The 115,343-nt window shown below is 53.5% G+C and carries 104 protein-coding genes, 2 tRNA genes, 2 pseudogenes and 1 riboswitch (2 of these 109 cut by a window edge); of the genes and pseudogenes, 54 read left to right on the top strand and 54 right to left on the bottom strand.

From position 1 onward, the window contains the following. The 4 genes from WJU16_RS15480 to WJU16_RS15465 all read left to right on the top strand — a co-directional run. Nucleotides 1–1,993, top strand: partial view of a bifunctional UDP-N-acetylmuramoyl-tripeptide:D-alanyl-D-alanine ligase/alanine racemase gene (locus tag WJU16_RS15480; protein ID WP_341834393.1) — the 3' portion only. The gene continues 500 nt to the left of window position 1, outside the view; 1,993 of the gene's 2,493 nt are visible here — the last part of the coding sequence; its start codon lies off the left edge, out of view; it ends in the stop codon at nucleotides 1,991–1,993. Between the two features lie 54 nt (nucleotides 1,994–2,047). After that, on the top strand, nucleotides 2,048–2,710 hold the full coding sequence (locus tag WJU16_RS15475) for a lipoprotein signal peptidase (protein WP_341834392.1): 663 nt from the start codon (nucleotides 2,048–2,050) through the stop codon (nucleotides 2,708–2,710). Between the two features lie 302 nt (nucleotides 2,711–3,012). Continuing rightward, nucleotides 3,013–5,877, top strand: a complete 2,865-nt coding sequence (locus WJU16_RS15470; protein ID WP_341834391.1) for a TonB-dependent receptor — start codon at nucleotides 3,013–3,015, stop codon at nucleotides 5,875–5,877. A gap of 195 nt (nucleotides 5,878–6,072) precedes the next feature. Further along, entirely contained in the window at nucleotides 6,073–7,044 is a 972-nt protein-coding gene (locus WJU16_RS15465) for a sulfite exporter TauE/SafE family protein (protein WP_341834390.1), read from the top strand. A gap of 78 nt (nucleotides 7,045–7,122) precedes the next feature. On the opposite strand, the gene fumC is transcribed toward WJU16_RS15465, so the two are convergent. From fumC to WJU16_RS15445, 4 genes are all read right to left on the bottom strand, one after another. Further along, nucleotides 7,123–8,523 (bottom strand): class II fumarate hydratase, encoded by a 1,401-nt coding sequence (fumC, locus tag WJU16_RS15460; protein ID WP_341834389.1) that lies wholly within the window; start codon nucleotides 8,521–8,523, stop codon nucleotides 7,123–7,125. A gap of 41 nt (nucleotides 8,524–8,564) precedes the next feature. Continuing rightward, nucleotides 8,565–9,341, bottom strand: coding sequence for an enoyl-CoA hydratase-related protein (locus WJU16_RS15455; RefSeq protein ID WP_341834388.1), 777 nt, complete (start codon nucleotides 9,339–9,341; stop codon nucleotides 8,565–8,567). Between the two features lie 221 nt (nucleotides 9,342–9,562). Further along, nucleotides 9,563–10,396, bottom strand: a complete 834-nt coding sequence (locus WJU16_RS15450) for a hypothetical protein (protein ID WP_341834387.1) — start codon at nucleotides 10,394–10,396, stop codon at nucleotides 9,563–9,565. 148 nt (nucleotides 10,397–10,544) lie between these two features. Then, on the bottom strand, nucleotides 10,545–10,964 hold the full coding sequence (locus tag WJU16_RS15445; protein WP_341834386.1) for a cobalamin B12-binding domain-containing protein: 420 nt from the start codon (nucleotides 10,962–10,964) through the stop codon (nucleotides 10,545–10,547). Nucleotides 10,965–11,064: 100 nt separating this feature from the next. On the opposite strand from WJU16_RS15445, the gene WJU16_RS15440 reads away from it, so the two are divergent. After that, nucleotides 11,065–12,732, top strand: a complete 1,668-nt coding sequence (locus WJU16_RS15440) for a glutamine--tRNA ligase/YqeY domain fusion protein (protein ID WP_341834385.1) — start codon at nucleotides 11,065–11,067, stop codon at nucleotides 12,730–12,732. 124 nt (nucleotides 12,733–12,856) lie between these two features. Here the strand turns inward: WJU16_RS15440 and gltX are convergent, their stop codons facing one another. Further along, nucleotides 12,857–14,386, bottom strand: a complete 1,530-nt coding sequence (gene gltX / locus WJU16_RS15435) for a glutamate--tRNA ligase (protein WP_341834384.1) — start codon at nucleotides 14,384–14,386, stop codon at nucleotides 12,857–12,859. A gap of 55 nt (nucleotides 14,387–14,441) precedes the next feature. Between gltX and WJU16_RS15425 the strand changes: the two are divergent. Next, nucleotides 14,442–15,055, top strand: a pseudogene (locus WJU16_RS15425) (polysaccharide deacetylase family protein). A 76-nt stretch (nucleotides 15,056–15,131) separates the two neighbouring features. Here the strand turns inward: WJU16_RS15425 and WJU16_RS15420 are convergent. Beyond that, the gene (locus WJU16_RS15420) at nucleotides 15,132–16,001 is read right to left on the bottom strand and encodes a hypothetical protein (RefSeq protein WP_341834382.1); all 870 of its coding nucleotides are present in this window, start codon (nucleotides 15,999–16,001) and stop codon (nucleotides 15,132–15,134) included. Between the two features lie 122 nt (nucleotides 16,002–16,123). Between WJU16_RS15420 and WJU16_RS15415 the strand changes: the two genes are divergently transcribed. The 4 genes from WJU16_RS15415 (at nucleotide 16,124) to WJU16_RS15400 (ending at nucleotide 18,444) form a co-directional block, all read left to right on the top strand. Then, on the top strand, nucleotides 16,124–16,894 hold the full coding sequence (locus WJU16_RS15415; protein WP_341834381.1) for a TatD family hydrolase: 771 nt from the start codon (nucleotides 16,124–16,126) through the stop codon (nucleotides 16,892–16,894). 41 nt (nucleotides 16,895–16,935) lie between these two features. Beyond that, nucleotides 16,936–17,973: a type I asparaginase gene (locus WJU16_RS15410; RefSeq protein WP_341834380.1), complete on the top strand. Its 1,038-nt coding sequence runs from the start codon at nucleotides 16,936–16,938 to the stop codon at nucleotides 17,971–17,973. A 65-nt stretch (nucleotides 17,974–18,038) separates the two neighbouring features. After that, a complete protein-coding gene (locus tag WJU16_RS15405) occupies nucleotides 18,039–18,284 on the top strand; it encodes a YdeI/OmpD-associated family protein (protein ID WP_341834379.1) in 246 nt (81 codons plus the stop codon). 73 nt (nucleotides 18,285–18,357) lie between these two features. Then, nucleotides 18,358–18,444: transfer RNA gene (locus WJU16_RS15400), tRNA-Ser, on the top strand. Nucleotides 18,445–18,738: 294 nt separating this feature from the next. Here WJU16_RS15400 and WJU16_RS15395 read toward each other — a convergent pair. The 5 genes from WJU16_RS15395 to WJU16_RS15375 form a co-directional block, all read right to left on the bottom strand. Further along, the gene (locus tag WJU16_RS15395) at nucleotides 18,739–19,290 is read right to left on the bottom strand and encodes a hypothetical protein (RefSeq protein WP_341834378.1); all 552 of its coding nucleotides are present in this window, start codon (nucleotides 19,288–19,290) and stop codon (nucleotides 18,739–18,741) included. Continuing rightward, entirely contained in the window at nucleotides 19,287–19,538 is a 252-nt protein-coding gene (locus tag WJU16_RS15390) for a hypothetical protein (RefSeq protein WP_341834377.1), read from the bottom strand. Before WJU16_RS15390 ends, WJU16_RS15395 begins: the two co-directional genes overlap by 4 nt. An 11-nt stretch (nucleotides 19,539–19,549) precedes the next feature. Next, complete coding sequence (locus WJU16_RS15385) at nucleotides 19,550–20,302, bottom strand: hypothetical protein (protein WP_341834376.1); 753 nt, start codon at nucleotides 20,300–20,302, stop codon at nucleotides 19,550–19,552. Beyond that, nucleotides 20,299–20,688, bottom strand: a complete 390-nt coding sequence (locus tag WJU16_RS15380) for a hypothetical protein (RefSeq protein ID WP_341834375.1) — start codon at nucleotides 20,686–20,688, stop codon at nucleotides 20,299–20,301. The genes WJU16_RS15385 and WJU16_RS15380 overlap by 4 nt, the downstream gene beginning before the upstream one ends. A 159-nt stretch (nucleotides 20,689–20,847) precedes the next feature. Next, nucleotides 20,848–21,183, bottom strand: a complete 336-nt coding sequence (locus WJU16_RS15375) for a YegP family protein (RefSeq protein ID WP_341834374.1) — start codon at nucleotides 21,181–21,183, stop codon at nucleotides 20,848–20,850. Between the two features lie 106 nt (nucleotides 21,184–21,289). Between WJU16_RS15375 and WJU16_RS15370 the strand changes: the two genes are divergently transcribed. Both WJU16_RS15370 and WJU16_RS15365 read left to right on the top strand, forming a co-directional pair. Further along, nucleotides 21,290–21,745 (top strand): hypothetical protein, encoded by a 456-nt coding sequence (locus WJU16_RS15370; RefSeq protein ID WP_341834373.1) that lies wholly within the window; start codon nucleotides 21,290–21,292, stop codon nucleotides 21,743–21,745. Next, nucleotides 21,735–21,908: a hypothetical protein gene (locus tag WJU16_RS15365; RefSeq protein WP_341834372.1), complete on the top strand. Its 174-nt coding sequence runs from the start codon at nucleotides 21,735–21,737 to the stop codon at nucleotides 21,906–21,908. Before WJU16_RS15370 ends, WJU16_RS15365 begins: the two co-directional genes overlap by 11 nt. Here the strand turns inward: WJU16_RS15365 and WJU16_RS15360 are convergent, their stop codons facing one another. Beyond that, nucleotides 21,909–22,820 (bottom strand): glutamate--tRNA ligase family protein, encoded by a 912-nt coding sequence (locus WJU16_RS15360; RefSeq protein WP_341834371.1) that lies wholly within the window; start codon nucleotides 22,818–22,820, stop codon nucleotides 21,909–21,911. A gap of 65 nt (nucleotides 22,821–22,885) precedes the next feature. Here WJU16_RS15360 and WJU16_RS15355 point away from each other — a divergent pair. Beyond that, a tRNA-Asp gene (locus WJU16_RS15355) sits at nucleotides 22,886–22,959 on the top strand. Nucleotides 22,960–23,308: 349 nt separating this feature from the next. Beyond that, complete coding sequence (locus WJU16_RS15350) at nucleotides 23,309–23,680, top strand: hypothetical protein (protein ID WP_341834370.1); 372 nt, start codon at nucleotides 23,309–23,311, stop codon at nucleotides 23,678–23,680. Between the two features lie 236 nt (nucleotides 23,681–23,916). Here the strand turns inward: WJU16_RS15350 and WJU16_RS15345 are convergent, their stop codons facing one another. Next, on the bottom strand, nucleotides 23,917–25,005 hold the full coding sequence (locus tag WJU16_RS15345; RefSeq protein ID WP_341834369.1) for a hypothetical protein: 1,089 nt from the start codon (nucleotides 25,003–25,005) through the stop codon (nucleotides 23,917–23,919). A gap of 260 nt (nucleotides 25,006–25,265) precedes the next feature. Here WJU16_RS15345 and WJU16_RS15340 point away from each other — a divergent pair, with 260 nt between their 5' ends. From WJU16_RS15340 to WJU16_RS15320, 5 genes are all read left to right on the top strand, one after another. Continuing rightward, nucleotides 25,266–26,351: a histidine kinase gene (locus WJU16_RS15340; RefSeq protein ID WP_341834368.1), complete on the top strand. Its 1,086-nt coding sequence runs from the start codon at nucleotides 25,266–25,268 to the stop codon at nucleotides 26,349–26,351. Continuing rightward, nucleotides 26,332–27,111: a LytTR family DNA-binding domain-containing protein gene (locus WJU16_RS15335; protein ID WP_341834367.1), complete on the top strand. Its 780-nt coding sequence runs from the start codon at nucleotides 26,332–26,334 to the stop codon at nucleotides 27,109–27,111. Before WJU16_RS15340 ends, WJU16_RS15335 begins: the two co-directional genes overlap by 20 nt. Before the next feature lie 125 nt (nucleotides 27,112–27,236). Then, nucleotides 27,237–27,830, top strand: coding sequence for a diheme cytochrome c-553 (locus WJU16_RS15330; RefSeq protein WP_341834366.1), 594 nt, complete (start codon nucleotides 27,237–27,239; stop codon nucleotides 27,828–27,830). Nucleotides 27,831–27,901: 71 nt separating this feature from the next. Continuing rightward, complete coding sequence (locus WJU16_RS15325) at nucleotides 27,902–28,360, top strand: GNAT family N-acetyltransferase (protein ID WP_341834365.1); 459 nt, start codon at nucleotides 27,902–27,904, stop codon at nucleotides 28,358–28,360. Nucleotides 28,361–28,463: 103 nt separating this feature from the next. After that, the gene (locus WJU16_RS15320; RefSeq protein WP_341834364.1) at nucleotides 28,464–29,216 is read left to right on the top strand and encodes a hypothetical protein; all 753 of its coding nucleotides are present in this window, start codon (nucleotides 28,464–28,466) and stop codon (nucleotides 29,214–29,216) included. Between the two features lie 38 nt (nucleotides 29,217–29,254). Here WJU16_RS15320 and WJU16_RS15315 read toward each other — a convergent pair whose 3' ends face one another. Both WJU16_RS15315 and WJU16_RS15310 read right to left on the bottom strand, forming a co-directional pair. Continuing rightward, nucleotides 29,255–30,079, bottom strand: coding sequence for a DUF2306 domain-containing protein (locus tag WJU16_RS15315; RefSeq protein WP_341834363.1), 825 nt, complete (start codon nucleotides 30,077–30,079; stop codon nucleotides 29,255–29,257). Nucleotides 30,080–30,103: 24 nt separating this feature from the next. Beyond that, nucleotides 30,104–30,688 carry a Crp/Fnr family transcriptional regulator gene (locus tag WJU16_RS15310; RefSeq protein ID WP_341834362.1) on the bottom strand — a complete coding sequence of 195 codons (585 nt, stop codon included), beginning with the start codon at nucleotides 30,686–30,688 and terminating at the stop codon, nucleotides 30,104–30,106. Nucleotides 30,689–30,888: 200 nt separating this feature from the next. On the opposite strand from WJU16_RS15310, the gene WJU16_RS15305 reads away from it, so the two are divergent. After that, entirely contained in the window at nucleotides 30,889–31,194 is a 306-nt protein-coding gene (locus WJU16_RS15305) for a hypothetical protein (RefSeq protein ID WP_341834361.1), read from the top strand. Nucleotides 31,195–31,214: 20 nt separating this feature from the next. Here WJU16_RS15305 and WJU16_RS15300 read toward each other — a convergent pair whose 3' ends face one another. From WJU16_RS15300 to WJU16_RS15285, 4 genes are all read right to left on the bottom strand, one after another. Further along, entirely contained in the window at nucleotides 31,215–31,589 is a 375-nt protein-coding gene (locus tag WJU16_RS15300) for a helix-turn-helix domain-containing protein (protein WP_341834360.1), read from the bottom strand. 69 nt (nucleotides 31,590–31,658) lie between these two features. Continuing rightward, nucleotides 31,659–32,438 carry a hypothetical protein gene (locus WJU16_RS15295; RefSeq protein ID WP_341834359.1) on the bottom strand — a complete coding sequence of 260 codons (780 nt, stop codon included), beginning with the start codon at nucleotides 32,436–32,438 and terminating at the stop codon, nucleotides 31,659–31,661. 378 nt (nucleotides 32,439–32,816) lie between these two features. Then, nucleotides 32,817–33,191, bottom strand: a complete 375-nt coding sequence (locus tag WJU16_RS15290; protein ID WP_341834358.1) for a hypothetical protein — start codon at nucleotides 33,189–33,191, stop codon at nucleotides 32,817–32,819. Continuing rightward, complete coding sequence (locus tag WJU16_RS15285) at nucleotides 33,172–34,302, bottom strand: glycosyltransferase family 39 protein (RefSeq protein WP_341834357.1); 1,131 nt, start codon at nucleotides 34,300–34,302, stop codon at nucleotides 33,172–33,174. Before WJU16_RS15285 ends, WJU16_RS15290 begins: the two co-directional genes overlap by 20 nt. A gap of 170 nt (nucleotides 34,303–34,472) precedes the next feature. Here WJU16_RS15285 and WJU16_RS15280 point away from each other — a divergent pair, with 170 nt between their 5' ends. The 4 genes from WJU16_RS15280 to WJU16_RS15265 all read left to right on the top strand — a co-directional run bounded on the left by WJU16_RS15280 (nucleotide 34,473) and on the right by WJU16_RS15265 (nucleotide 38,373). Next, complete coding sequence (locus tag WJU16_RS15280) at nucleotides 34,473–36,296, top strand: 7TM diverse intracellular signaling domain-containing protein (protein WP_341834356.1); 1,824 nt, start codon at nucleotides 34,473–34,475, stop codon at nucleotides 36,294–36,296. Further along, a complete protein-coding gene (locus WJU16_RS15275) occupies nucleotides 36,283–36,939 on the top strand; it encodes a response regulator transcription factor (RefSeq protein WP_341834355.1) in 657 nt (218 codons plus the stop codon). The genes WJU16_RS15280 and WJU16_RS15275 overlap by 14 nt, the downstream gene beginning before the upstream one ends. 54 nt (nucleotides 36,940–36,993) lie before the next feature. Beyond that, on the top strand, nucleotides 36,994–37,701 hold the full coding sequence (gene aqpZ / locus WJU16_RS15270; protein ID WP_341834354.1) for an aquaporin Z: 708 nt from the start codon (nucleotides 36,994–36,996) through the stop codon (nucleotides 37,699–37,701). Between the two features lie 99 nt (nucleotides 37,702–37,800). Next, nucleotides 37,801–38,373: a cupin domain-containing protein gene (locus WJU16_RS15265; RefSeq protein ID WP_341834353.1), complete on the top strand. Its 573-nt coding sequence runs from the start codon at nucleotides 37,801–37,803 to the stop codon at nucleotides 38,371–38,373. 148 nt (nucleotides 38,374–38,521) lie between these two features. Here the strand turns inward: WJU16_RS15265 and metE are convergent, their stop codons facing one another. Further along, nucleotides 38,522–40,822 (bottom strand): 5-methyltetrahydropteroyltriglutamate--homocysteine S-methyltransferase, encoded by a 2,301-nt coding sequence (metE, locus tag WJU16_RS15260; protein WP_341834352.1) that lies wholly within the window; start codon nucleotides 40,820–40,822, stop codon nucleotides 38,522–38,524. Nucleotides 40,823–40,965: 143 nt separating this feature from the next. Then, nucleotides 40,966–41,162: riboswitch (cobalamin riboswitch) on the bottom strand. A gap of 302 nt (nucleotides 41,163–41,464) precedes the next feature. On the opposite strand from metE, the gene WJU16_RS15255 reads away from it, so the two are divergent. The 5 genes from WJU16_RS15255 (at nucleotide 41,465) to WJU16_RS15235 (ending at nucleotide 44,760) form a co-directional block, all read left to right on the top strand. Further along, nucleotides 41,465–41,830: a response regulator gene (locus WJU16_RS15255; protein WP_341834351.1), complete on the top strand. Its 366-nt coding sequence runs from the start codon at nucleotides 41,465–41,467 to the stop codon at nucleotides 41,828–41,830. A 166-nt stretch (nucleotides 41,831–41,996) separates the two neighbouring features. After that, nucleotides 41,997–42,215: a hypothetical protein gene (locus WJU16_RS15250; RefSeq protein ID WP_341834350.1), complete on the top strand. Its 219-nt coding sequence runs from the start codon at nucleotides 41,997–41,999 to the stop codon at nucleotides 42,213–42,215. Nucleotides 42,216–42,258: 43 nt separating this feature from the next. Beyond that, on the top strand, nucleotides 42,259–43,521 hold the full coding sequence (locus tag WJU16_RS15245; protein WP_341834349.1) for a Y-family DNA polymerase: 1,263 nt from the start codon (nucleotides 42,259–42,261) through the stop codon (nucleotides 43,519–43,521). Beyond that, nucleotides 43,521–44,000, top strand: a complete 480-nt coding sequence (locus WJU16_RS15240) for a hypothetical protein (RefSeq protein ID WP_341834348.1) — start codon at nucleotides 43,521–43,523, stop codon at nucleotides 43,998–44,000. The genes WJU16_RS15245 and WJU16_RS15240 overlap by 1 nt, the downstream gene beginning before the upstream one ends. Before the next feature lie 10 nt (nucleotides 44,001–44,010). Next, the gene (locus WJU16_RS15235; protein ID WP_341834347.1) at nucleotides 44,011–44,760 is read left to right on the top strand and encodes an SOS response-associated peptidase; all 750 of its coding nucleotides are present in this window, start codon (nucleotides 44,011–44,013) and stop codon (nucleotides 44,758–44,760) included. Nucleotides 44,761–44,769: 9 nt separating this feature from the next. Here the strand turns inward: WJU16_RS15235 and WJU16_RS15230 are convergent, their stop codons facing one another. Beyond that, a complete protein-coding gene (locus WJU16_RS15230; RefSeq protein WP_341834346.1) occupies nucleotides 44,770–46,755 on the bottom strand; it encodes an ATP-binding protein in 1,986 nt (661 codons plus the stop codon). A gap of 855 nt (nucleotides 46,756–47,610) precedes the next feature. Here WJU16_RS15230 and WJU16_RS26120 point away from each other — a divergent pair. The 3 genes and pseudogenes from WJU16_RS26120 to WJU16_RS15215 form a co-directional block, all read left to right on the top strand. After that, nucleotides 47,611–47,724, top strand: a pseudogene (locus tag WJU16_RS26120) (HTH domain-containing protein); the annotation flags it as partial. Between the two features lie 91 nt (nucleotides 47,725–47,815). Next, nucleotides 47,816–48,568 (top strand): WYL domain-containing protein, encoded by a 753-nt coding sequence (locus WJU16_RS15220; RefSeq protein WP_341834344.1) that lies wholly within the window; start codon nucleotides 47,816–47,818, stop codon nucleotides 48,566–48,568. A 48-nt stretch (nucleotides 48,569–48,616) separates the two neighbouring features. Beyond that, nucleotides 48,617–49,219 (top strand): GyrI-like domain-containing protein, encoded by a 603-nt coding sequence (locus tag WJU16_RS15215; RefSeq protein ID WP_341834343.1) that lies wholly within the window; start codon nucleotides 48,617–48,619, stop codon nucleotides 49,217–49,219. A 200-nt stretch (nucleotides 49,220–49,419) separates the two neighbouring features. Here WJU16_RS15215 and rnc read toward each other — a convergent pair whose 3' ends face one another. The 3 genes from rnc to WJU16_RS15200 are packed head-to-tail and all read right to left on the bottom strand — an operon-like array spanning nucleotide 49,420 to nucleotide 51,669. Continuing rightward, nucleotides 49,420–50,151 carry a ribonuclease III gene (rnc, locus tag WJU16_RS15210; RefSeq protein WP_341834342.1) on the bottom strand — a complete coding sequence of 244 codons (732 nt, stop codon included), beginning with the start codon at nucleotides 50,149–50,151 and terminating at the stop codon, nucleotides 49,420–49,422. A gap of 4 nt (nucleotides 50,152–50,155) precedes the next feature. Continuing rightward, nucleotides 50,156–51,409 (bottom strand): beta-ketoacyl-ACP synthase II, encoded by a 1,254-nt coding sequence (gene fabF / locus WJU16_RS15205; RefSeq protein ID WP_341834341.1) that lies wholly within the window; start codon nucleotides 51,407–51,409, stop codon nucleotides 50,156–50,158. 23 nt (nucleotides 51,410–51,432) lie between these two features. After that, nucleotides 51,433–51,669 (bottom strand): acyl carrier protein, encoded by a 237-nt coding sequence (locus WJU16_RS15200; RefSeq protein ID WP_012788038.1) that lies wholly within the window; start codon nucleotides 51,667–51,669, stop codon nucleotides 51,433–51,435. Nucleotides 51,670–52,201: 532 nt separating this feature from the next. Between WJU16_RS15200 and WJU16_RS15195 the strand changes: the two genes are divergently transcribed. From WJU16_RS15195 to WJU16_RS15185, 3 genes are read left to right on the top strand one after another with little or no spacing between them, the layout of a single operon-like run. Continuing rightward, on the top strand, nucleotides 52,202–53,281 hold the full coding sequence (locus tag WJU16_RS15195) for an efflux RND transporter periplasmic adaptor subunit (RefSeq protein WP_341834340.1): 1,080 nt from the start codon (nucleotides 52,202–52,204) through the stop codon (nucleotides 53,279–53,281). A 49-nt stretch (nucleotides 53,282–53,330) separates the two neighbouring features. Next, on the top strand, nucleotides 53,331–56,462 hold the full coding sequence (locus WJU16_RS15190; RefSeq protein ID WP_341834339.1) for an efflux RND transporter permease subunit: 3,132 nt from the start codon (nucleotides 53,331–53,333) through the stop codon (nucleotides 56,460–56,462). A 12-nt stretch (nucleotides 56,463–56,474) separates the two neighbouring features. Then, complete coding sequence (locus WJU16_RS15185) at nucleotides 56,475–57,794, top strand: TolC family protein (RefSeq protein ID WP_341834338.1); 1,320 nt, start codon at nucleotides 56,475–56,477, stop codon at nucleotides 57,792–57,794. Nucleotides 57,795–57,868: 74 nt separating this feature from the next. On the opposite strand, the gene WJU16_RS15180 is transcribed toward WJU16_RS15185, so the two are convergent. Beyond that, complete coding sequence (locus tag WJU16_RS15180) at nucleotides 57,869–58,615, bottom strand: carboxypeptidase-like regulatory domain-containing protein (RefSeq protein ID WP_341834337.1); 747 nt, start codon at nucleotides 58,613–58,615, stop codon at nucleotides 57,869–57,871. 105 nt (nucleotides 58,616–58,720) lie between these two features. Between WJU16_RS15180 and prs the strand changes: the two genes are divergently transcribed. Continuing rightward, nucleotides 58,721–59,653: a ribose-phosphate diphosphokinase gene (gene prs / locus WJU16_RS15175; protein ID WP_341834336.1), complete on the top strand. Its 933-nt coding sequence runs from the start codon at nucleotides 58,721–58,723 to the stop codon at nucleotides 59,651–59,653. 55 nt (nucleotides 59,654–59,708) lie between these two features. Then, complete coding sequence (locus WJU16_RS15170) at nucleotides 59,709–60,140, top strand: GNAT family N-acetyltransferase (RefSeq protein WP_341834335.1); 432 nt, start codon at nucleotides 59,709–59,711, stop codon at nucleotides 60,138–60,140. Here the strand turns inward: WJU16_RS15170 and WJU16_RS15165 are convergent, their stop codons facing one another. The 3 genes from WJU16_RS15165 to WJU16_RS15155 form a co-directional block, all read right to left on the bottom strand. Continuing rightward, a complete protein-coding gene (locus WJU16_RS15165) occupies nucleotides 60,141–60,641 on the bottom strand; it encodes a YcxB family protein (protein WP_341834334.1) in 501 nt (166 codons plus the stop codon). A gap of 17 nt (nucleotides 60,642–60,658) precedes the next feature. Continuing rightward, on the bottom strand, nucleotides 60,659–61,150 hold the full coding sequence (locus tag WJU16_RS15160) for a hypothetical protein (protein WP_341834333.1): 492 nt from the start codon (nucleotides 61,148–61,150) through the stop codon (nucleotides 60,659–60,661). Between the two features lie 166 nt (nucleotides 61,151–61,316). Further along, nucleotides 61,317–62,696, bottom strand: a complete 1,380-nt coding sequence (locus WJU16_RS15155) for an alkaline phosphatase D family protein (RefSeq protein ID WP_341834332.1) — start codon at nucleotides 62,694–62,696, stop codon at nucleotides 61,317–61,319. A gap of 43 nt (nucleotides 62,697–62,739) precedes the next feature. On the opposite strand from WJU16_RS15155, the gene WJU16_RS15150 reads away from it, so the two are divergent. From WJU16_RS15150 to WJU16_RS15140, 3 genes are all read left to right on the top strand, one after another. Continuing rightward, nucleotides 62,740–63,498 (top strand): ATP-binding protein, encoded by a 759-nt coding sequence (locus WJU16_RS15150; RefSeq protein WP_341834331.1) that lies wholly within the window; start codon nucleotides 62,740–62,742, stop codon nucleotides 63,496–63,498. A gap of 223 nt (nucleotides 63,499–63,721) precedes the next feature. Then, nucleotides 63,722–64,099 (top strand): hypothetical protein, encoded by a 378-nt coding sequence (locus WJU16_RS15145; RefSeq protein WP_341834330.1) that lies wholly within the window; start codon nucleotides 63,722–63,724, stop codon nucleotides 64,097–64,099. After that, on the top strand, nucleotides 64,096–64,323 hold the full coding sequence (locus WJU16_RS15140) for a hypothetical protein (protein WP_341834329.1): 228 nt from the start codon (nucleotides 64,096–64,098) through the stop codon (nucleotides 64,321–64,323). The genes WJU16_RS15145 and WJU16_RS15140 overlap by 4 nt, the downstream gene beginning before the upstream one ends. 119 nt (nucleotides 64,324–64,442) lie before the next feature. On the opposite strand, the gene WJU16_RS15135 is transcribed toward WJU16_RS15140, so the two are convergent. Next, on the bottom strand, nucleotides 64,443–67,781 hold the full coding sequence (locus tag WJU16_RS15135; protein WP_341834328.1) for a vitamin B12-dependent ribonucleotide reductase: 3,339 nt from the start codon (nucleotides 67,779–67,781) through the stop codon (nucleotides 64,443–64,445). A gap of 273 nt (nucleotides 67,782–68,054) precedes the next feature. Here WJU16_RS15135 and WJU16_RS15130 point away from each other — a divergent pair, with 273 nt between their 5' ends. Further along, entirely contained in the window at nucleotides 68,055–68,816 is a 762-nt protein-coding gene (locus WJU16_RS15130; RefSeq protein WP_341834327.1) for a geranylgeranylglyceryl/heptaprenylglyceryl phosphate synthase, read from the top strand. An 817-nt stretch (nucleotides 68,817–69,633) separates the two neighbouring features. On the opposite strand, the gene WJU16_RS15125 is transcribed toward WJU16_RS15130, so the two are convergent. Further along, the gene (locus WJU16_RS15125) at nucleotides 69,634–70,362 is read right to left on the bottom strand and encodes a response regulator (protein WP_341834326.1); all 729 of its coding nucleotides are present in this window, start codon (nucleotides 70,360–70,362) and stop codon (nucleotides 69,634–69,636) included. Nucleotides 70,363–70,385: 23 nt separating this feature from the next. Then, nucleotides 70,386–71,420, bottom strand: coding sequence for a sensor histidine kinase (locus WJU16_RS15120; protein WP_298711309.1), 1,035 nt, complete (start codon nucleotides 71,418–71,420; stop codon nucleotides 70,386–70,388). Nucleotides 71,421–71,736: 316 nt separating this feature from the next. Here WJU16_RS15120 and dxs point away from each other — a divergent pair, with 316 nt between their 5' ends. The 3 genes from dxs to WJU16_RS15105 all read left to right on the top strand — a co-directional run bounded on the left by dxs (nucleotide 71,737) and on the right by WJU16_RS15105 (nucleotide 76,407). Beyond that, nucleotides 71,737–73,665, top strand: a complete 1,929-nt coding sequence (gene dxs, locus WJU16_RS15115; RefSeq protein WP_341834325.1) for a 1-deoxy-D-xylulose-5-phosphate synthase — start codon at nucleotides 71,737–71,739, stop codon at nucleotides 73,663–73,665. 54 nt (nucleotides 73,666–73,719) lie between these two features. Then, on the top strand, nucleotides 73,720–74,775 hold the full coding sequence (locus WJU16_RS15110) for a ferredoxin--NADP reductase (protein ID WP_341834324.1): 1,056 nt from the start codon (nucleotides 73,720–73,722) through the stop codon (nucleotides 74,773–74,775). A gap of 84 nt (nucleotides 74,776–74,859) precedes the next feature. Further along, nucleotides 74,860–76,407: a PAS domain S-box protein gene (locus tag WJU16_RS15105; RefSeq protein WP_341834323.1), complete on the top strand. Its 1,548-nt coding sequence runs from the start codon at nucleotides 74,860–74,862 to the stop codon at nucleotides 76,405–76,407. A gap of 9 nt (nucleotides 76,408–76,416) precedes the next feature. Here WJU16_RS15105 and WJU16_RS15100 read toward each other — a convergent pair whose 3' ends face one another. The 11 genes from WJU16_RS15100 to WJU16_RS15050 form a co-directional block, all read right to left on the bottom strand. Beyond that, entirely contained in the window at nucleotides 76,417–76,794 is a 378-nt protein-coding gene (locus WJU16_RS15100; RefSeq protein WP_341834322.1) for a hypothetical protein, read from the bottom strand. A 178-nt stretch (nucleotides 76,795–76,972) separates the two neighbouring features. Next, nucleotides 76,973–77,686 (bottom strand): pirin family protein, encoded by a 714-nt coding sequence (locus WJU16_RS15095; RefSeq protein WP_341834321.1) that lies wholly within the window; start codon nucleotides 77,684–77,686, stop codon nucleotides 76,973–76,975. A 161-nt stretch (nucleotides 77,687–77,847) separates the two neighbouring features. Further along, nucleotides 77,848–78,258 carry an OsmC family protein gene (locus WJU16_RS15090; RefSeq protein ID WP_341834320.1) on the bottom strand — a complete coding sequence of 137 codons (411 nt, stop codon included), beginning with the start codon at nucleotides 78,256–78,258 and terminating at the stop codon, nucleotides 77,848–77,850. A 115-nt stretch (nucleotides 78,259–78,373) separates the two neighbouring features. Beyond that, a complete protein-coding gene (locus WJU16_RS15085; RefSeq protein WP_341834319.1) occupies nucleotides 78,374–79,003 on the bottom strand; it encodes an NAD(P)H-dependent oxidoreductase in 630 nt (209 codons plus the stop codon). 24 nt (nucleotides 79,004–79,027) lie between these two features. Next, nucleotides 79,028–79,555, bottom strand: coding sequence for a YceI family protein (locus WJU16_RS15080; RefSeq protein WP_341834318.1), 528 nt, complete (start codon nucleotides 79,553–79,555; stop codon nucleotides 79,028–79,030). A gap of 58 nt (nucleotides 79,556–79,613) precedes the next feature. Next, nucleotides 79,614–80,492 (bottom strand): pirin family protein, encoded by an 879-nt coding sequence (locus WJU16_RS15075; RefSeq protein WP_341834317.1) that lies wholly within the window; start codon nucleotides 80,490–80,492, stop codon nucleotides 79,614–79,616. 135 nt (nucleotides 80,493–80,627) lie between these two features. Beyond that, nucleotides 80,628–81,527, bottom strand: a complete 900-nt coding sequence (locus WJU16_RS15070; protein WP_341834316.1) for a helix-turn-helix domain-containing protein — start codon at nucleotides 81,525–81,527, stop codon at nucleotides 80,628–80,630. Between the two features lie 5 nt (nucleotides 81,528–81,532). Continuing rightward, nucleotides 81,533–82,321, bottom strand: coding sequence for a segregation/condensation protein A (locus WJU16_RS15065; protein ID WP_341834315.1), 789 nt, complete (start codon nucleotides 82,319–82,321; stop codon nucleotides 81,533–81,535). Between the two features lie 66 nt (nucleotides 82,322–82,387). Then, the gene (locus WJU16_RS15060; RefSeq protein ID WP_341834314.1) at nucleotides 82,388–83,332 is read right to left on the bottom strand and encodes a DUF3078 domain-containing protein; all 945 of its coding nucleotides are present in this window, start codon (nucleotides 83,330–83,332) and stop codon (nucleotides 82,388–82,390) included. Between the two features lie 83 nt (nucleotides 83,333–83,415). Next, complete coding sequence (gene mscL, locus WJU16_RS15055; RefSeq protein ID WP_341834313.1) at nucleotides 83,416–83,790, bottom strand: large-conductance mechanosensitive channel protein MscL; 375 nt, start codon at nucleotides 83,788–83,790, stop codon at nucleotides 83,416–83,418. 54 nt (nucleotides 83,791–83,844) lie between these two features. Next, on the bottom strand, nucleotides 83,845–84,618 hold the full coding sequence (locus tag WJU16_RS15050) for a PPK2 family polyphosphate kinase (protein ID WP_341834312.1): 774 nt from the start codon (nucleotides 84,616–84,618) through the stop codon (nucleotides 83,845–83,847). 65 nt (nucleotides 84,619–84,683) lie between these two features. Here WJU16_RS15050 and WJU16_RS15045 point away from each other — a divergent pair, with 65 nt between their 5' ends. Further along, the gene (locus WJU16_RS15045; RefSeq protein WP_341834311.1) at nucleotides 84,684–85,550 is read left to right on the top strand and encodes a DMT family transporter; all 867 of its coding nucleotides are present in this window, start codon (nucleotides 84,684–84,686) and stop codon (nucleotides 85,548–85,550) included. 51 nt (nucleotides 85,551–85,601) lie between these two features. Here WJU16_RS15045 and frr read toward each other — a convergent pair whose 3' ends face one another. Next, entirely contained in the window at nucleotides 85,602–86,165 is a 564-nt protein-coding gene (frr, locus tag WJU16_RS15040; RefSeq protein ID WP_341834310.1) for a ribosome recycling factor, read from the bottom strand. Nucleotides 86,166–86,262: 97 nt separating this feature from the next. After that, nucleotides 86,263–87,444, bottom strand: a complete 1,182-nt coding sequence (locus WJU16_RS15035; RefSeq protein WP_341834309.1) for an MraY family glycosyltransferase — start codon at nucleotides 87,442–87,444, stop codon at nucleotides 86,263–86,265. 155 nt (nucleotides 87,445–87,599) lie between these two features. Between WJU16_RS15035 and WJU16_RS15030 the strand changes: the two genes are divergently transcribed. Beyond that, nucleotides 87,600–88,436, top strand: a complete 837-nt coding sequence (locus WJU16_RS15030; RefSeq protein ID WP_341834308.1) for a transketolase — start codon at nucleotides 87,600–87,602, stop codon at nucleotides 88,434–88,436. 102 nt (nucleotides 88,437–88,538) lie between these two features. Here WJU16_RS15030 and WJU16_RS15025 read toward each other — a convergent pair whose 3' ends face one another. Continuing rightward, on the bottom strand, nucleotides 88,539–89,768 hold the full coding sequence (locus tag WJU16_RS15025; protein ID WP_341834307.1) for an FtsX-like permease family protein: 1,230 nt from the start codon (nucleotides 89,766–89,768) through the stop codon (nucleotides 88,539–88,541). A gap of 16 nt (nucleotides 89,769–89,784) precedes the next feature. Then, on the bottom strand, nucleotides 89,785–90,153 hold the full coding sequence (rbfA, locus tag WJU16_RS15020) for a 30S ribosome-binding factor RbfA (protein ID WP_341834306.1): 369 nt from the start codon (nucleotides 90,151–90,153) through the stop codon (nucleotides 89,785–89,787). A gap of 169 nt (nucleotides 90,154–90,322) precedes the next feature. On the opposite strand from rbfA, the gene WJU16_RS15015 reads away from it, so the two are divergent. Beyond that, complete coding sequence (locus WJU16_RS15015; RefSeq protein ID WP_341834305.1) at nucleotides 90,323–91,864, top strand: glycosyltransferase; 1,542 nt, start codon at nucleotides 90,323–90,325, stop codon at nucleotides 91,862–91,864. Between the two features lie 1,595 nt (nucleotides 91,865–93,459). On the opposite strand, the gene ileS is transcribed toward WJU16_RS15015, so the two are convergent. Beyond that, nucleotides 93,460–97,887, bottom strand: a complete 4,428-nt coding sequence (ileS, locus tag WJU16_RS15010) for an isoleucine--tRNA ligase (protein ID WP_341834304.1) — start codon at nucleotides 97,885–97,887, stop codon at nucleotides 93,460–93,462. Between the two features lie 227 nt (nucleotides 97,888–98,114). On the opposite strand from ileS, the gene WJU16_RS15005 reads away from it, so the two are divergent. Beyond that, nucleotides 98,115–98,582: a hypothetical protein gene (locus WJU16_RS15005; RefSeq protein ID WP_341834303.1), complete on the top strand. Its 468-nt coding sequence runs from the start codon at nucleotides 98,115–98,117 to the stop codon at nucleotides 98,580–98,582. A gap of 735 nt (nucleotides 98,583–99,317) precedes the next feature. Here the strand turns inward: WJU16_RS15005 and WJU16_RS15000 are convergent. After that, complete coding sequence (locus WJU16_RS15000) at nucleotides 99,318–100,247, bottom strand: AraC family transcriptional regulator (RefSeq protein WP_341834302.1); 930 nt, start codon at nucleotides 100,245–100,247, stop codon at nucleotides 99,318–99,320. A 116-nt stretch (nucleotides 100,248–100,363) separates the two neighbouring features. Between WJU16_RS15000 and WJU16_RS14995 the strand changes: the two genes are divergently transcribed. The 3 genes from WJU16_RS14995 to WJU16_RS14985 all read left to right on the top strand — a co-directional run bounded on the left by WJU16_RS14995 (nucleotide 100,364) and on the right by WJU16_RS14985 (nucleotide 104,836). Further along, on the top strand, nucleotides 100,364–102,034 hold the full coding sequence (locus tag WJU16_RS14995) for a hypothetical protein (protein WP_341834301.1): 1,671 nt from the start codon (nucleotides 100,364–100,366) through the stop codon (nucleotides 102,032–102,034). 121 nt (nucleotides 102,035–102,155) lie between these two features. Then, nucleotides 102,156–104,135, top strand: a complete 1,980-nt coding sequence (gyrB, locus tag WJU16_RS14990; protein WP_341834300.1) for a DNA topoisomerase (ATP-hydrolyzing) subunit B — start codon at nucleotides 102,156–102,158, stop codon at nucleotides 104,133–104,135. Nucleotides 104,136–104,314: 179 nt separating this feature from the next. After that, nucleotides 104,315–104,836, top strand: a complete 522-nt coding sequence (locus WJU16_RS14985; protein ID WP_341834299.1) for a hypothetical protein — start codon at nucleotides 104,315–104,317, stop codon at nucleotides 104,834–104,836. Nucleotides 104,837–105,062: 226 nt separating this feature from the next. Here the strand turns inward: WJU16_RS14985 and WJU16_RS14980 are convergent, their stop codons facing one another. Next, complete coding sequence (locus WJU16_RS14980; RefSeq protein WP_341834298.1) at nucleotides 105,063–105,752, bottom strand: SIMPL domain-containing protein; 690 nt, start codon at nucleotides 105,750–105,752, stop codon at nucleotides 105,063–105,065. Between the two features lie 185 nt (nucleotides 105,753–105,937). Next, nucleotides 105,938–109,309, bottom strand: coding sequence for a transcription-repair coupling factor (mfd, locus tag WJU16_RS14975; RefSeq protein ID WP_341834297.1), 3,372 nt, complete (start codon nucleotides 109,307–109,309; stop codon nucleotides 105,938–105,940). Between the two features lie 439 nt (nucleotides 109,310–109,748). Here mfd and WJU16_RS14970 point away from each other — a divergent pair, with 439 nt between their 5' ends. After that, nucleotides 109,749–110,474, top strand: coding sequence for an FAD-binding oxidoreductase (locus WJU16_RS14970; protein WP_341834296.1), 726 nt, complete (start codon nucleotides 109,749–109,751; stop codon nucleotides 110,472–110,474). 230 nt (nucleotides 110,475–110,704) lie between these two features. Here the strand turns inward: WJU16_RS14970 and WJU16_RS14965 are convergent, their stop codons facing one another. The 3 genes from WJU16_RS14965 to dtd all read right to left on the bottom strand — a co-directional run bounded on the left by WJU16_RS14965 (nucleotide 110,705) and on the right by dtd (nucleotide 112,989). Beyond that, nucleotides 110,705–112,144 (bottom strand): glycine--tRNA ligase, encoded by a 1,440-nt coding sequence (locus tag WJU16_RS14965; protein WP_341834295.1) that lies wholly within the window; start codon nucleotides 112,142–112,144, stop codon nucleotides 110,705–110,707. A 61-nt stretch (nucleotides 112,145–112,205) separates the two neighbouring features. Next, the gene (locus tag WJU16_RS14960; RefSeq protein ID WP_341834294.1) at nucleotides 112,206–112,535 is read right to left on the bottom strand and encodes a nucleotide pyrophosphohydrolase; all 330 of its coding nucleotides are present in this window, start codon (nucleotides 112,533–112,535) and stop codon (nucleotides 112,206–112,208) included. 1 nt (nucleotide 112,536) lies between these two features. Then, nucleotides 112,537–112,989, bottom strand: coding sequence for a D-aminoacyl-tRNA deacylase (dtd, locus tag WJU16_RS14955; protein ID WP_341834293.1), 453 nt, complete (start codon nucleotides 112,987–112,989; stop codon nucleotides 112,537–112,539). 52 nt (nucleotides 112,990–113,041) lie between these two features. Between dtd and arfB the strand changes: the two genes are divergently transcribed. Next, nucleotides 113,042–113,434, top strand: a complete 393-nt coding sequence (gene arfB, locus WJU16_RS14950; protein WP_341834292.1) for an alternative ribosome rescue aminoacyl-tRNA hydrolase ArfB — start codon at nucleotides 113,042–113,044, stop codon at nucleotides 113,432–113,434. A 33-nt stretch (nucleotides 113,435–113,467) separates the two neighbouring features. Further along, nucleotides 113,468–114,955, top strand: coding sequence for an oligosaccharide flippase family protein (locus tag WJU16_RS14945; RefSeq protein WP_341834291.1), 1,488 nt, complete (start codon nucleotides 113,468–113,470; stop codon nucleotides 114,953–114,955). Here the strand turns inward: WJU16_RS14945 and WJU16_RS14940 are convergent. After that, nucleotides 114,938–115,343, bottom strand: the 3' portion of a protein-coding gene (locus tag WJU16_RS14940) for an MBL fold metallo-hydrolase (RefSeq protein ID WP_341834290.1). Its footprint extends 257 nt past the window's final position; the window shows 406 of its 663 coding nt (coding positions 258–663); the start codon falls outside the window, past its right edge — the gene reads right to left on this strand; its stop codon occupies nucleotides 114,938–114,940. The two genes, WJU16_RS14945 and WJU16_RS14940, sit on opposite strands and share 18 nt — an antisense overlap.

Below are 115,343 nucleotides of genomic sequence, written 5' to 3'. Positions count from 1 at the left end.
TTCCCAGCCCGGCGAAATGGTGAACCTGGAAAAGATCATCCGCCCCACCATCGGCATCTTCACCAATATCGGCGAAGCCCATAACGAAGGCTTCCTCAATATCCGGCAGAAAGTGAATGAAAAACTTGTTTTGTTCACCCGCAGCGACGTGCTTATTTATTGCAAAGACTACCTCGCGCTCAACGAGTGCGTCAATCATTTCCACAACCTGGTGGGCAAGCGCGAGATCGACAACGCCCTGCAGCTCCTCACCTGGAGCCGCAAAACAGACGCCGATCTCCGCATTATTTCCGTCGACAAGAACGATAACCACACCCGCATCGACGCGCTGTACAAACAGGAGCCCGTTTTCATCCGCATCCCTTTTGTGGATGAAGGCTCCATCGAAAACGCTATCCATTGCTGGGCGCTCATGCTCTACCTCGGCAAGCCCGCGGAAACCATCCAGGAACGGATGGACCATCTCGGCAACATCGCCATGCGGCTGGAGATGAAACAGGGCATCAACAATTGCAGCATCATCAACGACAGCTACAATTCCGACCTCGGCTCGCTCGCCATCGCACTGGAATTTCTCCAGCAGCAACGCCAGCATCCTACCAAAACGGTCATCCTCAGCGATATTCTCCAATCGGGGAAAAGCGAGGGATCGCTGTATGAAGAAGTAGCGGGCATGCTGGAAAGCAAAGGCATCCACAAGCTGATCGGTATCGGTAAAAATATTTCCAGGGAGCGGAAAAGCTTCGGCGCGGTGAAGAGCGAGTTCTACACCAGTACCGAAGAATTTCTCCAACAGGTGAACCCGGCGGACTTCCAGAACGAGTCTATCCTCGTGAAAGGCGCGCGGGTATTCCAGTTCGAGCGAATCGGTAAACTTTTGGAAAAGAAAGCCCATCAAACGATCCTCGAAATCAACCTGACGGCCCTGGCGCAGAATGTGAAGGCATACCAGTCGCTGCTGAAGCCAAGCACCAAAGTGATGGCCATGGTGAAAGCGTTCGCTTACGGCAGCGGAAGTTTCGAGATCGCGAACCTGTTGCAGTTTCATGGGATTGATTACCTGGCGGTGGCATATGCCGACGAAGGGGTGGATCTCCGTCGCGCCGGCATTACGTTGCCAATAATGGTGATGAACCCCGAGCCCAGCAGCTTCGACGCGATCCTGCAATGGAACCTGGAGCCGGAGTTATATTCCATGCATTTGCTGGAATTGTTCGAAGAATCAGTGCGGTATGCGAACAAGGCGAATTACCCGGTGCACATCAAGCTCGACACGGGCATGCACCGGCTGGGCTTCGAGCAGCAGGACCTCCCCGCCCTTGCGCTGCGGCTCAATGCCGAAGGGCTCTTTAAAGTACAGTCTATTTTCAGCCACCTGGCCGCCAGTGAAGACCCCGCGAAGGATGATTTCACCCAAATGCAGTTCGACCGTTTCCAGAAAATGAGCGCGGCCTTGCAGCAGCAGCTGGGATATCCCGTCATCAAACACATCGCCAACAGCGCCGCTATCCACCGCCTGCCGCAAATGCAGCTGGACATGGTCCGCCTGGGGATCGGGATGTACGGGGTGGATAGCGCGCATGGGTTCCAGGATAAACTGCGGCACGTCAGCACCCTGAAAACGACGGTGGCCCAGGTTAAACGCATTCCCAAAGGCGACACCGTGGGTTACGGCGCTACATGGACCGCCAAAGTGCCCTCGCTGATCGCGACGGTCCGCATCGGTTACGCCGACGGCTATATGCGCTCGCTCGGCAACGGGAACGGCAAAATGCTCATCCGCGGCAAGCTGGCACCCGTAGCCGGCGTGATTGCGATGGACATGCTCATGCTCGACGTGACGCATATCCCCGATGTTGCGGAGGGCGATGAGGTGATCGTATTCGGGGAAGGCCTGCCGGTGGAAGACCTGGCGAAATGGGCCGGCACCATACCTTACGAAATCCTGACCGGTATTTCCCAGCGGGTGAAGCGTGTTTATTTCCAGGAATAGCAGTGGAGGGAAACAAATTGAAATAATACACTATTTTTGGAAAAATTTGAAATTTTGAAGTATCGTCACATTGTATGGATCGTGATTGGTATCCTGCTTATCGATCAGATCGTGAAATATTGGATCAAGACGAACATGGCGTTGAACGAAAGTTTTCCCGTGTTCGGCAGTTGGTTCCAAATTCATTTTATCGAGAATGAAGGGATGGCCTACGGTTTGAAGTTCGGCGGTGAGTTCGGCAAGATCGCGCTGACGCTATTCCGCCTGGTGGCCGTTATAGTCGGGTTCTTTTACATGAAGAAGCTGGTACGCGAGAAATACCACACCGGATTGCTGATCTGCGGCGCGCAGATTTTGGCGGGCGCGGCGGGCAACCTGATAGACAGTATGTTCTACGGGATGATCTTCTCGGAAAGCACGAACAGCACGGTAGCGCAATTCCTGCCTGCCGCCGGCGGATATGGCACTTTCCTGCATGGCAATGTGGTGGATATGCTGTATTTCCCCCTGATCGAGGGCTTTTTCCCGAAATGGGTGCCTTTCTGGGGCGGCGAGCATTTCATCTTCTTCCGCCCGATTTTCAATATTGCGGATGCGGCTATCTCGGTGGGCGTGATCGCGATCCTGATTTTCCAGAAGCGCTTTTTGCACAAGCCCGGCGAGGAAAAGGAGAAACCGGTGGGCACGCAGCCGGCGCTGGATGATAAAATCGCTTAGTTGATAAAATATTCGGATAGAAAGCCGCTCCCCCGGGAAGCGGCTTTTTTCTTTTCGAAGATGTGCGCCTTGCGCTGATGGCGGACGCCGCTCCATCAAGAAGCGGTTTTCTTCCTTGGGGTATCGCCACCCGCCATGCGTAGCACACCGCTGCGGGAAGACGGCAGCAAACAAATACCCAAAACCGCCGCTGTGGCTTCTTTCAAAAATTCTTACTCCCCTTTCTTGCAAATTTCCCATTTCCCACCTACATTTGTCTACTAATCCTATAGACTAATAGTATTAATCAACCAAGGAACTATATGAAAACAGTATTGCAACACTTCTGGCTCCTCCTCACCTTGCCCCTGCTGCTGGCGGCGGTTACCGCCAACGGCCAGGAAAACAGCATCGTTCAGATATCGGGGAAAGTGAAGGACCAGGGCACCGGGGAACCGATCCCCGGTGTCAGTATACAGGTGAAAGGCACGATCGCCGGCACAACTACCGACAATACCGGCGCGTTCATCCTCAAAACCCGGCTGAAGTTTCCTTTTATCCTCGTGTTCTCCAGCCTGGGCTTCCAGTCGCAGGAGTTTGAAGTTACAGGCACCGGCTCCCGGCTCGACATTGCCCTCGCCACCCAAACGCTCCTCGGCAAGGAAGTAGTGGTAACCGCCTCCCGCGTGGAAGAGGAAGCCCTCAAATCGCCGGTGGCCATTGAAAAACTGGATATCCGCGCCATCAAGGAGTCGCCGGCCCCCAGCTTCTACGATGCCCTCGAAAACGTGAAAGGTGTGCAGATGACTACATCCAGCCTGACTTTTAAAGTCCCCAACACCCGGGGCTTCAATATCCCCAACAACTTCCGGTTCATGCAACTGGTAGACGGCGTGGATATGCAGGCGGCCACCCTCGGTGTACCACTCGGCAACGCCATCGGCCCCACCGAGCTCGATATCCAAAGCGTGGAAATCACGCCCGGCGCGGCTTCCGCCCTTTACGGCATGAACGCCATCAACGGCATGGCCAATCTCCAGACCAAAAGTCCTTTCCTTTATAATGGCCTCAGCATCTACCAGAAAATCGGCGTCAACCATGTAGACGGTATCGACTACGACCCCAGCGTGCTCACCGAAACCGCCATCCGATACGCCCATTCCTGGAAAGACAAATTCGCCTTTAAAATCAACGCCAGCTACCTCCGCGGCACCGACTGGCGCGCCAGCGCCGCCACCGACCAGAACAGCGCCGCCAACAGCCGCTTCCCGGCTCTCAGCGGCGCGGGCAACAATCCCGCCTACGATGCCTGGAACAAATATGGCGATGAGAATAATAACAATGTGTCTGTCGGCGTAACCCTCAACGGGAAAAACGAAACCTTCAATGTCCGCCGCACCGGTTATTGGGAAAAAGACCTCGTGAACCCGGTGGTCGAAAATATCAAGGCGGACCTGGGCCTTTACTGGCGCATCACACCGAAGGCGGAACTGAGCTACACCTATCGCCGCGGTCAGATGGATGGCCTTTTTCAGCGCGGCAACAAAATCCAGCTCGACGGCGTCGTCGTTCAAAACCACAAACTGGAGCTGCGTGGCGCGGATTATTTTGTACGCAGTTACGTGATGCTCGAAAATACCGGCGACTCCTACAATCTCAAACCTCTCACCGACAACCTCGATCTTACCAATAAAAGCAATAACGCCTGGCGCGACGCCTTCAAGACGAAACTCCAATCCGAGATCAACGCCGGTACCGGGCTCGCCGAAGCCATGCGCCGCGCAAGGGTAACAGCCGATGAAGGGCGTGTTCAACCCGGTACGCCGCAGTTCGAAGCGCTGAAAAATACCATCATCGGCATCAACAACTGGGACCATGCCGCTTCCGTTTCCGGCGCACCCGCCACCGGCGGCGCCTGGCTCGACCAGCATAGCCGCGTGTATCACCTCGATGCACAGTGGGACCTCAGCCGCCATGTTAAATTCCTTAACCTCCTGGTAGGCGGCGACGGCCGTATTTATGAAGTGATCCCTGACGGCAACAATTTCGTGGATTTCACCAAACCCCTGAAAGACAGGACCACGCCCGGCGGCAAAAACGTCTATTACAAGAAGTTCGGCGGCTTCGCGCAGGTGAGCAAAACCTTCTTCGAAGACAAACTGAAGCTGGTGGGCTCGCTCCGTGTGGACTACAACCCCGAGTTCGACCCCAAAGTGAATCCCCGCCTGGCGGCAGTGTATACCCTCGCGCAGAAACATAACTTCCGCGCGAGCTGGCAGAACGGCTTCCGCTTCCCCGCGCTTTTTGAGGCCCTTTCGTTTGTGAACAACGGCAACGTTCGCCGCGTCGGGGGCCTCTCCTACATCAACGACGGGCTGGGTTACCTGGAAAATTCATATACCATTGCCTCTGTCAACGCCTTCAACAACGCCGTGAACAAAGACGTGGCCGACGGGCTCACCGCCAACGACGCCGCCCTGAAAAACAGGGCGTTGCTGGATGTGACTGCCCTCAGTCCTACCCGTCCCGAGCGCATCAACTCCTTTGAAGTGGGGTACCGCAGCGTTTTGCTCGGCAACAAATTCGTGATCGATGCGGATGCCTATTACAACCGGTACGACGGCTTCCTCGGCCAGGTTGAGGTATCCGTGCCGGCTACGGATAAAGTCGGGACGGACGCTTCGGTGCTGGACATGCTGGCCGCCAACCGCAGCAAGCAAACGCGCTACCGGGTATACACCAACGCCAAAAATACCTACGACAACTACGGTGCATCCCTCGGGCTGACCTACAACTTCTACAAAAAATGGACAGTAGCCGGCAACCTGAACTACAACGACATTGTGGATAACAAGGAGAAAGACGTATTCGCCACCGGCTTCAACACACCCGACTGGGTCACCAACCTGAGCTTCGGGAACCGCGAACTGTTCAAAAACTTCGGTTTCAACGTGGTTTGGCGCTGGCAGAACACCTTTTATTGGGAAAGCCCCCTGGCCAACGGCGATGTACCGGCATTCAGCACCGTAGACGCACAAGTGAACTACCGCATCCCGAAGTATAAAACCACTATCAAGGCCGGCGGAGCAAACCTGTTCAACCACCGCTACATCCAGTACGCGGCAGGCCCTACCATCGGCGGATTATACTATGCGGCCATCACCGTCGAAGGGCTGCTGACCAAATAACTGACGGCGCGCCGCAGGCTGCTGCGGCCGCTTTACCTTACTATTGGAAACCCTGTTACACAAAAACCAACCTGCCCGGCGGAGGCGCGATGCGACCTCCGCCAATTTTTTAAATTGCGACAGAAATATTTGGATAAACCGTGGATTACATCTATTTTTAGTCCACAATTCCTGTAGACTTTATTAATAATTAGTATGTCCCATAATGAGGTGATCGACAAGGCGGAACAGCGTGTAGCTACCGATGCCACCCAGAAGGTGCTCATAGACCTCGTGAACGAGGATAATAAAAAGAGTTACTGGATCTGGGTGCTGATCGGCGTTTCCATTTTGGTGGTGGCGGCCGGATTGTGGTTCACGTATCATTACGGCATATCGCACGATGCGCAAACGCGGATCGCGCAGATGGCGCAGGATGTGTTCACCAGCAAGCTGCTGTTCTTCATGGGCGTGGGGCTTACCGCGCAGATGATCGACGGCGCTTTGGGCATGGCGTATGGCGCTACTTCGTCGTCGCTGCTGCTGGGCCTGGGCGTTTCGCCGGCCATGACCAGCACCAGTGTACACGTGGCCGAAGTGTTTACCACGGGCGCCAGCGGTATCGCGCACTTCAAGCTGGGCAATGTTAACAAGAAGCTATTCCTCCACCTTCTCATTCCCGGCATGATCGGTGCGGTGGCGGGGGCCTGGATTTTATCGGACGTGATCGACGGCGACGTTATAAAACCTTTCATGAGTGCGTATCTCATGATCCTAGGCATATTGATCCTCCGTAAAGCCCTGCAGAAACGCAAGCCCAAGAGCAAAACGCGGCGCCTCGGTCCGCTGGCGTTTTTCGGCGGTTTCATGGACTCCATCGGCGGAGGGGGCTGGGGCCCTATCGTGACCTCTACCCTTCTGGCCAAAGGCCGCACCGTGAATTACACTATCGGCTCCGTGAATGCAGCCGAATTCTTCATCGCCGCATCCAGCGCGGGCACATTGCTGTTCTTCAACGGCGTGGACAGCTGGCAGGTAATCATCGGCCTTGTACTCGGCGGGGTAATTGCGTCTCCCTTTGCGGCCATCCTTGTGAAGAAGATGAAACGCAAGCCGCTCATGATACTGGTAGCCGTACTCGTCATCGCGATGAGTCTCCGCACCATCATTCTTACGATCATGAAATAACCCGGTTCCGGGCAGAACATAAAAAAAGGTTGTCCGCTTCGGCAGACAACCTTTTTTGCTTTTATCGTACTTATCAGATTAACCGAGTTTGCCGACCATGTTACCGGGGATTACCCAGGCATCGAATTCTTCGGGGGTTACGTAACCCAGTTTCACGGCCATTTCCTTCAGCGTGGTGCCTTCCTTGTGCGCTTTCTGTGCGATTTCGGCGGCTTTGTAGTAACCGATCTTCGTATTGAGGGCGGTTACGAGCATGAGGGAATTGTCTACGTGTTTTTTGATGTTCTCCTCGATGGGCGCCAGGCCTTCCGCGCACTTGTCGTTGAAGCTTACGCAGCCGTCGCCGAGCAGGCGGGCGGAGTGGAGGAAATTATAGATCATCATGGGTTTGAAAACGTTCAGTTCGAAGTGGCCGGTGGCGCCGCCGATGTTGATGGCTACGTCGTTCCCGAGCACCTGTGCGGCGATCATGGTGAGGGCCTCGCACTGGGTGGGGTTTACTTTGCCGGGCATGATGGAAGAACCGGGCTCGTTGTCGGGTATGAAAAGCTCGCCGATGCCGGAGCGGGGGCCGGAGCTGAGCATGCGGATGTCGTTGGCGATTTTCATCAGGCTAACGGCCACCGTTTTCAATGCGCCGTGTGCTTCCACGATGGCGTCGTGTGCCGCGAGAGATTCGAATTTATTTTCTGCGGTCACGAAGGGAAGGCCGGTCAGGTTGGCGATGTGTTTCGCAACATTCACTGCGTAGCCTTCGGGAGTGTTGATCCCGGTACCTACTGCTGTGCCTCCCAGCGCCAGTTCCGACAGGTGCGCCAGGGTGTTGTTGATGGCGCGCAGGCCGTGGTCGAGCTGGGAAACATACCCGCTGATCTCCTGGCCCAGCGTGAGCGGCGTGGCATCCATAAAGTGGGTGCGGCCGATCTTCACGATGTGCATGTATTCCTTCGCTTTGGCGGCGAGGGTGTTGCGAAGCTTCGTGATGCCGGGGATCGTTACTTCCACCAGCATTTTGTACGCCGCGATGTGCATGGCGGTGGGGAAGGTATCGTTGGAAGATTGAGATTTGTTTACATCGTCGTTCGGGTGCAGCACCTTGTCTTTATCGGTGAGCTGGCCGCCGTTGATCACATGGGCGCGGTAGGCTACCACTTCGTTCACGTTCATGTTGGATTGGGTGCCCGAACCGGTCTGCCAAACCACGAGGGGGAATTCGTTGTCGAGCTTGCCTTCGAGGATTTCGTCGCACACTTTACCGATGAGGGCGGCTTTTTCCGCGGGCAGCGCGCCGGCTTCCTGGTTAGTGAGGGCCGCGGCTTTCTTCAGGTAAGCGAAGGCTTTGATGATTTCCTTCGGCATTTTGTTAATGTCCTGCGCGATCCTGAAGTTGTCGATGGAACGTTGGGTTTGTGCGCCGAAATAAGCATTGGCAGGCACTTTCACCTCGCCCATCGTGTCTTTCTCTATCCTGAAATCCATAATCTGTAAATTTTGGTCCGTAAAGGTACAGAACCTGCGGTTTATTCTCCTTTGAAATTGGGTTTACGTTTTTCGATGAATGCTTTTGCGCCTTCGGTGAGGTCTTTGGTGCCGAAGCTATCGGCAAACTCTTTGATCTCCGTTTCGAAGCCGTTTTCGTCGTATTTGAAATAGGAATTAACGCATTTGATGACGCGCGAAACGGCCAGGGGCGCCTTTTCCCGGATTTTGGCCAGCTGTTCGCGGGTTTTGGCCAGCAGTTCTTCCGGGGTGGTCACATGGTTGACGAGCCCCCATTTCAGCGCTTCTTCGGCCGAGATCATATCCCCGGTGAGCATGAGCTCGAGGGCTTTGCCTTTGCCGATGAGGCGCGTCAGCCGCTGGGTGCCGCCATACCCGGGAATGATCCCCAGATTCACTTCCGGTTGCCCGAACCGCGCGTTGTTGCTCGCCAGCCTGAAATGGCAGGCCATGGCCAGTTCGCAACCGCCGCCCAGTGCAAACCCGTTCACCGCCGCCACGATGGGCTTATGGCAATCCTCGATCCGCTGGAAAATGGTATGCCCTTTCTTGGCCAGGTCCATCCCTTGCTCAGGCGTCAGCTCCAGGAACTCGGAAATATCCGCCCCGGCGATAAACGCCTTCGGCCCGCTGCCTGTGATGATGGCCGCGTACACTTCCTTGTTCTTGTAAACTTCGTCCACGGCCAAAGCCAGTTCTTTCATCACTTCCCGGTTGAGGGCATTGAGCTTGTCCGGCCGGTTGATCGTAATTTCCAGGATGCCGTCGTTCACCTGGGTGCTGATGGTGTTGTACATATGGAAAGATGTTTTGTTTTGGTATGATCCGGCTAATTTAAGTGTTTTCAACTTGCAGGCCCGCCGGAAAATTCCCCTCCTCCCGCTCAGCACAGGCTCAGTACAGATACAGTAGCGATACCGTACTGTAACCGTACTAAGACCTTACCCGATAACTCATACAACCGCAAAGCGCCGCCCTTGCAGGCGGCGCTTTGCGGTCATAATTGGCTAATTATCTGTTAATCAGTTATTTCCGTTCTTTTCTCGATGATCACCTTCGTGCCTTTGCGGTACTCGGTGGTAGTGGTGGTCTTTGTTTTTTCATGTTTGCGGATACCGAAATTATAGCTCAGCGTCACGAACATCAGATTGGCTTTCAGGTCTTTATACGGCTGTGTTTTTACACCTCCCACCGTTTCTGTGTAATCCTGGTTGAAGAAGTTGTTCAGGTAATACTGCCCCTTGATCCCGAAAGCAGGACCAAAACGGAAACCCGCGAACAGGGAAGGCATGAACAGGTCCGTCCGGTCGCTGAACCACTCGTTGAACTTGGATTTCTTATCGCCGTCGAGGAAATATTTCTCTTTATAATTGAAAGCCATGTCGTATTCCCCGCCAAAGAACAGGAAAGTGCCACTGCGGAGGTCGCCGATCTTGAAGCCCACGGGCACGCCCAGGGTGTACACGCGCTGTTTCAGCTTTACGTTGTCGGTAGGCTTGGTGATCAAACCTATATTCTTGATATTCAAACCACTAAATATGCCGATGTTGTTATTGAAATCGTAGTTGTAGTTGGTTCCGACATTGAAGAAAATGGTGAAACGGGGGATATTCCGTACACGTTCGTCGTTATTCTTCACGTTGGCGAAAGAGAGCAAGGGGCCGTTGCCGCCGGCGGTCACATAGCCTTTACCGGGTTTGGGCGGTGCGTAAATGTGGAAATGATAGCTCACTTTCTTTTTGGTTTCGGTAGATACGACAGTGGTATCTTCCTTCTTTTCTTCCTGGGCGCGGACGGTGGATGCGGCGGCGGTAAGGGCCAGGCATAGCATTGTGTAGCGGACGAGTTTCATGATGGTTTCAACTTTACAGTGGTTAAGGATGGGGACAGCGGCGGTGCATCACACGGCCGGGCTTTCCGTTTTGGTTGCTCCGGAAAGCGTTCGTTATGCTGCCGTCCGTAAAGAAGACGAACGTGTTTGTGAAAAGTTTCAAAAAATACTAAAATTCTCTGTGCTCGCCGGTCCACGCTGCGATATAGTCGGCAATCTCACGGGTATGGGTGCCTGGCGGGAACAGTTTTCCCACCCCGAGGGCGTACAGTTCCTGCATATCGGTGTCGGGTATGATGCCGCCGCCGGTCAGGAGCACGTCGTCCATCCCTTTTTCCTTCATCAGGGCGATGATTTTCGGGAATACGGTCATATGCGCCCCGGAGAGGATGCTCACGCCAATGGCGTCCACATCTTCCTGCAAAGCCGCATTTACCACCATTTCCGGCGTCTGCCGCAGACCGGTATAGATGACTTCCATGCCCGCGTCGCGCAGGGCGGAGGCGATCACCTTGGCGCCGCGGTCGTGGCCGTCGAGGCCTACTTTGGCTACCAGTACACGGATGGGACGTTGATTCGGGTTGACCATAATTCGAATATTGGATTGTAAATGTAGTATTTTCCCCGAAAGTGCGGCAAAAGCGTGTTTTCAATTATATTACCTTTGCATTTCGGATAAAAAGCCAATTATGAGCGAAGAAAGATCACTGAATTTCCTGGAACAGATCGTAGAAGAAGATATTTCCAACGGCGTTAACGGCGGGCGGGTACTCACGCGTTTCCCTCCCGAGCCGAACGGCTACCTCCATATCGGGCATGCCAAAAGCATCTGCCTCAATTTCGGCCTGGCCAAAAAATACGGAGGGCAAACCAACCTCCGGTTCGACGATACCAACCCCGTTACCGAAGACACCGAGTACGTGGATTCCATTAAAGAAGACATCCAATGGCTCGGCTTCGAATGGGCCAAAGAATTATATGCCTCCGATTACTTCGAGCAGCTGTATGCGTTCGCCGTGCAACTGATCGAAAAAGGCCTCGCGTATGTAGACGATTCCTCCGCCGCCGAGATCGCCGCGCTGAAGGGCACGCCTACCGAACCGGGTAAGGACAGCCCCTACCGCAGCCGCAACGTGGAGGAAAACCTCCGCCTGTTCGCCGAAATGCGGGAAGGCAAATACCCCGACGGCGCCAAAGTACTCCGCGCGAAGGTAGACATGGCTTCGCCCAACATGCACATGCGCGACCCTATCATGTACCGCATCAAGCATGCGCATCACCACCGCACCGGCGACGCCTGGAGCATCTATCCCATGTACGACTTCGCGCACGGGCAGAGCGACAGCATTGAGCAGATCACCCATTCCATCTGTACGCTGGAATTCATCCCCCACCGGCCGCTGTACGACTGGTTCATCCAGCAGCTGGATATTTTCCCTTCGCACCAGTACGAGTTCGCGCGGCTGAACCTCAGCTATACCGTGATGAGCAAGCGCAAGCTGCTGCAGCTGGTGAACGACGGCATCGTGGCCGGCTGGGACGATCCCCGCATGCCTACGATCGCCGCATTCCGCCGCCGCGGCTTCACGCCTTCCAGCATCCGCACTTTCGCGGAAAGAGTGGGTATCCAGAAGCGCGATAACATGATCGAGATCGGGCTGCTGGAGTTCTGCATAAGGGAAGAACTGAATAAAACCGCCAACCGCGTAATGGCCGTACTCGACCCCGTTAAGCTGGTGATCACGAGCTATCCCGAAGGGCAAACCGAAGAACTGGAAGCAGAGAACAACCCGGAAGACGCTTCCGCCGGTCATCGCACCGTTTCCTTCAGCAACACCCTCTGGATCGAGCGGGAAGATTTCATGGAGAACCCTCCCAAGAAGTTCTTCCGCCTGGGCGTAGGCCTGAAAGTGCGCCTGAAATACGCTTACATCGTAGAGTGCACCGGCTTCGACAAAGACGCCGACGGCAACATCACCACTGTATACGCCACCCACATCCCCGAAAGCAAATCGGGCGCGGAAGGCAGCGCCATGAGCGTAAAAGGCACCATCCACTGGTTGAGCGCCGCACATGCGAAAGAAGCCGAAGTGCGCCTGTACGACCGCCTCTTTACCGTGGAAAACCCCGCGGCGGAAGAAGCCGAATTCAAGGATCTCATCAACCCAAATTCGCTGGAAATCATTCAGAAAGCATATATCGAACCGGTCCTCGCGGCAGCAAAGCCCGGCGACCGCTTCCAGTTCCTCCGCAAAGGGTATTTCGTAGTGGATTACGACTCCAAGCCGGATCGCCCCGTGTTCAACAGGACCGTTACCCTGAAAGACACCTGGGCTAAGGAAGCCAAGAAAGCGTAACCGTACTTTCCGGAAGGGGCTGCGTATCGCGCAAACGATATTGGGCCTCCATCAGGCACCCGAATAAAAAGGGGGCTGACCATTACTCTTTGGTCAGCCCCCTTCGTTTATACGGGATCGTACATTACTTCAGCAGATCGAGCGCCAGTGCGATGCGGTCGATGGTTTCGTTCTTGCCGATGGTAGCGGCGATATCGAATACCGGGGGACCAAATTTCCCACCGCAAAGCATAATGCGGAAAGGCAGTTGCAGTTCGCCGGGCTTGATGCCTTTGGCGGCGGCCAGCCCCTTGAAGCCTTCTTCCAGCGCGGCGGCGGAGAAGTCTTCCTGGTTGAGCAACACGGACAGCCATTCACCGAAGAACGCCTGTTTGTCGGCATTCCATTTGGGTTTCACGGCGTCGAGATCGTATTTATCCGGGCGTACGAAGAAGAAAAAGCCGTGGTCCCAGATTTCATTCACGAACTGGCAGCGCTCTTTCACCAGGCCGGCGATTTTTTCCACGTAAGCGGGCTCGGCGATCACGCCTTTGGCTTCGAGGACGGGTAGAAAGAGATGCGCGAGGCGCTCGTTGCCGGTGCGCTGGATCCATTGGTGGTTGAACCATTTGGCCTTGTCGTAATCGAACTTGGCCCCGCCCTTATGGACGCGGGAGATAGAGAATTTGGCGATCAGCTCTTCCATGGTGAAGATCTCCTGTCCGGAGCCGTCGTTCCAGCCGAGCATAGCCAGCATATTGATGAATGCTTCGGGGAGGAAACCGTTTTCGCGGAAACCTTTGGTGAGATCGCCGGAGGCGGGGTCCTGCCAATTCATGGCGTATACGGGGAAACCGAGGCGGTCGCCGTCGCGTTTGGAGAGTTTGCCGTTTCCGTCGGGCTTGAGGATGAGCGGGAGGTGCGCCCATTGGGGCATTTTGTTCGCCCAGCCCAGGTACTTCCATAGCAGGATGTGCACCGGCGCGGAGGGGAGCCATTCCTCGCCGCGGAAGGCGTGGGTGATCTTCATGAGGTAATCGTCGACTACCACGGCCAGGTGGTAGGTGGGCATGCCGTCGGCCTTTAGCAGTACTTTATCGTCCACGATATTGGTCTGGAAGGTAACGTCGCCGCGGATCATATCGGTGAAGGTCAATTCTTCGTTGGTCGGCATTTTGATGCGGATGACGTGCGGGGTTTCTTTGTCGAGGAGCTCCCTTACTTCGGCCGCGTCCATGTTGAGCGAATTGCGCATATGGCCGCGAACAGCATGGTTGTATTGTGGGGAATGGTTGCCGCGGGCGCGTTCCACTTCGCGCATGGCTTCCAGTTCTTCGGGGGTGTCGAAGGCGTAATAGGCGTTGCCGGATGCGACCAGTTGTTCCGCGTACTGGCGGTACAGCGGTTTGCGCTCGGATTGGCGGTAGGGGCCGTAGGGGCCGCCTTTCAGGGGGCTTTCGTCGGGTTCCAGCCCGCACCAGCGGAGGCATTCCACGATATACTCCTCGGCGCCCGGCACAAAGCGTGTCTGGTCCGTGTCTTCGATGCGGAGGATAAACTCACCGTTATGCTGACGGGCAAAGAGGAAATTGAACAACACCGTGCGTACGCCGCCGAGGTGAAGCCCGCCCGTAGGGCTCGGCGCAAAGCGCACCCTTACTTTATTGTGACTCATACGGCGCAAAAATAATAATTTCGGGGCAGGGAACGATCACGCTAATCCGCTTAACATGTTCTATTTTACGAAAACACCCGGCTTTCTGAAGTCGCTCTACAAAAGCTGCACCTGGAATTTCACGCCCGCCGTACCGGCTGTTTACCTCACGTTCGACGACGGGCCACATCCCAAAGCCACGACTTTCGTGCTGGAAACGCTCAAGAAATATGACGCGAAGGCGACTTTTTTTGTATTGGCAAAAACGTGGTGGCGCATCCGGACATCTATCAGCAGATATTGCGCGACGGGCATGCGGTGGGTAATCATACCCACAACCATCTCAACGGCTGGAAAACGGCTACGGACAAGTATATCAGCAATATCCGCGAAGCGGCGCAGTACATCCGTTCCAATTTATTCCGGCCGCCGTACGGTCGAATTTCGCCGTTCCAGATCCGCGAATTGAAGAAGGATTACCGGATTATCATGTGGGACGTATTGAGCGGGGATTTCGACACGGAGATCACGGGCGAGGCCTGTGTGCAGAACGTGGTTTTCAAGCTGCAACCCGGATCCATCGTGGTTTTCCATGACAGTGAGAAAGCCTGGGACCGGATGAGCTACGCCTTGCCGCGCATCCTGGAGCACTGCAAGCGCCAGGGCTGGGAAGTTCGGGCGATCGTGTAATAATAGTTGAAACGCCAACGCCGCATGTCCTGAGGACATGCGGCGTTGTTATTTTCTGGTCTTCTAACCGGTTGGATTAGAAAGTGATTTCTTTGGTTTTGTCGCCGATGGTGAGGGTGGCTTTGTTGTCGCAGTCATCCGCATCGGAGCCGTAGTTGATGGTGCCGGCGTGCCCGTTGAGGGAAACGCTTACTTCACCGGCTGCGATCCATGCGCAGGTGATTCTGCGTTGGAGCGGTTTGGTGATGGCAACGGTGGCGGTGCCGAGATTATCAACCAGCGTGGCGTTGCCGGTGATGGCATACAGATCGTCGCGCAGGCTGAGGGTTGCGGCGCCTTCGGTTTGCGTAACGGTACGGGTGCCGTTGTAGGTGGCGGTATATCCGTTGGGGTGCGTCACTTTACCGTTGGTTACGGTATAGCTGTAGGTTTTCTTGGCGTCGCCCCAGGCGGAGGTAGTTACTACAACGGAGCCTTCGACTTTGATCCCGTTTACGGAGTAGTTTTCGAAGGTGATGTTGGCTTTGGAATCGGCCAGCCAGAACAGTTTTGCCAGGCTGATCTTAATTTTCCCCTTGCGGGTGATGCCGTTACCGTCGGTACAGCCGGTGCCGAAGTCGAGGGTCAGAATTTTGGGATAGACGCTCAGGTCTGCGGGAACCAGTTCAACACCGGGGAAGCAGGGTTGGTTATCGGCCTGCTCGGGCGCTTGGCGGCCCGAAGGCGGCAGTTCGGTGTTATTATATTCCAGCGTGGTGGTGAAAACATCTTCGTATATGGCGGTCACGGTAGCTTCGGAAGTGGCTACGGCGATGGTGTTGTTATCCTTCTGATCGTTGTTGGCGGGATTGGTGTCGTCTTTCTTGCAGGCGAAGAAAATGGTGATGGCTCCGATGGCTAGCGCGGTTACGGACAGCACCTTGTTCGTGTTAAAATAGTGTTTCATTTGGGAGGTTTTAATAGGTATTGGCTTTTCGAGACTGTAACTTTGACGGGAGGCTTACGCCTCATACATTAAAGATTTCTCAAAAATAAAGATAAACAATTAATTGAAAAAAACAATATATAATGAATTGGATTGACACCCACGCCCATTTATACTCTGATAATTTCGATTCCGACCGGCCGGCGATGGTGGATCGTGCGATCCGCCAGGGGGTTGGGACGATGTTATTGCCGAATATAGATGAGGATTCCATTGGGGCGATGCTGGCGCTGGAAGCGGCTTTCCCGGAACATTGCCTGCCCATGATGGGGATTCATCCCGTTTACGTGAAAAAAAACGTAGAAGAGCAGCTGGCTATTGTGCGCAAGTGGCTGGAGGCCCGGAAATTCTGGGGTGTGGGCGAGATCGGGCTGGATTTTTATTGGGACCAGACGTTCAGGGAGCAGCAGTTCAGGGCATTCCGCAGCCAGATTGCGATGGCCCTCGAATTTGGCCTGCCCATTGCCATCCATAGCCGGGAGGCCACCCGCGCCTGCATTGATGTGGTGAAGGAGCTGCACGACGGGCGCCTGACCGGGGTGTTTCATTGTTTCTCGGGTACGCGCGACGAAGCGGAAGAGATCATCGGCATGGGGTTCTACCTGGGCATCGGCGGCGTAGTAACGTTCAAGAAGGCCGGGCTCGACGTGATCGTGGCCGATCTCCCACTGGAAAGCCTCGTGCTGGAAACGGACGCGCCCTACCTGGCGCCGGTCCCCTATCGCGGCAAGCGCAACGAAAGCAGCTACCTCCCGCTGATCGCGCAACGGATCGCAGATGTAAAAAATCTAAAAATTGAGGAAGTCGCGGCAGTTACCACTACCAATGCACAACAATTATTCAAAATGCTCTAACTGATAACGCGGTACATTTGCATGCAATTCTATAGCGTTACATGACGAAGATTCTCATCATCTATACCGGGGGCACCGTGGGGATGATTTACGACGAAAAGACAACCGCGTTGCGGCCCATCGGTTTTAACGAGATCAGGAATAATCTTCCCGAGCTCTACCGGATGGGAATTGATTTTTACGTGTATGCGTTCAATCCCCCGATGGATTCGTCCGACATGAGCCCGGAAGTATGGTCGGAGCTGGCCGGTATTATTGAAGACCGGTACGACCGCTACGACGGATTCGTGATCCTGCATGGTTCCGATACTATGGCTTTTACCGCTTCCGCGTTGAGTTACATGCTGGAGAATTTGTCCAAACCCGTGATCCTCACAGGCAGCCAGTTGCCGATCGGCAAGATCCGTACGGATGCGAAAGAGAACATCATCACCGCCATGGAAATCGCCAGCACCAAAGCGAACGGTCATTGTATGGTGCCCGAAGTCTGCATTTATTTCGACTTCATGCTGTTCCGCGGCAACCGTGCGAAGAAGTACAACGCGGAGAAATTCGAAGCGTTTTATTCCATGAACTACCCTGCCCTGGCGGAAGCCGGGATCGATATTAAGTACAAGCGCGACTTCATGCTGCCGGCGCCTGCCAAAGAGCTGAAAGTGCACAAGAGCATGGATCCCAATATCGGCGTGCTGAAAATTTTCCCTGGCATCACACGGCGCGCGGTGGAAGCGATCGTGAACACGCCCGGCATGCGCGGGCTATTGCTGGAAACTTTCGGCAGTGGCAACGCCACTACGCAATCCTGGTTCACCGAGTGCCTGCAGAAGGCGGCGGACAAAGGGATTATCATGGTCGACATCACGCAATGCGACGGTGGTTCCGTGGAACTGGGCAAGTACGAAACATCCACGCATCTGCAGAAGATCGGTGTCGTGAGCGGGCATGATATGACTTTTGAGGCGGCGACAACGAAGCTCATGTTCCTCCTCGGCCAGAACCTTCCGCCGGAGGAGGTGAAGCGATTGCTGGAGGTACCGCTTCGCGGCGAGCTGACGCCTTCTGAGCCGGTAATCGAATAAGGCGGGGCACGGTTTTGGCGGGAACGCAGTATCTTCATACAGTTGAACCTTCAATCCATTTAACCATGCAACGCGATTTCAGTCATTTGAAAAGACCCCTCCAGCCGATGCCCGATTATATTGCGGAGGCTTTACAGCGCGAGGGGCTGATGAAAAAATACGAAGCCCGGCCGGCTTATCAGCAAAACGATTACCTGTCCTGGATCACACGCGCCGTGCGCGAGGAAACCCGCGACAAGCGGCTCAGACAAATGCTCGACGAGCTGAAGAAAGGCGGGGTTTACATGCGGATGGCCTACAACGGTCAATAATTCCCAAAAAATAAATTGGAAAGTTTCAACAAAAGTCTATCTTTGCAACCCTGAATTGAATAATTCAACCGCCGGAGGAGTGCAGGAGTGGTTGAACTGGCACGCCTGGAAAGTGTGTATAGGTGAAAGCCTATCAAGGGTTCGAATCCCTTCTCCTCCGCAAGCTTTAAATGCTCATTGACTTCGGTCTTTGGGCATTTTTTGTTTTGGGGGTCGTCAGACTGGTTGTCACTTATTATTTGAATGCCCAACTTTTAAACCTGATCCTCTGTATGGGCAAAATGTTCTCCCCAACATCCACCGGCGACACCGGTATCGGCACTACTTCTCCAAAGACGCCGCTTTATATGTATGATAATGTAAAAACTATTACATCAACCGTTTTATTCGTTTTGCAACAGTACACGCAACAGGTAAAAATCACTTGCTGCTTTCCCCTTCTACCGGACAGACATTAACCATCCCCATACACCGGAAAATACCCCGGGAAAATGTTCCCATACAGGAACATAACCGAATAAGTCAGCACGATGGCGAGGAGCACGAAAACGAGATATTTCACCGGGGCGTATTTCTTGAATAGCAGGCAGACCGTTGCGGCGAGTACGATCATGGCCGGCTCCAGGATATAATCCAGCGCGCCACGCAACGACAGATCCGGGTAGGAATTCGCCGTTCCCTCCTCAACGCTGCGGCTGAATTTCATCAGCGTCAACACCGCATACGTAATGGAATGCGCCTGCCAGAGCGTGAACATCGCAGCCAGGCCACCGACGGCGCCCAATACCCATCCGCGATCACCGTCCGTCATCCTGTCTTTTCCAATCACCAGAACAATGGATATCACCAATGAAAAAGAGACCAGCGTTTCTATTTTCATCATCCACATAATACCTTCAACTCCCCTGCTATCCCTTTCCCGGATCACCATGTGGAAAAACGCAGTTACGAAAATCGTGACGGCCGTAATCAGTGCGGCTTTTGTGAAGATTTTTTGCTGGCTCATGAAGAAGGTATTTGGGATTTCTCCAATTGTTGAATGTAATCGATCCGCTCCTGGCGAGGCGGATGTACGATGTTGCTTCTCCGGGCGGGCGCCTCCAATCCCTCCAACACCTGCCGCAAAGCATCCCCTTCCGCATAGATGAAGGCACACATGTCTGCGAGGTGCTCCGATTCGCTGCGCAGCGTTCTGATGCGGCCATATTGACCCAGGTAAAAAATAATGAAGAACACCGGTACGATGACCGACAAGGCGCTTGTGATCACCGGGACAATCCCCCCTGCGGCCCGCCGCTCATCGCCAGCATCACTAAAACAGATATCAGCGTCAACAGCAGCATCGGCACAACCACCAGACGCACTACCGTGTAAAATTTCTCCGAAAGCAGGTACAGGTCCGTATCACCCTGCAGCACATGTCCCAGCTCATGCGCCAGGATTGCCTTTGAACGCTCGGGATGTTTTTGGTGGAACAGGAAATAATTCACAGGGACAACGATGTTCACATCTCCCCCGCCCAGCTGCTGGACAGACGGATAGCGCGCTTTGCTGAGGGTTTTCCAGAAACGTATGCGGTTTTCGGGAAGGATGCCCATGTCTGTAGCCAGCGCCTCCGTCATCTCCCTAATGGAAACGCCCTGCTCCGGCTGCATCTCCGTGACACGGCCCGCATTCACATCCGATTCAAACTTCCCCATCCCTTCTTTGATGGAAGCGAACAGTAACATCGCCGTACCGATGGATCCCGCCATCCCCAAAATGCTGTTGATGTACATGAGGTGCATTACTTCCGCCTGGAAAGATCTCCCAAGGCTGTATCCCGGGTACAGAAAATCGTCATATTCTGCTGACTCCGGACCCATGAAAAAGTACTGCAGGTTGATGACCACCACGGCGATAATGAAAAGCCAGAGATAGACGCGCGTCAGCCGGAACACCGATCGCCGGATCTTTTCCGCGTTGACAGCGCTTTCCGCCGACCGGATTGAGTACTCCGGCAGCAAAGCCGCGTTCACTTCAACAGGTTTTTAAGGTCTTCCTGGTATTTCTCTACAATTATGGCCGCCACTTCAGGCGCCACGCCGCTCTTGATGAGATCGAGCTGCCAGGTATCTTTGAGGGATGCATACTTTTGAGATCGGGACGACTTCCATTCCTTCCGGACGCTGAGGAAAGTGAGCACAGTTCCGGCGAGCACGCTGATCGATTGCACACCCTGCTCCACGCCTTCCCAGGAGAATTCATTCATGGCGCCATTGTCGGCAAACAAGTCTTCCGGCTGTTCTCCATTTGAAATCCTATCATAACAATCTTCCGCGTTGGATTCGAATGCCTCCAGCTCAGCCGGAAATTCTTCGCCTGTGATACGGCGCACGAGTTCGATAGTAATATCTTTTTCCATGAGGAAAAGTTTGAGGTTAAAGATGTCAGGGATAATGGCCTGGCGGCAGGCCGGGGGTATTAAAACGTAAATAAATATAACTTTTCCCGGCGAGAAAATGGTGGGGTGATAATAAAAAAGGCCTGCCGGAGCAGACCTTTCCTGTATGCAAGCGATGCGTTAGGCGGCCGACTGATCGTCCACCTCCGCGTCGGGTGCATTTTTCTTCACAGATTCGATCCCGCCGTCGCGGCTCGCCTCTGTGGTGTATTGCTGGCTGGTGCCGATGATCTGTCCGTTGGCGGCTTTCAGGTTGAAATAGAATTTTCCGCCGGCGTTCGTTTTGCGATCGAAGCGCTCATCCTGCCGGGCGTTGTTCCGAACGGAGTCGATCCCGTTCTGGCAGGCGGCTTTGGAGGAATATCCTTCGCTGCTGAGGATGTTTTCCCCGTTTCCGGCTTTCAGGTTAAACTGAAATTCACCGTCAGATCTTTTGGTGATGACGAATTTGCTCATAGGATGCTATTTTAGTGATGTTGAAAGTTAATAAAAATAAATAATGGATGCTACTGACATAATGTTGTCAGTCCGGGAAATTTACTTGCAGCAAAAATTCAACCTGATGGAAAAACTGGACCTCACTAAAAAGTACAAAACCTATTACCATGCCTCCACCCGACCGGAAATTGTGGATATCGGACCGGCAAGATACCTGTCGGTTACGGGCACCGGCGACCCTTCGGCCGAGGCATTTGCCGCCCATGTAGCGGCTTTATATCCAGTGGCCTATGCGATCAAGTTCCGGTGCAAGGAGCGCGGCAACGACTTCACCGTGGCCAAACTGGAGGGTCAGTGGTGGTTCGACATGCAGGCGTTTCCGGGGCTCAGTATGGCAGACGCACCGGCGAAAGTACCCCGCAGTGAATGGTCGTACCGGCTGCTCATCCGCCTTCCTGATTTCGTGACGGATGAAGATATCTCTGCAGGCGTGGCAGCGGCGGTAAAAAGGGGTTCCGCATGCGGATCAAGTAGTGGTGTTCGACATGCACGAAGGCAAATCCGTGCAGATGCTGCATAAGGGGCCGTTCAGCCGTGAGGGGGAAACGCTGGAGGTCATGCATGAATTTATGGTGGAGCAAAAGCTATCCCATAACGGGTTACACCATGAAATCTACCTTTCCGATTTCCGGAAGACGCCGCAGGAAAAGCTGAAAACGATTCTCCGGGAGCCCGTGAAATAACTATATGATGCCCTGGCGTTGCAGCAACCAATCGCCCAGTTCCCGGGCATTTTGGGGTGCGGCAAGGGGATCGGCCATGCGGGCGGTGGCGGTGCAGATATCGGCGGGCGAGAGGCCTTGCGCGCGCATGTGGCGAATGGAGGTGTCGCCGGCGGATTTGGAGAGTTTATGGCCCGAGGGGCCTTCCAGCAGCGGATGGTGCCAGAAAACGGTTTCCGGAAAAGTGTTGAACGGCAGCAGTGATGCCAGGTACAGTTGTCCGAGCGTGGATGGCAGCAGGTCTTCCCCGCGCACCACGTGGGTGACACCGAAGTGGAGATCATCGGCCACGGAGGCCAGTTGATACGCGGGATCGCCGTTTTTCTTGCGTACCACGAAGTCGTACATCGAGGGCGGCAGTGGCATGGGCGGGGTTGCGGGACCGGGAGAGCGTATGCCGATGCGGGAGCCGGGATCTGTTTTGAGGCGCCAGGCAACGCCCGGCTGGCTAAGCGGGATGTTTTTGTGGCGGCAGGTGCCGGGATAGGCGCCATTCAGCAGTTGGGTCCTGGAACAATCGCAGGCGAAGAGGTGGCCGCCGTCGCGGAGGGCGTTAAGAAGGGAGTTGTAGTGTTCGATGCGGAGGGTCTGGGACCACTGTGTGGAGAACTCATCCGGGTTTCGGGGGCCATGGTGCCAGGGGATATCCATGTATTCGAGGGTGGCGAAGATATCGGCGAGGTATTCCGGGCGGAGGCGGTCGCGGTCGAGATCATCGATCCGGAGCAGTATTTCCAGGTTGAGGTGGAGGCTGAGTGCGTAAGTGGCGGCGAACGACAGGAGGTTCCCGGCGTGCAGGAATCCGCTGGGTGTGGGGGCCAGGCGGGTCAGGCGGGGGACCTGGGCAGCGGGGGAATGGTCGATTTCCGGCATGAAATAAATTTGATTTGTAAATTTACAAGACTTGTCGCTATATTTGCAACCCGGTTAACGGAAATGGATCGGTAGTTCAGTCGGTTAGAATGCCGCCCTGTCACGGCGGAGGTCGCGGGTTCGAGTCCCGTCCGGTCCGCAAATCATCTCAGAAACCCGCGCATTGCGCGGGTTTTCTGTTTTTAGTCGAGTTCCCTTTAATTTTCAATGATCTTTACGGAGGTTAACAATTCATCTGAAATGAACAACATTTACAAACTTGCTTTTTAAATACCTGCTTTAGCATTTCAAAAAGCAAAGGTTCTGCAATACTGCAATACCGCTGTTCTTCCTCATCGGCGCTGGAAATGATGTGCAAAGCTGTCTTCTTCATCATAACATTCTTTGTTTATTTCCTAAAATAGGAGGTCGTTAATTATCCCTTCACCCCGGATTACTCTTCCAATTTTGAAATCGGCGATCCCAAGAACGCAATGACGCTCCTCAACATGTACAAGAACTGGGATAACAACACCATGAACAATTCAAAGGACTATTTCGCAGAAACAGACACCATGATCTTTTCCGATGGTTCTATGTTTACCGGGAACCGGGACAGTCTAATCCTGATGGCTACCAAGGTGAGGCGGCAAATGGGCACGGTGGTTGATTCTGTGCAGGCCTGGGTACCGCTCAGGAGCAGGAATCATAATGAGGAATGGGTATTAATATGGACCCGTGAGATTTCAACAGATGCCAAAGGACGGAAATCAACTAAAGAACTGCATGAAATATGGAGGTTGGATAAAGATGTCAAGATCAACCTGATGTACCAATACGAGCAGCAGCCTCCCAAAATGCCGCCGCCGAAAAAGAAATAATTGCACGACAGTGCGCTAACGGCGTTAATTATCAAGCTTTAATGCAGGAAGGTACGGTTGACCGTACCTTCCTCATTCCCATCCGGTGTAGAAACAGACAGCTTATAATTTCCTTTTTATCCTGAACTGGCCGGATATTTCTTTCTTTGGAGGGTTGTAACTACCATCCTGGTACCATACCTCAGCGGTAAATTTACCCTCCACATAACCTCCAACTGCATCGTACCGCGTAATGGTTACCCCCCGGAAGAATGTTGTAATTCGCAGGTTGGACAGGGCGTTTTGCTGGTAACCCAGTCCCATTCCTCCGTTCCTCCAATGTGCATATAGCTTTGATCGTCATCCAGTCCGTAAGGGTAGGAGCGTTGCCCGAAAGAAACTCCCAACAACCGGATCAGGATAAACTGACCTCCGCTCATTTCCGCATTGATGTAAAAGTTATCCGCTTCCATTTTGAGACATTCATCAGTAGTGCAATCAGCTGATTTGTTTTTGTAGACGATGCCATCCATTGTATAGACCAGGAATTCGTCTTCCATAATAGTCAGGGGAACGGTCAGGATGGCCTGCCTGCTGTAATCTTTCTTCGCCGTATTCCAGACGGGAACGTAAACACTCACCAGCTCCGGGTTTACGGCAGTCAGTGCGGTGGGAGCGGTATACAAGCAATTGATACCATCCGGCTTCAGTTTCCCTGCGCCCGCGCCCATTTTCCATTGTATGCGCGGTATCTGCGACCGGATATTGTATGCTACATACGCTCCAATCGGCGGATCTTTTTCCAGCGAGTTAAGCAATATTTCATGATACATCAGCTTTAAATGCGCCTGCTCACCAACTATTAACTCACTGCGATCCGTTTCTACTTTTAGGGATTCAACATAAGTCCAGTCACTAAAATGGGTGGTATGTGCCGTAAGCGTACGTGCAGCCTCATCCCTTTCCGTATCCATGACCATCCGGAAGAAGCCGGTCGAATCCTGGTATGCCAGGTGCAGCAGGTCAGGAGCGGTGCCGGCGGTTTCCGATGCCTCGTACCTGAATACTACTATTACCGGCTTTTTGAATTGAATATGCTCCGGCAGTAGTCTGAATGCGTTACGGGATGATCCGGTTAATGTGTTTTCAATGGGTTGAATGCTGAAATTGACGGGTGTGCTGACAGCTCCCGCCGGGATGACCAGTTGCACACCGTTTGCCTGCAATGTACCGCCACCGGTGCCAATGGTTTTGGTTACGGCCGGTCCCACTATGCCGCCGGCGTTTCTTCTAACCGGTTTGATAACCTGGTCCTCAATTTCAGCCGGCGACTTTTTACAGGCCATGAACAATGAGATGAATGTCAATAAAAGGAATGAATGAATTAGCTTCATAAAATGCGTGCTTGTGTTTGTTTCGGGGTAAATACTGGATGCAAAGGAAAATAAAAGGCGGACAGGTGAAATTTGGTTGATGCGCGAATCGTAACTCCCGATGCCTGAATTGTAAAAAACACTGCCGGCATTGTATTTACCATCGGCGCAGTGCCAGCCTTACAAGAGGAAGAGGTTACAAACTATCTTCTTTTCCCTATTTTTGCCGTGACATGGCAAAACAAACCGTTTTCAGTCTGACCAATGCACTGCGTGGCAACAGGCTTACCCGTTATGACGTAAGCGTACTATTTATCGTGTTGCCTTATTACTTTATCATTGCAATGCTCATCTGGGGGAAGGAGTATGTGACCGATCCGGGCGTTTTCCTTACAACCACAGCCATCCTATTGGGCGTTTGGCCCGCATCCTGGTTTATACATTCAAAAGCAGGGTACATTATCCGGAGCTTTTTCCCTGAAGTAAACCAGACAAGCCCGCGTGTATTGGTAACCCTGGCCATCTTTATACCCATTACCATTTTCATAAACTATCTTATTCTGGTGATGTGTTGCAGTGCGGCAGGGCGGCCGTATATGCCTGAAAAATTCGGTAGCATATCTTTAGCTGGTATAGTATTGAATATTATTGCCACCGCTGTATTCGAAGGCACTTACCTGTTAAAGAAATGGAAAGCATCGCTCATTGAAGCCGAGAAGTCAAAGAAGGCCTCCCTGCAAAGTGAGCTGGACAATCTGAAATCACAGGTGAATCCTCATTTCCTGTTCAACTCCCTGAATTCATTATCCGCCCTCATTTCCGAAGACCAGCAGAAAGCAGAAGAATTTTTATATGAAATGTGCAAGGTATACCGCTACCTGCTACAGAACAACGAACATGAGCTTACCGCCATACATGTGGAAGCCGCGTTTCTGAAGTCTTACTATTATTTGCTTAAAACAAGGTATGAATCCGCCATCCAACTGGATATTGACATTCCTGATCAATACAGGAACTACCAGATCCCGCCTTTCACGCTGCAGATGCTGGTCGAAAATGCGGTGAAGCATAACGTAATTATGGAATCCAATCCCCTTATTATCCAGGTATATACCAACGATAACGAAGAGTTGGTTGTCCGTAATAACCAGCAGGCGAAATCAGTTTCCGTACAGTCTAACAAAATAGGGCTAAAGAACATTCAACGCAAATACCAGCTACTGTCTCAACGCAGTGTTGCCATAGCGCCGGGCGACCAATACTTTACCGTAACGCTTCCCCTGATTAATCCCGCTACTTATGAAAGTGATAATCATTGAAGATGAAAATCTCGCAATTAAAAGACTGATAAAAATGATTGCCGGGACAGACAATAACATTGAAATTATTGCCACGCTCCGGAGCATATCAGAAAGCGTAGACTGGCTGAAAGCACATCCCGCGCCGGAATTGATATTTATGGATATTGAGCTGGCAGACGGGCAGTGCTTCGAGATCTTCAACCAGGTTACAGTGAACAGTCCGGTTATCTTCACTACTTCATACGACCAGTACATGCTGCGGGCGTTTGAAGTGAACAGTCTGGACTACCTCCTGAAGCCTGTAGAACCCGAAAGACTGGCACAGGCATTAAACAAGCACAAAACCCTTCAGGCACATTATGCCAGTCGAACCTCGCCCAATGTGAACGTTGCCCGGTTGCTGAATGACCTTCGGGAGAACCTTGACAAACATCAATATCGCAAACGGTTCCTCGTAAAATCCGGGAATAAGCTGGTAAGCATACAAACGGAAGACATCGCTTATTTCTTCCGGGAAGGCAGGATCACATTTTTCAAAACTTTCACCAACAGTAAGTATATAACTGATTATACGCTGGAAGAACTGCAGGAAGAAATGCTGGATCCGGCTGATTTCTACAGGATCAACCGCTCAACGTTAGTATCCATAAAATCCGTCAAAACAATAGAGAACTTCCCGGGAAACAGGCTGCACCTGGATCTTGTCCCCGCTTTTGACAAAGATTCCATTGTAAGCAGGGAAAAGGTATCAGCTTTCAAAGACTGGATTGGCAAATAGCACCGTTCCCATTTAAGCACAGATTTCCACGGTTGGCGCGCCACAACTTACGACTCCGTCATCCTCCTCCTGCGGCTAAGTTTGTAATGAAATAATTTTGCGCATCAAATAACGTGGAAACAAATATGAACAGATTAATCCCGGCTTCAGCATTTGCAGCGTGCTCTTTAATAGCGTTGCTTTTTTCCTGCAATTCAGTTAATAATGACCCCCCCGGCGGAGTGGCTTCAGATTCCGCCGCCCTGGTAAATCGGGGAGCATACCTGGTCACCATCGGGGGATGTAATGATTGCCATTCTCCCAAGCGGATGGGTAAAATGGGGCCTGAAGTGATTCCGGAGACACAACTTTCCGGCTACCCTTCCAGCCGCCCCCTTGCGGCCTTTGACACAGCGCTGGCTAAAAAAGGTATCGCGCAGTTCAATGAAGATATGACGGCCGCCGCAGGGCCATGGGGTATTAGTTTCGCTTTAAATATCACCAGCGATGTAAGCGGCATCGGCAACTGGACTCCTGAGAATTTTAAAACCGCCATGCGGCATGGTAAACTGAAAGGAGCTGAAAAAGGCCGCACACTGCTTCCCCCAATGCCCTGGACAAACTATACGCAAATGACCGATGAAGATCTCAATGCCATATTCAGTTATCTGAAACAAACAAAACCCGTTAAGAACTTCCCCCGGTACCGCAGTATTTTTAGCAGAAAGGCCTTCGTATGAAGGCCTTTCAACCCGGATTTTGCCGCTTCCCATGAAACCATGTATCTTAGGGCAGCCCCAATCAAACAACAATGCATACCTTTTTCAGAACCGCGGAACTCAGGGATATTAAACAAATGCAGGTAGTGAGGCACCTGGTGAAAGAAAACACCCTCAGCAACCCCGATCTTGTTCCGGATAAAGATGTGGCGTATTATATCACCGAAAAGGGGAAGGGCTGGGTTTGTGAGGCTGATGGACAGGTTATAGGCTTCTCCATTGTAGACCTGCAGGAGAATAGCGTATGGGCCTTATTCGTGGACCCGGCTTATGCTGAACAGGGAATAGGAAAAGAGCTGCACCGGTTGATGCTGGAATGGTATTTCCGGCAAACGCAAAGCACGCTGGTACTGGGAACCGCTCCCAATACCCGGGCCGAACGGTTCTACACCCTCCAGGGCTGGTCGCCCGCCGGCAGCTACGCCAACGGGGAAAGGAAGTTCGAACTCACGTACTCCGACTGGGCCCGGCGTAACCCCGCAGAAAGTTAAAATCCCATAACTTTACGACTTTATTATTTCAGAAAGCCTTGCCCAAGCCGGCTTTTCTTTATTTGTTGTGTTACATCTCCCCCATTTCATTAATTTTATCTGCATGAAATGTTCCTATACGCTATTGATATTTTGCTTCTTTCTGCCCACATTGACTTCCGCCCAGCATTTGCCCGCCCAAAGTCCGGTTTTGATTGTCTCGCCTGGTGGCCATGTCCCCGCCAACGCAACTTCCAAGGGCACTCTCAGAATAAAGGACGGCGGCTTTAAGACTAAATGCGGTTACACTCAATCCATCAACGAAGCCCGGACAAAAGCCCGCCTTTCCGGCGCCAATATCATCAGATTTACCCAGATCAAAGCACCCGACGCCTGGAGTACCTGCTACCGCATGAACGCCGAATTATATTATCTCGAAGACCTCTCACCCATGATCGCCGTACAAAAGGCAGCTGCAGACTCCGCAATGCGCGCTCTGGTGCCCGATACGGCCTCCTACGCCTTGCTGTGTGTGTACCGCCCCAGATCAGGGCTGGGCACGTTGGTGCAATACAACCTGCACGTCAATGATTCCATGGTATGCCGGGTGAAGAACGGGGGCAGCTACCAGGTAAAAATCGATCCTGCCAGTCAAGCCCTGCTATGGGCGCGCACGGAAAAAAGGACAGAAGTAACGGTGGATTTCCAGCCGGGTAAAGTTTATTTCTTACGCTGCGCTGTTGGCGTGGGCGCGCTCGTAGGGCGACCGGTTTTTGACATCATGGATGACTATACAGGAGCGATGGAGTTCAATGAAACGAAAGCCGAAAAACCGGTGGATTCCGGGGAAGACCCGGTTTATTCAGGTGGTAAATAGTAATTGTACATACGTAATGGAAGCCGCAGGAAAATAGCCTATAAACGCGGCAGCCACATCCCCAGCGTAGCCGCCACAGAACCCAGCCCCATACCCAATGCCATCAGCACCAGGAATCCCGAGAACAATGCCCTTTGCAGGGAAGAACCGTTGCGCCTGATATGAAAATATACCGCGGCAATACCCTGGGGCAAGATGTACACGAATACCGACAAACCCGTTAAAAACGGACCGGTAAACGTACCCGGATCAAATCCCACCGGCGCCCGGAAAATAAACATCCACAGCATAAAGAATACCCGGAAAAACCATACGCCGCTCATCGCCAGGAAAAGATGCACCGCCCATTGCTGATGCGCCGCAAACTTTCGCTGCATGGCATTCCTGATCGTAAGGATCGCACAGCCGAGGATGATCAGGCCATTCATCGTGATCGCCACCGCCATCACCGGCCCTCCCACCGCCCCGCGCACCCAGGTCAGATACAACCCCGCTGCGCTTATCAGGATAGCCGAAACAATATATATTCTCCCGCTCACCCGGTGGAAGCGTGGCGCCCTGGCACGGAGCGCATCCACCAGCTGCAAAGGTCCCAATATTGTGATGATGGCCGCAAAAGCTACATGCAAACCGAAAATGATATTGCCCCTCACGTCGCCGTGCACATAAAAGTGCGGGTTGACGGCATTCCACGTCTCCAGCTGCCCCAGCGCCGCCGACCGCCCGTAATGCATCAAAATATAATATGCGAAAACCGCCTGCCCCAGGCAGGTAACGGCAAACCATAGCCGGGCCGCTATTCGTAGCAGCCGGAGGGATACATTGTTCATCATATGGAAGTATTCCCCGAAAATACCCACCATACGATGATTTCAGCTTAACATTTGTTAGGAAATAATCTCCCGCCGGATGCGGCTCAGGCTCTCCGGCTTGATCCCGAGGTAAGAGGCGATATACTTCAACGGAACATTCTTCATGATGTCAGGACAATCCCTGATAAACTTGCGGTACCGCTGTTCCGCCGTAAGCGTAGCCAGGTCGTTCATCCGCTGCTTATCCTCCTCCATCACCTGCTGGAACAACCGGATGGTATAATCCTTTTGCGTTGCACTGGTCTGCACCGTCCGGTCGGCGTCCGTCTTCGTGATCCGCAGCAACGCGCAATCGGTGATACAATGAAGGTACTCACCGGACACGGTCTGATTCGCAAAATGCAGGTAGGAAGTAAAGAAACGCGGCCCGTTGTTCAGATCCACCGTCACCTCTTCGCCCTTATCATTGACATAAAACTTACGCATGTACCCGGAAACGATAAAATTGTGATACACCGGCACCTTCCCCGCCGTTTCCAGCATCGTGTCCTTCTTCACCTGCACAGCCTTGAATGTGTTGCGGCAACTTTCTTTATCCGCCTCCGGCAGCGCAATCATCTGCTGAATATACCGGAAAAGCGCAGTATAGTAGTGCTCCATAACGTCGGCTTGTTTCGGTAAAGATAGGCCGGCAGGGCATTCGCTCCGCAGGACTTCACAAATCGCTGTTATTCACGCCATAACACCTCCCCACTTCCCTCCAGGTAACTACTTACCCATGGGAAAGCCATGGTAAAGAAACGGCGCCCCGGCCGTAAGCCCTGTTCGATGAAGACCTGCTGCTGGCGCGGAAGCTGGGCGTGCGGGGTTTCCCTACGTTCTTCGTCAGTAATGCCGCGGGGGAAACGGAACTGATCTACGGTTTCAAACCGTATGAAAGCTTCGAGGCCGGCATCCGGAAAGTATTTGCAGGCGTGGAGAAATCAAATTATGCGCAAGACGGCAAAAGCCTTTTCGCGATATATGCCTCCCTTACTTTACGCGAGTTCGCTGAGCTGGGCGGGCTCAGCTTCGACGCTGCGGAAGAAGTATTGGGAATGCTTGTGAAAGAAGGACTGGTAACGGTCACCCCAACGAAAAACGGTGCCATCTGGACCCGTAAGTAACCACCACACCCGCGGAACACCTATTCTGCGGGTGTACTTTTTCGCAGAAGGGCGCTGCGGTAAGAAATCCCCCATTTGGCGATTTCATCGATGATGGGAGACAACGTCCTCCCGAATTCCGTGATTTCATATTCCACCGTTAACGGTTTGGTGTTGCAGACGGTGCGTATCACGAGCTGGTTCACTTCCAGGTCCTGCAGCTCCTTCGACAACATCTTGGGTGCGATGCCATCGACCTCCCGGAGGAGGTCCATAAACCGCAGCTTGCCGCCTTGCATGAGGGTACCCAGAATATGAAATTTCCATTTCCCCGATAAAATCTCCATCGAATCCTTGATCGCCAGTATCCTGGTTTTGCAGATGTTCGTGCTGTTGTGGACGGCTTGCTTCTTCATGTCGGTTCCGTATTTGCGATGAAATAACGGTATAAAGATAACAAACTGTCCGCTGCCGCATCATGGCCATCAAAACACCCCCAACACCTTCGCGCTGCCGGATCTCTTCACTGCGATAATGTTGCCGGTGTTATCCGGTGCGCCCTGCTCGATGCCGATGCCCAGCACCAGGGTCACTGCATCGGGAAATTCCTGTGGCAATCGCAGCTGTACCGTAGTGGCGGCAGCGGGCGACTGCCTGTGCTGCCAGTTGGCGACATGCGATGCAATCGGCAATTGCCCCATGCGCTGGTGCCCGCCGTCCGCGAATGTAATATCCCCTGCCGCACCCAGCGTAACGCAAAATCGGTAATAGGGCGCATCCCGCAGCAGGTGCAGATGAATACCCGGAACGAGCTCCGGAATAGAAACGATGGCGCCGCCGCCGGCACGATCCGGATGCACCGCCACCGGAATTCGGACGATCCCGTCGAACGGATGCAACAGGTTTAGCGGAAAACCCTGCAACAAATGCCGGTTGCGCGACAGGTATATACACCGCTGGCCGAGATCGGCCGCATCCGTTTTCTGGATGGCTTTTGCGAGCTTGTTCAATGCGCCGGTGAACAGCGGGTCACCGAGATGCCGCAACGGGAACAAGGCCTGGCGGATGCTCTGGGTCATCATCGTACAGGCTTTGAACTCCGCATTGTTCCAACGCGTACGCTCAAAATTCGGATGGTTGCTGATCTGCTCCTTCGTGGGGCCGCCTTTTCTTCTGACATACACTTTATCCGATCCATATTGCCGGTAAATCGAAAGTTGGCCGAGGTTGCCCTCCATGTCCAACTGGGGCTTCAGTCTTGCCATAACGGGGTTTTCACCCTACAACGCCACAGTAAAGAAAAGGTTTATCGATGTTTATCTTACCAATAAAATACCCGCATCGTATCCATATCCTACCTCCTTATGAGGGTAAGATATGGGTGGGATATGGGTAAGATATGGGTAAGACATGGGTAAGATATCTACACTGCAAACCTCCCGAAAGCCCGTCGAAATCCTCTGCCATCCCTTATTCTATCATTCACACAAAATAGTTTGCAATACCAACACCGCTTCGTTTGCGTAACCGGACAGCTGGGTGTTCCGGCAGGGGGATATCCGGTAATGCGGACGCATTTTCGAAGGCCGGCAGTTGCCGGCTAAGCGTTTTCGCAGGCATTTTCATATTGGTCAGCGCGGCCCTTACTCCGGCGGGCGGTACCCTTCGCATTGGTACACCAGCCAGCGCCGCACGAGTTTCCGCCCTTTGCTCACATCAATCGTATAAACCTGCTTTACTTCCCGGAAGTATTGGCGCAGGGTATCCGCGAAGCGGCGCTCGTCCTGGTCGGTATAGAGATCGGGGATGGAATTGATGAAAAGCGCATTGCGGCCCGAAAGGCTTTGGATGTTGGTGCCGATGTAATCGAACTGCAGCGCGGGTTTGCCGATGATGTTTTGTCCGTATACCATTTGGTCAAGGTAGAAATTGAGGATGGCGCTCGTTTTGTAATCGTCGGCCGAGAAGATGAAGTGCCCCGGGAACTCATGCTGAATCTTACGCACTTCGTGCGCCATCCCCCCAGCCTACCCATACATCGTCGGACTTCACCGGCACCGGGTACCATATTAACTCGATCGTCATAGCCGCATGGATGACCATCGCGATCCCCTGTTGCCAGGCCCTCCATTTTCTCGGGAAATACCGCATCACCCAGATCACGCCGGTGATGTACGCCGGCATCATCCAGTTCAGCTTCACCCAATAAAACGGGGACATGGCCAGGAATACGCAAAACACCGGCAGGAAGAAACTCAGCAGGAACCAGGTGCGTTCGTCCGCCAGCCACAGGCGCCCCCGGTATTTCCCTACATACTTCCATATGGCGCGGAAGAGCATTACCAGCAGCACCGGCCCCAGCAACGCCGCCTGGTGGCCCAATACCCCGAGCGCGTCCGTTAGCCGCAGCGCCACACCACTGACGCGGGCGGCGGACTGGAAACGGAACGAGGCGAAGTCGTGCTGCACATTCCATACCACCACCGGCAACGCCGCCAGCACCATGCAGGCCAGGCCCGCCCAGGGCCAAATGGTAAGCAGCACGCGCCGGCTTCTCGCAGACCCCAGCAGAAAGAGCGCCGTGCCCAATGGCAGGAACACGGCTGTATATTTGCTGTCGAACGCCAGTCCCATCATCCCCCCCGCCAGCAACCAATACCAACGGCGCCCGAGGAACAAGACCTTACAGAGGCACAACAGCGCCAGGGCCCAGCATAACAGCAACGGCACGTCTGGCGTGGATACCAGGGATAAAATGGTGACCATCAGCGTAGACCCCAGCAGCAACAGCCCTTGCATGGCCCGGCGGCGCGGCAGGAAAAACAACGCCAGCTGCCGGAACACCAGAAGCGTGCCCAGCGTCACCAGCGTATCCGCCAGCTTGATAACCCACACTTCTTTCCCCAATACCGCCGTGAATGCTTTCAGCACCCAGGCAATCGCCGGAGGATGATCGAAATAGGAAATAGCCGGATGTTCGGTGTAGAAGTAATAATACGCGTCCTGCGGCATGAGCCCCATGCGCCAGATGAATATGGTCCGTAAAATGAAAATGCTCATTGCGGATATCGTCAGGCAGCGGTCGTGCCGCCAGACCTCCCGCCAGTCTGCCCGTAATGTTACCTGCATAGCTGGTTCGCTAAAGCCAGAATCATTCCGGAAATTATCCAGATGTTAATTACTATTGATTTACAATAGTTTACAAATTTTCCATTTCCTTCCCGCAGCGCTTACCTTTGCACATTATGGGTAACAATGCCTATATCCCCTGTACACACCAATCGTAATTTTGCCTGAGTATGTTGCGCAGCCTCATTTTATTCCTGTCGGGATTGCTGGTTTTCCATTCCTTTAATGCGGCGGCGCAGCTGCCGGGCCTGCCTTCGCGGAAGGTTACGCATCCGCTGCTGCTGGAAGATGCCTCCCGGCAACTGACCATCACCGAAGTGGCTGCCAGCGCGGATAAATTCCATCGTTCGGAAGACGCCGTGGCCATCCCCGGCGCTACTAATTCCGCATGGTGGGTGAAGTTTGATGTGGAAAACCCAGTGGATGAAAACCTGTATATTTCCATCGCATCGGCGGGGCTACAGGAGATCGATCTCTACCACGAATCCATCCCGGGACAGTTCAGCAACGTGCGCTACCACGCGGGCGCAACAGGCGACAAGCAAATCATCCAGTCCAACATGCCCCTGCTGCCGCTGCATGCCCCTCCGGCGAAGCGGACCACCTATTACCTCCGGGTCACCAGCAACGCCGTGCTGCAGCTGCGGATGGAAATATCTTCCATCGAAAACCACCTCGCCATGCAGCGCGAAGACGATTTCATCAACGGCATTTTCTACGGCGTACTGGTGGCGCTGATGGTCTATAATCTTTTCGCCTTCCTCACCCTGCGCGACGTTACGTACCTGCTGTACGTTTTATATATCCTGTTTTCCGGCATCTCCACGCTCATCCTCAACAATTACATTCTCGTTTTCTTCCCCGGCGCGGGCTGGCTGAACGAGATGACGACCGGGCTTCCGGGGGGCATGCTGTTCGGGGTGCTTTTTACCAATGCCTTTCTCCGGGTGAAGCAACATGCGCCCCGGATCTACAGGCTGAGCACGCCCGTCGTGCTCTTCATCCTCGCCGTGCCGGTGGCGGCTGTGTTCATTCCCTGGCCGGTGATGTATATCGTGCTGGAAGCAGCGATGTATTTGACGTTTGCTTACTGGCTCCTGGCGGGCGTAACGGTGTACATGAAAGGCTTCAGGCCGGCGGTGTACTTTCTCGTGGGGTTCAGCCTGCTCATTGGTTTCGGCATGGTATATAACCTGCGCGACAACGACCTGCTGCCAGACAATTACTTTACGCGGCATTCCGCGCAGCTGGGAACGGCGCTGGAAGCCATTATCCTTTCCTGGGCGCTCACCAGCAAAGTGAATTTCTACAAACGGGAGAAGGAAGCCCTCCAGCACCAGGCGCTCGAGCAAAGCAGCGCGTTCTCCAAAGAACTGATCCGCATCCAGGAACACGAACGCAAGCGCATCGCCTCCGAACTGCACGACAGCGTGGGCCAGCAACTCGTATTGATCAAAAACCGCCTGCTGATGCTCCGCAATAAAACCGGCGATACCGATGCGCAATCGTTGTCCGAAGACCTGTCGGGCAACGTGGCGGATACCATCCAGGAGATCCGGAATATTTCTTACTCCCTCCGGCCTTACCAGATGGACATGATGGGCCTCACACAAAGCATCCAGAGCCTGGCCGACGAAACCGGCGACGCCGCCAACATCGTCATGGAAACAGGCATCGACAATATCGATCATCTCTTTTCGCCTGAAAACGAAATGAACGTCTACCGCATCGTGCAGGAGCTGCTCAACAATATGGTGAAGCATGCCGGCGCCACGCGATGCCACCTGCGCGTGCATCGTGCGGTGTGGCTGATCAAGATCATCGTCACCGACGACGGTGTAGGGTTTACAGGCAAAAACGAACATGGCTTCGGCCTGCTGGGCATCCGTGAGCGCGTGCAGATCATGGGCGGCCAGTTCATCATTCATCCTGACGAAGGCGCAGGCGCGGCGCTTACCGTCAACATTCCCATTTCCTATCATGAACGCACTTGATATCCTCATCGCAGACGACCACCCGATTTTCCTCAAAGGCCTCCGCGAAGTGATCGAATCCGGCGGCAATTACCGCGTCATTTACCAGGCCGCCAACGGCAGGGAAGCAGTAGAAGGCGTACGTTCCAAGCATCCGGACGTGGTGATCCTCGACATCGACATGCCCCAGCTGAACGGCTTGCAGGCGGCGGAAGAAATCCTGCTTACGAAACCCGAGATGCCTATCATCCTGCTCACCATGCACAAGGTGAAAGACGCATTCATGAAAGCGCTGGAGATCGGTATCCTGGGATATGTATTGAAAGAGAACGCCGTGGTGGACATTATTCATGCGATACAATCGGTTACGGAAGGCAATGCGTACATCAGCCCGGAGATGTCGACTTACCTATTGCGCCAGAAGCACAAGACGGCTACCGGCGCGGGCGACATGCTGGCGACGCTCACCCCATCCGAATTCCGCATCATCCACCTGGTGGCGGCTTATAAGACGAGCAAAGAGATCGCGGAGGAGTTGCATATCAGTGAAAAAACGGTGAGCAATCACCGGATGAACATTACGCGGAAATTATCGCTTTCGGGGAAGAACAGCTTGTTGCGGTTCGCGATCGAGGCTACGGGCGGGAGCAAAACGGGTTTCTGAGAACAACAATCGCCGGGGTTGGTTTGTATTTATAGGTAACTAAAACAAACCCACATGGAAATCAAGTCTTCCACCAGGTATTTTGCCGAGATGATCGGCACATTTGCTTTGGTATTCTTTGGCTGCGGCGCGGCCGTGGTATCGGGGGTAAGTGCATCCGGGCCTGCGGGGATCGGGCTGCTGGGGATCGCATTTGCGTTCGGGCTGGCGGTGCTGGTGATGTGTTATGCGATCGGCGGGATCTCCGGCTGCCATATCAACCCGGCCATTACCCTGGCCATGCTGACCGCCGGCAAGATCAAGGCGGCGGATGCACTGGGGTACATCATCGCCCAATGCGTTGGCGCTATCGTAGCCGCATGGGTGTTATGGACCATCCAAAAAGGCCTTCCCGGCTGGCAGGCGGGCGAATGGGCCCTGGGATCCAACGGATGGGGCGAAGGTTATGGAGCGGGCTACAACACCGCATCCGCCTTCATTGCTGAAGCCGTTCTTACCTTTCTCTTCCTCTTCGTGATTTTCGGCGCAACGGGCAAATGGGGCAACGGCACCACTGCGGGTGTAGCGATCGGTCTTACCCTTACCTGCATTCACCTCTTCTGCATTCCCATTACGGGAACTTCCGTGAACCCCGCCCGCAGCCTCGGCCCCGCGATCTTTGCGGGCGGCGCGGCCTTGTCTCAGCTCTGGCTCTTCATTGTCGCGCCCATCGTCGGCGGCATCGCAGCAGCGCTCGTCTGGCGCGCGATGGACAAATCGTAAGTACCATTACCCAGATATTTAAGTAATACTACCAGTGCGGCAAACCTTTTGCCGCACTTACTTTTGCTGCCGTACTCAGACCTCAAAAACCGCAGCTACATGGTACGGCAGGGATCCGTTATATTCAACCCTTACAACCAGGAGCAGTTTACCTTCCTCCAGACGCACGCCAGCACCGGCGGCGCCTACCTGCAGATCGCGGTGGTGGCGGGCCCGGGAATGGAAAGCGCCTGCGGCTCCCTCCGGCACCGGCATCCGCTGCAGGAAGAAAGGTTCATGGTCCATTCCGGCAGCCTCTGGATGGAAACGGGCCGCACCGCGCGGATGTACCACGCCGGCGAACAGGTGATCGTTCCTCCCGGCACCCCGCATGCATGGCGGAATGGCAGCCGGTCGGAATCCCTTCATTTCACATATGAAATCGCGCCCGCCATGCAGTGGGAATGCATTCTGGAAACGTTATGGTCGCTGTCGCAAAAAGGCGCCCTCAACCGCCAGGGGCAAGCCTGCTTCCTGCAACTGGCCACCACCCTGCACCGCTACCCGGATCACTGCTACCTCGCAGGCATGCCCGTAATCCTGCAGAAATGGTTATTCCGCTTCATGGCCAGGATCGCCAAATGGCTGGGGTACCGGCCTTACCATAAGTACCGGGGCGTAGGGGGAATATAAGCCAAAAAAAGGCCGCCAACGGATGCACCGGTGCGGCCTTCAACATACGAAAGAAGCTTCTAATGAAGAGATGGTATGGCTGGAGCAATCCGGTCTTATCAATGAAGCTGAAAAGAGGCCGCGCTGTTTCCAGCGCGGCTATTTCATATTATACCGTTTCCTTCACCCCGGCCCTCACCGCTTTCGCGGCGCTGACCATATTACGGAGCGCGGCTTCCGTTTCAGGCCACTTCCGCGTTTTCAACCCGCAATCCGGATTCACCCATATATTGCGCGCCGGCAGGTATTCGGCGGCTTTCAGCAACAGCGCTTCCATCTCCGCCGTACCCGGCACCCGCGGCGAATGGATGTCGTACACACCGGGACCTATCTCGTTGGGATATCTATAATCCGCAAACGCTTCCAGCAACTCCATCTGCGACCGCGACGTTTCAATCGTAATCACATCCGCATCCATCGCGGCAATGTGCCGGATGATATCATTGAAATCACTGTAACACATATGCGTGTGGATCTGCGTTTCATCCTTCACGCCCGACGCCGATACGCGGAACGCGCTCACCGCCCAGCCGAGATACGCTTCGCGGTCGGCACACCGGATCGGCAAACCTTCCCGGATAGCGGGCTCGTCGATCTGGATGATCCCGATCCCCGCCGCTTCAAGCGCTACCACTTCATCCCGGATCGCCAGCGCGATCTGCGCCGCGGTTTCGGAACGGGGCTGGTCGTCGCGGACGAACGACCATTGCAAAATAGTCACCGGCCCGGTGAGCATTCCCTTCATCGGCAACGCGGTGCACGATTGCGCAAACTCCGACCATCGAACGGTCATATCCCGCTCCCGGCTTACGTCGCCGTAGATCACGGGCGGCTTTACACAGCGGCTGCCGTAGCTCTGCACCCATCCATGCTGCGTGAAGGCGAAACCTTCGAGCTTCTCTCCGAAATATTCCACCATATCGTTGCGCTCGAATTCGCCGTGCACCAGCACATCCAGCCCGATATCTTCCTGCAGCCTGATCGCTTCCCGGGTCGCTGATTCCAGCGCGGCGTCATATTGTTCCGCCGTGAGATTGCCTTTTTTGAAAGCCGCGCGCAGCGATCGGATGTCCGTGGTCTGTGGGAATGATCCGATGGTTGTGGTCGGATACATGGGTAACCGGAAGCGCTGCTGCTGGAGGGATTGCCGCTGCGGGAATGCCGAAGTCCGCTGCGCGTCGCGTTCGGTGATGGCGGCGGTGCGCGCTTTCACGGAGGGTTTGTGAATGCGGGAAGATGCGGCCCTCGCGGCGATGGCGGCATTGTTCTTCTCCCATAAGCCGGTATCACCGTGGAATACCTGTTCAAGCTCCGCCACTTCCTGCAGCTTCTGTCTGGCGAACGCCATCCAGGAACGCAGCTCCTCATCCAACGCGGTTTCCAGTTCGAGATCGGTGGGCGTGTGCAGCAGGGAGCACGACGGCGCGATCATCACGCGGTCTTCCCCCAACGTATCCACCGCCTGGCGGATCAACCCAAGCGAGCGTCCGTAATCATTCTTCCAGATGTTGCGCCCGTCAACAACGCCGAGCGACAACGACAGCTTCTCCGGCAACATCGGCAACAAATCACCAAGCTGGCCCGGATCGCGGACGAGGTCCACATGCAGGCAACACACGCCCAGCGATGTGGCCAGGGACATGTTATCGCGCAGCCCTTCGAAGTAAGTGGTTACCATCGTGCGGAGGCCTTTGCAATGCTTCGCGATTTCCGTGTAGGCGTATCGGTAGGCATCTGCGGCGCCGGCGGGGAGGTCAGTGGCGAGGAAGGGCTCATCGAGCTGCACCCATTTTGCGCCCATGTTGTGCAGGCGTTGCAGGGCTTCAATGTAAACGGGGAGCAGCCGGGGCAGCAGTTCGAGCCGATGGAACCCGGGGTCTTTTTCCTTGCCCAGCAGCAGGTACGACACGGGGCCCACCAACACCGGCTTGGGCGTGGCATTGAGCATATGCCTGGCGGCATCGAACGCATTGAACACTTTGTTGGAAAATAACCTGAACTGTTGGTTGGCGCGGAATTCGGGCACGATGTAATGGTAATTCGTGTCGAACCACTTGGTCATTTCCATTGCGGTGAGGTCCAGGCCGTGTTCCTGGTAACCGCGGGCCATGGCAAAGGCGAGGTCGGCTTCAGTGTTCTGCGGCAGGTCGGTTACCACCGGGGCATAACGGTCGGGGATGGCGCCAACGAGGAGCGTAGTGTCGAGAACGTGGTCGTAGAAACTGAAATCATTGCAGGGGATGAGGTCCATCCCCGCGGCTTCCTGCAGGCGCCATTGTTCTTCCTGCAGGCGTTGTGCGGTCACAAATAATTCCTGGCGGCCGATGCGGCGCTGCCAGTAATCTTCGCAAGCTTTCTTCAGCTGGCGGCGGGCTCCCATGCGCGGGTAGCCGAGGGTGTGTTTAAGCATACGCATAAAACTTTTAAAACATTAAGAGACTTAATGCTCCTTACGGTTTTCGTATGCTTTCAGGAATTGGAAAAGGCACGGAACGGCATAACGGGGCATAGCTTGCCCACAATGCGTCCTGACCATTGCTTCAAATCGCGAAAGCATGATCTTACATAGCGGGCAAGTATCCTGGCTTGTAACATTACCGCCGTTCTTCTCATCCTGTTCAGGTCAGGACAATGAACTTGGTGGGCGGTAACTTTGACAGTCACTTACAGTTGCGCGACAGCCCGTGATTTGCACACGGTTCCTTTTTAAAAGCGGCGTTGGCCGCTTACCGCACTATGGAAAGAATGAATCGGGTAAAGAACTCGGGTCAAAGATAGGAATGCCTGACATCAAATCCTATTATCATCATGTTTGTTAACGCTCATTAACCAATGGCTGTTTTGGCACAGTATATGCAAAGTGAGGGTCGTAACGGCTTATACCTAGTAGATTGAACATTATCGTAAAGCCATATAAAAGATCAGACGTATACCTGTATAGTCGCCTCAGTTTTTATTGAACTTCCACTTTAGCAGCATAGATCAAAAAAGTCAACGCGTTTCGCGGCAGGCCGTCGTATGCCTGTGCTGCAGTGGGTAATAGTGATCGTATATGAAAAGGATATTGGTTATTGAAGATGATTTATTAATGATTCATGTCGTAGAGTTAATTATTCAGAAAGAAGGGCACCATGCAGATCTCGCCTATAACGGAAAAGAAGCGGCCATGCTATTGAGGACGTATGATTACGACCTGGTGATCGCCGATCTGAAGCTGCCATTCCCTTATCTCAACGAACTTTCAGCGCAGTTGCGCAACCAGCGGTCGCGCAGGCAATTGCCGGTCATCCTTGTATTGCCCGCGTATTTCGTTATGGACAGTATTTCTTCCTGGTTTGGTATGGAAGCGGAAGAAATCATCATAAGGCCTTTCAGTCCTGTAGAGTTAACCAGCAAAATCCAGGCGCTCCTCAACTAAGGGCCCTGAAGTATTCCTTTCCTAACCAGGCCTCCGGCCGCGGCTGCTTCCAGGCAAGTGGCCGGCGCCTGTAAGGAATTCCTCTCACGCATTTACGTTACACCCCCTGGCACACGCTGCCCTTCCGCCCGATGGTATTTATTCCTGAAACACGGATATTTGCCCCATGGAATTTTTTACCATCACCATCGACGGGCAGCGATTCGAGGTAAAGCCTTTCGTCAAAGGTTACGGCATGGCTTTTCATGTGGATACCGGTGACGGGCTGGTGGTTTTCGAGCTCGACGAGGAAGACAACCTGCGCGCCATCGCCCAGGGCCCCGTGCCGCCGGACGCCGCGCTGGTAGGCAGGATCGCCGATGCGATCGTAGCGCACTACGCCTGAAATGCCAATATTTTTAGCTACATTTGCTAACATACTTAGCATCATGATCGCCCTGGTTGACTGTAATAATTTTTACGTAAGCTGCGAAAGGCTCTTTCATCCCGGCGCATTTCACCGCCCCGTGGTGGTCCTCAGCAATAACGACGGCTGCGTGATATCCCGCTCGGACGAGGCCAAGACCCTCGGCATCCGCATGGGCGCGCCGGCTTTTTTCATGGAAGACATGCTCCGCAGTCACGATGTGGCCGTCTTCTCCTCCAATTACACCCTGTACGGCAGCCTCAGCCAGCGCGTGATGCAGGTATTGTCTTCCTTCGCGCCGGAGATGGAGGTGTACAGTATCGACGAAGCCTTCCTCGACCTTTCCGGCCACGCCGCTCCCGGGCGCCTGGCGGCGGCGATCCGCGGCGGGGTGCTGCAGGATGTGGGCATCCCTGTGTCGGTGGGCGTGGCGCCTACCAAAACGCTGGCGAAGATGGCCAACCGCTACGTCAAGAAGTCGAAATTGCCGGAAGGCTTCCTCGTGCTGGATAGCCCCGCGGCCACCGCGGCCGTGCTGGCCGCCACGCAGGTGGAAGACATCTGGGGCATCGGTTCCCAATACGCCGCCATGCTGCACGAAAGGGGATTCCATTCCGCGCTCGACCTTTCGCGCGCGCCGGATGATTTCGCGCGGCGGGAGCTGACGGTGCAGGGGCTCCGGCTGGTGCACGAGCTGCGCGGCATTCCCAGCATCGGGCTGGAGGAAACCGCTCCGCCGAAGAAGGCCGTTTGCGTGGCGCGCTCCTTCGGGCAGCTGCTCACCGAGAAAGACGACATCCGGGAAGCCCTCGCCAATTACGCCGCCGCGGCCGCGCAGAAGCTGCGGGCCCAGGGCTCTCGGGCCACGGTGATACAGGTCTTCGTGCAAACGAATAACTTCCGCGGCCAGGATGCGCAGTACCACCGCTCCATCAACCTCCGCCTCCCCGTACCCGCCAGCAGCACGCGGGAGCTGATCCATCACGCGCTGCAGGCCCTCGACCGCATCTTCAAGCCGGGATATAATTACAAAAAAACCGGTATCATCGCCATGGACCTGGTCCCCGATTCGCAAGTGCAGGAAAACCTGTTCGCATCCACCGACCACGATAAAGAGAAAAAACTGATGCAGGCGCTCGACGGGATCTCCCGGCACTTTGCCGGCAAGCCGGTACTGCGCTTCGCGGTGCAGGGCGGCAACAAGAAATGGGCGCTGCGGCAGGAGCGGCTTTCGCCCTGCTATACCACACGCCTGCACGACGTCATCAAAGCCAAAACCGACTGATGCATAATCCGCTCGCCATATTGAAACCCGCCGTGCTGGAGGGGCTCCTGGCCGCGGGGCACCGCTGGTTCGTGCGGCAGCAATATCCCCGCGGCATGCACCCCACGCTGAAAGGCGCTTTCCTTATTTCCGCGTATCACTCCATCGGCGAGGCCCGCGCGCATATGGAAGCCATCCCCGCCGATCCCCACCGCCGCGTGTATGACGGGGAAGACGCCACCGACCGGGAGCGCCTCTTCGCCACCGCCGCCCAACCGGAAGGTTATCATATTTTCATCGCCCTCCTCGCCAAACGGAAATGGAGCCCCGATCCCGCTACCGGAGCGGCCATCAAACAGTACATCCGAATGCATACCAACTGGAAAGCCGACCGGAAGGAAAATCTCCACGTTTCCCTGTTCATCCAGTTTGGCGAACTTTTCCTTAATTTGAAAACGAAACAGGAAGCAATCAAAATACCCTTCTCCGACATCGAATAAACCTGATCCCATGTGCTACGACCTTTCATTTTCAGCCAGCATCGCCTCGGTGTTCGATTATCTGCCCGACCTGAAAGATATGGGGCAGCTCGACCTTCACTTCGAGCCCACCTATCATAAAGTGGCGCAGGCCTATCCCAAATGGCCGGTGGTAGTGCAGGAACAGGGCGAATTCAAACTGAAAAGATTCGAATGGGGCGTTATCCCCCACTACATGAAAACGCCGGAAGAAGTAAAAAAAGGCAGGAAATGGATGGTGAACGCCAGGGCCGAAAAAGTCCTCGACACCAAAGCCTACTGGAACCGCATCCGCAAAAACCGTTGCCTCGTACCCGCCACAGGCTTCTTCGAGCACCGCGACATCCCCGGATGGAAAAACAAAGTTCCTTATTACATCCACGTAAAAGACCGCGAGATTTTCTTCATCGCCGGGCTCTACGCCTGGTCGCACCTCCCCGATCCGGAAACCGGTGAAATCCCCGGCACCTTCACGCTTATCACCCGCGACGCGAACGATATCATGTCGCGCATCCACAACGGCGGCGACAATGCCGGCCGCATGCCCCTCATCCTCCCGCGCGAGCTGGAAAAGGAATGGCTGCGGCCCGACCTGTCCGACGAAGGCATCAAATCCATTCTCGCCTACAGCATCCCTTCCGAAGAACTGGCATACTGGACGGTGAACTCCGTCCGCAAAGCGAAGCCCGACGACGAAAGCGTGATTGCCGAAACGCAATGGGCGGATCTGCCCGTCCTGTAAATTTTTCCATTAACTCACCTTGATCGCCCGTAACGGGTAAGGCGTTTGCTGCCTGGCGGCGCGCAGGTAATGATCGATTACGTTATAGAGCCGGTCGAATTCGATGGGTTTAATGAGGTATTCGTTTACGCCTGCGCGTTTGGCCTCTTCCTGCTGTTCGCGGAACGCGTCTGCCGAGATGGCGATCACGGGGATGTGGCTCAGCTCGGCGTCCTGCCGGATCTGGACGATCACCTCGTGGCCGGTCATGCGTGGCATGTGCATATCGAGGATGATCAGGTCGGGGCGGACGGCTTTTGCCAGCCGCAGGCCGTCTTCCCCATTGGCGGCCACATGCAGCGCGATACCTACATGCGAAAAAAAGCGTTCCATGATGAGTTGGTTGATCTCACTGTCTTCCATCAGCAGCACGCGCGTTTCGGCGGGGAAGGCGTTGTATTCGGGTACCACGTCGGATTGGCAGGAAGTTTCGGCGCTGGCGTCGGATTCCGCGATCAGCGGCAGGGTAACGGTGAATGCGGTGCCGATGCCGGGTTCGCTGCGCAGGGAGATGTTGCCGCCCATCATTTCCACGATGCGCCGGGTGATGGTGAGGCCCAGGCCGGTGCCGCCGTAAGTTTCGTGAATGGATGCATCGGCCTGCTCGAAAGGCTGGAAGATGACGCGTTGCTTTTCTTCCGGTATGCCGATCCCTTCGTCAGACACGCGGATGCACCATTGCGCGGGCTCGCGGCGGAAGCAATGCAGGGTAACCCGCTTCTTCTCCGGCGAAAACTTGATGGCGTTGCCGAGCAGATTGTTGACGATCTGGGTGAGATGGATGCGGTCGCCCTCGATAATGGAAGGCAGGCGGTTGTCGATCTGCAGCTGGATGGCAACGCTCTTGACCTGCGCCGCGTTCTGGTAAATGGAAGTGACGCTGCGCAACCAGTCGCGCAGGTTAAAGGGTTCGGGTTGCACCTGGTCGATCTTGCCGGCTTCGATGCGGGCGAGTTCCAGGACGTTGTTAACGATTTCGAGGAGGCTATGGCCGCTGGCGCTGATGCTTTCGATATAGGCCAGTACGCTTTGCGGGATGCGGTTGCGGTTGTCGGTTTCGTGGAGCAGGAGGTACGTCATCCCGATCACAGCATTGAGCGGGTTACGGATTTCGTGGCTGATTTCCCGGAGGAAGGCGGACTTGGCGGTATTGGCTTTCTCTGCCGCGTCGCGGGCCTTCGTGAGCGCTTCCCGGGCAAGCTCCAGTTCTTTCAGTTGGGAAGTGAGCATTTTATCCTGGTCGCGCAGCTGGCGGTTGCTGTTGCTCAGGTTGCGGATCATTTCCTCCATGGCAATGGTGTTGGCATTGAGGGCATGGGTCCGGTCGTTGACTTCCTGTTCGAGGTGAACGTTGTAAGCGGAAAGTTTGATGTTGGCCCTTTTCAGTTCGGCATCCTGCGCTTCCACCGTCCGGTTCTTTTCGAGCAATGTTTTATTGTTTTCCAGGAGGCGTTTGAACAGCCCTTTGATGTTGCCCTGATAGAAGGAAATCACCATAAAATTGAGTGCGAGCACCACGGCCATGATGAGCCACCTGAAAACATACAATTCGTTCCGCGACATGTCCATGGGCGTAACGAGCTGGAAGTAATAGTTGATTTCGAGGAAGGAAAGGCAGACGATGATCATGAGGATGCAGTAGAAGCGGAATTCTTTTTCCGCGGGGGTGCAGATGAGGAGAGGCACCCCGATCAGGAAGAGGCCCAGGAAATGCACCTGGGTGCTTTCGCCGAAGGTGGCGCCGTAATATAGCATCACCATACAGAACACGAACATGAGCATGAACTTGGCGGCCTTATAATAACCGGCGTGGTTAAACGCGAGTATGGAAAGAAAGCCGCAGACGAAACCCATCGCGGTGTAGAAAATGGACCAGTCTCCCGAAACCCATGCAAGGCTGACCCCGCAGAAGGTACAAAGCAAAGCGGTGATAAAGCTGAAGGAATTTACCACCATCAAACGCTTTTCGTCACCCTCCTTCGGATTCGGCTTCAGGCCAACACGTTTAATGATATTGAACCATCCCGTTAACATTCAAAAAACTCCCTTATATAATTTACGGATTTTTCTCCAGAGGCGCTGTATAAATCTTTCCGCCCCACATCCACGCTTCTCGCATGCACATCCAACACAAACAGCAACAAGCCATTAACATTTTACGCCATCCCAAAAAATTAGCCCGATAAACATCGGGCCATGGGTGATAAGCTCCATTATTTATTTTTGAACTTACTGGTTTCTGTGGTGGATGCTACCGAAATTTAACAAGCAGTTGCGGGCTGGCTTGTTAAAACTTCGTTAACAACAAGCTGAAAATAACAAGTCCGGGGAGAGCCCCAGACCTGCTAAATACGCTCCAATTTAACTGCATGGAAGGGTGATCCTTTCAAACCACCCCTGCCATGGTGCCCCAAAATTAGATTCGATCCTCCCCAGCTTGTGTTAAATGATTGTTATTGGAAAGTTCCCTAACACTTACTTATTTGAAAATGATGGGCTTTAACCCATCTCCTCCATCTATCCTGACTTCCCCATACAAGAAGCCCCGGCAAGGAATTGCCAGGGCTTTACCATTTAACCTAACTATATGCTGTAACAGCAACTAGTTTCTTCAATATGTTCAGTGTCTTTTGTCGGCTGTTTATTGGTTAGACGTCGAACCAAACAAATACATGCGTGTTCAAACATATTTTTTTTAAAAGACAGTAAAGCCGGAAATCTTAGCCTTTCCATCCAATAAGATGCCCAAACCCATAGAAAAGTTTAAAAGACGCAGGCACTGCAGGCTAAATTTGTCATTACATTTGACGTATGAACCGCATCGACCGTTTAACCGCTATACTTGTTCAGCTGCAGGGGAAGAAGATCGTGAAGGCTCAGGAAATCGCTGACCGATTCGACATCAGCCTGCGCACCGTTTACCGCGACGTCAGGGCGCTCATGGAAGCCGGCGTGCCCATTGGCGCCGAGGCCGGAACAGGCTATTACATCGTGGACGGTTACCATCTCCCCCGTCATGTTCAACCGTACAGAAGCCGCCGCATTGCTCACCGGGGAAAAACTCATGGAAAAACACAGCGACCGCTCCAATCAACAGCAGTTCAGTTCCGCCATGCAAAAAATCAGGGCCGTACTGCGGGGAAGCGATAAAGACTTCCTGGAATCGCTCGACGAAAACATCGCCGTGCTGCGCGATAACCGTCCCGACAACGAACAGCAGTTTCCCAACCGGTTCCTGAGCGATATCCAGGAAGGGCTGGCGAACCAAAAGGTACTGTCTGTCGAATATTACTCGTTTTACAGCGATAGTACATCGCGCCGCGACATAGAGCCCATCGGGATATTCCATATGCATAGCAGCTGGCACCTCATCGGATGGTGCCGGCTCCGGAACGATTACCGCGACTTCCGGGCGGATCGTATCAAATCGTTGCACCTGTCGGATCAGGGATTCGACAAATCGAAGCGGATAACCTTGCAACAATACATTTCAAAGGAATATGTGTCCGATCCGGACCAGCCGAGCCTCATCCGGGTGCGCATTGCCAGTGAGGTGGCGCGCTGGCTGGGGCAACAGAAATACTATTACGGATTTGTGCAGGAGAAGGTGGAAGCGGGGCATGTGGAGATGGATTTCCTGTTCCACAGCCTTCATTATTTTTCGCGCTGGATGCTGATGCTCGGGAAGCATGCCACCATTGTGGAGCCGGAAGACCTGAAGATCATCGTCCGCCAGCAGATCGCTGAACTGGGGGAACATTACTCCTGACATACGGTTGTCACACCGGGGTGTTTCCTTTGCATAAACGACCTGAATATGCAGAAAACAGATCTCGCCAAAGAGTTTCGGCAATATTACCGCGCCCGGCCAGTGCCGGAGCTGATTACCGTTGCGCCGGGGCAGTTTTTAACTGTCGAAGGCGCGGGGGCTTCTTATGCCGGGGAGTTCAATGCCAAAATCAAGGCGCTTTGGGCTACGGCGTACAATATCCGTAAGATCTGCAAGTTGCAGGGCAACGATTTCCGGATGCCTTCGCTGGAGTGTTACTGGTGGACCGGCAGCGGGGCGCCTATGCCTGCGGTGACGGCGGAGGAGTCGAACTGGAAGCTGGCATTGCAGATGCCGGCGTTTGTTACCCGTGGGGATTGCCGGCAGGCGGCGGCGCTGGCGGGCAATAAGAGGCTGCCTTATCTGGATGCGCTGCGTTTTGAATCGATGCCCCAGGCCCTGGCGGTACAGTTGCTGCATACGGGCTCCTATTACGAGGAAGAGGCCTCCGTGGCCAGGTTGCACCAATACATCCGCCAGCATCACCTGGAGGTGAACGGGTCGCATCATGAAATCTACCTGAACGATCCGGGCAAAACGCCGGTGAGTAAGCTGCAAACGATTCTGAGATTGAACGTGAAAGCGGGTTGAAGCAGTTCAATTGCCTGGGAGGCGGAATCATGAGATGGACTGGCATCCTTATTACTTATCATCCCCGCCAATACCAAGCAGTTCAATTGCCTGGGAGGCAGAATCATGAGATGGACTGGCATCCTTATAACTTATCATCCCCGCCAATACCAAGCAGTTCAATTGCCTGGGAGGCGGAATCATGAGATGGACTGGCATCCTTATAACTTATCATCCCCGCCAATACCAAGCAGTTCAATTGCCTGGGAGGCAGCAATCTGGCTGGCATCCTTTTTATTGAAGGCTTTGCCGGTGCAGATAAGCTCGCCGTCGAGCATGGCGCCTACAGTGAAGATGCGGCGGCCGTTATCCATCTGTTCTTCGATGAGTTCGAATTCGAGGGATTTGCCGTTTTTATTGGCCCAGCCGTACAGTTTGTTTTTGTGGTTCATCTCCACGATCTCGAGGGCTTCGAGGTCGATGTAGGGGACGAGGATGCGCTTGTGGACGAACTGTTTGGTTTTGTTATACCCGCGGTCGAGGTAAACTGCGCCCACGAGGGCTTCGAGGGTATTGCCGAAGATCTGGGAGATTTTGAGGAAGGAGTTGTATTTGTCGTAGATCGTCAGTTTGCGGAGGCCCATTTTGATGGCAATATCGTTGAGCTGTTGGCGGTTGACGATTTTAGACCGCATTTCGGTGAGGTAGCCTTCGGTTTTGTAGGGGTATTTTTTGAAGAGGTAATCTCCGATAATGGCGCCCAGGATGGCGTCGCCAAGATATTCCAGGCGCTCGTTGCTCTCAAGGAATTTCTCCTTGCTGGAACGGTGGCTCAAAGCGACTTCATACAGGGCCAGGTTGCCCGGGTGGAACCCGAGCAGGTTGTAGAGGTCTTTGTACAGTCGCTTTTTCCCGTATAAAATTTTATATAGGAATCCTGGAATTAGTCTCACACAATCAAGGAACAAATTTTTTGAAAATAACGGAGGCATTGTGCCCGCCAAACCCGAAGGTGTTGCTGAGCGCGGCTCTCACGTCTCTTTTTTGTGCCACGTTAAAAGTGAAATTCAGTTTGGCATCCAGCTGGGGATCGTCGGTGAAGTGGTTGATGGTGGGAGGTACGAGACCTTCCAGAATGCTCTTGATGATGGTAATGGATTCCACGGCTCCGGCTGCCCCAAGGAGGTGCCCGGTCATGGATTTGGTGGAGCTGATGTTGAGATTGTAGGCAGCTTCGCCAAATACCTGCTGAATGGCCTTTACTTCCGCAATGTCGCCCAGCGGAGTAGAGGTTCCGTGTACGTTGATGTAGTCGATATCCTCCGGTTGGAGGCCGGCATCTTTGAGGGCCTGGGTCATCACGTTCATGGCTCCGAGCCCTTCGGGGTGGGGAGCGGTGATGTGGTGGGCGTCTGCGGATGCGCCGCCGCCGGCGAGTTCGACATAAATCTTAGCGCCGCGGGCCATGGCATGTTCGTAGCTTTCCAGCACGAGAGCGCCGGCGCCTTCGCCCATGACAAAACCATCGCGGTCGAGATCAAACGGCCTGGAGGCTGTTTTCGGATCGTCGTTCCGTTCGCTGAGCGCCTTCATCGCGTTGAAACCGCCTACGCAGGGCTCATTGATGATGTTTTCGGATCCACCGGAAATGATTACGTCCGCCTTTCCGTAGCGGATGGTGTACATGGCTTCGATCAAGGCATTGGTGGCCGAAGCGCACGCAGATACCACCGAGAAGTTAGGGCCTCTGAAACCATGACGCATGGATATATGCCCTGCGGCAATATCCAGAATCAAACGGGTGATCAGGAAAGGGCTGAAACGCGGTGTTCCGTCCCCGGAATGGAATTCCTTTAATTCGTTCGTGAAGTTGATCATCCCGCCAACGCCCGTACCCCAGATCACGCCAACCCTGTCAACATCCACGGAGTTGCGGTCGATTTTCGCGTCCGCCACTGCCTGATCGGCTGCGATGACGGCGGTTTGCGTGAACGGGTCCATTTTGCGTGCATCCTTCTTATCCATGAAATTCGTGGCGTCGAAGTCTTTCAGCTCACAGGCAAAACGGGTCTTGAATTTGGAAGCATCAAACTGCTTGATATAATCAGCGCCCGATACACCGTTCGCCAATCCCTGCCAGAAAGCTTCTACGGAATTGCCGAGCGGTGTCAGCGCGCCTAAACCTGTAACGACTACTCGTCTTGGTTGCATTAAAACAGTTCTGATTTGTTGGATTATTTTACGTGTTCTTCCAGGTAAGCTACTGCCTGGCCAACAGTGGTGATTGTTTCTGCTTGTTCGTCAGGAATGGAGATATTGAATTCTTTTTCGAATTCCATGATCAGTTCTACCGTATCCAAAGAGTCAGCGCCCAGGTCGTTGGTAAAGGAGGCTTCAGGAGTTACCTCGGCTTCGTCAACGCCTAATTTGTCAATAATGATCTTTTTAACTCTTGATGCAATGTCTGACATAATTTTAAGTGTTTTTGGTTTAAAACTTGACTGCAAAAATATAATTTTTATTCAATTGCCAAGGATTCGGCGGAATTTTAACCCAGAATTTCCATTTGGTAAACAACAATGTACTCCAAGATACCCTACCACAGCGCATTTCAGACAACACCGCATAAACGCAGCCGATCATATGTATTCGCTTTATCATCCTTAAAAACACCCTTTTTACTACCTTTTTATCCATTTCCGCTCCCCCCGCATCGCTCCCCGGCCTTCCCTTCCACTCCCCCTTCCACTCCCCGGCTCAAAAATCCGTCTTCCCCCTTTCCCACCTCCCCCATTCCCCCATAAATACCTGTTATGACATACAAGTTGACCATTCAACCCCCGCTTTCAGCCACTTAACCATATTTAAAACCGGAACGGGACCGCGATAACGTCCAATTATTAAATTTGTCCGGCTTCGAAATCCCTTAACTTGCGGGGTACAGCTTCCACGTAGTGAAACCCGGGCCCTAAAGCGGTATTTTAACTTTATATAGACTGAAACATGCGAAATAAGACTTTACGAATTGTTATTCTCTTCCTGGTACTGGCGGTGGCCGGCTTCTTTATTTATAAGCTGACCGCCAAAAACGACGCCAACCCAGGCGCCCCCTCAGCAGCCGGCGGCGCCCGCCCGGCCGGCAAACCCATCATGGCCGACGCCTATGTAGTGAAACCCGTGAAACTCGACGAAATCATCGAAGCCTCCGGTACCCTCCAGAGCAACGAAGAAGTAGAGCTCAAACCAGAAATCACCGGCCGAATCACTAATATATATTTTAAAGAAGGCGCAAAAGTTGCCAAAGGCACCCTCCTCATCAAACTGTACGATGGTGACATCCTCGCTACCCTCCGCAAACTCGAGCTCCAACGCGAACTCGCCCGCACCACCCTCGCCCGCCAGGAATCCCTCCTCAAAATCAACGGTATCAGCCGCCAGGACGTGGACGTTACCACCAACCAGGTAGCCGCCTATGGCGCAGATATCGAATTCAATAAGGCACAGCTCCAGAAAACGGAAATCCGCGCCCCCTTCAGCGGCACCATCGGCCTCCGCAACGTCTCTGAAGGCGCCATCGTAGGCCCCACCACCATCATGACCACCCTGCAGCAACTCGATCCCCTCAAGGTCGACTTCGCCTCGCCCGAAAAATACCGGAACGCCATCCGCAAAGGAGACCCCGTCACCTTTTCCGTTTCCGGCGACACCAACCGCTACCGCGGCTCCATCTACGCCATCGATCCCAAAATCGACCTGGCTACCCGCAGCGTGAAGATCCGCGCCATCGTGCCAAATCCCAACGGCATCCTGTTCCCCGGATCCTTCGCCCGCACCTCCATACAGCTGAAAGACAATCCTAACGCCATCATGATCCCGTCACAGGCCGTGATCCCCGGAACAAGGTTCAAACAGGTGATCGTCGCCGACAGCGGCAAAGCCAAATTCGTAAACGTGGAAACCGGCGTCAGGAACGAAAACAACGTGCAAATCACCAGCGGTCTGGAAATCGGAGACACTGTTATAACCACAGGCATACTCTCCCTCAAACCGGGTATGACCTTTAAATATAATAAGGTGCAATAGTGCGCTGTTCCATTAACAACAGCGGTTACCAGAACTTAACAACGACAACATGAGCTTACCCTCCATATCACTCAAAAGGCCCGTCCTCGCCATCGTGATGAACATCATCATCGTGATCTTCGGCCTGGTGGGCTTCACCTTCCTCGGGGTGCGCGACTTCCCCGCCATCGACCCGCCGGTCGTGAACGTCCGCACATCCTACCCCGGCGCCAACTCCGATATCATCGAAACCCAGATCACAGAACCGCTCGAAAAAGCGATCAACGGTGTGGCCGGTATCAAAAATATTTCCTCCCTCAGCTCCCAGGGCTCCAGCAACATCACCGTGGAGTTCGAACTGAGCGAAGACCTCGAAGCAGCGGCCAACGACGTCCGCGACAAAGTTTCCCAGGCGCAGCGCAATCTGCCCAACGATCTGGAAGCCCCGCCCGTGGTATCCAAAGCCGACGCCAACTCGGACGCCATCATTTCCATGACCGTCCAGTCCAACACCCGCAACCAGCTGGAAATCACCGAGTACGCCACCAACGTGCTCCTGGAGCGGCTGCAAACCATCCCCGGCGTTTCCGCCATACAGGTGTGGGGCGAAAAGAAATACGCCATGCGCATCTGGATGGACCCCGCCCGCCTTTCCGCCTATTCCCTCACGCCCGGCGACGTACAGCTCGCCCTCCAGCGCGAGAACGTGGAACTGCCGTCCGGCAAGATCGCCGGCAACGCCACCGAGCTGACGGTGCGCACCTTTGGCCGGCTGGACACCGAAGATGAGTTCAATGAACTGATCATCAAAAACGTCAACGGCGCCGAAATCCGCCTGCGCGACGTTGGGCAGGCGGTACTCGGACCGGAAAACGAGGAAACACAGCTGAAAGAATCCGGCATCCCGCAGATCGCCCTGGCGCTCATCCCGCAGCCGGGTTCCAACTACGTGGCCATCGCCGAAGAGTTCTATAAAAGATACGACCAGCTGAAGCAGGAGGTGCCGGAGGATTTCTCCCTCAACATCGCCATGGACAATACCGCTTTTATCAAGAAGAGTATCCATGAAGTGCAGGAAACACTCATCATCGCCCTCACACTGGTAATCCTGATCGTGTACCTGTTCTTCCGCGACTGGCTCATGGCGCTCCGCCCGATCGTCGACATCCCCGTGTCGCTCATCGGCGCATTCTTCATCATGTACGTCTGCGGGTTCACCATCAACATCCTCACACTGCTGGCAATTGTACTGGCCACGGGGCTTGTGGTGGACGATGGTATCGTAGTCACGGAAAATATTTATAAAAAGATAGAACTGGGCATGCCCCGCATGCGCGCCGCCAAGGAAGGATCGGAAGAGATCTTCTTCGCGGTGATCGCCACTTCGGTAACGCTCGCGTTCGTGTTCCTGCCGATCATCTTCCTGCAGGGCTTCGTGGGAAGCCTATTCCGGGAATTCGGGATCGTGGTGGCAGGAGCTGTACTCATTTCCGCGTTTGTATCGCTCACCCTTACGCCGGTGCTCAACGTGAAACTGGCGCGCAAAACCCACAAGCATTCCTGGTTCTACGAAAAAACCGAGCCCTTCTTCCAGTGGATGGAAAGAAGCTATAAGAACACGCTCGCCGGGTTCGTACAGGTACGCTGGTTTGCCTGGGTGATCATCGCCGCATGCATGGCCATGATTTATGTACTGTTCATCAACATCCAGTCGGAACTGGCGCCCATCGAAGACCGGAGCATGTTCCGCCTTTCCATCACCGCGCCGGAAGGCACTTCCTATGACGCGATGGACGAGTATGTGGTGAACCTGGTCGAGTTCATGAAAGATTCCATTCCTGAAAAGAAAGTGATCCTTTCCGTAACGGCTCCCGGCTTCTCCGGTGCGGGTTCCGTGAACACGGCCTTCTCCTTCGTAACGCTCCCCGAGCCCAGCGAACGCCTGCGCTCGCAGAAAGATATCGTGAACATGGTGAACCGCAATATGTACCGGTTCCCCCAGGGCAGGGTGTTCGCCATCGAGCAGCAAACCATCCAGGTAGGCCGCAGGGGCGGGTTGCCGGTAGCCTTCGTCTTACAGAACGTAAACTTCGAGAAACTCTCCTCCGTGGTGCCCCGCTTCGTGGAAGAAGCCAGCGCCAACCCGGTGTTCCAGGGCGTGGACGTGGACCTCAAGTTCAATAAACCCGAACTCCGCATCCACATCAACCGCGCGAAAGCCAGCGAACTCGGCGTTTCCGTGGAAGACATCTCCTCCACCCTCCAGCTCGCACTGTCCAACCGCCGCTTCGGATACTTCATCCGCAACGGAAAACAATACCAGGTGATGGGCCAGGTGTTCCGCGCCGACCGCGACGATCCCGTGGATCTGCAAAGCATCTACGTCCGCAACACCCGTGGCGAAGCCATCCAGCTGGATAACCTCGTGACCATCGAGGAAGAAACGAGTCCGCCGGTGATCTACCACTACAACCGTATGAAGTCGGCCACCATTTCCGCAGGCCTCGCGCCCGGAAAAACTATCGGCGACGGTATCGACGCCATGAACCAGATATATGCCAACCTGGAGAAAGAAGGCGTGATCGATAATTCGTTCGACACCGCGCTCAGCGGTTCTTCCCGCGACTATGCCGAATCCGGTTCCAACACCATGTTCGCACTGCTGCTGGCGCTTATTCTCATTTATCTCGTACTCGCCGCGCAGTTCGAAAGCTGGATCGATCCGCTCATCATCATGCTGACAGTACCCATGGCGTTCGCCGGAGCGTTCCTCTCGCTGAAGCTGTTCAACCAAACCTGGAACATTTTCTCCCAGATCGGCGTGATCATGCTGATCGGGCTGGTGACGAAAAACGGTATCCTGATCGTGGAGTTCGCCAACCACATGCGCGACGCGGGCAAGGAGAAAGCCGAAGCCGCCATCGAAGGGGCGGTAATGCGCTTACGCCCGATCCTGATGACCTCGCTGGCCATGGCGCTGGGCGCGTTGCCCATCGCGATGAGCCTCGGTGCGGCATCCACCAGCCGTATTCCGCTCGGTATCGTGATCGTGGGCGGGATCATGTTCTCGCTGGTGCTTACGCTCTACGTGATTCCCGCGGTGTATACCTTCCTGAGCCGCAGGAAAAAGAACACGGAATTTGAAGACGCGGTAACCGAATCCAAAGTGCCAGAAGAAGCCGCTTCCGCCGCGCACGCCTAAAACATGCTAACAATGAAACTGAAACAGATATTCATCTTCTTCCTCCTCCTCGCCGCCGGTAGTGCGCAGGCACAACAGGTGCTCACGCTGGAACAGGCGATCGACCTGGGGTTGAAAAACAACTACGATATCCGCATGGCGCGCAACGATGCGGAAGTGGCCGCCAATGATAACGCCTACGCCAACTTCGCTTTCGCGCCGCGCATCAACGGCACCGCCGCCAAAACCTGGACCCGCACCGCTACCAAACAGGAATTCGGCAACGGCACCAAGCGCGACACCTCCGGCATTAAAAACCAGCAGTGGCAGGCTGCCGTGAACCTCAACTGGACGTTGTTCGATGGCCTGAAAATGTTCGCCACCCGCCAGCGCGTGCAAGCCATCGAAATACTCGGTGAACTGAACGTCCGCAACCAGGTGGAAAACACCGTCGCCAATATCATCAACAGCTATTATAACATCGCGCAGCAGAAGCAGCAATTGCGCGCACTCGCCGAACAGATGTCCATCTCCGACGAGCGCGTGAAGCTTTCCGACGCCAAATTCCAGACAGGCCTTGCGCCCAAAACCGACTGGCTGCAGGCGAAAGTGGACTACAACGCCCAGCGCGCCAACTGGCTCCGCCAGCAAACCGTCATCGAGCAAAGCAAAGCCTCGCTGAACCAACTGCTTGCCATCGCCGACGAAAGCGTGAACTACGATGTGCTCGACACCATACCGTTGAACCTTCAAATGTCGTACGGGCAGATCCTGGAAAACATCCAGCAGACGAACCCGCAGTTGCAGATCTCTCGCCAGAACCTGGAGATTTCGCGGATTACCTTGAAAGAAAGAAAAGGTGATTTCTTCCCGGTGCTTTCATTCAATTCCGCATATAACTTCAACCAGTCGCGCGCGAGCGCCGCCATCAACCAGTTCAGCCCGATCTTCAACCAGAACCGCGGCCTGAACTATGGCTTCTCCGCTACCGTGCCCATCTTCAACGGCCTCAACTCGCACCGCGCCTACAAAGCCGCGAAGCTCGATATCGAATACCAGCAAATCATGCTCGACAACCAGGCGTCGCTCGTGAACCTGCAGCTGCGCAACGCTTTCCGCGATTATGAATATTACAAGATGGCGTTGGAACTGGAGCAGGAAAGCGTGGACCTCGCCCGCGAAAATACCATGGTGGCGCTGGAGCGCTTCCGCCAGGGCGTATCTACCACGCTGGAAGTGAAAGAAGCGCAGCAAAGCCTCGAATTGGCCGCTTACCGCCTCATCCAGGCGCGCTACAATACCAAGGTGGCCGAAACGGAACTGATGCGCCTGAAAGGATCCATCCTGAAATAATCGCACCGCAGATAAAAACAAAAAGCCCGGAAGTATCATTCTTCCGGGCTTTTTTATGGGAAATGCAGTAAAGTTTATTCGATCGTGTCTTTCCTGAGGTTGCCTTTATTCTTCTGGTACCGCTCGAACGATTGCTTGATGAATAACAGCAGGTCGTATTCCGTGGCGTTAAGCAGGAAACTGTACGGCGGCCGGTAAGCAAGCATGAACGAATCCAGCTCGGGGCTCTCCAGCTTGGTGACCCTGGCCACCAGGTCGGGGTTGTACCGGTAGTCGATATGCTTTTCTTCTTCCCAGTATTTCAACTGCTCCCCGAACTTCTCCTTGCGCTTGCGCGCGCGGCTGGGAACGAGGTAAGTGAGCGCGGTAATGGGGTTGGAAGGAAGCGTTTTCAGCACATCCATCGCACCGGGGCGCTTATATCCAAAATATCTTTCATATTGATCACGGATGGCGAGCGAGTCCTGTTTGTAGATACGGCCGCGGACATTAACGCCCTGGAGCCCCATGATATGCCGCTGCAGCTCCACATTGCGGGTGGAGGAAATACCCGGCGCCACGAAGGCGGCACGCACATAGCTGAGGCTGGAAAATTCGATGGTATCCCCCGGCAAGGCTTCAATGTAATACCGGCCCGACTCGTTGGAGATCGTTCCCGTGCCGGTGCGTTTGTTCCATACGCTCACCGCGGGAAGGCCGGTGCGCGTATCCGCGTCGGTGATCATACCCATCAGCCGTACCGCCTGCGCCTTTGCCCCCTGCAGCCCGGCAAGGCATAAAACGCCCGCCGCTACAGCGTATCTTAACAGAAAATGCTTCATACTATGCTCTCAAATTTAACGTTCCGGGCTCAAATGAAACGTTAAAAATAATTGATAAGCCTGACGCTTTTACTATAATTTCGGGAAACTCCTGAAATTCAAGCCATGGCCCGTAAAATCGTTTTTTCCACACAAAGGTACCAATATCTGAAAGAGGCGCTGCTCGCCATCGCTCCGGAAGACTGGGAACCGGGGCTTCTTTCCATCCGCGACTTCCCCGACGGGGAGCATTACCATCGTATAACCTCCAGCGTTACCGGGAAAGAAGTAGTGCTCATTGGCGGAACGATCGATGATAAGGAAACCCTGGAATTGTTTGACATCGCCAACGGCTGTATCCAGTACGGCGCGCTCTGCGTCAACCTCGTGATCCCCTATTTCGGATATTCCACCATGGAAAGAGCCGTGCAATACGGCGAAATCGTAAAAGCCAAAACCCGCGCCACCTTGTTCTCCGCCCTCCCCGCGGCGTCCAACGGGATCCGGGTGATCATGATCGACCTGCATGTGGATGGTATCTCGTATTATTTCGAGCGTAACGTCCGCCCGGTGCATCTCTACGCCAAAACCATCGTCCAGCAGGCGGCGCTGGATATTGCCGGCGGCAGGCCTTTTGTGCTGGCGAGCACTGATTCCGGCAGGGCCAAATGGGTGGAATCCCTGGCCAACGACCTCGGTGTGCAGGCCGCTTTCGTGTTCAAGAAAAGGGTCTCTGGGGAAGAAACGCACGTCACCGCCATCAGCGCCAATGTGCAGGACACGCTGGTCATCATTTACGATGATATGATCCGCACCGGAGGCTCGCTGATCAACGCCGCACAGGCATACAAACAGGCCGGCGCTTCCTCCATCGGCGTCATCACCACCCACGGTATTTTCGCCGGCAACGGTTTCCGGAAAATCGCGGAGAGCGGACTGGTGGAAAAACTCATCTGTACAGACACCCACCCCAATGCCCTCGATATCTCCGATCCCTTGCTGGAAGTGCGTTCCGTAGCGCCGGTCATCTTATCGTATTTCGAAGACGTTCCCTTTTAAAAACACCTGCCCTTCCACACAAACGTCATTTGGCAAACTACCGTACCTTCGCACTATGCCCAATATCCGCCTGATCGAATACGGCAGTTGCGACTATCACGACATGGTCGTGCTCCGCGACAACATCCTCCGCCGCCCGCTGGGGCTCACTTTCTCGACGGAGTACCTCCGGCAGGAAATGAACGATTTCCTCATCGGGTGTTTCGACGGCAAGCAGATCGTAGGCTGCTGCATCCTCACGCCGGTCAACAACGACGTGATCCAGCTGCGGCAGATGGCGGTGGACGAAAACCAACAGGGCAAAGGAACCGGAAGCAAGATTTTACGCTTCGCGGAAGAGCGGGCACGCAAAGAAGGATTCTCTGAACTGACCATGCATGCCCGCGATGTAGCCCGCCCTTTCTACGAGAAAAACGGCTATTCCGCCCGCGGCGATATCTTCACCGAAGTGGGCATCGATCATATCGAAATGTACCGGAAACTGTAATCATCCCCTTTCTTTACGGCTGTAATCCGAAAACGTTTTCTGCATCAGTTCCCTGAACTGCAGGTGCGCTTCGTCGTTCTCGAAAGCGCTGGTGGGGATGAGAAAAAAAGAACGCTTGTCGCGGTAGAGAAAGAAAAACGACTGCGTTTCCACGATCTGGCTGAAACTGCGCCACGACATGCTCCGCTCGCCCTGGCCGGTGTGGATCGCCATGCCTTCGTCGTTGTACCGTAAACGGATATTATCCCTGAATGTGGCGGCTTTATTATAAGTGGAAACAGGAAGCAGGTACCAGAACGCCCAGCCCAGGAGCACCATCATCAGCACAATCCCAAGCATCGCGTTGAAATTCACCATACGAAACACATATCCGATCACGGTAGCCAATAGCAGGATGATCAGCGTTACTCTAAAAACCCTGATTTCGCCTCTGCGTAAAAAATGGAACCGTAATGCATTGATAACTTCTTCCCTCTTGTAGGTAAACTGGAGCAAATGCATTAAACGAACTTACGAAATTATTTCGAAGCTGTCAATGGCATGGGAACGTCGAGATCGTCGCAAGTGGATACAGGCGCGGTTTTGCGGGATTTGGCCGCCGTGCGCTTGTCGGTCAGATCATCTTCATTCAGACCGGGGAAATTCTTCTTGATGAACTGCATATATTGCTGCAGCACCTTGGGGTCAACCTTGAAAGGAGCCACGATCTGGTCCTTCGGATCCAACTTCAGCGAAGGATCATTCTGTATGCGGGTTTCGTTCTGTAAATACCATTTATACAAATCCACCATGGCTTTCTGCATGTCGGATTCATCCACCTTCTCCACTTTGGACTGCGGAACCGTCCACAGGATTTCCTCCAGCCGGTTGGATACCCTGGCCTTGCTGGCAGTGGCGGCGGTGCCCTTTTCATTCTTCTCGCCGTTATTGTTCGTCTTATCGCCGTTGTGGGCGAATACCGCAGTCGATGCGACTGTCCCGATTGCCAACAAAAACAACAGCTTTTTCATAAGGGTAAATGTTTAATGACCTAAAAATACAAAATAACTGATATAATAGAAGCCCTTTTGACGAATCCGCAGTTTTACGGTACCAACAGCGCTGGTCAGGTGACCAACTCCCGGGGCCTGTATGAAAAAGACGACCCGCCACTGGAAAAGTTGCAGCTACCCCCAATTATTTTTTCAGATCATTGGCCGACACTTCGAATTTCCCCAGCACTTTCCCCTTCCCGTTCACGAATTCCACCGCCATTTTGCGGTCCTCTTTCGGACCGAACACCTTGATTCTGCTGTAGTTCTGCGTCACCACCAATGTTCCCGGCACCCGGATGGGACTGTTTACCTCCTCGCCCGAAGGCGCCGCCTCTCCGGACGTCAGCGGGGAATTCGTAATGTCATACAGGGGATAATTGCCCGGCCGGTTGAACCGGATCACTTCGGAATGGTGCCTGTCGCCCGTTAAAAACACGATCCCCGGCACGTCCACCTCCTCCAGCCAGTTCATAAACGCATGATATTCAACAGGAAAATGATGAAAACTATCCCAACGGGAATAAATGTTCAGCGCCTGGCTCCCCGTGGCGATTACTTTGAAACGGGCGTTGCTCTGCAATAAAGCGTTGCGCAGCCACTCCATCTGCGCGTCGCCGTACATTTTCTTTTCCGGGTTGGGCTGGCCGCCCGTGCTGTCCGGCATCCGGGAGCCGCTGGAAAAATAACGGCCGTCGAGCAGGAAGAAATCTACATCACTGAAACTGAACTGGGTATATATTCCTTTACCATCCTGCCCGAAGGTGGGGTTGGGCCAGTAGTCCTTAAAAATTTCCCGGCTTTCATCGCGGAAAATATAGGCTTTGGAAGCATCGTTGGGGCCAAAGTCGTGGTCGTCCCAGATCGCATAATGCGGCATGGCCGATAGGAAAGGCTGCAGCACGGGCAGGGAGCGGTCGCGGTGGGCGCGGTACGCCAATCCCGGGGCGGAATGGTAATCCACTTCGCGGGTGTACCAGTTATCGCCCAGCCAGAGCATGAAATCAGCCTTTTCTTTGGCCATGGTGAGGAAGATGGAAGAATCCTTGCCGTAGGGCTTCCCCGGCCGGTCGAAGCCTTCTTCGTTGAAATAGGCGCAGGAGCCGGTGAGGAAAGTGAAGTCGGGCGCGGGCATACGGTACTGCCAGAGGGTTTGGGTCTGGAAGGCCGATTTCCGGACGGATTTGTCATCTACCAGTAGTTCATATGCATATGCTGTGCCCGGCGCGAGGTTGCGGAGCTGAATTTTAACGGGATTATAGGCTTTGCCGAGCGGTCCGGTCCAGCTTTGAGACAGGGCTTTGCCGGGTTCCTGCTGCGGCCAGTAGCGGACAGACACCTTTTTAACGGCGGCCGATACTTCCGCCCACACGATCACATCGCGGAGCGCTATGGATCCGGTCATGGGGCCGGCCACGAGGTTTTGCTGTTGTGCGGAGGCGAGGGTGCAGGAAAGGAGGATAGCCAGGGTAAGGCAGGGGATCAGGCGCATGAGGGTGCGGTTTAGGTATTCAAATATAGCCATCCCGCCCCGTTAATGCCCCGGAAATACAATAATTTTACGTGAAATGGAAGCATATATCAATTGGAGCGGGGGGAAAGACGCGTCTTTCGCCCTTTGGCAACTGCAACAGTCGGGCGGCGTGCGGGTCCGCGGGTTGTTCACGACGCTGAGCGAGGCGTACCGGCGGGTATCGATGCACGGAGTGCAGGAGGTTTTGCTGGACGAACAGGCGCGGCGCACCGGTTTGCCCCTGAAAAAGGCGTTTCTCCCCGAAAATGCGTCCATGGAAGATTACAACCGGATCATGAGCGAAGCTTTGGAAGGATACCAGCGGGAAGGCATCCGCCAGGCGGTGTTCGGGGATATTTTCCTGGAAGACTTACGGGCCTACCGGGAAGCACAGCTGGCGAAGGCGGGTATGGAAGGGGTTTTCCCGTTGTGGAAGCGCGACAGTACACAGCTGGCCCGGGATTTCATCGCGGCCGGTTTTAGGGCGGTGATCGTTTGCGTGAACGACCGTTTCCTGCCGGCGGAGTTTGCCGGGCGGGAGTTCGATGCCGCATTCCTGGCCGATCTTCCCGCGAATGTTGATCCTTGCGGGGAAAACGGCGAGTTCCATAGTTTCGTGTACGACGGCCCCATATTCAGTTCGCCAGTCCCTTTCCGCATGGGCGATACGGTGACGCGCACCTACGCTCCGGCGCGGAATGGCGATGATTGCTACAAAAAGGAAGATAATTGTTTCCAGGAAGAGGGCGATCAGGAGGAGAAACCCCTGGCCTGGGATACCCGCTTTCATTTCCGCGAGCTGCTCCCCGTATAATTTTCTTTTCCCGCACCGGCTGAAAAAACAAAAGCAATGGAAAAATCCATTGCTTTCGAGAGTCATTTACTGTGCAAGAAGATTCTCGCGGTGTAGGAATTTTTGGTTTTTCATAGGACAGTAACCATATAAAAAATTAATACTTTAACAAATATAAAATAAATACAATAACTACAAACGATTTACTTTTAATATTCATTTTCCTCAAAAAAGCGGGATAAAAATGAATATTTTGAAATTGAATGGCCGTTTTTTGAAGGAAATTCAACAAAAATTCAATCGCTGGGCAAAAACGTTTTTGCTTCCCGTCCCGGAATTGTTAATGAAAACTTCCCGCTTTCCTACATCCCCAAATTCAATGCATCGGGGAAATTCTCACATATATAACAGGAATGGCAGGATGTGGCGGTTAACTTTTCCAGCTGCAAAATTATCAAGTACAAGGCATTCATTCCCAGATGCCGCTGGTAAATGGATATGCCTTAACCGCGCTTTCTTGCGCGATGTTTCATTTGACTGCCGCAATAGTGCAGTAGAAAATCTTCTGAAAGCAAATGCCGTGAAAATAAATTCAATCGCGGGAAAAAAACTAACGCAATGAAATTCCCCACCGCGGAAAATCCATTTTCCGGTACGGAGAAACTTGAAAAAATGCAAAATAAGTTGGGAAATGCGGCATGCGTGAAAACCGCAGCCTTCAAGGGTTTGAAAAGAAAAAGGGCACTTAGAAAAGCGCCCTCAATTTGTTACTATCCTATGAAAACCCTATTTGTATACAAAGGTATATCGATGTTAACTTTATTTGAAATTTTCGAAGGTGAATAACAAATAATTAACAAAGTAACAAGATTATTTATCTCTATCAAACCCGCTCCCATGGCTGATTTCAGGATGCGATAAAATTTCAGCGGAGGACGGTTACTTGTTAAAAAGTCCTGAATACATCAGCTGCAACCCATGCTATTCCCGCAATTCAGGCATTTGTAGCATGTGCCGGAACGAACCGTTATATGCCCGCAGGTGTTGCATGCCGGTGCATCGCTTTGCATGCTGCGCATGTATTCCTGCGTTCCGCCTTCACTGCCCGCAGCCCCTACTGGCTGAGCTTTGGCCGCTTTAGGACCGGGTGCTTCCGATGATTTATTTCCCAAGATCCGCACGTTCGACAGCGCGGGTTTTGCAGCGGCCGCGGCGGCGGGCTCATCGTCCCAGTCGTCTTCTCCCGTATTCCCCGGTGCTTCCAGGATATGCACCAGGTCGGTTCTGCCCAGGTATTCATAACCCAGCACGCGGAATATGTAATCGATCAGTGAAGTGGCCGAGCGGATATTCGGGTGGTCCACCATACCGGCGGGCTCGAAACGTGTAAACACGAATTTGTCAACGAATTCCTCCAGCGGCACCCCGTACTGCAGCCCCACGCTCACGGCGATTGCGAAGCAGTTCATGAGGCTCCGCAATGTGGAGCCCTCTTTCGCCAGGTCAATAAAAATCTCGCCGAGCGTGCCGTCGTTGTATTCGCCCGTGCGCACGAAAATCGGCTGCCCGCCCACTTTCGCCTTCTGCGTAAACCCGCGGCGCTTGGCCGGCAACGTTTTGCGCTCCACAATCCGCGACAATGCCCTCTTTAGCGACGTATCGGTACTGGCGGTCATGCGCTTGTTCAATTCTTCCAGCAGCTCGTCGATGGTGAGCTGGTTCATATCAATAATCTGCGCGGTCTCAGCTGCGGGCGCTTCCGCCTCGGTAGATTTCTTCTTTTTATCGCTCTTATTGCTCAGCGGCTGGCTCAGTTTGGAACCGTCGCGGTAGAGCGCGCAGGCTTTCAGCCCCAGCTCCCAGCTCAGCTTGTAGGAATCCGCAATCTCTTCTACCACGGCCTCGTTGGGCAGGTTGATGGTTTTGGAGATAGCGCCGGAAATAAAGGGTTGCGCCGCCGCCATCATCCGGATGTGCCCGTGGGGATGGATGTAACGCTCACCTTTTTTACCGCACTTATTGGCGCAGTCGAACACAGGCAGGTGCGCATCTTTCAGGTAAGGCGCGCCTTCCACGGTCATCGTGCCGCACACGTAGTCGTTCGCCGCCTCAATCTGCTCGTCGGTAAAGCCCAGTTCGTGCAGCAGGCTGAATTCCATATTGAAATATTGCTCTGGCTTGAAACCCAGCCGTTGTAAACATTCCTCGCCCAACGTATACACATTGAAAACGAATGCAATGTCGAAAGAAGAGGCCACGGCCGTGTCCAGCTTCTTCAGCTCGTCGCCGATGAAACCCTTCTCGCTGAGCGACTGCGGATTGATGTAAGGCGCACCGCCGAAACTGCCCGTCCCTTTCGCGTAATCCACAATCGCCTTGATCTCATTGTCTTTATACCCGAGATGTTGCAGCGCAGAGGGGATGGATTGGTTGATGATTTTGAAATACCCGCCGCCGGAAAGTTTCTTGAACTTCACCAGCGCGAAATCAGGCTCCACACCCGTGGTATCGCAGTCCATCACCAAACCGATGGTACCGGTAGGGGCGATCACCGTTGCCTGCGCATTCCGGTAACCGTATTGCTCACCCAGCTTCACGGCGTCGTCCCAGGCTTTGGTAGCCGCCGTGAGCAGGTAATCCGGGCAATAGCGGGCATTGATGCCCTGCGGGCGGATCTCCAGTCCTTCGTAGGCCTCGATGGCGTCGTAAGCGGCCGCGCGGTGGTTGCGCATCACGCGGAGCATATCCTGTTTGTTTTCCGCGTATTTCGGGAAAGCGCCGAGGTGCCCGGCCATTTCGGCGGACGTTTTATAGGAAACGCCTGTCATGATCGCGGTGATGGCCCCCGCGATCCCGCGGGCTTCCTCGCTGTCGTACGCGATGCCGCTCACCATGAGCATGCTGCCCAGGTTGGCGTATCCAAGCCCAAGGGTGCGGTACTGGTAGCTCAGCTCCGCCACCTCGCGGGAAGGGAACTGCGCCATAAGCACGGACACTTCGAGCACTACGGTCCATAATCTTACCGTATACTCGAACCCTTCCACGTCGAACCGGCTGGTGCTTTCGTCGAAAAACCGGCGGAGGTTCACGGAAGCCAGGTTGCAGGCCGTGTTGTCGAGGAACATGTATTCGGAACAGGGGTTGGATGCGTTGATGCGGCCGCCTTTCGGACAGGTATGCCACTCGTTGATGGTAGTGTCGTATTGGGTGCCGGGGTCGGCGCAGCGCCAGGCCGCATAGGCGATCTGGTTCCACAAGTCACTGGCTTTCACCGATTTCATCACTTTCCCGGTGGTGCGGGCGGTCAGGTTCCATTCGCCGTCCGCTTCCAGGGCATGAAAGAAGGTATTGGGGATGCGGACGGAGTTGTTGGAGTTCTGGCCGGACACGGTCTTGTAGGCTTCGCCTTCGTAATCGGAAGCGTAACCGGCCTGGATGAGGGCGCCTACTTTCTTTTCTTCTTCCACTTTCCAGTTGATGAACTGGAGGATTTCGGGGTGGTCGAGGTCGAGGCAGACCATTTTGGCCGCCCGGCGCGTGGTGCCGCCGGATTTGATGGCGCCTGCGGCGCGGTCGCCGATTTTGAGGAAGCTCATCAGGCCGGAGGAGGAGCCGCCGCCGCCGAGCTTTTCATTTTCGCCGCGGATGCGGGAGAAGTTGGTACCCACACCGGAGCCGTATTTGAAGATACGGGCTTCGCGGACCCAGAGGTCCATGATCCCGCCGTCGTTCACCAGGTCGTCGTCCACGCTCAGGATGAAGCAGGCGTGAGGCTGCGGGCGTTCGTATGCGGAGGTGGATTTCTGGAGTTTTTCGGTTTTGGGGTCCACATAATAATGGCCCTGGGGCTTCCCTTTGATGCCGTAGCTTTCATAGAGGCCGGTATTGAACCACTGGGGGGAGTTGGGCACGCAGGCCTGGTTGAGCATGCAATAGGCCAGTTCCTCGTAAAATACCTGTGCGTCTTTGGCGGAGGCGAAATAATCGTATCGTTCTCCCCATGCGCGCCAGCAGTTGGCCATGCGGTGCACTACCTGGCGGACGGACGTTTCCCTGCCCAGGGAGCCATCGGGCTGGGGTACGCCGGCTTTCCGGAAGTATTTCTGGGCCAGAATATCGGTAGCGATCTGCGACCAACCCTTCGGCACTTCCACATTATTCATTTCAAAAACTACGTCTCCGCCAGGGTTGCGGATAACGGACGAACGAAGGTCATACCCGAACTGATCGAAAGGGCTCACGCCTTCCCGGGTGAAATGCCGCGAAAACGTCAGACCGCCGGTCTTCTTTACTTGATTTTTCATGCCCTAGAAAATTTTAACAGGATTAAACAAATCTGGTTTTTCGACTCTGTGTGTGGGATAACTAAGTTACCTTACAATGGATACACAAACGAGTTTTGTTTTGCACAGCTTGTGGAAAAGCCTCCATTAACAATAACGGCCGTATGGGTGTTGATAATATGAGTGGTTGGGGAGGGATTCAATTGCAAAATCAATACCATGCATATTTATTTGCCGCTGTCCTTATTACGAAAAATTGTATACATTTGCGACAACCGGAACAATGCATTATTAATGTACAGAAAAATATACAATTCCTTTATCGAGAGAAAGGCAAAGGGTACAAAATCATTCGCAGTTCTGATAGATCCGGACAAGGTAACGCCTGACGGGATTGCAGATCTGGCCGGCAAATGCACGGAATCGAAGGTGGATTATATCTTCCTGGGCGGTAGTCTTGTTATTACCGATCATTTGGATGATGTAGTGCAACAGATCAAGGCGAGTTGCGATATTCCGGTGATTCTGTTCCCGGGGAGCCCTTCCCAGGTTTCGCGTTACGCGGATGCCTTGCTTTACCTTTCCATGATTTCTGGCCGCAACCCGGAACTGCTCATCGGGCAGCATGTGGTTTCCGCCGCCGCTGTGAAGAAGAGCGGGCTGGAAGTAATTTCCACCGGCTATATGGTGATCGATGGCGGCGCCCCCACCACGGTGTCGTACATCAGCAACGCCACCCCCATCCCCGCAGATAAAGACGATATTGCCATGTGCACCGCGATGGCGGGAGACATGCTGGGCATGAAAGTGATTTATATGGACGCCGGCAGCGGCGCCCGCAAACCCATCACCGAAAGCATGATCCAGCGCGTATCCAGCCAGGTGGAAGTGCCGGTAATCGTTGGCGGAGGTATCCGTACCGCCGAAAAAGCATATTTGAATTGCAAAGCAGGCGCCGATATCATCGTGGTCGGAAACGCCATCGAAAAAGATGCTTCCCTGATCCGGGAAATCGCCGACGCCGTACACAGCGCCCCCGTAAACGCCGCCCGTTAAACCTTCCGGCTTATCAGGCCCCCCTTCACTTCAGCCACTAAAATTATCCCTCTATCAAATTTTTTATTGATCCCCGCAAGATTTGTATGAAAACTTGCGGAGGTTTAATATCTTGCACCCCGAAACCAACCAGACCATTAAACAGCGTAATTCAAAGGCCCTGAATTGAGGCGCTAGCAGACGTGAGTGTGAATTTTTTGTAATCGCCTGGCCAGCGGCTTTTCATCCGAACGGTTTGTAGATAGAACATATCACAAGCATATCCAGAGAATTTATTTACTACAGTACGCTTAACGTTAACTGTCCCGGTCGAGGTATGGGTTTCGCACGGGTATCCGCACGACTATGGTTTTTTCGGCCGTAAGGCCTTTTTTCATAAGCATAATTTAAATAACGGGCTGCTTTCTCCAAGGCAGCCCTTAATTATTCCCGGGCCGCCGGTCGCGTCTCCCTATCTCGCAAATCCCGTTCCGGAATCAACCTCTTCCTCATTTTTACAAAATAATACCAGACAATAGCCTACCCGTCCTATAAACAAGGCAACCGTATGTATATCCCATATATACTAAATACCTGCCAGGTCCCTACTGTATTGAGATTGCCCCTTCCTGATATACTGTTTATACGGAGTTACCCTACATTAACTATACTGTAAGCCCGGAATACCCCTTCCTTAAGTATGCAGTAATGTGGCCACAAACGGGATACACGTAATACAATTTTCACATTTTCTCACCCGTTAAGCGCCGTAACATCACAAAAAAGGGCGGCAGGAAAAAATTCCCCGCCGCCCGGCACTTCCAAATTTCATGCAGCCCTACAGGCTCATCATTTCCTTGAATTTCACCGCCTGCCTGCGGCTTACTTCGATCTTCTCCCCTCCGCGCATCTCCAGGAGCAGCCCCCCGTTGAAGTAAGTATCGATCCGCTCGATCATACGGAGGTTGACGATGTGCTTCCGGTTGGCACGGAAAAACACCCGCTCGTCGAGGCGCTCTTCAAGAGCATTCAGCGATTTTAGGATCAAAGGTTTATTGGTTTCGAAATAGACGCGGGCATAGTTACCCACGCTTTCGAACAGGCGGATTTCCTGCAGTTTGACGAACCAGCAGCGGTCGCCGTCTTTCACGAACACCTGGTCGCTTTCCCCGAGGATGTTGCGGATCCCGGTTGCGGCGGCGATGCGCTCCTTCTCGTCGGCCTGGTGGAGCTTATGGATAGCGTCTGCCAGCCGTTTCGGCTCGATGGGCTTGAGGAGGTAATCCAGCGCGTTGTACTCGAAAGCCTTGAGGGCGTATTCGTCGTACGCGGTGGTAAAAATCACCTGCGGCGTCCTTTCCAGTTCGGCCAATAGATCAAAGCCGGTCTTATCCGGCATCTGGATGTCGAGGAAGAGGAGATCGGGCCGGAGCGACTCGATCTTTTCCATCCCGTCTTTCGCATTCACCGCTTCACCCACCACCACGATCTCGGGATGGTCCGCCAGCAGCTTCTTGAGCTCGCTTCTGGCCAGTCGTTCGTCGTCTATGATCAAAGCTTTTTTCATACTGTCAAAATTGGTTGACGATTTTATAATAACGGCATGAGCACTTTGGCTTCCACCGTTGCGTGGTCGATGTTTTTAATGTCGAAAGATGCTCTTTTGCCGAAGAGTATCCCCAGCCGCTGGCGGGTGGATGCGAGGCCGAATCCGCCGCCGTTCTGCTGGTTTTCGATGAATTTACCGGTGTTGCGGATGGTGATCTCGTGGCACATGTCGTGGACATGCGATCCGATGAGGATCAGCCCGCCGTTCACTTCCCGGGAGATGCCATGCTTGATGGCGTTTTCCACGAGGGTTTGCAGCATCAGCGGGGGCACCGGGAGCTCAAGGGTCTCCGGGTCAATATCATACTGCACCTTCAACCGCTCCTCGAACCGGATATTTTCCAATGCAAGATAATCTTTTACAATGCTCAGTTCGTTTTCCAGGCTCACGGTTTCCGCCTTGTCGGCCTGCATGGAGTTCCGGAGAATATTGCTCAGCTCCGTGATAGCCGTCCGCGCGCGCCGCGGATTTTCGTCCACCAGGGCGCGGATGCTGTTCAACGCATTGAAAATGAAGTGCGGATTGAGTTGGCTCTTGATCGTCTTCAGTTCGAGCGTACGCACTGTGGCTTCCAGCTTCAGCTGCCCCAGTTGCGAATTCCGGCTTTCCTCCACGTAGTGCCAGAGGAAGTAAATCACCGCCCAGAGGGATATAAACACGGAATGCTGCAGGAACGTCTGCAACCAGTTGCTGCGGAAGGCCTCGTCCCAATGCCCCACATTCAACGCATACCAGATGCAGTTGAGGATGAAGGAATCGATCGTGGCGCAAACCGCAATCCCGAAAAAAAAGTAAATGGCTACGCTCTCGAACGGCTTCTCGATCCATTTGTATTTGACGATAACCGCACGGAAAGCATGTGTGATGAGAATCCCCAGCCCGGCCGTTGCCAGGAGGTAGGGGAACATCCACCAGTCCAGCTTAACGAAGAAAAATCCGTAGAAGAAGTACAGAAAGGAACACGCTCCCCACCCAAGTATCTGGCACCACCAATATTTTGACAAGCGTTTAAACATTCAGTAAAAGTTAGCAAAGTCCCGCGAGAAAACCTGCTTCATCCAAAAATACCAAGCCGTAACGCGCAGTGGAACGCAATTATTACCAATGGCCGTTAAAGCGGTTAAATGGGACCCTGCGGGAATACCCGTTATTTCAAACATGATAAATATTCATACTTAATGATGATTATCAATACATTACTCTTATGACACCCCGCTTACACGCTTGCCCTCTCCCACAAGGAAAAAGGGCCTTCCGGCGCAAATTTGCACCGGATTGGGCCAATTTATGCAGCAGAACATGTATTTTTGAGCATTAAACCCAAAAGGTGATATGGAAATTACGGCAGGTCAATTATTAAGCCAGATCGAATACCCTTCCGATCTGCGGAAACTGAGCAAGGAGCAGCTGCACCAGGTGTGCGACGAGTTGCGCCAGTTCATCATTGACGTTGTGAGCGTCCACGGCGGCCACTTCGGCGCCAGCCTTGGCGTGGTGGAACTGACCGTTGCCCTGCATTATGCTTACAATACGCCATACGACCAGCTCGTGTGGGACGTTGGCCACCAGGCTTACGGCCATAAGATCCTCACCGGCCGCAAAAGCGTTTTCCATACCAACCGCAAATACAAAGGGATCGCCGGGTTCCCGAACCGCGGAGAAAGCGAGTACGACACCTTCGGCGTGGGACACTCCTCCACTTCCATCGGCGCCGCCCTCGGCATGGCCATCGCTTCCGCCAATAAAGGAGAACACGACCGTCAGCACATCGCCGTGATCGGCGACGGCGCCATGACCGCCGGGATGGCCTTCGAAGCCCTCAACCATGCTGGCGTTTCCAACGCCAACGTGCTCATTATCCTTAACGACAACTGCATGTCCATCGATCCGAACGTGGGCGCGCTGAAAGAATACCTGACGGATATCACCACTTCCCATACCTACAACAAGCTCCGCGATGATGTATGGAACCTGCTCGGGAAGATGCCCATCGGCAAGAAATTTACCCGTGACATGGCCTCCAAGCTCGAAGCCAGCGTCAAAGGGATGGTGACCAAATCCAGCAACCTCTTCGAAAGCCTGAACCTCCGGTATTTCGGACCGATCGACGGGCACAACATCACCAAACTCGTAGATACCCTGCACGACCTGCGCAACATCCCCGGCCCCAAGCTGCTGCATGTGCGCACCGTGAAAGGCAAAGGATACGCGCTCGCTGAAAAAGACCAGACCAAGTGGCACGCACCCGGACTGTTCGACAAAATCACCGGCGAAATCTTCAAGAAAGCCATTGAAAAGCCGCAACCGCCCAAGTACCAGGACGTGTTCGGCCATACCATCATTGAACTGGCGGAACAGAACAACCGCATCATGGGCATCACGCCCGCGATGCCTTCCGGTTCGTCCCTGAAATGGATGATGGAGCAAATGCCCGGCCGCGCGATCGACGTAGGCATCTGCGAACAGCACGCCGTTACCCTGTCGGCTGGCCTGGCGACCCAGGGCATGAAGGTGTATTGCAACATTTACTCTTCATTTATGCAACGGGCGTACGACCAGGTGATCCACGACGTGGCCATCCAGAACCTGCCCGTGGTATTTTGTCTCGACCGCGCGGGGCTCGTCGGGGAAGACGGCGCCACGCACCACGGCGCGTACGATATTTCCTACATGCGCTGCATCCCGAACCTGATCGTGAGTGCGCCCATGAACGAAGAAGAGCTGCGCAACCTCATGTATACCGCGCAGCTGCCATCCACCACCAACCCCTTCGTGATCCGTTACCCACGTGGCGAAGGCGTGTTGCCCGACTGGAAGCGGCCCTTCTCCCAAATTAATATCGGCACCGGCAGAAAAATACAGGATGGCCGCGACGTCGCCATTCTTTCCCTCGGCCACCCCGGCAACTATGTTACCGAGGCCATGAAAGAACTGATGACCGACGGCCTCCAGCCCGCGCATTACGACATGCGCTTTGTAAAACCGCTCGACACCGAAATGCTGCATGAGATCTTCCAGCGCTTCGACCGTGTGATCACGGTGGAAGACGGTTCGCTGCAAGGCGGCTTCGGCAGTGCAGTGCTCGAATTCATGGCCGACCACGATTACAAGGCCGACGTGAAACGCCTCGGTATCCCCGACCGCCTCGTGGAGCATGGCAAACCCGCCGAGCTGCAACGCGAGTGCGGATACGATGCCGCCGCCATCGCTTCGGCCGTGCGCGCCATGCTCGAAAGCAAAATTACTGTTCAAACCAGCTGATAAAAGACGTTCCCGGCGCCCGGAGCCTCCCGGGCACCCGGCGCCGCATTCACCATGCGCGACCTCTACATATCACTACGCATTACGCAAATCACCCGAGAAACACCCGACGTGTGGACTTACCGGTTCGAAAGCGCCGACGGGAAAACCGTGAAGTACCAGGCCGGACAGTTTCTCACCTTCCTGATCGATCTCCACGGCACCGAATACCGGCGCTCTTATTCCCTTTGCACCACCCCGGGAATTGACGACCACCTGGCAGTTACCGTCAAACGCGTGGCCAATGGCGCCATTTCCAGGCATATTATCCGGCATTGGCAGGTGGGCGATATCGTTACTTCCCTGCTCCCCTCCGGCCGCTTCGTGCTCGACAGCGATCCGCAGACGCAGCGCGACATCGTTTTACTCGGTGCGGGCAGTGGCATCACGCCTTTGTTTTCGCTGTTGCAACAAGCCCTGTACGAAGACCTGGCTTCCCATGTTACGCTGATCTACAGCAACCGCAATGAGGAGAACGCCATATTCCGCAGCCGGATACAGGCGTTGGAAACATTATTTCCCGATCGGCTCACGGTGGTATGGATCTTCAGCGACCCGTTAGACGCCGCGCCGGGCATACGCCGGATGAACAACATCGTACTGGAAGCCATGGCCCCCAGGCACCTGCGGCACCACCGGGATAAAGCGCTCTTCTATATCTGCGGGCCGGTGGAATATATGCGCATGGCCCAATTCACGCTAACTTTCATGGGCTTCCGGCCCGAGCAGCTGCATAAAGAAAACTTCGTTGTGAACACCGACGCGAAGATCGCGCGGACCGCCGTGCCCGAGGATACCACCATCAAACGCGTTCACCTGCGCCACGAAGGGGGATTGCAAACGCTGGAAGTACCCGGCAACGAAACCATCCTTCACGCCGCGCTCCGCCTGCAGGTGGCGCTGCCATATAGCTGCAAAGGTGGCGTATGCGGATCCTGCATCGCTACGTGTACAGGCGGCAAGGTCTGGATGTCGGTGAACGAAGTGCTGACTGAAAAAGAACTTGCCAAAGGCATGGTGCTTACCTGTACCGGATACGCGCAAAGCGATGATGTTACCCTGGAGTGGTGACAAACAAGTTTGCGCGGCATCGCCGCTTACACTAGAATTGGCCGATAACGGCAAAAAGGTTACCTTGTTTTTTAAATTCAAGTGATGCGCTTACCTGCCCTGAAGATTACGGGCATTCTGGCGGCGGCGGGCCTTATCTGGGGAATTCTTTACATGCCGCTCCGCGTGTGGCTTTCGGGTTCGTTTCCCGGTAGCGACGCGGATATCATTTTGTTCATCATTTTTATCATCCTGGCTTGCATACTGGTATTTATCGCGGCGCGGATCGTATTCCGCACGCGCGAGGAAATACAGGCGCCTTACCGCCAGTTCTTCAGCGAACATCCGGTGCCGATGTGGGTGTATGAATGGGGAAGCTTACGATTCCTGGCGGTGAATGAAGCGGCAGTGATGAAGTACGGTTACAGCGACGCCGAATTTCTCAGCATGACCCTGCGCGACATCCGCGATCCTGATACCATTCCCGAAATGATGGACGACGTCAAACGTACGGACACTACGATTTCTTACCGCGGTATCTGGCAGCACCGGCGCAAGAGCGGGGAATTGTTTTACGTGGAGCTTCACTCCCGCCCCACGCTCTTCCGGGGTAAACAAGCGCGCATCGTGATGGCATTGGATATCGACGCGGAAGTACGGCAGATGATCGAAGCGAAAGACATCAGTTCGCGGTACGACCTCCTCGCGCAGGTGACCCCGGATTACGTGTATTACTACGACATCAAACAAAACCGCATCGCCCGGAACCACGGCCCCGTCTCGCTTTTCGGCTACCGCGAAAATGAAGTGGGCGATCATGCGGAATGGTGGAAAGAGCGCGTGCATCCGGAGGATCTCCCCCGCGTCATGCAAATATTCGACCTGGCCTGCACCATGGGCAAAGACCGCATGGAGGCATCCTACCGCTTCCGTTGCGCCGACGGCCGCTACAAATACGTATACGACCGCGGGTATATCATCTTCAACGAACAACGTCATCCTATCCGCATGGTGGGCGTGATACAGGATGTGGACGAAAGCACGCGGCAAAAGCAGGAGTTCGAAATGTTAAGCCTCGTAGCCAGCCATACCGCCAACAGCGTGATTATCCTCAACGCGGCAGGCCGCATCGATTACGTGAACGAAGGCTTTCGCTTCATGACGGGATATACGCAGGAAGATGCGGCGGGTAAATTCGTGAAAGACCTGCTATCTGGCCCCGAAACCGACGCCGGCACCATTGCCATGATCGATGATAAAATGGCGCGGGGCGCGGCTTTCGACTTCGAAATACGCAATTACAAAAAGAACGGAACGCCCTATTGGGTGAAGTCTGTGGTAACGCCTGTTATGGGCCCCGACGGGCAATTGCGGCAATACATCCTCATCCAGACCGACATTACCGAACGGCTCATGTTCATGCAACGCCTGCAGGAGAACAACGATACACTCCACGAGATCGCACGGATCAACTCACACGAAATCCGCAAACCCGTGGCGTCGATCCTGGGCATCATGTCGATGTTTGACCTGGAAAAGAATGAACCCGTGCTGAACAACAGGCTGCTGGCCATGCTGCGGGAATGCAGCACGGAACTGGACGCAACGCTGTATAAAATACAGGATAAGCTGCGCCAGACGAATCACCGGTAAAATGCGGGATCAGTCGTACGATGCAAACCGGCTGAACTCGCCGGACAATTCATTGTGAAGTTTATGGAAAACCTGCATTCGGTCCTGCAGGCTGCTCATGTCGTCTACGGGCCTGTCGTGGTGTATGATGGCCGGGCGGCCGTAGCCCATATGTTTTGCCGACTGCTTCAGGTCGTGATACATTTCGTCGGCTACTTCTAACTGTCGTATAAACTGGTTTTGGAAATGTTCGATCGCCAGGGATCTTTCGGCGTCGGGTTGCGGCGAGGTGGCGATTTCCTGGAGTCTGCCGCGCATGGTACGTAGGTTGGAACGTACTTGATCAACTTCTTCTTTCCAGGATGAAAACTGTGCCTGGATGTCTGTGGACTGTGCTGGTACTTCCATGATATATTGATTAAAGTGACAGGATGACGATTGCGTGCATCATACTACCCTTCTTTCGCTTCAATATGCCATTCGGTGATTCCTTCGTGCAGTTCTAATTTACGACGATTTTGGTTCAGGGAAATGAAAAACCCGGTGGATTTTTTCCACCGGGCATGGTATTTTTCGTGGATATGCTTTAAGCAAGCATGGGTACATCCATGAGCAGCAATTGCGCGTCTTCCGATGTTGTAACATCAAGTTGGGCGTAATCTTCAACTGCAATCGCGTCGCGCGGGCCGAGGTTTTCGCCGCCGGCCGTTACGGTACCGCCGATCACGAAGAGGTAGAGGCCGTTGCCTTCCTTTTTCGGGCTGTAGGTAAAGGATTGCCCCTTATCGAAGTTGCCCAGCGAAAACCAGGCGTCCTGGTTCATCGGGAGTCCTTCTCCGGTTCCTTCGGGCGATACGACCACCTGCAGGCGATTGTGACGGTCCGCCGGTTCGAAGGTTTGCTGATCGTAGCGCGGGGCCACGTCGCGTTTTTTCGGGAAGAGCCAGATCTGGAGGAATTTCACCGGTTCGGTTTTGCTGGCGTTGAACTCAGAGTGCTCAATGCCGCTGCCGGCGCTCATGATCTGCACGTCGTGCTGGTTGATGATCTTGTGGCGTCCCGTGGTATCCCGGTGCTCAAGGGCGCCGCTCAGCGGGATGCTCACGATCTCCATATTGTCGTGCGGGTGCGCGCCGAAGCCCATTCCGCCCTTCACCGTATCATCATTCAAAACGCGCAACGCGCCGAAGTGAATGCGATCGGGATTGTAGTACCCGGCAAAGCTGAAAGTGTGGCTGGACTGGAGCCAGCCATGATTGGCAAAGCCGCGGCTGTCGGCACGGTGGATGGTTGTTTTCATATCTTTGATCTCCTTTTTTCTTTACACAAATGTCCGAAAAAACACCCCGCCGCACAATGGACGCGATGGCGCAAATGGTGGACTATTTTTCACGTAAAACGAAAGCCGGGCATGGTTTTTCAACCACGCCCGGCTTTACGGATTCCTACTAACGTATACGATTAAACGAGTTTTGCGTCCATCGTGATGTTGGTGTTCAGGAGTTTGGAAATCGGGCAATTCGCCTTCGCGTCTTCCGCGAATTCCGCGAATTTGGCTGCGTCGAGACCGGGAACGCTGGCGGTTACGTCGAGGTGGATGCCGGGGATGGCGCCATTCTCGAAAGTCACAGTCGCTTTGGTGTCGAGGTTATCGGGCGTGAAGCCGGCGCCGGAGATCACGAAGCTGAGTTTCATAGTGAAGCAGCCAGCGTGCGCGGCGGCGATCAGTTCTTCGGGGTTGGTGCCGATGCCGGATTCGAAACGGCTGCTGAAGGAATATTGGGTATCTTTCAGAACGCCGGAGTCGGAAGACACAGTGCCTTTACCTTCTTTACCGGTGCCTTTCCAGTTTGCAGTTGCGGATCTTTTCATTGTTTGCTATTTTGGGTGAATTGTTTCGAAAGAGATTAAAATTAAGGAATCCAGATTAAAAAAACCGGGTGAATTGCTCCACCCGGTTTACCTAAACCCCCAAACAACCTGTTTGTTATACTAATTCCACGAAATCTCCCAGGGGCTTTCTCACTTTCTTTGCATGCTGCATCGTATCTTCTTCCGCGCGGAAACCAATCGCCGCAACTACCACCGTGCGCAGATTCTTCTCTTTCAATCCCAACACTTCGTCGTATGCAGCCGCATCGAACCCTTCCATCGGACAGGCGTCTATGCCTTCCACCGCACTGGCCGTCAACAGGGTTCCAAGGGCCAGGTAGGCCTGTTTGGAAGTCCATATGGCAGCGGCATCTTCACTGAGGCGGTTCACCGTGTCCTTCATCATATTTTCATAACCTTTCAGGTCTTCCAGTTGCAGATTCCGGGCGCCCGCGACGTGACCAATGAATGTGTCTACATGTCCGTGGTTCAAATCATCGAATCTTGCAAAGATCACGAGATGCGATGCATCCGTTATCTGCGGCTGGTTCCAGGATACGGCTTTCAGCGCTTCCCGGATGGCCGGGTCTTTCACTACAATCACCTTGTAAGGTTGCAGGCCGTAGCTGGATGCAGACAGTCTGGTAGCCTCCAGAACCCTTTCCAACTGCGCCTCACTCAACTGCTTCGAAGGATCAAATTTCTTCACGGCATAACGCCAGTTCAGTTTCTCGAGGATATCCATTTGTCAGTTCCTTTTATTGTTGAATTATGCTTGTTTGATGATCTGTACCGCAGCGATCAGGCGCACGTCGTCGCTCACAACCAGTCCGCCCGCTTCCGTGGTGGCCGACCAGGAAAGACCGAAATCTTTACGGTTGATTTTGCCGGTCAGCTCGAAACCCGCTTTGGTCTGGCCATACGGATCGATGGTAATGCCGGAATATTCTACGTTCAGGGCTACGGGTTTGGTCACGCCGCGGATGGTAAGGTCGCCGTTGAGGACGAAAGTATCCGCGTCTTTCTTTTCCACGCCGGTAGAGGTGAACGTGATTTTAGGATGATTGGCGGCATCGAAGAAGTCGGGGCTTTTCAGGTGCTCGTCGCGCTGGGCGTTTTTGGTGCTGATGCTGTTCACATCGGCTTCAAAGCTGATTTTAGCATCGGAGAAGTCGTCGTTGCCGGCGGTCACCGTGGCGTCGTAAGTGGCGAAGTGGCCGGTTACGTTGGTGATCATGAGGTGTTTCACTTTGAATTCGATTTCGCTGTGTGCGGTGTCAATTTTCCAGGTTGCCATTGTTGGTAATTTTTTAAGTTGTTTGATGAATGAATGGTTCAGGTTCAGATGTTGTTGTTTAGTTCAGCCGGCCCATTTTACCGTCGTTAAAATCGTCGATGGCTTGTATGATTTCTTCTTTAGTGTTCATCACGAAGGGGCCGTATGCGAAGATGGATTCGCGGATAGGCTCGCCGTTGAGGACCAGCAAGGTGCTGTCTTCTTCCGCTTTCACCGTGATGGATGCGCCTTTCTGTTCGAATACCGCTATTTCCACGGCTTTGGCGGCATGCGTGCCGTTGATGGAAACCGCGCCTTTCAGCACCACGATACCCGTGTTGTACCAATCGGGCAGGGTGAGGGTGGTTTCCGTTCCGGCAGTGAGCCGTATATCGAACAAGTTGACGGGCGTAAAGGTTTTTGCGGGACCGTTAACTTCTTCGAAATTTCCCGCGATGACGCGGGCAAAGCTGCCGTTCCCGAGGTCTTTCACGGGGATGTCGGTGTCGAGGATCGACTGGTAGCGGGGCGGGTCCATTTTATGGGCTTTGGGAAGGTTTACCCAAAGCTGTGCCATTTCGAGGACGCCGCCGTTGCGGGTGAATTCGCGTTCGTGCTTTTCTTCATGGACAACGCCGGAAGCGGCGGTCATCCATTGTACGTCGCCCGGGCCGATTTTGCCGCTGTTGCCGCCGGAGTCCCGGTGCTCAAGGGCGCCCTGGTAGGCGATGGTTACCGTTTCGAACCCCCTGTGCGGGTGCTCTTCCACGCCGCGGGGCGTTTCCGAAGGCGCAAAGTAGTGAGGGGCCGCATAATCCAACAGGAAAAACGGGCTCAACTGCTTGCCTATCATCTTGTTGCCGCCGGGAAAAAGGTTCTGCACCTTGAATCCGTCGCCAACCATATGGGCCTGCGCGCCTTGGTAAATGTGTGCTACTTGCTTTGTGGTGTGTGTCATATTTGCCTCCTTTTAAAAGACAATACAAAAGTACATGTTATAACATCTATCCGGAATGGATAGAATGATGTAAACGGTGGACTTTTTTTATCAATCCCACATTAATTTGACAATCAGGCTATTACGATGAAGTAATTACGCTTTTGCAAGTTCCTTGAATTCCGACGGAGTTTGGTTGGTGTATTTCTTGAAAAAGCGGGAGAAATAGTGGGGATCTTCAAAACCCAGGGTGTAAGCGATCTCTTTCGCGGTGAGATCGGTGTTGAAAAGATAGCGCTGGGCTTCCAGGATCACGCGGTTGCGGATGTGCTCCCCGGCGGTGATGCCCGACAATTGTTTGCTGATCTCGTTGAGCAATACCGGTTTAATGTGCAGCAGCGCGGCATAGTCGCTCACGTTCTTCAGTTCTTTATATTGCTGTTCGATCAGGCCTTTGAACGTCATGAACAGGGCGCTGTTATGCTTTGACTGGTATTCAGGTGATAGGGAAACGGGTTTAGGAGCGTTGCGGCTCGCCACGATGAGGAAATACTGCAACAGGTTCCGGAAAGCGGAATCGTAATTCGGGCGGCGGGCGTTCACTTCTTCTTCCATGCGGAGCACCAGCCAGTCGATTTCCTTTTCCACGGCGGGGTCGGTGATATGCACCACGGAACTGAACGCGTCGTTCACGAAAAGGCCGTTCTTGATGGGATCCATATCGGAAGTGCCGGCAGGGCACATCATGCAGTTATGGAACGCGATCATATAGCCGTCTATCTTTTCGGAAGATTTGAGCTGGTGAACCTGCCCGGGCGCGAGGAAAAACAGGGTGTTCTTTTTCACGGTGTGGGTCACCGTATCGATGGTATGGGTCAGCTCACCCTTTTTGATCCAGTAGATGGTATAGAAATCGTGCCGGTGGGGCGCTTCCTGGTGTTCAAGGAACACAGGTGCGATGCTGCAAAGGTGCGACACGCTGAATTCCTGCGGGGTATCTTCCTGCGCATATTCCGACAGGTTCAATACTTCTATCTGATCTTTCTTGCTAGCCATATTCACTAATCTTCAAAAACCACGACTTCTTCTTCCGGCCGGTCGGAAGGATCTACGTAGTCGATGATAAAATTGTTGCGGCCCTCTCCTACCATGATGCTGAGGTATTTGGCCTGTACGAGCTCCAGCATCCCTAGGAACAGGAAGATGGCATGCACGCGGTCTTTACAGTGATCGAAAATTTTCTCGAACGCGATGGTTTTCTCGGCGCGGGCCAGATCCATCATGTATTCGCGGCTGCCTTCCATGGTGTAGTCGTACTTGTACACCACGTGCTGGGGCTTGTTGGACCGTTCTTTCACGCGCTGCATCACCTTCTCGAAGGTCTTCGTCAGCTTGAAGAGCGTCAGCGTCTGCACTTCGGACCCCTCGCTCGTCAGCTCCCCGATCTCCGCCAGTTCTTTCTGGATATTGCCACGCTTCATGGCCAGCATCCGGTCTGCCTCTTTCTCGGCCAGCTCGATGGCCGCCTGCTTGAAGCGCTTATATTCCAGGATCTTGTCCACCAGTTCCTGCCGCGGGTCAATCTCGTTCCCCGCCGCATCCAGCTCCTTACGGGGCAACAGCATCTTCGCTTTAATGCGCATCAGCGTAGAAATGAACAGGATGAACTCACTGGCCAGCTCGATGTTGAGCTGCTCCATTTTATGGATGAAATCCAGGAATTCATTCGTCAGCGTCGTGATGGGAATATCGTAAATATCCAGCTCGTCGCGCTCGATGAAGAACAACAGCAGGTCGAAGGGGCCTTCGAACTGCGGCAGACTGATCTTGTAAATATCCTGTTCGCTCATAATAAAATAATAAAACCTGCCGGGAGGTACCGACAGGTTTATCAAAAATAACAAAAATCCGGGAGATCAGAACTTGGCCGTCAGCCCCACGCCCAATACCTGCTTGATCTGCAGCCTGGGCCCCATGACGCCGGTTTCCTTGTTCTCGAATACCCGCACGTCGTCGTCGTAAATCATGTCCCAGGAAATATTGGCACTGATTAACCTGTTGACTTTCAACGAAATAATATTAGTCCAGAACACATCGATGTTGCCGGGATTGTGTTTGTAGTTGGAAAACAGCTCCAGCTTGGTTTTGTATGTCATGTTCTTGGCGAATTCCTTGTTGTAGGTGGCGGTCACGTAGGCGCCGAACTCGCTTTTCACATGTTTGCCGGTATCCACGCCGTAGGCGCCTTTGCTGGAAAGGAATTCGTCGCGCACCACAACCCATCTGCCTGTAAATGGCGACATAAACAGGGAGAAATCCTTATTCGGCATCCAGTCGATACCGGGCGACAGTACGATGTATGCCGGCGCGAAGAAGGTGGAGGTGAATTCGCGGGTGGAATCGGTGGGATAGATATAACCGTCGGTGAACTGGGTGCGGAGGTTGAAGAGGCCGCTCAGGTACCAGTTGCGGCCGATATCATAGCCGTATTTGGAGGTGAGGTCGATACGGTCGTCGCTTTTGCGGGTGCCGAGGCTGGTGGTATTCACGTAGCCGTAGGCGAGGTCGATGTTATTGTCCCACGAGTGCCTGCCTTTTTTATAATTGGCGAAGGCGTTGAGGGTCCCGAGGAGGGAAAGGGAGAGCTTGTCGCCCCCGGCCGCCCAGTTGGACAATGATCCCTGGTTGAAGGTGAGGCCGAAGGAGCCGCCTTTTTTCCAGAGCCGCCCGGTGGTATCTTTCTCGGTGTTTTTGATGCCTTTGGCGGATTCCTCGCGGAGTTTCTTAAATGTCTGGTCCTGCGCATGCAGCGTGCCGCCGATGAACAGCAGGGCGATGAGGAAACAGGAAAAATGCTTCATGATTACTGTTGGTTGAGTACAATTATGGGAAACGGTTGGCCAGCGTAAAAAGTTGACCAACCGTTAAAAAAGCGTATCCGTAATTAAGGTTTTTTGAGTTCGTCGCGGATTTCCATGAGGAGTTGCTCCGTAGGCGTGGGGCCTGCTGGAGCGGGAGCCGGTTCTTCCTTCTTGAATCGGTTGATGGTGCGCACTACGAGGAAAATGGCGAATGCGATAATGATGAATTCGACAAGAGCCTGAATGAATAAGCCATATTTGACTTCGGCTTCCCCGACTTTAATCATTGCCTCTTTAAAGTCGATTCCTTTGAGTAAAATCCCGACAATAGGCATTATGATAGCGTCCACCAGGGAATTGACGATCTTACCGAAAGCGGCGCCGATTACAACACCGACAGCCAGATCGATCACATTACCCTTCATGGCAAAGGCTTTGAACTCACTGAAAAAAGACATACGCAAGGTTTTGAAGGTTAGGAAAGGATTGAAATACAGTGCAATTTTACAGAATTATGGTTTGACATCCTGATTATTTTTCTGCTTCGGCAACTTCGGGAACTTCATCTTCAGGGCCTTCAGTGTATCCCTGACCGTTTTAGCGATGAAATATTCCTTGTACCAGTTATCATCGGCAGGCACGATGTACCAGGGAATTTTGCCGCATTCCTTAAACACGTCTTCATACGCTTTCTGATACTTTTTGAACAGCTTCGCTTCCGCGAAGTCCTTTTCGTTGTACTTCCACATCTTTCGCGGGTCCCGGGTCCGCTCTTCGAGGCGGGCCATTTGCGCCTGGGGGGAAACGTGCAGGTAAAATTTGAGGATATGCGTGCTGTTATGGTCGCGGAGGAGTTTTTCGAAGTCGTTGATGGCGGTGAAGCGTTTTTTTATCACTTCTTCGTCTACCCATTTATGCACCCGTTGCACGAGCACATCTTCGTAATGCGAGCGGTTGAACACCTGGATCATTCCTTTTCCCGGCGCGTGCTGGTGGATGCGCCACAGGAAATCGTGATCGGCTTCCTGTTCCGTGGGCGCCTTGAAGGGCTGCACGAGCACACCCATGGGGTTCATGGTGCCGAAAACGTCGCGGATAACGCCGTCTTTCCCACTGGCGTCCATGCCCTGGAGCACCACGAGCAGGCTATGCCTGTGCTCGGCGTACAGGAGGTTCTGCAATTCGTCGAGGTCTTTGAGAATGGTTTCCATTTCCTCTTTGATCTGCTCCTTATCTGCTTTTTTGGGAACGGTGGTTGGAATGTCGGAAAGTCGGATCGGTGGCATATTTCGTTTTTTTCTTAATATACTTTAACATCGGCACAAAGTGGAATCGGTACCTTTGCCCCACTATGAACCAACGACTCATGAACTGGGGGATCTTCCTGCTGCTGTCGCTGACCTGGGGCAGCTCGTTCATCCTCATGAAACTGGGACTGGCGTCTTTTTCGCCTTACCAGGTGGCGAGCATCCGGCTTATTTCGGCCGGGGCGGCATTGCTGCCATTCTTCTTCCGGTTTATCCGGCAGACGCCCGCCGCAAAAATCCCCGCGATCATTGTGTCTGGTTTATTAGGTAACGGAATTCCGGCGTATTTGTTCTGTATCGCCGAAACCCGGATCGACAGTTCCCTTGCCGGCATGCTGAATTCCTTCACGCCGGTTTTTGCCCTGATATTCAGCGTCACCCTTTTCAGCGCGCCGGTGCTGCGGCGCCAGGCGGCGGGCTTGCTGATCGGCCTTGCCGGGGTGATCCTTTTGTTCCTCGTCAAGGGTGTGGATGCGAATTCCTACTGGTATTACGGCTTCCTGGTGATCCTCGCCACGGCCTGTTACGGACTTAACATCGCGCTGGTGCACCACTATTTGAAAGAGTTCCAAAGTCTTCAGTTAGTATCGATATCCCTTTTTTTCATGGGGCTTTTCGCCTTGCCGGTGCTCCTGCTGAGCGATTTCAGCGCCACCTTCCAGGCGGCGGAGCGGCCGTGGATGAGCCTGGCGGCTAGTTGTACGCTTGGGCTGATCGGTACGGGGGTGGCTTCGCTCCTGTTTTACCAGCTGATCCGTTCCGCGGGGGCCATGTTCGCCAGTATGGTAACGTACGGTTTGCCGGTGGTGGCCATCGGCTGGGGGCTGGTGGCGGGAGAGTCCGTCAATGGCTGGCAGGTTGTTTGCCTGGGGGTGATTATGAGCGGGGTGTACCTCGTCAACAGGAAATAAAAAAAGAGACCGCTGACTGGCTGTCTCTTTTCAAAATATTCGGCAGGGCTTTTAGATAGCCATGATTTCTTTGTCTTTTTGTGCGCAGTGTTTATCTACCAGCACGATGTGTTTGTCGGTAAGGTCCTGCACGCCGGCTTCCGCGTCTTTGGCGGTGTCTTCGCTGAGGCCGTCTTTCTGTAATTTCTTGATGGCTTCGATGGCGTCGCGGCGGATGTTGCGGATGGCAACTTTGGCGTGTTCACCCTCTCCGTTCACTTTTTTCACCAGTTCTTTACGGCGTTCTTCGGTGAGCGGCGGAAGGAAGAGGCGGATGATGATGCCGTCGCTTTGCGGGTTGAGGCCGATATTGGAAGCGATGATCGCTCTTTCGATAGCTTGGAGCATATTTTTCTCCCAGGGCTGGATGGTGAGGGTGCGGGCGTCCGCAACGGCTACGTTGGCAACCTGGTTGAGGGGGGTCGGGGCGCCGTAATAGTCTACCGAGATGCCATCGAGGATCACAGGATTGGCTTTACCGGCGCGTATTTTGGTGAGTTCTGCTTCCAGGTGGGAAATCGCCTTCAGCATGGAATCTTTCGCGTCGTCCAGAATTAAATTAAGCTCGTCTTGCATAAGAAATATTACTTAAGTGCTTGCAAACCTACAAGAAATCTTTTAATCGTCAAAGGGAAAGAGACGACCATTAGCGTTGGCAGATGAGGTCTGACGGCTACTTATCCTGCATGATGGTCTCGGTATTGACCCGGAGAATTTTCGATTTGGTCGTGGCGGGTTGCGGTTCTGCCGGCACTACTTCCGCTGCTGCTGCGGCGGCGGTAGCCAGTACAGCAGCTTCCGCGGCGGCGAGAGCGGCCATTTCCTTGCGGCGTTTCAGGTAGAAAAGCATGGTGGTGCCTCCCAGCGCCAGCCCCCCCACTACAAACACGAGGGCTGTAGTACCGAGGAATTGCAGGTTGTATGCGAGTAAAATGAAAGCGATGTTGGAAGCCACTGCGATACCGGTGGTTTGCCGGTGGCTGAGCCCCAGGGCCAGCATGTAGTGGTGGATGTGGTGGCGGTCCGCCGTAAACGGACTGCGCCCTCTCGCCATGCGGATCGTGAATACGCGGAGCGTATCAAACAAGGGAACGATGAGCACGGAAAACGCGATGGCGGGAACAGCCTGCAGGGGCATCACCCCATTAGGATTACCGGCGACGTCAATGAATTTTACAATGAGCGTGGCATTCACAAGGCCTACCAGCAGGGAGCCGGTATCACCCATAAAGATGCGCGCGGGAGAAATGTTATAGATAAGGAATCCGGCCAGGCCGGCAGCCAGCGAAAAGCCCATCACGGCATACAGCATTTCGTTGGCGAAAAGGAAATACGCCCCCAGTACGGCGGATACTACCAGCCCGATGCTGCCCGCCAGCCCGTCGACCCCGTCGATCAGGTTAAAGGCATTAATAACTACGATAAAAGTGAAATAAGTCAGGAGAAGGCTGAAATGATAGGGAAGCTCCCCCATGCCGAGGAACCCGTACATATTGGAAATCTGCAGGTTACCAAGGTAAATAATGGCAAATGCAGCCACCAGCTGTCCCACCAGTTTCTTCACAGGTGACAGTCCTACAAGGTCGTCCTTCATTCCCACGATAAAAATCACGAAAAACGCGGCCAGCAGATATTGCAGGGGAAAATTCTCTTTTGCAGGAACACATACGGCCGAGGCCAAAATGAAGCCGGCAAAGAATCCCAGGCCACCTAATGTGGGGATTCGTACTTTATGCGATTTGCGCTCGTCCGGTTCGTCATAAAGGTGCTTTAGTTCTGCCACGCGGATCAACACCGGGATAGCAAAGTAGGTTATAACGAAACTCAGGATAGTTGCGATAATTACATTCTCCATACGGGGGGTTGTCGTGCAAAGATATTGAATTCAGCGATATGTGTATCAAGAAATTTTGCGGCCCGACTTTCCGTCCTTTTTGAAAAAATCAGATATTCACTGAAAAAGCGGGGAATTTCTTATTACTTTTGCGAAGCTAAAAAACGCCAATTATCATGCCAGAACTGAAAGATATAGCCACACAGATCAGGCGGGACATCGTTAGAATGGTACACGCCGTACAAAGCGGCCACCCGGGCGGTTCGCTCGGTTGTACTGACTTCCTGACGGCCCTGTACTTCAAGGTAATGGAGCACCAGCCCGTGCCTTTCGAAATGGACGGTAAAAACCAGGACCTGTTTTTCCTCTCCAACGGGCACATCTCCCCCGTGTTCTACAGCGCACTCGCCCGCTCCGGTTACTTCCCCGTTCCGGAACTGGCTACTTTCCGCAAGCTGGACAGCCGCCTGCAGGGCCACCCCACCACTCACGAACACCTCCCCGGCGTTCGCGTGGCTTCCGGATCCCTCGGCCAGGGCCTCAGCGTTGCCTGCGGCGCAGCCCTCACCAAAAAACTCAACAACGATAACAAAATCGTATACTCCCTCCATGGCGACGGCGAGCTCCAGGAAGGCCAGAACTGGGAAGCCATCATGTTCGCCGCCCACCACAAAATCGACAACCTCATCGCTACCGTTGACTATAACGGCCAGCAGATCGACGGCCCCACCGATAAAGTGATGAGCCTCGGCGACCTCGATTCCAAATTCTTCTCCTTCGGCTGGAAAGTCCTCACCATGAACGGCAACGACATGGACGACGTGCTCGCCACCCTCGAAAAAGCCAAAAGCCTCACCGGGAAAGGCCAACCCATCGTCATCCTCATGAAAACCATCATGGGCGCGGGGGTTGATTTTATGATGGGATCCCACGAATGGCATGGCATCGCCCCGAACGACGAGCAACTGGCCAAAGCACTGGCGCAATTGCCCGAAACACTCGGCGATTACTAATAGTATTTTACCATCCGCAAAATAGAAAAGCGTACTATCCGGTACGCTTTTTTTATGGCCTGTAATGGCATAAAATGGTGTTGAAAAACGAAAGAAGACAAATCACGTCGCCTTGAGGGCGATCGCCTGCCGCGCGGCCCGGTGTGCCGGGTACCAGCTGGCCAGGGTCCCGATAATGATAATCGTGATGGCCACCAGGATGAAGTCGTTCAGGTGCATTTCCACCGGGAAAGCCTCGATGAGGAAGGTGCCCCCGCCCAGCTTGATCAGTCCGAAATGTTGTTGCACCAGGCAGATGATGATCGCCAGGACAAACCCCACGATACTGCCGGCGCCGGCGATCAGCAGGCCTTCGGCCAAAAAGATCCTGCGGATGGTGGCGCTCCTGGCGCCCATGGCTTTGAGTATGGTAATGTCTTTCTGCTTTTCGATCACCAGCATCGACAGCGAACCGATCATATTGAAAGCCGCGATCACCAGGATAAAACTCAGGAAAACGTAAGTCACCCATTTCTCGACCTGCATGACGTTGTAAATGGTGGCATGCTGCTGCATGCGGGTCTGCACTTTCACCCCCTCTCCCAGCAGCGCTTCCAGTGCCCGTTGCACTTTCCTTTCTCCTGCGCCGGGTTGCAGCGCCACTTCGATGGCAGATGCCTCGCCGGGCGCCATGTCGAGCATCTGGCGGATGAACCGGATGTCCACCAACAAATATTTACTGTCGAATTCCTGCTGTATCGCGAAAGCGCCCGCTGGGTACGCCGAGCTGGAAACCACCGACTGGTCGGGCGCCAGCGGGTTGAAAGCCGCTTCATCGCGGCGGGGCATATATATCGTTACCGGGACGCGGCTTTTTTCCACATCGATCCCCAGCGCCATTTCGACGCCCAGCCCCAGCACGGCCAGCGGCCCCGTTTCATCCTTCAGCGCATATTCACCGCTCACGATCTTGTCCTGCACATGCGCCACTTTGGTGAACTGTGCATCCACGCCTTTGATGACAGCGATGGTTTGTTTCGTGCCATTGCGTACCACGGCCTTTTCTTCCACGGTGGAGGAAATAGTCGCCACACCGGGCACGGCAGCGATCTGCCGCAGCTGATCGGGTGTAAGGATGAAGGTTTTACCGCTATCGGGAATGATGCGGAGGTCGGGATAGAAAGAGGAGTACAGGGATTTTACGAGCCCTGTAAACCCGTTGAAAACGCTCAGAACGGTGATGAGGGCCGCGGTGCCTACCGCGATGGCGCCCACACTTACCCAGGCGATGATATTGATCGCCGTGGTGGATTTTCGGGCCCGGAAATATCGTGTAGCGAACTGCCAGATCATGCGGAGGTACGCGGGATTAGGGTTTCTGCTGTTTGTCGTCGTTGATCTTTTTGAACAACTCTTCCATTTTGAATACATGGTCGAGCGTATCATCGAGGAAGAAGGTGAGCTCCGGCACACGGCGCAGTTGTTTGCCCACACGGTTGCCCAGATCGCGGCGGATCTCGCCCATGCGCTCATTCATCTTCGCCAGCATTTCCACCGGCGCCTTGATCTGGAACATGCTCAGGTAAACACGCGCCTCCAGCAAATCGGGTGTCATCTTAACAGACGAAATGGAAATCATCCCCCCTTCTGTCACATTAAAACCCATGCGGTTGAAAATATCGCTGAGTTCTTCCTGCACCAGCTGTCCTACCTGCTTTTGTCTTTTAGTTTCTTGCATATATACACCGTTTAAGCTGAACAATCCATGTTCCTAAAGCGTGAAGTAACGTAAAATTAGCCTTTTTTACTGGTACTCGCGCGGGGCGCCCGGCTATTATGGTATCATTTTTGGGGCAAGAGGCTGCCAAAAGGCACTGTAATTGTTCACAAAAACATTATTGACGCCTATGATTTCCATAGTGATTCCCGTGCTCAACGAGGGCGCAACCATCCGACAGGTCATCAAGACCATAAAAAAGACATCCCGGCCTATCGAAATTATCGTAGTCGACGACAACTCCACCGATAACACTGTAGATGAAGCACTCAAGGAAAGGGTGCGCGTCATTACCAGCAGCCAGCGCGGAAAAGGGATTTCCATGCGCGAAGGAATGATGGCGGCCAAACACGACATCATCATGTATGTGGATGGCGACATCCTCACCTATCCCGACGCGCTGGTGGAACTTTTAACCGATGCGATCGTGAGCGGCGAAGCCGATTTCACGAAATCATATTTCGAAAGGCAGGCAGGACGTGTGACCCAGCTGGTCGCCAAACCGCTGTTGAGCATTCTATTCCCCGAACTCGCGCATTTCAACCAGCCTTTGAGCGGGATGATCGCCGCGCGGAGGCACATGCTGCAACAAGTGCATTTCGAAAACGATTACGGCGTGGATATCGGCTTGTTGATAGACATGCACCTCATGGGCGCAAAGATCCGTGAAGTCAATATCGGCCGGCTGGAAAACGCGATGCAGACCTGGGAACAGCTCAGCAAGATGAGCCGCGAAGTGAGCAGAACCATTCTCAAAAAAGCGGAAAGCATCCCGCAGCAGAACCTGGAAACACTGGGTAACATCAATATCATCCGCGAGCAGATGGAGTATTCGATCCTTGAGTCGATCGACAAGCTGCAAAAGATGGTGATCTTCAATCTGGACGAAACCATCTTCCGCGAGAACTACCTGTATACCGCCGCCGTGGCCTTCGGTCAGGAAGAGGCGCTGGTGCAGATCCTGCAGCATTATTCTGATCCGCTTTCGGTGCTCACGCGCAGTGCGGCCCTGTTCCAGGGAAGGAACCTGGCGGAACTGCTGGAGGTGGCCGATGGTATTCCTGTTACGCCGGACATTCGTCATGTGATCCGCGAACTGAAGCGGCGCGGTTACATCTGCGGACTGATCACCGACGGTTTCGAATGTGTGGCCAACCATATGAAAAACAAGCTGGGGGCTGATTTCGCGTTTGCCAACAGGATGCATCTCGTACACAGCGTGGCTACCGGCGAGATTACAGTTCCCGATTACTTCCTGACGGGCAAGAACGGCAATGCGCAATATTGCAAGAGCAATATCCTGCGGTATATTTCAGAGAAGTATCATATCCAGTCGCAAAATATTATTTATGTCGGCAATGGTGAAACGGACGCGGAGCTTCTGCAGGACGCGGGCATTGGCGTGGCGTACCATCCCCAATATGTGGAGGCGGCCACGGTGTCCGACAAGGTGATTGAAGACAACTGCATGGCGCCTTTGCTTGACATTGCGCAGGCGAGTCCGGAGAAGGTGCGCAAGCGTTGGCCAACGAAGAGTCAGGCGGTGAATATCGGGTTGGGGGGATTGGCTGCTATTGCAACGGCGGGACTTGTATATCTCGCGGCGCGGCAGGTGAGCAAAGCATTCCGGAGTTCCGACGATTGCGACAAGAAATCGCTGAAACCCGCGTAGTCAAAGCATTTATGGTATATATACCGAAAGCTCCTTCGAAATAACGAAGGAGCTTTTTTTATTTCTCCGGATTTCGGAGATATTCTCTTCTAGCACCGAGATATTCTCACCCTTTTTCTCAGGTTACATTTTTTATACGGCTTAGCTTCGCTTTGTTGATTTTGATGATACCTTATCATCATTCATTACATGGGATTATGCTTTGGGAGGCCGTGTTCTCGCGGCCTCAAATTCATAACCAGCCAACGTTCTTTAAAGGCATCACATGCCGGGATTTATAGAAACATGAAAGAAGGGCCGTTCTTTTGGATGGCCCTTTTGATTCTTTCCGTAATGTATACCCTATGTGTGTGCTGCTCTGTTATATTAGTGCCAAATGCTTGTTGACTGAATGTTTCACTATTTCCATTCAACTGGTAAGCCTACAGGATAGTTGGAGAAATGAAACATGATTAAGCCGATGGAAAAAACAGGAGTCAAACTTTGCTATCGGATAGTACTTCAAATAGCATGCTCAGGAATCCCTGATAATAGTGCGGCATGGCGTATAGGTGAATGCAATCACACAATCCTCCCGGAATGGGGGCATAAGTGAACTAACAAGTATTCCTTGATAGTTGTGACGTAATGTCAATACAATAGCCGGATTGACAATGTTGCACTTGAACATGATGTTCAAACGAGTTATAGGAAATGAACTATCAAGTATTCCTTGATAGTTGCGACGTAATGTCAATTCGATAGCCGATTGAGGATGCGGCTGCTGAACATCGCTGTTCATTCGGTTATAGAAATTGAACTATCAAGTACTCCTTGATAGTTGCGATTTAATGTCATCTGATAGCCGGGTTGAAGATTCGGCTACTGAACATCGCTGTGCATTCGGTTGTAGAAAATGAACTGTCAAGTATTCCTTACTAGTTGCGATATAATGTCAATTGATAGCCGGGTTAAAGATTCGGCAAGTGAACATCGCTGTGCATTCGGATTGCGGAAATTGAACTGTCAAGCATACCTTGACAGTTGCGACGTAATGTCAATTCGATAGCCGGATTGAGGACGCGGCTACAGAACATCGCTGTGCATTCAGGTTGTAGAAAATGAACTGTCAAGGAATCCTTGACAGTTGCGACGCAAAGCAATGTGCCCACTGTTGGGTGATTTGACCACTAATCATTGCCACAATGAAGGATTAATAAATCTGAACTTATCAGTATTCCTTGATGATTGCACGAGCAAATGGAAACGTTATCAATAGTGTAAAATCTTGTGAATCGTAGATATGAGTACGGACATGCGTTTTGAACTATTAAGTTTTACTTAATAGTTCGCATTGCGATTTAAGAAAATGAGCCTGTTAACTGTGGAAATTCTCCATCAAAATGATAACCGTCGGGAACGAAATTACATACGGGTTCAGCGTGGAACGGGAAGTTAGGTAATCGGCGAATTGCAGGTATGGCGCTGAAGTGGTGCCAATTGCATCGCTGGGAAGTAAAATAGTGTTTTGGTTGTTTGTCGCTGCTTCGAATTTGCAGCGGCATTAAAAAAGGCCGTCCATGCGGACGGCCTTCCCAATATTTTCGGCTTGACGGTTATTTGCTTTTGGCGAGTTTCGCTTCGATGCTGAGGGTCGCGTGCGGCACTGCTTTCAGGCGGGCTTTTTCGATGAGCTTGCCGGTTTCGCGGCAGATGCCGTAAGTTTTGTTTTCGATACGCACGAGTGCTTTCTCGAGGTGGTCGATAAACTGAATCTGTCGGCTGGCCATCTGGTTAAGCTGCTCGCGTTCCTGGGAACCGGAGCCATCTTCCATGCTCATGTATTTGTTTTCGGTATCATCGGTGCCGGCTTCGTCTTTCCGGGTGATAAGGCCCTGGAGGAACACCAGTTCTTTCTTGGCGGCTTCCAGTTTCTTGAGGATGATTTCCTTGAATTCCTGCAACTCGGGATCGCTGTAGCGATATATCGGACCAGTCGGGGCCTCGGGTTGATCGAGCACCGATTTGGTGAATTCCGGCACATATGCCACCGGTTTGGCGGAGGAAGAACGGGAGCTTCCAGCGGAGCGGGAACTTGTTTTTCCTGCAGGTTTCTCAGCAACCCGTTTCACAGGTTCTTCTGCTTTGGCCTTTTTAACCGGCTCTTTTTCTGATTTTTCCTGTTTGCTCTTTGCCATTATATCTACTTTTTCTACGGGTTTAGCAATAATCGGCCCATTCTGCGCCACCGGGGTTTTGGCCGCCGGCGCTTTCTTGGTTTTGGGTGCGGGTACCGGCACCGCTTTCACAGTTACGGCCTTCACCGATTTTTTTACGGGAGCTTTCGCCACCACAGCGGGCTTCTTCGCGACAGGGGCTGCCTTAACAGCCGTCTTCTTCACGGGAGCCGCCGCTTTTTTTGCAATTGCAGCCGGCTTTTTCGCCGGTACGGCTTTCTTGGAAGAGGTTGCCTTCACTGCTGGTTTCTTGGCTGCTGCTTTCTTCGGAGCGGGTTTTACAACTTTAGCCGCGGGCTTCTTCGCTGCCGCTTTCTTAGGTGCAGCAACCGGCTTCTTCTTGGCGGGCGCTGCCTTGGCCGCTGCCTTCTTCGGCGCTGCCGCTTTCTTCGCTACCGCTTTCTTCGCTACCGCTTTCTTCGCAGGAGCCGCCTTCTGAGTAGTCTTACCAGCAACCTTCTTCTTTGTTGCCATGGGATTAGCTTTTTTGTTAACTAATACGTTGAATTTAAATTCGTTAACTTCTACCTCCGTTCCTTCCTGCAATTGCGGCACTATTTCCAGGCTATCTGCCAAAATTTCCGTGCAAATATAGTCATTAAAGTTCATTAACGCCGATTTCAGGGACGGAACGTCCGGTACTTTCACGGCGATACGGTCAGTTAAGTCAAAACCACTGTCCTTCCGTATCTTCTGAATGCGGTTCACCAGCTCTCTTGCATTGCCCTCGTCCAATAATTCAGGTGAAATGGTTATATCCAGGGCCACGGTTAACATACCTTTATTGGCTACTGTCCAGCCCGGAATATCTTCCGAAATAATGTCAACATCTGTCAAAACAATCAGAACAGGTTCATTATCAATTGTCAAGCCAAATTCCCCGGACTTCTCCAATGTTGCGATGTCGTGCTGCGTCATCCCGCCAATCGCGGCCGCCACAGCCTTCATTTTCGCCCCCATCCTGGTACCCAGGGACTTGAAGTTCGGCTTAATCTTTTTCTTGATAAACCCTTCCGTTTCCGTAAGATACTCAATTGTTTTTACATTCACTTCACTTTTTATCAGGTGCTCAACAAGGGTAATCTGATCCCGCATATGGGGGTCCGTAACCGGAATGAGGATTTTCTGCAACGGCTGCCGCACCTTTATGTTGGTCTTTTTCCGCAGGCTCAGCACCAGCGACGAAATATCCTGCGCCAGTTGCATCCTTTCCTCCAGTTCCGTATCCACCGCCCCTTCGTTCACTTCCGGGAAAGTCGAGAGGTGTACCGACGTTTCCGCACGCAAACCGCTGACACTGTTCAAATTACGGTACAGCCAGTCGGAGAAGAACGGAGAAACCGGCGCCATCAGCTGCGACACCTTTTCCAGGCACTCATACAGCGTCTGGAAAGCGCTGATCTTGTCATGCCCATACTCCCCTTTCCAGAAACGGCGGCGGCAAAGCCTTACATACCAGTTACTTAAATGCTCGTCCACGAATTCCTGCACCGCACGGCCCGCCTGGGTGGGCTCATATTCGTCCATATTACCCGTCACCTGCTTCACCAGCGAGTTCAACACCGAAATGATCCAACGGTCGATCTCGGGGCGCTCCTCCAACGGGATATACTTTTCCTGGAACCGGAAACCGTCGAGGTTGGCGTACATCGCGAAGAAGTTATAAGTATTGTACAGGGTACCGAACAGCTTGCGCTGCACTTCCTTGATACCCTCCACATTGAATTTCATATTGTCCCACGGCGATGCATTGGTAATCATGTACCATCGGGTGGCATCTGCGCCATATTGGTCGATGGTCTGGAACGGATCCACCACATTACCCAGGCGCTTGCTCATCTTATTGCCGTCTTTATCCAGCACCAAACCATTGGAAACCACTGTCTTATACGCCACATTATCAAACAGCATCACGCCCAGCGCATGAAGGGTGTAAAACCACCCGCGCGTCTGGTCCACGCCTTCAGCGATAAAATCCGCCGGGAAAGCCTGCCCCTTATCGATATTCTCTTTGTTCTCAAATGGATAATGCCACTGCGCATAAGGCATCGCGCCCGAATCGAACCATACGTCCACCAGGTCGGGCTCGCGGCGCATAGGCTTGCCGGTAGGGCTCACGAGGATGATCTCATCCACATAAGGCTTATGCAGGTCCAGGATGCCATCGTGCAGGTATGCCTTATTCACATCGCCGCCCAGCACTTCATTGGCTTTGCGGATACCTTCGTTCAGCTCCGCGATGGAGCCAATACAGATTTCCTCGGACCCGTCTTCGGTCCGCCAGATCGGCAGCGGCGTGCCCCAGTAACGGCTGCGGCTCAGGTTCCAGTCCACCATGTTCTCCAGCCACTGGCCGAAACGGCCGGTGCCGGTAGCGGCGGGCTTCCACTGGATGGTCTTGTTCAGCTCCACCATGCGGTCTTTCAGCGCGGTGGTGCGGATAAACCACGCGTCCAGCGGGTAGTACAGCACCGGTTTGTCGGTCCGCCAGCAATGGGGATAGGTGTGTTCGTATTTTTCGACGCGAAAGGCGCGGTTTTCTTTCTTGAGTTTTACGGCGATGTCTACGTCGACATCTTTATAATCCGTTTCGTTCTTGTAGTTTTTCACGTAGCGGCCGGAGAATTCGCCGACGCTGTCGGTGAATTTGCCCTGGCGGTCGACCAGCGTGAGGATGCCGATGCCGTATTTTTTACCGACGCGGTTATCGTCCGCACCGAATGCGGGTGCGGTGTGTACGATTCCGGTACCGTCTTCGGTGGTTACGAAATCGCCGAGAAGAACGCGGAAGGGGTCTCCTTCTTCGGGTTGCGCGAAAGGCAACAGTTGCTCGTACCGGATATTTTCGAGTTGGCGGCCTTTGAAGTTGGCTACAACGGTCCAGGGGATGATTTTATCTTCCGGCTTCCAGGCGGCGAAGTCGCCGTTTTCGCCATCGGCTTTGAAGTATTTGCCGGCGAGATCTTTGGCCACCACTACATGCACGGGGAGGTGGGTGTAGGGGTTGAAGGTTTTGATGAGTTGATAGTCGATATTTTCGCCGACGGTGAGCCCGAGGTTGGACGGGAGGGTCCAGGGTGTGGTGGTCCAGGCGAGGAAAAACACTTCTTCCCCGGCGCCGGCGGCGTCGAAGAGGAATTGGGATTTGTCGGAGGCGATGGCTTTGAACATGGCCACGACGGTGGTGTCTTTCACATCTTTATAGGTGCCGGGCTGGTTCAGTTCATGGGAGCTGAGGCCGGTGCCAGCGGCGGGGGAATAGGGCTGGATGGAGACGCTTTTATAGAGCAGGCCTTTTTTATAGAGCTGCTGCATGCACCACCAGAGGGATTCGATGTAATCGTTTTCGAAAGTGATGTAGGGGCGCTGGAGGTCGACCCAATAGCCCATTTTACGGGTGAGGTCTTCCCAGCGGTCTTTATATTTCAGTACTTCCTTGCGGCAGGTTTCGTTGTATTCGGCGATGGAGATTTTCTTCCCGATGTCTTCCTTGGTGATGCCGAGGGCTTTTTCGACGCCGAGTTCTACGGGGAGGCCGTGGGTATCCCATCCGCTTTTGCGTTTCACCTGGTAGCCTTTCATGGTTTTGTAGCGGCATACGAGGTCTTTCAGGGCGCGGGAGATCACGTGGTGGATACCGGGGAGGCCGTTGGCGCTGGGGGGGCCTTCATAGAATACGAAGGGGATGGCGCCGTCGCGGTTGGAGACGCTTTTTTCGAAGATCTGGTGCTGTTCCCATTCCTTCCTGATTTCCTGTTCTATCTGCGGTAAATTCAGCTGGTTATATTCCTGGTATTTGCTGGACATAATCTATACCCCACCTGGTTGTTAATGAAAGAAAATTAAAATTCTGCGAAGTTACGAAAATAGCCGGAGGATTCCCTGTGGGCCTGCCATTCATAAAAAATAATGGATTTTAAAAAAAATGCGGGCGAAATTGGGTAATTTACAATAAACTGTACTTACTTTGCGTTTTTGGCAAGGTTTTGGTACTGAAAGAGAAGACCGTATAACAGAGAAAAACCATATCTTTTATGAAAAGAGTAACGTTACTTCTTTGCGCTGCTATCTTCACTTCCAGCATAGCGTTTTCGCAACAGAAATCCACCAAAAAATCAAAGACTACAGCTAAGAAAGTAGAAGCTCCGGCTCCTGTAAAGGCTGCATTCGAACAAAACGCCCAATATGCGGGCACTACGGATGCCGCCTGGACCAAGACCGCCAGCGGCAACTGGATCGCATCTTTCGACAGGGAGGGCATCAAGACCGCAGTAGAGTATAATGCCGAAGGCACATGGGTGGCCACCAGGAGCGAATACCTCAATGGCGCCGTACCCGAAACAGTTTTGGAAACTTTGAAGAACAAATATCCGTCTGCCGTTGTTAAAGAAGGGTGGAAAATCGAAAGAGCGGATGTTGCCTCTTATTACAAAGTAAGCATCGATGAAAATGGTGCTGCCAAAACAGTACTACTGAACGATGCTGGCACTATTGTTGATTAGTAGTACTCACAACACATAATTAAGTATTTCATAGGTATAGGGATAAATAGGACAGACCCTGCTCTTTTGGGCGGGGTTTTTCTTTTCCTCCAAACGCCCGTCCTGCAGCATATCTCCTTCAAGTTCAAATTAATTCCCCTTTCCAGCCATCCAACTCCCTCTACCCCGCTCCAACCGCCAATCCTGTCATTTTAACAATTATTATTTCCGGATCGTGGCGCATCAGCTGTAGATCAAATTACACGAGAGTCGAATTTTTACCGCACCCTTCCACAACGCCCCCCGCAATATCGTCAGGACTCCGCATTGCATAAATGAAAATCCTACATCCGCCGCAGCAAATTCGCAGTCACCGAAACGAATATTTTAGATGCCGGACATGGAGGAGATAGTCCTCGAAAACGGAAATCGCAAATGGCGGAGGGAACAAGGCGGGTTATCATGAACGGCGCGGAGCAATAAGAAAAGCCGTCACAGAAAAGTAACGGCTTTATGCAAATTACGGTGGAAAAACTTACGGATCGCAGCGCCCGCTCTTTGTCGTGAGTGGTGTTTGATAAGGCGCCGCTTCAATGGCTTTACTAACCGCAAGCCTTCCCGATTAAGGTCAAATCTGATAAGGAAGCTTATGAGGAAATCAGATGGATATCCGGTTTCGTTTTACAAAGATGCAACGATCTTCATAAAAGGAATTATCGAATCGGGAAAAGAAATGATCGTAGCGGGAAAAACGCCTTACCGAAGCAGTAACTCACAGGGTTTCAGGCCTGTATGTTTTTTAAATGCGGTAGAGAAATGCGAAATGCAGGAATACCCCATCATCATGGCCACCTCAGAAACGGACATCCCCTTTTCATACAGGAGACCGCGGGCCTTTTCCATTCTTTCTTTCTGGAAATAATCGTAGATGGTAGTGCCGTACATGGCTTTGAATCCTTTCTTAAGGTAACATTCGTTCATCGCCACCTTGCGCGCCAGTTCACGGATCGTGATCGGCGCATCCAGCTGCTCCAGAAGAATGGAGCGCGCGCGCTCAATCTTCGAGCGGTCTTCCATCTGCGTGAGGAAGCGGCAGCCATAACGCTCTTCCGTGTCGTTTTGGATGAACTGGTCGGAACTGAAGAGCAGCAGCTCGAGGGATTTACTCTGTAAAAAGATGTTTTTCAACACCCCTTCATAGTTATGATGCACCATCTGCTCCAACACCGATTTGGATTTGGTGCAGGGCTGGATGGTTTTCATGAAAGGTTTGCGGGATTGCAGCTCGAAAAGCGTACTGTTCGTATTGCTCTTCTGTAAAGACTGGATGAACCCGGGATGGAAACGTACCGTAATCAGATCGATCGACGGCAGCTTGTCGCTGCTGCACTCCGCCGCCTTATGCCCTTCCACGCAAACGCGGTCGTTGCAATTCGGCTTGCGGCAGTATTTATTGCCCGCCACGCAATACCGCAGCTCGATGGCCGCGCTCTTGCCGCGCTTGGCAGGCTGGTAAACGACCATCGCCACATCTTCCACAGGAAGCGGGCGATCGTACACATACCGTTGCAAAGTATAATCCAGGCAATCGGGCACGGCCACCGTTTCGGTTACCGCCAGCTCCAGCTGATCGCTCATCGCGGGCTGGGCCATCGCCAATTGTAATATTTCCTGTATTTCTTTCATGTGAAGCCGGACAAAAGTAACGAATCATTGTTATTATCGCATCACCCTGACAAAGTCCTTACAATTGTCAGACGTTCTGCCGGAATTGGTATAAATTTAGCAACAGTTGGTTACGCATGAAAAAATCCTGGAAAATCATCTTTATTGCAGCCGGCGCGCTCATCGGCATTCTCGCCATCGGCGGCTGGTACCTGAGCGTACACTGGAAGAAGCTGCTCGACGCGGAATTGCGGAAATATGTGGCCGAAGGGTCCGACTCCCTCTACACGCTCGCCTACGGCAAGATCAACCTCAACCTGCTGACCGGCAGCGTGGCCATCGACAACGTCGCCTTCCTCCCCGATTCGGCGGTATACGAAAGGCTGCTGGCCGAACAGCGCGCCCCGGAAGTGCTGTACAACGCCAAACTGGGCCGGATACAGGTTACAGGGCTGAAAATCTGGCGGTATTTCCTGGATAAGGAAGTCGATGCCACCTCGTTCCGCCTCCGCGACCCCGAACTCACCATCGTCCACGACATGCGCGCCAACGACACCACGCCCAAACGGAGTTTCTACGAAACCATGTCCACCAATATCAAGCATTTCCGGATCGGAGAGATAGAACTGGCCAATACCAGCCTGCTTTTCACGCAGATCCGGAAAGACAGCAGCCGTAAAATCACGAAACTCGGTAATCTCGACGTGGTGCTACGAAATCTCGCCATCGACTCCATCACCCAAAACGACCTTACCCGCGTGCTCTATGCCCAGGATTTCAGGGTGGACCTCAAGAAATGGGAGTACCGGACGCCCGACAGCCTTTACTGGCTCCGGGTTAATAATATATCCTACAACGCCGTGGCGCGGCAGATATCCATTGGCCGGCTGGAGCTGGATCCCCGGTACAGCAAAGCCCAGTTCGACAAGGTAATCGACACGCAGAAAGATCGTTTTCATTTGGTTTTCAATAACATAGTAGCGGATGGCATCCATCTCGGGCACATCCTGCAGCAACAAGCCATCATCCGCAAAGCGAGTATCGACGGCGGGGAATTGCACGTTTACCGCAACCGCGGGCTCCCCATGCCGCCGGGCGACAAATACGGCCAGTTTCCCAACCAGCTGCTGATGAAACTGGAAATGCCCCTGCGGATCGATACGCTGAAGGCACAGGGCGTTGCCGTCAGCTATTCGGAAGTGAACCCGAAAAACGGGCAAACCGGCAAGATAGAGTTCCAGAACGCCGGGGGTACTTTCCGCAACATCACGAACCTCGACTCTCTCGTGAAGCAGAACCCCCATTGCACGGTGGACCTCCACGCCATCCTCATGCGTTCCGGCAAACTGAAAGCGCATTTCGATTTCGCCCTGGGCAGCGCCGCGGGGGCCTTTGCCGTGAGCGGCAAACTCAACGATATGGACGGCAGGGAGATGAACCCCGCCACGAGGCCCCTGGGCGAGGTGGCGATCCGGTCGATCCGGATTCAGGAGCTGGATTTCAACATCAAAGGCCATGAGCGGGCCGCGTCCGGTACGGTGACCCTCCGGTACGACGACCTTAAAATCGAAGTGCTGAAAGACGTTGAGGCCAAGGGTAAAAAGCGGAAAAAAGGGCTGGTGAGCCTCCTCGCCAACCTGATGGCCCTTCATAATGAGAACCCCTCCCCCGGCCAGCCGCTCCGGGTGGCCCATCCCCGGTTTACCCGCGACCCTCAAAAGTCGTTCTTCAACCTGGTCTGGAAAACCATCTTCACCGGGATCAAGGAATCGGTACTGACCGACATCGGATCGAACGCGCTGGGCTAACCTTTCCACAGGCTGTCCACACCCCTCAAATTATCCTTGTTTTTCATGGAATTCAGCCTGATTTTCCGTATTTTTGCGAGATATCTAACGGATTTGTTCAAAAAAGATTTTCAGCTAAAATATGAGTGAAGAATTAGTGCAAGCACCCCCTGCTAACAACAACTATGGGGCCGATAACATTCAGGTACTGGAAGGGCTCGAAGCGGTTCGCAAACGCCCGGCCATGTATATCGGGGATATCGGGACCAAAGGCCTTCACCACCTGGTGTATGAAGTGGTGGATAACTCCATCGACGAGGCCCTGGCAGGATATTGCAAGAACATTGAAGTAACCATCTGTGAAGACAACTCCATCCGCGTGAAGGACGACGGCCGTGGCATCCCCACGGGCATGCACCAGAAAGAGAAGCGCTCCGCCCTCGAAGTGGTGATGACCGTACTGCACGCCGGCGGTAAATTCGATAAAAACACCTATAAAGTGTCCGGCGGTTTGCATGGGGTGGGCGTTTCCTGCGTGAACGCGCTCAGCGATCCCCTGCACGTTACGGTACACCGCGAAGGCAAGATCTTCGAACAGGAATACAGAATGGGGCATCCCCAGTATTCCGTGCGCGAGATCGGCGAAAGCGACATCACCGGCACTATCGTTCACTTCAAACCGGACGGCACCATCTTCAACGATACGGTATATAACCGCGAAACCCTCGCAGGCCGCCTCCGCGAGCTCGCCTTCCTCAACCGCCGCATCCGCATCACGCTGAACGACGAGCGCGAGAAAGACGAAAACGGCAATATCTTCAGCGAAACCTTCTACAGCGAAGGTGGTATCGTGGAATTCGTGCAGCTGATCGACAAGAACGGCCGCCGCAATCCGCTGCTCCCCGATCCGATCTACATCGAAACGCATGATGCCAACGCCAATGTGGCCGTGGAAGTGGCGATGGTGTATAACGATTCTTTCAACGAGCACATCTTCTCCTACGTTAATAATATCAATACCATTGAAGGCGGTACGCACGTAGCCGGCTTCCGCAGGGCTATCACCCGCGTGTTCAAGTCGTATGGCGACAAGAACAAGCTGTTTGAAAAGTCGAAAGTGGAAGTAACGGGCGACGACTTCCGGGAGGGCCTTTCCTGCATCGTGAGCGTGAAAGTTCCCGAGCCGCAGTTCGAAGGCCAGACCAAAACCAAGCTCGGCAACTCCGACGTGATGGGTATCGTGGACAGCGCCGTAGCCAACGTGCTCGACGCTTACCTCGAAGAACATCCCAAGGAAGCCAAGCAGATCATCAATAAAGTGGTATTGGCCGCGCAGGCCCGCGAGGCTGCCCGCAAGGCCCGCCAGATGGTACAGCGCAAGAGCGTGATGACCGGCAGCGGACTCCCCGGCAAACTGGCCGACTGCTCCGACAACGATCCCAAGAAATGCGAGCTCTTCCTCGTCGAAGGTGACTCGGCAGGTGGTACGGCCAAACAGGGCCGTAACCGGAACTTCCAGGCCATCCTGCCGCTGCGTGGTAAAATCCTCAACGTGGAAAAAGCCCTCGAGCATAAAATCTACGAGAACGAAGAGATCAAAAATATCTTTACCGCCCTCGGCGTTACCATCGGTACCCCCGAAGACGATAAAGCCCTCAATCTCAGCAAGCTCCGTTACCACAAGCTGATCATCATGACGGATGCGGACGTGGACGGCAGCCACATCGCCACGCTCATCCTCACCTTCGTTTTCCGCTACATGCGCGAAATGGTGGAGCAAGGTTACGTATATCTCGCCCAGCCCCCGCTGTACCTCGTGAAAAAAGGCAAGGAATTCCAATATGCCTGGAACGACGAACAGCGCAAGGCAGCCGTTACACGGCTGGCAGGCGGCGGGAAGGAAGACAGCGTAACCATCCAGCGGTATAAAGGTCTCGGTGAGATGAACGCCGAACAGCTCTGGGACACCACCATGGACCCGGATGTTCGCACGCTCAAACAAGTGTCTATCGACAACATGTTTGAAGCCGACCGCGTATTTACGATGCTCATGGGCGACGAGGTTCCCCCGCGCCGCGAGTTCATCGAATCGCACGCCAAATACGCAAGAATCGACGCGTAATCCGCTCGATACAAATAGCTTACAGCCAGCGGCCGCTCCCGGATTCCAGGAGCGGCCGCTTCGTTTTCCCCATACTCCCCCAAGCAACCCGCAATTTCATTCATAATTAATATTTATAATTTGTATTTAAATTGTATATTGCAGCCGCTAGCATCACCTGTACCAAGAAACGTATACCTATGAAAATCGCAAGCATACTGCCGGCATTGGGCCTGGTGGCGGCTATCTGCCTGACCGCCTGCAAGAAGAAAGATATTTTCGAGGACAACCGCAGCCAGGGACATATGTCCATGAAGCTCGACGGGCAAACGATCTCCGTTTCCAAACAACTGACCGGCAGCTATTACGACACCCTCAACGACCCTTTGAGCCACCTCATCGTCAGCGGGCTCACGGCAGACAACCAGCTGATGACCATCAACGTCGCCTTTCCCCTGAAGGAATTGAAGCCCGGCACTTACAGGCTCAACGATTTCGGATATAACACCATCGGCTGGATGCGCCGCCTCAGCGACGAATCCGGCTATTACGCCGATGAGAAAAAATATGGCGCCGATGCCATTATCGTACTCGAATCCATCAGCGAGACCAAAGCGAAAGGTACCTTCAGCGGCATACTCGTGCACGATGTAGACGCAGATCTGACCAAAACCGTTACCGAGGGACAATTCGAAGTATCGGTCATCAAATACACGAAATAATTCATTGAAAAACCATCGCAACATAATTCCGTCCTATTTATCCCAACTTACCTGACTTCGGCAAGAGGCCGTTAGTAGCAAAATAGACTGAAAAGACAGTTAAAAACGACAGTAGAATCAGACAACGTCATACGCCTTCAGGCGTCAGTGACAAACCATCAAGACATGAAAAGGGCTACCGGTTACGACCGGCAGCCCTTTTTCGTTTGCTGTAATTATTCGTTTGTTATTTGATCCCGAACACGGCGCGTACTTCCGCGCGGATCTTGATCGTTTTGAAATCGATGTTGGAATCGGGCGCACCGCCTGCTGCGTCGTAAGCGGCAGCTTTGCGTACCATCATATTCGCCAATTCGGGACGAACATCGCTGTACTGGTCGGTGTTGAACTCCTGGATCTCGATCACGCCGCCCAGCTTTTCGTCGATGGCTTCCACCAGGTATTCGGCTTTGGCTTTAGCTGCTTTCAGCGCGGAGATTTTCACCTGCTTGCGGTATTCTTCCATTTTGCTGCTGCTGAAGGAAGCGATGTTCGCGCTTTCGATACCTTCCTCGTCTACCGCGCCAAGGATGCTGTTGATTTTATCCAGGCGGGCGAGTTTCAGGCGGTATTGTTTGCGGGCCATGAAGTCAGGCGTATCTTTTTTCTTTTTCCACCACTGGTCGTAGTTGTAACCGAATACGTTGGCGATGGTAAAATCAGCCTTCGGGATGCCTGCTGCCTCTACGGCTTTCTGCAGCTTCTGTTCCAGCTCGGCGATCGTCACTTTCTGCGTTTTGTTTTTCATGTATTCGCGCAGGGTGATGTTGAAGTAAATCTCATCGGGCGTGATTTCCAGTTCTGCACTGCCGTTTACTTCGATCTTCTTTACCGGGGGCTTGGTGTCGGTGGTTTGTGCGAAAGAAGTTGCTGTCATAACAAGGGCCATTAAAAGTACGGTTAATCTTTTCATTGCTTTCAGTTTTAAATTCACCAGCAGGATGCGGGGTATGGAGGTGTTTCCATATGCCGTTGCCGGCTTTAACTTTTCTTTAAGTTTTAAGTCAGGTAAATGTTTTGTGTCGCCGGTGTAACGATTCAAACAAATATATGTTACAAAAGTTAATTGCGCGCGTCGGTCATTTTCCGGAGGAAGTCGTGCAGCTTGGTCATGGAGTCGATACGGTCCACAATCAGCATGAAGTTTTTGCCTACCTGTTTCAGCCTCGCGTTGTTGGTGCGGGTTTGAATGTAATGCAGGATATGCTGGAAGGTGGGCGATTCGAAATAGGGGCTGTCGGGGTTGTTGATGAAATAACAGCGGAGGGTTTCTTCTTTCAATATCATTTTTTCGAAGCCCAGCGCGATCGCCATCCAGCGGCAGCGGATGGTGGTGTAGAGGTCCAGCACGGGATCGGGTGCGGCGCCGAAGCGGTCTTCCAGCCCGGCGGCGAATTCCTGTAGTTTGGACTCCTGCGTAATATTGTCGAGCTCCTGGTAAAGGTTCAGCCTTTCCTGGATGCTTTCGATGTACGTGTCGGGGATGAGGATTTCCAGGTCGGTATCGATCGTACAATCGGATATGTAATCTTTCTTCTCCTCCAGCTGATCTTTGAACAGGTCTTTGAAATCGGTTTGTTTCAGTTCGCGGATGGCTTCGTCGAGAATCTTCTGGTACATATCGAAACCGATCTCCGTGATGAACCCGCTTTGTTCTCCGCCCAGGAGGTTACCGGCCCCGCGGATATCGAGGTCGCGCATGGCGATCTGGAAGCCGGAGCCCAGTTCGCTGTGCTGTTCCAGCGTTTGCAGGCGCTTGCGGCTGTCGGCCGGGAGCGTGCTCATCGGCGGCGCCATCAGGTAACAAAACGCTTTTTTATTGCTTCTGCCCACACGCCCGCGCAGCTGGTGCAGATCGCTCAGGCCAAAGTGATGGGCGTTGTTGATGATAATGGTATTGGCGTTGGAAATATCCACCCCACTTTCCACGATATTGGTGCACACCAGTACGTCGTACTTGCGGTCGATGAAATCGAGGATCACTTCTTCCAGCTTATGCCCTTCCAGCTGGCCATGCGCGGTGGCGATGCTCAGGTCAGGGCATAATTCCTGGATGAGGCCCGCCATTTCACGGAGGCCGTGCACCCGGTTGTGGATGAAATACACCTGCCCGCCGCGCTCCGTTTCATAATAGATCGCATCGCGGATTTGTTCCTTGTCGAACACCAGCACTTCAGTCTCGATGGGCTGGCGGTTGGGCGGCGGCGTGTTGATGATGGACAAGTCGCGGGCGCCCATGAGCGAGAACTGCAGCGTTCTGGGGATAGGCGTGGCCGTTAGCGTGAGTGTATCCACGTTCACCTTCATCGTCTTCAGCTTTTCCTTCGCCGTTACGCCGAATTTCTGCTCTTCGTCGACGATCATCACGCCAAGATCCTTAAACTTCACTTCCTTACCCAACAGGGAATGCGTGCCGATGATGATATCGATTTTCCCTTCGGCAAGTTTCTGCAGGGTTTCTTTTTTCTGTTTGGCGGATTTGAACCGGTTGATGTAATCCACCGTGCAGGGGAAATCCTTCAACCGCTCGGAGAATGTTTTCCAGTGCTGAAATGCCAGGATGGTAGTCGGCACCAGTACAGCGGCCTGCTTGCCATCCACAACGGTTTTGAACGCGGCGCGGACGGCCACTTCCGTTTTGCCGAAACCTACGTCGCCGCAAACGAGGCGGTCCATCGGCGAAGGGGATTCCATGTCCCGCTTCACGTCGGAGGTGGCTTTGGACTGGTCGGGCGTGTCTTCGTAAATAAACGACGCTTCCAGTTCTGTTTGGAGGTAAGTATCGGGCGTATGCTGGAAGCCTTGCTGGGCCTTGCGCGCAGCGTACAGCTTGATGAGGTCTTTGGCGATGTCCTTTACTTCGGTTTTCGCTTTCTCCTTCAGCTTTTCCCACGCGTCGCTGCCGAGCTTGTTGACTTTCGGGGTAACGCCTTCTTTACCGGTGTATTTGCTGATCTTGTGCAGTGAGTTGATATTCACATACAGCAGATCGTTGTTTTTATAGATGATACGGATCGCTTCCTGCATCTTCCCGCCCACTTCGATTTTCTGCAAGCCGCTGTAAACGCCCACGCCATGATCGATGTGGGTCACGAAGTCGCCGGATTGCAGTTCCTGCAGGGTTTTGAGGGTGATGGCCTTGTTCTTGTTATAGGCCTGTTTCACTTTGTACTTATGGAAGCGCTGGAAGATCTGGTGATCGGTATAGCAGGCGATCTTCAGTCCCGCATCCACGAACCCGGCGCTGATGGGCACAGGGATGGGATAGAAGAGAAAATCGGCCTTGAGGTCTTCGAAGATGCTCCGGAGCCTTTCGAGCTGCCGCGGGTTTTCCGCGAAGATGAACAACGCCGTTTTGGCGGCGTTCTGTGCCGAGAGGTCTTTGATCAGCAGGTCGAACTGACGGTTGAACACAGGCTGCTCCACTGTTTTGAAGGATATTTCTTCCACCCCTGCCGGCACTTTCTCAAAATTGAAATGTTGCCCGAACACGACGCAATGCTTTTGCAGCAGCTGATTCATGATCACATCCGCCTTTTCGAAATCCGCTTCGTATAGCTGGATAGCCTCGTCGTCAGACACGTCTGTGGCGCGGCCGGTTTGCAGCCAGTCGTCGAGCCGCTGCTCCATTTGTCCCATCACGCCCTGCACGTAGGAAGGGTCTTTGATCCATACGATGGTGTTGGCGGGAAGGAAATCAGGCAGCGACATTTTATCGCCGGACGACACGCGGGTGTCCATATTGGCGATCAGGTTGACCTGCATGAGCTTCCTTTCGGAAAGTTGTGTTTCGGGATCGAAGAGGCGGATGGAATCCACCTCGTCGCCGAACAGCTCGAAGCGGTAGGGCTTGTCGTTCCCGAAGGAATATATATCCAGGATACCGCCGCGGACGGCGTATTGCCCGGGTTCGTATACAAAGTCGGCATGTTCAAAGCCCCATTCCACCAGTTTAGCCAGCAGCTCATCCACTTTGAGGTTTTCACCTACTTTGACGGAGATCATGTTGGTATTGTAGGTGGTGTTGCCGGCCACTTTTTCGAAGAGGGCTTCGGGATAGGTGACGAGCACTTTCTTGTGGGGCTGGGGGCCGGTGAGCTTCATGAGCGCCTCGGTGCGCAGCATGCTGTGGCTGCTGTTGAGGTCGGAGAATACGCCGGTTTTCTTGAACGAGTCGGGGAAGTAGAATATGTCCAGCGCCTGGGAAAGATGTTCCAGGTCGTTATGGAAATAGGCGGCTTCTTCTTTGTCGTTCAGGATGAATACATGGTTGGCCTCGGAGGCGTTGCGGAGGGCGGTAGCCACGAAAGCGGCGGCGCTGCCGGTGAGGCCCGTGAGGTGGAAATAACGGGGCGCGGGCATGAGGGTCCCGTCCGCCAGTGATTTCAGGCGGTAATCTCGCTCAAACAATTGTAATACTCCCTGCAAATTCATGAAGGCTGCAAAGATAAGGCATTTTCAACTTTCGTGCCGGACAGTATGGTCCATCCGGGGAGGCAACTGCCAGGCATGCTATAAGTTAAGGCAAATATTACTTACGGGTCAGTTACCCTTGAGATACGGTTGAGATACCCCTTTATAGGGTGGCTCAACCGTATCTGAACGATGGCTCAAGGGTATCTCAAGGGTATCTCAACCCTACTTAAACGCAGTACCAGACTGGCATTGAAGCCATTGATCGGTAAAGCAACCTGTTTTCCAGGCTCACACAAGCCTTTCAGGCAAAGGGTTTCCGGTGAATCTGGCGTCTTACCAGGAAGCGGTGCCCCGGCGGGAGGAAGTAAGGAGCAGACCGGGGAAAGAGCGTCTCAAACCAGAAAAAAGCGTAAATTATGGGTATTGGCTTTACTCATCTTACAAAATTATTCTATACATGCTCGAACAATGGTACACCGGCGTGGTGACGAAGATTGTGAATGAGACGTATAACACCAGGAGATTTTGGATCCACATACCCGAGAAGGAAGCATTTCATTTTAAGGCCGGGCAGTTCGTAACGCTGGACCTGCCGATCCACGAGAAGAAGAACAAGCGATGGCGGAGTTATTCCATCGCCTCCCACCCCAACGGTTCATCCGACATAGAACTGGTGATCGTGTTACTGGACGGGGGCGCAGGGACCACCTACATTTTCAACGAAATCAAGGAAGGCAGCGAGTTGATTCTCCGCGGACCGCTGGGGAATTTCATCCTCCCCGAAACGATGGACAGGGATATTTTCCTCATTTGTACCGGCACGGGCATCGCGCCGTTCCGGTCGATGGCGAAGTTCCTGCACAAGAACCAGATCGCCCATCCCAACATCCACCTGATCTACGGATCGCGGTACGAGAAGGATATTTTGTATAAAGACGAGATGCGCGCCCTTGCGGCCGAGATGCCCGGCTTCCACTACCACCCCACCCTTTCGCGGGAGGATAGCCCCGACTGGACGGGCCACCGGGGCTATGTGCACAACGTTTACGAAGACCTCCTTTCCGACCGCCGCCCCGCGCATTTCTTCCTCTGCGGCTGGAAAGTGATGATCGACGAGGCGAAGCAACGCATCCAGGCCATGGGCTACGACCGGCACGACATCCACCTGGAGTTGTACGGTTAACGGTAATTATTGATAATGGAAGCTTATAGTATGAAAAAAGGGCTGTCTGAGTTATTTCGGATAGCCCTTCGTCTTTTGCCGGGGGCAGGATGGGAGCATAATACATTTTCAGGTTATAGCCTGAAATACAATTCAATAATTTCAGGTTATAGCCTTATTATATCTGATGGAAGCTTATAGCATGAAAAAAGGCGCCTCCGGAGGCGCCTTCTATACTGCATTCGTAACAATTAATCCATCATTGCTTTCATCACCATTTCCTTCACGGCGGTAAGCGGGATACGCTCCTGTTCCATGGAATCGCGGTGACGAACGGTTACGGTACCATCTTCGATCGTCTGGTGGTCAACAGTTACGCAGAAAGGCGTACCGATTGCATCCTGGCGGCGATAGCGTTTACCGATGCTGTCTTTCTCTTCGTAATAGCAATAGAAATTCTTTTTGCATTCTGCGATCAGGTGCTTCGCGATTTCAGGCAAACCGTCTTTTTTGGTCAGCGGGAAAACAGCCAGCTTGATGGGTGCCAGCTTCGGAGGGAACTTCAGCACAACGCGTGTATCGGGTTTTTCGGCGGTACCCACTTCCTGTTCTTCGTACGCTTCGGAAAGCACCATGAAGCAGCAGCGGTCGAGGCCGATGGAGGTTTCGATCACGTACGGAACGTAGTTCTGGTTGATCTCGGGATCGAAGTACTGGAGCTTTTTGCCGGAGAATTTCTGGTGCTGGCTCAGGTCGAAGTCGGTACGGCTGTGGATGCCTTCCACTTCCTTGAAACCAATCGGGAAATTATACTCGATATCCACCGCCGCGTCGGCATAGTGGGCCAGTTTGGCGTGATCGTGGAACTGGAGGTGCTCGGGTTTCAGGCCGAGGCTCTTGTGCCATTTCATGCGCTCTTCCTTCCAGTAAGCGTACCATTCCTGCTGGGTGCCGGGGCGGATGAAGAACTGCATCTCCATCTGCTCGAACTCGCGCATGCGGAACACGAACTGGCGTGCCACGATCTCATTGCGGAAAGCTTTACCTACCTGCGCAATACCAAACGGGATCTTCATGCGGCCCGTTTTCTGCACGTTTAGGAAGTTCACGAAAATACCCTGTGCCGTTTCCGGACGGAGGTACACTTTATTATCACCTTCGTTCTCTGCCGCTACTGCGCCGAACTCGGTGGAGAACATCAGGTTGAACTGGCGGATATCGGTCCAGTTAACGGTGCCGCTCACCGCGCAGGCGATCTTCTTCTCTTCGATGAAAGCCTTCAGCCCCGCGTAATCGTTTTCTTTCAGGTAATTTTCCATGGCGGCGATCACCGCGTCTTTCTCGGCTTCGGGCAGGGTGTCTGCATAGCCTTCGATGAGGTGGTCCACGCGGTAGCGCTTCTTGCTGTCTTTATTGTCGATCATCGGGTCGCTGAAGTTATCGACGTGCCCGGATGCCTTCCAAACCGTGGGGTGCATGAAAATGGCCGCGTCGATGCCCACGATGTTATCGTGCATCTGCGTCATGCTGCGCCACCAGTAGTCGCGCACATTCTTTTTCAGCTCGGCGCCGTACTGACCATAGTCGTACACCGCGCTCAGCCCGTCATAAATCTCACTCGACGGGAAAATGAAACCGTATTCTTTACAGTGCGAAATGATCGCCTGGAACTTGTTCTGATCTGTTGCCATAGTCGCGCAAAGATAAAATCCTATTTTGAAACAACGTATTATTATAATTAACCAACCGTAACTAACCCTTCAGCTTTTCGTTATCCTGGTGCCGTTGGGCGTCGCGGGTGGTTTTCTTCTCAAAGTTCTTCTCCAGCGCCGCGGTGAGGTCGACCCCGGTCTGGTTGGCGAGGCAAAGCACGACCCAAAGCACGTCTGCCAGCTCGTCGGGCAGGTTCTTGTCGCGGTCGGAGGGTTTGAACGACTGGTCGCCGTATTGCCTGGAGATGATCCTGGCGACCTCCCCGACCTCTTCGGTGAGGATGGCCATGTTGGTGAGTTCGGAAAAGTAGCGGACGCCGGTGGTGTTGATCCATTGGTCGACGCGCTGCTGGGCTTCCTGGATGGTCATTTTATTCGCGGTTTTTGGTGTCGATGATGATGGTGACGGGCCCGTCGTTCAGGAGGGAGATTTTCATATCCGCCCCGAAAGTGCCGGTCCCGATGCTTTTCCCCAGGTCGGCCTCCAGCCTTGCGATGGTATTTTCGTACAGCGGGATGGCGGTATCGGGTTTGCTGGCCCGGAGGTAGCTGGGGCGGTTGCCTTTTTTGGTGGAAGCGTGGAGGGTGAACTGGGAAATGAGGAGGATGTCTCCGCCCGTTTCGAGGACGCTGCGGTTCATGACGCCGTTTTCGTCGTTGAAAATGCGGAGGTTGACGATTTTAGCGCTCAGCCAGGCAATATCTTCGGGCCCGTCGGCGTCTTCTATCCCCAACAGCACGAGGAGGCCGCCTTCGATGGCGGACTTCACCTGCCCGCCGATCGTTACATCGGCCCGGGTTACCCTTTGGATCACAGCTCTCATAAAATATACAGTGGAAGGATTTACATTTGCGGTTAAAGATAAGCAATGTGTTATGCTTGACGTGACTCCTGAAATAAAATTCAAAACGGCCCGCAGCGGCGGGAAGGGCGGCCAGAACGTGAATAAGGTGGAAACGATGGTGGAAGGGTACTTCGACATCGCGCACTCCGATTTGCTGGACGAAAGCCAGAAAGCCCTGCTCCTCCGGAACCTCGGCGGCAAGCTGAATGCCGACGGGCTGTTGCAGGTGAAGTCGCAGACGGAGCGTTCGCAGCTGGGCAATAAAGGCGAGGTCATCCGCAAAATGAATGCCCTCCTGGCCCAGGGGCTTTTTGTGCCGAAGAAGCGCAAGAAAGTGAAGCCCACGAAAGCCATGATCGAAAAACGCCTGCAGTTCAAGAAACGGCTGAGCGAGAAAAAGCAGAACCGTCGAAACGACTATTGATACGATTGTTTAATTTGGATTAAAACCGACGCTTTGGGAAACATCAAGAAACTGGCCGGCGCAACGATCTGGTACGGCGTACCCACCATTTTTCACCGATTCCTGGGATTCATCCTCCAGCTCTTCCTCACGAGCGTTTTCCCGACCGAGAAGTTTGGGGAGGTGACCCAGTTGTACGCTTTCATTCCTTTCTGCAACGTTATTTTCACCTACGGGCTGGAAACCAGCTATTTCCGGTTTACGCAGTCGGTGGAAAAAGACCGGCTGTATAATACCCTGAGCGTCTCCATCCTCATCAGCACCGTTCTGTTCTCGGGCGTGTTATTCCTCGGTTCGCCGGTGCTGGCGGATATGCTGGGGCTCCCTGGGCGGGCGGACCTGGTGATGCTGGCAACGGGCGTCCTGTTTTTCGACACCCTGACCACCATCCCTTTCGCCAAGCTGCGCCAGGAAGGCCGTCCGCGCAAATACGCCGCGGTGAAAATCGCGACCATCGCAGTCCAGATCCTTTTAACGCTGTTTTTCCTCAAATGGGCGCCGAAGCTTCATGCCGACGGGCATTTTGCCTGGTACAACCCGGAGCGCGGCGTGGAATATTTCGTGATCGCCAATATGTTGGCCAGCTTTTGTTCGCTGCTGTTCCTTTCAAAGGAGTTCAGCGCGTTCCGCTGGAAGTTTGACAAAGATTTGTGGAAAGAAGTGATCCGCTATAGCTGGCCGCTGATGGTGGTAGGGATTGGCGGGATGGTGAACGAGATGCTGAGCCGGCTGGTTTTCCCGCAGGTGTATCCGTTCCCGGAAGAAGTAGCCAAGAGCGAACTGGGGATTTTCGGAGCCAACTATAAACTGGCCGTTCTCGTAACCATATGCATCACGGCGTTCAGGATGGGCGCGGAACCGTTCTTCTTCAACCAGAGCGGCCGGCAGGATGCCCAGCAGACCTACGCCCGGGTGATGAAGTTCTTTACCATGTTCATGGGCGCGGTGTTCCTGGCCGTGGCGCTCTTCCTCGACATCTGGATCTGGTTCATCACGCGCGGTCCTGATCCGCGGTATGCGGAAGGGATGCACATCGTGCCGGTGATCGCCATGGCGTCGGTGTTTTTAGGGATTTACTACAACCTGACCATATGGTATAAACTCACCAACCGCAACCTCATGGGCGCCTGGATCACGCTGGGCGGGGCGGTGGTCACCATTGTCCTGAATATCTGGTGGATCCCGCAGTTCAGTTATACGGGCTCCTCCTGGGCTACTTTCGTGTGTTACGGGCTGATGATGACCGTTTCGTACCTGCTGGGGCAGAAATATTACCCCGTGCCGTACGAAGTGCCGAAGATTGTGGGGTACCTGGCGCTGGCCGGAGCGATCTACGGGCTGCAACATTACCTGCGGGCCGGAGGGCTCGGGTTCTGGCCGCTGCAGATCGCCGGCGTGGCCGGAATGGGTATATACCTGGCCGTTATAGCCTGGTCGGAAAGGAAAGACATCGCCCGGCTGCTGTCACGCAAGGCGGGTTGAGGGGTCTTCCGGCACGAAGGGGTTGTGCACCTTCTCGAACCCGATCGTTGTCTCGGGACCGTGGCCGGAATACACCACCGTTTCGTCGGGCAACTTGTAAAGTTTTTCCCGGATACTGCTTGCCAGTGTTTCAAAATTACCCCCGGGGAAGTCGGATCGGCCCACACTCTGTTTAAATAACACATCTCCGGCGATCACAAATTGCTGTTTGGCGCAATAAAACGATATGCTTCCGGGAGAATGGCCGGGGGTGAGGATCACTTCCAGCTCATCATCCCCCAACACCACCTTGTCGCCTTCCTCCAGATAACCGACGGGGGCGGGGCTCGGCTCGAAGGGGATGTTGTACATCTGGCCGGACTGGGGGGAGCGGTCGAGCACCACCTGG

This window comes from Chitinophaga pollutisoli, from assembly GCF_038396755.1.
GTDB lineage: Bacteria > Bacteroidota > Bacteroidia > Chitinophagales > Chitinophagaceae > Chitinophaga > Chitinophaga pollutisoli.
This window is presented reverse-complemented; position numbering and strand designations above follow the sequence as displayed.

Bases quoted from the DNA above. Each gene is read 5' to 3' on its own strand.
- WJU16_RS15470 (WP_341834391.1), top strand. From the start codon at position 3,013: ATGAAAACAGTATTGCAACACTTCTGGCTCCTCCTCACCTTGCCCCTG.
- WJU16_RS15465 (WP_341834390.1), top strand. From the start codon at position 6,073: ATGTCCCATAATGAGGTGATCGACAAGGCGGAACAGCGTGTAGCTACC.
- fumC (WP_341834389.1), bottom strand. From the start codon at position 8,523: ATGGATTTCAGGATAGAGAAAGACACGATGGGCGAGGTGAAAGTGCCT.
- WJU16_RS15455 (WP_341834388.1), bottom strand. From the start codon at position 9,341: ATGTACAACACCATCAGCACCCAGGTGAACGACGGCATCCTGGAAATT.
- WJU16_RS15450 (WP_341834387.1), bottom strand. From the start codon at position 10,396: ATGAAACTCGTCCGCTACACAATGCTATGCCTGGCCCTTACCGCCGCC.
- WJU16_RS15445 (WP_341834386.1), bottom strand. From the start codon at position 10,964: ATGGTCAACCCGAATCAACGTCCCATCCGTGTACTGGTAGCCAAAGTA.
- WJU16_RS15440 (WP_341834385.1), top strand. From the start codon at position 11,065: ATGAGCGAAGAAAGATCACTGAATTTCCTGGAACAGATCGTAGAAGAA.
- gltX (WP_341834384.1), bottom strand. From the start codon at position 14,386: ATGAGTCACAATAAAGTAAGGGTGCGCTTTGCGCCGAGCCCTACGGGC.
- WJU16_RS15420 (WP_341834382.1), bottom strand. From the start codon at position 16,001: ATGAAACACTATTTTAACACGAACAAGGTGCTGTCCGTAACCGCGCTA.
- WJU16_RS15415 (WP_341834381.1), top strand. From the start codon at position 16,124: ATGAATTGGATTGACACCCACGCCCATTTATACTCTGATAATTTCGAT.
- WJU16_RS15410 (WP_341834380.1), top strand. From the start codon at position 16,936: ATGACGAAGATTCTCATCATCTATACCGGGGGCACCGTGGGGATGATT.
- WJU16_RS15405 (WP_341834379.1), top strand. From the start codon at position 18,039: ATGCAACGCGATTTCAGTCATTTGAAAAGACCCCTCCAGCCGATGCCC.
- WJU16_RS15395 (WP_341834378.1), bottom strand. From the start codon at position 19,290: ATGAGCCAGCAAAAAATCTTCACAAAAGCCGCACTGATTACGGCCGTC.
- WJU16_RS15380 (WP_341834375.1), bottom strand. From the start codon at position 20,688: ATGGAAAAAGATATTACTATCGAACTCGTGCGCCGTATCACAGGCGAA.
- WJU16_RS15375 (WP_341834374.1), bottom strand. From the start codon at position 21,183: ATGAGCAAATTCGTCATCACCAAAAGATCTGACGGTGAATTTCAGTTT.
- WJU16_RS15370 (WP_341834373.1), top strand. From the start codon at position 21,290: ATGGAAAAACTGGACCTCACTAAAAAGTACAAAACCTATTACCATGCC.
- WJU16_RS15365 (WP_341834372.1), top strand. From the start codon at position 21,735: ATGCTGCATAAGGGGCCGTTCAGCCGTGAGGGGGAAACGCTGGAGGTC.
- WJU16_RS15360 (WP_341834371.1), bottom strand. From the start codon at position 22,820: ATGCCGGAAATCGACCATTCCCCCGCTGCCCAGGTCCCCCGCCTGACC.
- WJU16_RS15350 (WP_341834370.1), top strand. From the start codon at position 23,309: ATGTACAAGAACTGGGATAACAACACCATGAACAATTCAAAGGACTAT.
- WJU16_RS15345 (WP_341834369.1), bottom strand. From the start codon at position 25,005: ATGGCCTGTAAAAAGTCGCCGGCTGAAATTGAGGACCAGGTTATCAAA.
- WJU16_RS15340 (WP_341834368.1), top strand. From the start codon at position 25,266: ATGGCAAAACAAACCGTTTTCAGTCTGACCAATGCACTGCGTGGCAAC.
- WJU16_RS15335 (WP_341834367.1), top strand. From the start codon at position 26,332: ATGAAAGTGATAATCATTGAAGATGAAAATCTCGCAATTAAAAGACTG.
- WJU16_RS15330 (WP_341834366.1), top strand. From the start codon at position 27,237: ATGAACAGATTAATCCCGGCTTCAGCATTTGCAGCGTGCTCTTTAATA.
- WJU16_RS15325 (WP_341834365.1), top strand. From the start codon at position 27,902: ATGCATACCTTTTTCAGAACCGCGGAACTCAGGGATATTAAACAAATG.
- WJU16_RS15320 (WP_341834364.1), top strand. From the start codon at position 28,464: ATGAAATGTTCCTATACGCTATTGATATTTTGCTTCTTTCTGCCCACA.
- WJU16_RS15315 (WP_341834363.1), bottom strand. From the start codon at position 30,079: ATGGTGGGTATTTTCGGGGAATACTTCCATATGATGAACAATGTATCC.
- WJU16_RS15310 (WP_341834362.1), bottom strand. From the start codon at position 30,688: ATGGAGCACTACTATACTGCGCTTTTCCGGTATATTCAGCAGATGATT.
- WJU16_RS15300 (WP_341834360.1), bottom strand. From the start codon at position 31,589: ATGAAGAAGCAAGCCGTCCACAACAGCACGAACATCTGCAAAACCAGG.
- WJU16_RS15295 (WP_341834359.1), bottom strand. From the start codon at position 32,438: ATGGCAAGACTGAAGCCCCAGTTGGACATGGAGGGCAACCTCGGCCAA.
- WJU16_RS15290 (WP_341834358.1), bottom strand. From the start codon at position 33,191: ATGGCGCACGAAGTGCGTAAGATTCAGCATGAGTTCCCGGGGCACTTC.
- WJU16_RS15285 (WP_341834357.1), bottom strand. From the start codon at position 34,302: ATGCAGGTAACATTACGGGCAGACTGGCGGGAGGTCTGGCGGCACGAC.
- WJU16_RS15280 (WP_341834356.1), top strand. From the start codon at position 34,473: ATGTTGCGCAGCCTCATTTTATTCCTGTCGGGATTGCTGGTTTTCCAT.
- WJU16_RS15275 (WP_341834355.1), top strand. From the start codon at position 36,283: ATGAACGCACTTGATATCCTCATCGCAGACGACCACCCGATTTTCCTC.
- aqpZ (WP_341834354.1), top strand. From the start codon at position 36,994: ATGGAAATCAAGTCTTCCACCAGGTATTTTGCCGAGATGATCGGCACA.
- WJU16_RS15265 (WP_341834353.1), top strand. From the start codon at position 37,801: ATGGTACGGCAGGGATCCGTTATATTCAACCCTTACAACCAGGAGCAG.
- metE (WP_341834352.1), bottom strand. From the start codon at position 40,822: ATGCTTAAACACACCCTCGGCTACCCGCGCATGGGAGCCCGCCGCCAG.
- WJU16_RS15255 (WP_341834351.1), top strand. From the start codon at position 41,465: ATGAAAAGGATATTGGTTATTGAAGATGATTTATTAATGATTCATGTC.
- WJU16_RS15250 (WP_341834350.1), top strand. From the start codon at position 41,997: ATGGAATTTTTTACCATCACCATCGACGGGCAGCGATTCGAGGTAAAG.
- WJU16_RS15245 (WP_341834349.1), top strand. From the start codon at position 42,259: ATGATCGCCCTGGTTGACTGTAATAATTTTTACGTAAGCTGCGAAAGG.
- WJU16_RS15240 (WP_341834348.1), top strand. From the start codon at position 43,521: ATGCATAATCCGCTCGCCATATTGAAACCCGCCGTGCTGGAGGGGCTC.
- WJU16_RS15235 (WP_341834347.1), top strand. From the start codon at position 44,011: ATGTGCTACGACCTTTCATTTTCAGCCAGCATCGCCTCGGTGTTCGAT.
- WJU16_RS15230 (WP_341834346.1), bottom strand. From the start codon at position 46,755: ATGGTGGTAAATTCCTTCAGCTTTATCACCGCTTTGCTTTGTACCTTC.
- WJU16_RS15220 (WP_341834344.1), top strand. From the start codon at position 47,816: ATGTTCAACCGTACAGAAGCCGCCGCATTGCTCACCGGGGAAAAACTC.
- WJU16_RS15215 (WP_341834343.1), top strand. From the start codon at position 48,617: ATGCAGAAAACAGATCTCGCCAAAGAGTTTCGGCAATATTACCGCGCC.
- fabF (WP_341834341.1), bottom strand. From the start codon at position 51,409: ATGCAACCAAGACGAGTAGTCGTTACAGGTTTAGGCGCGCTGACACCG.
- WJU16_RS15200 (WP_012788038.1), bottom strand. From the start codon at position 51,669: ATGTCAGACATTGCATCAAGAGTTAAAAAGATCATTATTGACAAATTA.
- WJU16_RS15195 (WP_341834340.1), top strand. From the start codon at position 52,202: ATGCGAAATAAGACTTTACGAATTGTTATTCTCTTCCTGGTACTGGCG.
- WJU16_RS15190 (WP_341834339.1), top strand. From the start codon at position 53,331: ATGAGCTTACCCTCCATATCACTCAAAAGGCCCGTCCTCGCCATCGTG.
- WJU16_RS15185 (WP_341834338.1), top strand. From the start codon at position 56,475: ATGAAACTGAAACAGATATTCATCTTCTTCCTCCTCCTCGCCGCCGGT.
- WJU16_RS15180 (WP_341834337.1), bottom strand. From the start codon at position 58,615: ATGAAGCATTTTCTGTTAAGATACGCTGTAGCGGCGGGCGTTTTATGC.
- prs (WP_341834336.1), top strand. From the start codon at position 58,721: ATGGCCCGTAAAATCGTTTTTTCCACACAAAGGTACCAATATCTGAAA.
- WJU16_RS15170 (WP_341834335.1), top strand. From the start codon at position 59,709: ATGCCCAATATCCGCCTGATCGAATACGGCAGTTGCGACTATCACGAC.
- WJU16_RS15165 (WP_341834334.1), bottom strand. From the start codon at position 60,641: ATGCATTTGCTCCAGTTTACCTACAAGAGGGAAGAAGTTATCAATGCA.
- WJU16_RS15160 (WP_341834333.1), bottom strand. From the start codon at position 61,150: ATGAAAAAGCTGTTGTTTTTGTTGGCAATCGGGACAGTCGCATCGACT.
- WJU16_RS15155 (WP_341834332.1), bottom strand. From the start codon at position 62,696: ATGGCTATATTTGAATACCTAAACCGCACCCTCATGCGCCTGATCCCC.
- WJU16_RS15150 (WP_341834331.1), top strand. From the start codon at position 62,740: ATGGAAGCATATATCAATTGGAGCGGGGGGAAAGACGCGTCTTTCGCC.
- WJU16_RS15145 (WP_341834330.1), top strand. From the start codon at position 63,722: ATGAATATTTTGAAATTGAATGGCCGTTTTTTGAAGGAAATTCAACAA.
- WJU16_RS15140 (WP_341834329.1), top strand. From the start codon at position 64,096: ATGAAATTCCCCACCGCGGAAAATCCATTTTCCGGTACGGAGAAACTT.
- WJU16_RS15135 (WP_341834328.1), bottom strand. From the start codon at position 67,781: ATGAAAAATCAAGTAAAGAAGACCGGCGGTCTGACGTTTTCGCGGCAT.
- WJU16_RS15130 (WP_341834327.1), top strand. From the start codon at position 68,055: ATGTACAGAAAAATATACAATTCCTTTATCGAGAGAAAGGCAAAGGGT.
- WJU16_RS15125 (WP_341834326.1), bottom strand. From the start codon at position 70,362: ATGAAAAAAGCTTTGATCATAGACGACGAACGACTGGCCAGAAGCGAG.
- WJU16_RS15120 (WP_298711309.1), bottom strand. From the start codon at position 71,420: ATGTTTAAACGCTTGTCAAAATATTGGTGGTGCCAGATACTTGGGTGG.
- dxs (WP_341834325.1), top strand. From the start codon at position 71,737: ATGGAAATTACGGCAGGTCAATTATTAAGCCAGATCGAATACCCTTCC.
- WJU16_RS15110 (WP_341834324.1), top strand. From the start codon at position 73,720: ATGCGCGACCTCTACATATCACTACGCATTACGCAAATCACCCGAGAA.
- WJU16_RS15105 (WP_341834323.1), top strand. From the start codon at position 74,860: ATGCGCTTACCTGCCCTGAAGATTACGGGCATTCTGGCGGCGGCGGGC.
- WJU16_RS15100 (WP_341834322.1), bottom strand. From the start codon at position 76,794: ATGGAAGTACCAGCACAGTCCACAGACATCCAGGCACAGTTTTCATCC.
- WJU16_RS15095 (WP_341834321.1), bottom strand. From the start codon at position 77,686: ATGAAAACAACCATCCACCGTGCCGACAGCCGCGGCTTTGCCAATCAT.
- WJU16_RS15090 (WP_341834320.1), bottom strand. From the start codon at position 78,258: ATGAAAAGATCCGCAACTGCAAACTGGAAAGGCACCGGTAAAGAAGGT.
- WJU16_RS15085 (WP_341834319.1), bottom strand. From the start codon at position 79,003: ATGGATATCCTCGAGAAACTGAACTGGCGTTATGCCGTGAAGAAATTT.
- WJU16_RS15080 (WP_341834318.1), bottom strand. From the start codon at position 79,555: ATGGCAACCTGGAAAATTGACACCGCACACAGCGAAATCGAATTCAAA.
- WJU16_RS15075 (WP_341834317.1), bottom strand. From the start codon at position 80,492: ATGACACACACCACAAAGCAAGTAGCACACATTTACCAAGGCGCGCAG.
- WJU16_RS15070 (WP_341834316.1), bottom strand. From the start codon at position 81,527: ATGGCTAGCAAGAAAGATCAGATAGAAGTATTGAACCTGTCGGAATAT.
- WJU16_RS15065 (WP_341834315.1), bottom strand. From the start codon at position 82,321: ATGAGCGAACAGGATATTTACAAGATCAGTCTGCCGCAGTTCGAAGGC.
- WJU16_RS15060 (WP_341834314.1), bottom strand. From the start codon at position 83,332: ATGAAGCATTTTTCCTGTTTCCTCATCGCCCTGCTGTTCATCGGCGGC.
- mscL (WP_341834313.1), bottom strand. From the start codon at position 83,790: ATGTCTTTTTTCAGTGAGTTCAAAGCCTTTGCCATGAAGGGTAATGTG.
- WJU16_RS15050 (WP_341834312.1), bottom strand. From the start codon at position 84,618: ATGCCACCGATCCGACTTTCCGACATTCCAACCACCGTTCCCAAAAAA.
- WJU16_RS15045 (WP_341834311.1), top strand. From the start codon at position 84,684: ATGAACCAACGACTCATGAACTGGGGGATCTTCCTGCTGCTGTCGCTG.
- frr (WP_341834310.1), bottom strand. From the start codon at position 86,165: ATGCAAGACGAGCTTAATTTAATTCTGGACGACGCGAAAGATTCCATG.
- WJU16_RS15035 (WP_341834309.1), bottom strand. From the start codon at position 87,444: ATGGAGAATGTAATTATCGCAACTATCCTGAGTTTCGTTATAACCTAC.
- WJU16_RS15030 (WP_341834308.1), top strand. From the start codon at position 87,600: ATGCCAGAACTGAAAGATATAGCCACACAGATCAGGCGGGACATCGTT.
- WJU16_RS15025 (WP_341834307.1), bottom strand. From the start codon at position 89,768: ATGATCTGGCAGTTCGCTACACGATATTTCCGGGCCCGAAAATCCACC.
- rbfA (WP_341834306.1), bottom strand. From the start codon at position 90,153: ATGCAAGAAACTAAAAGACAAAAGCAGGTAGGACAGCTGGTGCAGGAA.
- WJU16_RS15015 (WP_341834305.1), top strand. From the start codon at position 90,323: ATGATTTCCATAGTGATTCCCGTGCTCAACGAGGGCGCAACCATCCGA.
- ileS (WP_341834304.1), bottom strand. From the start codon at position 97,887: ATGTCCAGCAAATACCAGGAATATAACCAGCTGAATTTACCGCAGATA.
- WJU16_RS15005 (WP_341834303.1), top strand. From the start codon at position 98,115: ATGAAAAGAGTAACGTTACTTCTTTGCGCTGCTATCTTCACTTCCAGC.
- WJU16_RS15000 (WP_341834302.1), bottom strand. From the start codon at position 100,247: ATGAAAGAAATACAGGAAATATTACAATTGGCGATGGCCCAGCCCGCG.
- WJU16_RS14995 (WP_341834301.1), top strand. From the start codon at position 100,364: ATGAAAAAATCCTGGAAAATCATCTTTATTGCAGCCGGCGCGCTCATC.
- gyrB (WP_341834300.1), top strand. From the start codon at position 102,156: ATGAGTGAAGAATTAGTGCAAGCACCCCCTGCTAACAACAACTATGGG.
- WJU16_RS14985 (WP_341834299.1), top strand. From the start codon at position 104,315: ATGAAAATCGCAAGCATACTGCCGGCATTGGGCCTGGTGGCGGCTATC.
- WJU16_RS14980 (WP_341834298.1), bottom strand. From the start codon at position 105,752: ATGACAGCAACTTCTTTCGCACAAACCACCGACACCAAGCCCCCGGTA.
- mfd (WP_341834297.1), bottom strand. From the start codon at position 109,309: ATGAATTTGCAGGGAGTATTACAATTGTTTGAGCGAGATTACCGCCTG.
- WJU16_RS14970 (WP_341834296.1), top strand. From the start codon at position 109,749: ATGCTCGAACAATGGTACACCGGCGTGGTGACGAAGATTGTGAATGAG.
- WJU16_RS14965 (WP_341834295.1), bottom strand. From the start codon at position 112,144: ATGGCAACAGATCAGAACAAGTTCCAGGCGATCATTTCGCACTGTAAA.
- WJU16_RS14960 (WP_341834294.1), bottom strand. From the start codon at position 112,535: ATGACCATCCAGGAAGCCCAGCAGCGCGTCGACCAATGGATCAACACC.
- dtd (WP_341834293.1), bottom strand. From the start codon at position 112,989: ATGAGAGCTGTGATCCAAAGGGTAACCCGGGCCGATGTAACGATCGGC.
- arfB (WP_341834292.1), top strand. From the start codon at position 113,042: ATGCTTGACGTGACTCCTGAAATAAAATTCAAAACGGCCCGCAGCGGC.